Here is a 115,343-nt window from a genome sequence, read left to right as displayed (position 1 = left end):
GGCGTGTACACCTTGCCGAAGAAACTGGACGAGAAAGTCGCGCGCCTGCAGCTCAAGAAGCTCAACGCCCAGCTGACCACGCTGACCGAAGAGCAGGCGAACTACATCTCGGTGAGCCAGGAAGGCCCGTACAAGCCGGAACACTACCGTTATTGATCGGTAGCGGTTTGTAGTCATGTGAAACGTCCTTCGGGACGTTTCGCTTATCTGATAACTGGATGCCGCGTCGTGGCGGCGTCCGCGCACCATGAAAGTCTGTACCGATGCGCTTGCTGATTACCTGGCTGATCAACGCCGCGGCCCTGATGGCCCTGCCTTACCTGATGCACTCCGTCGAAGTTTCCAGCATCGGCACCGCCCTGATCGCGGCGCTGGTGCTCGGACTGGTCAATACCCTGATCCGTCCGGTGCTGGTGATCCTGACCCTGCCGGTCACCCTGATTTCGATGGGCCTGTTTATCCTGGTTATCAACGCCTTGCTGTTCTGGCTGGTGTCGAACGTGGTCGGCGGGTTCGTGGTGGCGGGTTTCTGGTCGGCCTTCCTGGCAGCCATCCTGTACAGCATCATTTCGTGGGCGCTCTCTACCTTGCTTCTTTCCGACAAAGATGGAAACTCCTGATTTCAGTATCGAGTTCTTCCCGCCCAAGACGCCGGAAGGCGCCGAGAAACTGCGGATCGCGCGCGCCAAGCTGGCCGAGCTGAATCCCAAGTATTTCTCGGTGACCTTCGGGGCGGGCGGCAGCACCCAGCAGGGCACGCTGGCGACGGTGCGCGAGATCCAGGCCGCCGGCCACGAGGCCGCGCCCCACCTCTCGTGCATCGGCGCCACCCGCGAGTCGATCCGCGACGTCCTCAAGCAATACCAGGACAGCGGCATCCGGCGCGTGGTGGCCTTGCGCGGCGATTTGCCGAGCGGCTATGGTGGCGCGGGCGAGCTGCGCTATGCCAGCGAGCTGGTGGAATTCATCCGCCAGGAAACCGGCGACTGGTTCCACATCGAGGTCGCGGCCTATCCCGAGATGCACCCGCAGGCGCGTTCGCCGCAAGACGACCTGCAGGCCTTCGCGCGCAAGGTGGGGGCCGGGGCGAATGCCGCCATCACCCAGTATTTCTACAATGCCGATGCGTACTTCCAGTTCGTCGACAATGTGCGCAAGCTGGGTATCGATGTGCCGGTCGTTGCCGGCATCATGCCGATCACGAACACTATGCAGCTGCTGCGTTTCTCGGATATGTGCGGCGCCGAGATACCGCGCTGGGTGCGTCTCAAGCTGGCCAGCTTCGGCGACGACAGCGCCTCGATCAAGGCCTTCGGGCTGGACGTCGTGACGGGCTTGTGCGAACGCCTGCTGGCGGGCGGCGCGCCGGGCCTGCATTTCTACAGCATGAACCAGGCGGCGCCGACCACGGCGATCTGGCAGCGCCTGCGGGCCTGATCCAATGACGGCCGGGCCCGGGCCCGGCCGTCATTCCTCGGTAATCACGCTATCGAGAGGGACGTCATGTGCGTCGCCATCGAACGCCACCAACTGGCACGCATACGCGATCCCCACCGTCGCCGGCCTCGGCTCCGGGGCGAGTGTCCGGTCATAAAACCCTCCGCCATATCCCACCCGATACCCCGAAGCATTGAAGCCCAGGCAGGGCACCAACAAGGCCGGTGGCCGCGCCACCATCCGCAGTTCGGCCGGCACCGCCACGCCCAGCCGGTCCGTCACCGTCGGTTCCCCCGGTATCCACTCGGCAAAACCCAGCGGTGCATCGCGCTCGACCACCACCGGCAATGCCAGCCGTACGCCTGCATGAGCCAATTCCGCGTAGGCTGGACGCAGGTCCGGTTCGCCCACGAGCGGCCAGTACACGCCCAGCGATTCGTGAGGATGCGCTTGCCACCAGGCGAGCACCCGCGCGCCGATGCGGTCGTCCCAGGCATGCCTGGTGGCCGGATCAATCGCGCGCCGCAGCGCCTTGAGCGTGTTGCGCAGCAGCGCCTTGTCGTGGTGCGGGGCAGGGTTGCTCCCCGCCGCGTCTGGTGGTGCCCCGATTGCGCGTGGTATTCTTTGGTCGCCGGTCATGGTTTCAATGCAGCGTAATGTGAGAGTTGTGGATGTTTCAATCGAAATTGTCAGCCGGCTTGTGGCCGGCCGCTATTGCCCTTGTTCTGTCCTGCGCACTGCCTGCAGGTGTGATGGCCCAGGAAGACCCCGATGCACCCGCGCCCGACGTGGCGCTGCCGCCCATACCGGCCGGTGCGCCGTCCGTTCCCGGCGCCGGCACGGTGGGTGTTCCTGCCGCCGGCGGGCCGACCCTGGTGGCGGACAACCGCGCCGATGACGACAACTTCCTGCTGTTGCGCGAAGCGGCGCGCCAGAACGACGGCGCGCGCGTCAATGCGATCGCCTCGCGCCTGCCGTCGAATTACTCCCTGGCATCCTATGTCGACTATTATCGTCTGAAACCGCGCCTCCCCGATGCCATCCAGGATGAGGTGCTGCAGGTGCTGCGCCGCCACGAAGGCACGGCCGTGGCCGAGCAGCTGCGCGCCGAGTGGCTGATGGAGCTGGGCAAGCGGCGCGAATGGAATACCTTCGAGCGCGAAGCCGGTGCGCTGGCGCAGTCCGGCAGCCTGCAGGTCCGTTGCTACGCCTTGCTGGCGCGCGCCGAACGCGGCGAACGGGTGGCCGACGAAGCGCGCGCGCTGCTGAAAACGCCGGCTGGTTATGGCGACGCCTGCAGCGGCCTGATCGCGCAACTGGCGGGCAACGGCCAGTTCACCCAGGCCGACCTGCTGTGGCAGCTGCGCATTGCCGGCCTGGACAATACCACTGGACCCGCGCGGCGCGTTGCCGTGCTGCTGGGCCTGCCCGAAACGCGCGCCGCCCAGGCGGTCGACCTGCCGGCGGTGGCGCTGGCGCGCGGCGTCGGCAAGACCCGTGCCGAACGCGAACTGTATCTGGTGGCGGTCGGCCGCATGGCGCGCACCACGCTCAAGCTCGCCGTCGCGAGCCTGGAAAAGAACGGGCCGCAACTGTCCAGCGAAGAGCGCGCCATCGGCTGGGCCAGCGTGGCGCTGGCGGCCTCGATCGCGCTGGCGCCCGAGGCGCATGGCTACTGGGACCGCGCGAAGGGCGCAACGCTCACCGAATTCCAGATGCAGTGGAAGACCCGCATGGCGCTGCGCCGCGGCGACTGGAAGGAAGTGCGCGCCACCATCGAGGCGATGCCGCCGAATCTGCGCGCCGACTCCACCTGGATCTACTGGCTGGGCCGCGCCCTGCAGGCCGAAGGCCGCACGCAGGAGGCGCGCGCGCTGTGGCAGGGCATCGCCGCCCAGACCACCTTCTATACCCAGCTGGCGCATGAAGAGCTGGGCAACCAGGTCGTCGCGCCGCCGCCGGTCGCGCCGATCACGGCGCCGGAGCTGTCGCAGGCAAGCAATAATCCGAGCCTGCAGCGGGCGCTGAAGTTCTACCGTTTGAGCCTGCGCGCGGAAGGCAACCGCGAATGGAACTGGGGCTTGCGCGGGCTGTCTGAACGTCAGCTGCTGGCCGCGGCCGAGCTGGCGCGCCGCAACGAACACCTCGACCGCATGGTCGAGACCTCGCTGCGCACGCGCACCGAACTGAGCTATGATCAGCGCTTCCCGGCGCCCCATCTCGAGGTCCTCAAGCCTACCGCCCAGGGCCTGAGCCTCGACAAGGCCTGGGTATACGGCCTCATCCGGCAAGAGTCGCGCTTCATCCGCGACGCCCGTTCCGGCGTCGGCGCCTCGGGCCTGATGCAGGTGATGCCCGCCACCGGCAAGTGGGTGGCGGCCAAGATCGGCCTGAACAACTTCGTGCACACCATGCTCAACGACCTGCATACGAACATCACGCTCGGCGCCAACTACATGAACATGGTGCTCGAGAACTTCGAAGGCTCCCAGGTGCTGGCCACTGCGGCCTACAACGCCGGCCCGAGCCGTTCCCGCGCCTGGCGCGGCCGGCTCGACGCGCCGATGGAAGGCGCGATCTTCGTCGAGACCATCCCCTTCACCGAGACGCGCGGCTATGTGCGCAACGTCATGGCCAATGCCACCAACTATGCCTCGATCTTCGAGGGCAAGCCGCAATCGCTGAAGGCGCGCCTGGGCACGGTCAGCCCGCGCCAGAGCAGCGGCTCGGTGCTGGATTGAACAGATGAGCGCGCGTCCACTGAACGTGGTGCTGATCGGCGGCACCGGCTTCATCGGCCAGCACCTGGCCGCACGGCTGTCCGACGACGGCGTGGGTGTGCTGGTCCCGGCGCGTCATTATGAAAGCGCGAAGCATTTGAACGTGCTGCCGGGCGTCGATGTCGACGTGGCCAATGTCCACGACGACGCCGTGCTGCGCAAGCTGCTGGCCGGGCGCGACGCCGTGATCAATCTGGTCGGCGTGCTGCACGGCGGCCACGGCCGGCCCTATGGCGAAGGCTTCCGCCACCTGCACGTCGAGCTGCCGCGCCGCATCGCCGCCGCCTGCGCCGACGTGGGCGTGCCGCGCTACCTGCACATGAGCGCGCTCGGCGCCAGCGCTTCCAGTCCCTCGATGTACGGCCGCTCCAAGGCCGACGGCGAGCTGGCCGCGCGCAGCCAGCCGGCGGTCGCGGCCACGGTCTTGCGCCCATCGGTGGTGTTCGGCCCCGGCGACCACTTCCTGACCATGTTCGCGCGCCTGCAGCGCCATCTGCCGCTGGTGCCGCTGGCGTCCAGCCGCGCGCGCTTCCAGCCGGTGTACGTGGGCGACGTCGCCGCCGCCTTTTCCATCGCCCTGGCCCGCCCGGACCTGCGCGACGCCACGATCGAGCTGGGCGGCCCGGCCGTGTACACCCTGGGCGAACTGGTGCGGCTGGCCGGCCGCTTCGGCGGCCGCGAGCGCCCGGTGCTGGGCTTGCCCGACTGGGCGGCGCGCCTGCAGGCGCGGCTGTTCGAGCTGTTGCCGGGCGATCCCCTCGTCAGCCGCGACAACCTCGATTCGATGCTGGTCGATAATGTCGTGGCCGCCGACACCGGTGCCTTGACAGCCGAGTCGCTGGGGATCAAGCTCACGTCGATCGAGTCGGCCGCCCCGCACTACCTCAACCGGCACGACCGCCTCGACGCCCATCGCACCCGCGCCGGACGCTGAAAAACCAACGACCACTATGCAGACCATCGAACGCGACCCCATCCTTGCACGCACGCTCGACGCAACCCGCAACCCCGGTTTAACCCTGATCATCGGCAACAAGAACGTCTCGTCGTGGTCGATGCGGCCCTGGGTCGCGGCGGTCGCCTTCGGCATTCCGTTCACCGAAGTGAAAGTCCTGCTCGACCAGCCCGACACCGCCAACCAGATCGCGCGCTATTCGCACGCTGGCCGGGTGCCGGTCCTGATGTCGGGCGACATGACGGTCTGGGACAGCCTGGCCATCGTCGAATACCTGGCCGAGCAGTTCCCTGATAAACCCATGTGGCCGCGGGACGTGGCCGCGCGCGCGCTGGCGCGCTCGATCGTGGCCGAGATGCATTCCGGCTTCGGCGAGCTGCGCACCCATATGTCGATGAACATCCAGGCGCGCCTGCCCGGCCGCGGCCGCACGCCCGGCGCCCAGGCCGACATCGGCCGCATCTGCGAGATCTGGGAAGACTGCCTGTCGCGCTTCGGCCACCACCAGTACCTGTTCGGCGAGTTCTCGATCGCCGACGCCTTCTATGCGCCGGTGGTGTGCCGCTTCAAGACCTATGGCGTGGCGCTGGCCCCGGCATTGCAGGCTTATTGCGAGCGCGTGCTGGCCCACCCGGCGGTGGCGCGCTGGGTCAGGGACGCCATGGCCGAGACCGACCCGACCCCGCTGCACGACGCCGATTTGCCGGGCGAATGACGATGCGCAGCTATGTCGTGGGCGGCGCCGTGCGCGATGCCCTGCTGGGCCTGCCCGTGAAAGACCACGACCACGTGGTGGTCGGCGCCACCCCCGAACAGATGATCGCGGCGGGCTTTCGCGCCGTCGGCAAGGATTTCCCGGTCTTCCTGCATCCGCACACGCACGAGGAATACGCGCTGGCGCGCACCGAGCGCAAGACCGCGCCGGGCTACCACGGCTTCGTGTTCCACGCCGCCCCCGACGTCACCCTGGAACAAGACCTGGTGCGGCGCGACCTGACCATCAACGCCATGGCGCAGGCCGAGGACGGCAGCATCGTCGACCCGCACAACGGCCGGCAAGACCTACAGGCGCGTCTGTTCCGCCACGTGTCCGACGCCTTCGCCGAAGATCCGGTGCGGATCCTGCGCATCGCCCGCTTCGCCGCGCGCCTGCCCGACTTCACGGTGGCGGATGGCACCAATGCCCTGATGCGCCGCATGGTCGACGAGGGCGAGGTCGACGCCCTGGTGCCCGAGCGCGTCTGGCAGGAGCTGGCGCGCGGCCTGATGGAGGGCCGGCCGTCGCGCATGCTCGCCGTGCTGCGCGACTGCGGCGCGCTGGCGCGCATCCTGCCCGAACTGGACGCGCTGTGGAGCGAATCCCTGCTGCGCACGATCGACCACGCCGCGGCGCTGGACCACCCGCTGGAGGTGCGCTTCGCCGTGCTGATGCGCACCCTGGCAGCGGTCGCGCCGATCCAGGCCGTCTGCAAGCGCCTCAAGGTGCCCAACGAGTGCCGCGACCTGGCCGTGATGACGGCGCGCGAGCAGGACGGGATCAAGCGCGCCCTGGACTTGTCCGCCGAAGCCATCGTCACGCTGTTCGAACGCAGCGACGCCTTCCGCAAGCCGGAGCGCTTCGCCCAGCTGTTGTTGGCGGCCGCCTGCGGCGCCGACGATCTGCCCCAGGGGCCGCACCTGGCGCGAGCGCTGGACGCGGCGCGCGCCGTGAACGCGGGCGAGGTCGCGGCGCGCTACGCCGATCGCAAGGCCGGGATTGCGGGGGCCGTCCACACCGCGCGTGTCGACGCCGTCCAGCGGATGTTGCATCAAGCCAACTAAATCACCGGGTTTGACAGGTTTCTGTTACATGTAGTTACACGGTGCGTGCAGTGTGGGCGATCGTTTTGCTATCCTTCAGTAACTGTAAATTGTTGCGTTGGAGAAAAACGATGTTCACCTTGCTGGCACGGCGTGTTGCAAGTTGGTGCCGGCGCCGTCGTGTGCTTCTGGCAAGCCTGGCGGTCATCTTCATGAGCGCGGTGCTGGTGTTCCTCTATGTCCGCACCGACGCGGTGGACCCGGAAATCCGCAACAGTGTCATGCTGAACCTGCGCGAACTCGAAAAGCTCGACGCCGAATGGGACGCCAGCATCCTGCGCGCCCACACCGGACGCGCCTCCACGCCGCTCGACCTCAGCTCGCAACTGCCGCGCATGCACGACCTGATGGCGCGCCTGGGCGACACCCTGCCGCTCACCGGCGACAGCGCCGCCCAGACCGCCTACGCCGATCTGCGGGAAGCGCTGCAGGGCAAGGAGCAACTGGTCGCCCAGTTCGCCAGGCACAATCCGCCGCTGCGGGCGGCGCTGCTGCACATGCCGCCGGCGGTGGCCGACCTCAAGACCGAGATCTCGGGCATCGAAGGCGCGCTGGCGCCGGGCCGCATCGTGGTGCGGCTGGACACTACCCTGAATGCGCTGCTGACCGAGACCCTGCGCTACAACATTGCGCCGAGCCCGGCGCTGGCGGCGCGCATCGACGAGATCCTGGGCGACGTGGCGGCCCAGCAGATCGCGTTTTCGAAGGCCGTGAACGACAAGATGGACGCCGTGATCGCCAGTTGCCGCGTGATCCTGGAAAAACGCCCGCTGGAAAACCTGCTCGAGACGCAGATCGCCGCCGCCGGCAGCGACGCCGCGCTGGACCGCCTGGAGCGCGAGTTCGAGCGCTCCTTCGACGCCGTGCTGCTGGAGCGCCAGCGCTTTCGCGGCTACCTGTTCGCCTACAGCGCCGTGCTGATGGTGCTGCTGGTGTATGCCGGCGCGCGGCTGCGCCGCAGCTACCGCATCATCGGCGTCGTCAACCGCCGCCTGCAGGCGGCCAACGAGACGCTGGAACAGCGCGTGGTCGAGCGCACCGCCGAGCTGGAGGCGCAATCGCGCCAGCTCGAGCGCCTGGCCCAGCATGACAGCCTGACCGGCCTGATCAACTATCGCCAGCTGACCCGCCTGCTGGAGCGGGCGCTGGCGCGCGCCGACCGCCGCGACAGCGTGGTGGTGCTGATGTTCATCGACCTGGACGGTTTCAAGGCGGTCAACGATACCTGGGGCCATGCGGCCGGCGACCTGGTGCTGCAGATGGTCGCGCGCCGGGTGCAGGCCAGGCTGCGCGCCGAGGACGCGCTGGCGCGCCTGGGCGGCGACGAATTCGTGATCCTGCTCGAAGACGTGGCCTCGGAAGCCGGCGCGCTGCGCGTGGCGCGCCTGGCGCTGCAGGAAATCGAATCGATCACCGAGGCCGACGGCCACGCGGTGACGATCTCGGCCAGCATCGGCATCGCCAGCGCGCGCGGCCAGGGGGGCGCCGCGCGCGGGCAGGAAGCGCTGCTGGCGGACGCCGACAAGGCCATGTACGCGGCCAAGCAGGCCGGGAAGGGCCGTTTCGTGGTCAGTCCGCAATCGCAATGGCTGGGCCAGGATCATCCATCGGTGCTGGCGCTGGACGGCGCCACGGGCGACAATACGGATCGCGCCGCCAGTGCCGATTCGATCGGCTAGAATCCAAATGTTGCAGTATGTGAAGGTACCGAGATGCTGGACAATCCCTTACGCCGCTGGATCCAGGGCCTGAGAGGCAAGAAGGGCCAGCCGCCGGTGCTGGTCAAGGAACTGGCTGAGCGCGACCGCCGCCGCGTGCTGCGCCATCTGCTGGCGCTGGACAGCGAAGACCGCCTGCTGCGCTTCGGCAGCATGATTCCGGACGAACAGATCACGGCCTACGTCGAGAAGATCGATTTCTCGCGCGACATCGTGTTTGGCGTGCTCAACAATGTGTTCCAGCTGGTCGGGATGGGCCACCTGGCCTTCGCCTCGGCCGACGGGCGCAAGTCGACGACCAAGGAGCAGGTGGCCGAGTTCGGCGTCTCGGTGTCGAAGTCGGCGCGCGGCCAGGGCGTGGGCACGCGCCTGTTCCAGCGCGCGGCGACCCATTGCCGCAACTCCGACGTCGACACGCTCTACATGCAATGCCTGACCTCGAACCAGACCATGATGCACATCGCCAGGAAGGCCGGCATGCGCATCAAGCGCGAGTACGGCGAGGCCGACGCCCACCTCGAACTGCCGCCGCCCAGCCCGGGCAGCGTGATGGCCGAGGCGCTGGAAGAGCAGTTCGCGGCGATCGACTACACGGTCAAGGCCAATACCCGCGCCGCGGTGAAGTTTTTCACGCCTAAGAAATAGTAAAGGCAACCTGGATCCCCGCCAAGGCGCCCGGCGAGGGCGGGGAATCATTTCTGCCAGTGGCAGAAATGACGATCACACCAACGGCATGGCCGTCGTTTCCTTGATCCGCTGCAGCGCGAAGCTCGACTTCACGTCCAGCACCGCCGGATGCTTGAGCAGGGTGCCCATCATGAAGCGCGAGAAATGGTCCATGTCTTCGACGTGGACGCGCAGCAGGAAATCCATGTCGCCGGTCATCGCATAGCAGGCCACGACTTCGGGCCAGGTGCCCACCGACACCGCGAAATCGTTGCGCGGCGACGTCGCCGGCAAGCCCGGCTGGCGGGTGGCGCTGGCCACCTCGCTGTGCTTTTCCAGCCGCACATTCACATATGCCAACAGTCCCAGCCCGATCTTGTCCGGGTCGAGCAGCGCCACGTACTGGCGAATGACGCCCGCTTCTTCCAGGCGCTTGATGCGGCGCAGACAGGGCGAGGGCGAGAGGCTTACCCTTTCGGCCACATCCTGGTTCGACAGCCGGCCATCGCTTTGCAAGATCTCCAGAATCTTGCGGTCTGTTTTATCCAGCTCAATCTTCGACATACCCACCCCAATCAGACTTTTGTATGGCAATTTTATTGCGCAATTCAAGAAGACGGGGGAATTGTTTGGAATTTAATGCTTGGGGGGCAGGACTATACTGGCTCACATACGGCAGACGAGATGCAGGAAATGCGCCGCTGCGGTATCCGCCATGAGAATCTTGGAGACACCATGAACGCACCCACGGACCGCGCCCATCTGGCGCCGCTGGAGCCATCCCCGACCGCGCCTTCGCAGCCCGCACAACCGCAACACGACATCACGCTCGACGACAAATGGACGCTCGAGCGCGGCCGCGCCTTCATGACCGGCACCCAGGCCCTGATCCGCCTGCCGATGCTGCAGCGCGAGCGCGACCTGAAGGCCGGCCTGAACACCGCCGGCTACATCACCGGCTACCGCGGTTCGCCCGTCACCGCCGTCGACCAGACCGCGATGAAGGCGAAGAAGCACCTCGACGCCCACCACGTCAAGTTCCATCCCGGCATGAACGAAGACCTGGCGGCCACGGCCGTCTGGGGCACCCAGCAGACCAACCTCTACAAGGACGCGAAGTACGACGGCGTGTTCGCCATGTGGTACGGCAAGGGCCCGGGCGTGGACCGCTGCGGCGACGTGTTCAAGCACGGCAACAACGCCGGCTCCTCGCAGCACGGCGGCGTGCTGGTGCTGGCCGGCGACGACCATGCGGCCAAATCGTCTTCCACCGCGCACCAGTCCGACCACATCCTGACCCACTGCGGCATCCCGGTGCTGTATCCGTCCTCGGTCCAGGAATACCTCGACTTCGGCCTGCACGCCTGGGCCATGAGCCGCTACACCGGCCTGTGGGTGTCGATGAAGTGCGTGACCGACATCATCGAATCGGGCGCCGTGGTCGACCTCGACCCGGACCGCGTGCAGATCGTCACCCCGCTTGACTTCCAGCTGCCGCCGGATGGCCTGAACATCCGCTGGCCGGACGCCGTGCTGGACCAGGAAGTGCGGATGAGCAACCACAAATGGTATGCCGCGCTGGCCTATGCGCGCGCCAATAAACTCAACCGCATCGTCTGGGACAGCCCGCAGCCGAAGATCGGCATCATCACCGCCGGCAAGAGCTACCTCGACACGCGCCAGGCGCTGGCCGACCTCGGCATCGACGAGCAGGCCGCGCGCGACATCGGCCTGCGGCTGTACAAGGTCGGCATGACCTGGCCGCTCGAAGCCGAAGGCGTGCACGAATTCGCGCGCGGCCTCGACGAGATCCTGGTGGTCGAAGAGAAGCGCCAGGTGATGGAATACGCGCTCAAGGAAGAGCTGTACAACCTGCCGGACGGCGAGCGTCCGCGCGTGGTCGGCAAGTTCGACGATACGGGCGAATGGAGCAACAAGAACCGCATGGGCCACGGCGACTGGCTGCTGCCGGCGACCTATGAGCTCAATCCGGCCCAGATCGCGCGCGCCATCGCCTCGCGCATCTCGCACTACTGCGCCGGCCACCCGGTGGCCGAGCGGGTCAAGGAACGCATCGCCTTCCTGGAAGCGAAGGAGCTGGTGCTCAAGAGCATTCCGGCGAAACCGAATCCGCAGACCGACCGCATCCCGTACTTCTGCTCGGGCTGCCCGCACAACAGCTCGACCAAGGTGCCGGAAGGCTCGCGCGCCATGGCCGGCATCGGCTGCCACTATATGGTGTTGTGGATGGACCGCGAAACGTCGACCTTCACGCATATGGGCGCGGAAGGCACGACCTGGATCGGCCAGTCGCCGTTCACCGACGAGAAACACGTGTTCGTGAACCTGGGGGATGGGACGTACTTCCATTCCGGGATCCTGGCGATCCGCGCCGCGGTGGCGGCCAAGGTCAACATCACCTATAAAATCCTGTACAACGACGCGGTCGCGATGACGGGCGGCCAGAACGTCGACGGCCCGCTCGACCCGGGCATGATCAGCCGCCAGATCGCGGCCGAGGGCGTCAAGCCGATCATCGTCGTCACCGACGAACCCGATAAATATCCGAGCGACTATGCCTGGGCGCCGGGCACCACGGTGCGCCACCGTTCCGAGCTGATGGACGTGCAGCGCGAGCTGCGCAAGATGCCGGGCGTGTCCGCCGTGATCTACGACCAGACCTGCGCGTCGGAAAAACGTCGCCGCAGGAAAAAAGGCGAGTTCCCCGACCCGGCCAAGCGCGTCGTGATCAACGAAGCCGTGTGCGAAGGCTGCGGCGACTGCTCGGTGCAGTCGAACTGCCTGTCGGTCGAGCCGCTGGAAACCGAGCTGGGCCGCAAGCGCCAGATCAACCAGTCCTCGTGCAACAAGGATTACTCGTGTGTGTCGGGCTTCTGCCCGAGCTTCGTCACCGTCGAAGGCGGCGGGCTCAAGAAGCCGAAGAAAACGGCGAGTTCCGAAGCGGCGCCACCCGCCTTGCCGATGCCGGCCATCCCGTCGGTCGAGACGCCCTACGGCATCCTGGTCGCCGGCGTCGGCGGCACCGGCGTCGTGACCGTCGGCCAGATCCTGGCCGTGGCGGCCCACGTCGAAGGCAAGGGCGCGATCGTGCTCGACCAGAGCGGCCTGGCCCAGAAGGGCGGTCCGGTGATGTCGCACGTGCGCCTGGCCGAGCGCCAGGCCGATCTGCACTCGACCCGCGTCGGCACCGGTAGCGCCGACCTGGTGATCGGCTGCGACCAGATCGTCACCGCCAGCCGCGACGCCCTGAGTCGCATGGGCGAGGGCCGCACCTGGGCCGCGGTCAACGCCAGCGGCGCCACCACCGCGGCCTTCGTCAAGAACCCGGACTGGCAATTCCCGGCCGAGGGGTCGCGCGGCGCCATCCAGCAGGCCTGCGGCAAGGACAACGTCGACTTCATCGACGCCGGCCAGATCGCCACCGCCTTGCTGGGCGACGCGATCGCCACCAATATGTTCATGCTCGGCTACGCCTTCCAGAAGGGCCACGTGCCGCTGCAGGAAAATTCGCTGCTCAAGGCGATCGAACTCAATGGCGTGTCGGTCGCCTTCAACAAGGCGGCCTTCAACTGGGGCCGCAGCGCGGCGCACGACCTGGCCGCGGTGAGCCGCGCCGCCTTGCCGTCGAAGGTGGTCGAGTTCAAGCGCATCCAGACCTTGGACGACCTCGTCAGCCGCCGCATCGAGCTGCTCACCGCCTACCAGAACGCGGCCTATGCCGGCCAGTACAAGGCCTTCGTCGACCAGGTGCGCGCGCAGGAAGAAAAACTCGGCAAGGGCACGCGCCTGACCGAAGCCGTGGCGCGCTACTTGTACAAGCTGATGGCCTACAAGGACGAGTACGAGGTCGCGCGCCTGCATACCGATCCGGCCTTCCGCGACAAGATCGGCGCTATGTTCGAAGGCGACACCAGGCTGAAGTTCCACCTGGCGCCGCCTTTGATGTCCAAGCACGACAAGGAAGGCCGCGCCATCAAGCGCGAGTACGGCCCGTGGATGATGAGCGCCTTCGGCGTGCTGGCGAAGTTCAAGGGCTTGCGCGGCACCGCCTTCGACGTGTTCGGCTATACGGCCGAACGCAAGATGGAGCGCGCCCTGATCGGGCAATACCGCGAGACGGTGACGGCGCTGCTGCCGAAGCTGACGGTGGACAACCTGGCGCAGGCGGTGGCGATCGCCAGCATCCCGGAAGACATCCGCGGTTACGGTCACGTGAAGGAGCGTCACCTGAAGGCGGCCAAGCAGAAAGAGGCGGCGCTGGTGGAGGCGTTTCATGCGCCGGATGTGACGCCGCGGGCGGCTTGATCCGTGGACCGCGTGGACGGGAAACCGTCCACGCGGTCCAGGCCGCGACAACACTTGTCCCCTTGATATCGTTCGTTGTACCTTGGCCTCAACCGTGACAGTTGGTGGTATTCGGCCCGAATATCGGCGTCTATAATCGGACGCATGAGCACGCCATCCACCTTCCGCAAGACCTCTCCTCTGCGTTTGATTTCCAGCACGCTCGCCGCGCTGCTCGTCCTCGCCGGTTGCGGCGGTGGCGGCGGTTCGCCGAACGTGGGCGCGCCGCCGCCGGTGGCGCAACAGCCGGCGCCGACCCCGCCGGTTCCGACCCCGCCGGTCGCCACCCAGCCGACGCCGGAGGACCTGAACCCGAACCTGCTGGGCGACGCCTACGGCAGCTACTGGAACAAGTGCGCCGTCCCGCGCGCGGGCCTGGATGCGAGCGGCAAGCCGTATCCGGACGTGCAGGGCACCCTGCTCGACGAACTGAAATTCCTGCGCGCCTGGGCCAACCAGTACTACCTCTGGTACGACGAGATCCCGAACACCTACAAGATGGCCGACTTCAGGAGCGCGCTCGACTATTTCGCGGTGCTCAAGACGCCGGCCCTGACCGCCAGCGGCCAGCCGAAGGACCGTTATCACTTCACCTATCCGACCGCCGAATGGGATGCGATGCAGACCCAGGGCATCGACCTGGGCTATGGCATCACCTGGAGCCGCAACGCCGACGGCCGGGCGCCGCGCACCTGGCTGATCACGGCGGTCGAGCCGGGTTCGCCCGCCGCCACCGCCGGCCTGCTGCGCGGCGACATGCTGCTGAAGGTCGATGGCGTCGACTTCGTCAATGCCGACGACGACGCCTCGGTCGACCGGATCAATGCCGGCCTGTTCCCCGCCGCGGCCGGCGAGACCCACCGCTTCACCCTGCAGCGCGGTGGGGTGGCTTTCGATGCGACGCTGGCCGGGGCCGAGGTGGTGCTGGCGCCGGTGAAGAACGTCAAGGTGATCGAGACCGCCAGCGGCAAGGTCGGCTATCTGACCTTCGACAGCTTCAACGCCGTTTCCGAGAAACAGCTGTACGACGCCTTCGTCACCTTCCAGCAGGCCGGCGTCAACGACCTGGTGCTCGACGTGCGCTACAACGGCGGCGGCCTGCTGTACGTCGCCAGCCAGCTGGCCTACATGATCGCCGGCCCGGCGTCGACGAGCGGCAAGGTGTTCGAGCGTTCCCGCTACAACGACAAGACGCCGGCCTACCAGCCGATCATGTTCCGCTCGACCGCCTGGGGCTTCGCCTCGAGCAACCCGCTGCGCACCGGCACGCCGCTGCCGACCCTGGGCCTGAAGCGCGTGACCGTGCTCAGCACCCCGGGCACCTGCTCGGCCAGCGAATCGGTGATCAACGGCCTGCGCGGCGCCGACATCGAAGTGATCCAGATCGGCGGCACCACCTGCGGCAAGCCCTATGGCTTCACGCCGGTGCCGAACTGCGGCACGACCTATTTCTCGATCGAGTTCCAGGGCGTGAACCACAAGGGCTTCGGCGACTTCACCGACGGCTTCACGCCCACCTGCCAGGCGAACGACGACCTGTCGCGGCCGGTGGGCGACCAGAACGAAGGCTTGCTGGCGACGGCGCTGGCCTACCGCGCGAACGGCGCTTGTCCTGCGTCGACCTCGGCCTCGACCACCGCGCGGGCGCGCGTGGTGCCGATGCGGATCGTGCGGCCGGAGGTCAAAGAGATCTCGATCCATACCACGCCGGGCGCGCCGCCGCGCTGAGCGGGATGCCTGTATTGACGGGCGGGCGGTGTCGCATGCTGCCCGCCCGTCGTGTTTCCATGCTTGAACTGTTGCGCTAAGAACACGTCTATAATCGTCGGCTTCCTTCCTGTCCTTGCCGGAGCTTGTCGATGATCCGTTCTGCGTTACTGCTGGCCATGCTGTCGGCCATTCCCCTCAGCCAATCCGTCCACGCCGCCCCCGACCTGACCACCGTGTCGGAGCGCTCGGGCTTCACCGCCACCGGCCGCTACGACGAGACGATCGCGCTGTGCGCCGCGTTCCAGGAAGCGTATCCGCAGCAGGTCCGTTGCATCGATTTCGGCATCACGCCGGAAGGCCGCCCGATGAAGGCGCTGGTGGTGAACGGCAAGGGCGTGCTCACGCCGCAGGCGGCGAAGCAGGCGGGGTTGCCGGTCACCCTGATGCAGGGCGGCATTCACGCCGGCGAGATCGACGGCAAGGACGCCGGCTTCCTGGCGCTGCGCGAGGCGCTCGAGGGCCGCGCGGCCAAGGGCGCGCTCGACAAGCAGGTGTTCATCTTCGTCCCGGTGTTCAACGTCGACGGCCACGAGCGCTTCGGCAAGTGGAACCGCCCGAACCAGCGCGGCCCGGTCGAGATGGGCTGGCGCACCACCGCCCAGAACTACAACCTGAACCGCGACTACCTGAAGGCCGACGCGCCCGAGATGCAGGCCATGCTGGCGCTGGTGAACGCCTGGGATCCGCTGGTTTACGTCGACCTGCACGCGACCAACGGCGCCAAGTTCCAGCACGATATCTCGATCCAGGTCGAGCCGGTGTATTCGGGCGACCCGGAATTCCGCAAGGCCGGCCTGGCCCTGCGCACCAACGTGATCAAGGACATCGCCAGGGAAGGCTCGACGCCGCAGTCCTATTACATGTCGTTCGTGAAGCATGACGATCCGATGTCGGGCTTCATGGACAGCGTGTCCGATCCGCGCTTCTCGACCGGCTACTTCCAGCTGCGCAACCGCATGGCGATGCTGGTCGAGACCCACTCGTGGAAGGAATACCCGGTGCGCGTGCGCATCACCCGCAACACCGTGGTGTCGGTGCTCGACCAGGTGGCGAAAAACGGCAAGCAGTGGCAGCAGGCGGCGTATGCGGCCGACGCGCGCGCCGCCAAGCTGGGCAACCAGCCGGTGGCGCTGTCGTACAAGGCCTCCGACAAGAAGGAGATGGTCGAGTTCAACGGCTACGCCTATACCCGCACGCCGTCGGAAGTCTCGGGCGCCCTGATGACGCGCTACGACGAAACCCGCCCGCAGGTATGGCGCGTGCCGCTGTGGCAGGACATCGTGGCCGACTTCCAGATCACCGCGCCGCGCGCCGGCTACATCGTGCCTGCCGCCTACGCCGCGATCGTGGGCGAGAAGCTGCGCCAGCACGGCGTCGAGTTCCGCACCCTGGACAAAACGGTCGAGCGCTACGAAGCCGAGACCTTCCGCGCCGACAAGGCAACCCTGGCCGCCGCTTCGGTCGAAGGCCATCAGCGCCTGACGGTGGAGGGCAAGTGGAAGCAGGAGGCGCGTCCGGTCGCGGCGGGTTCGCTGTTCGTGCCGATCGCGCAGCCGAAGGCGCGCCTGGTGGTGGCGATGCTGGAGCCGCAGGCGCCGGATTCACTGCTGGCCTGGGGCACGTTCAACACCGCCTTCGAGCGCAAGGAATACATGGAAGACTACGTGGCCGAGGAAGTCGCGCGCGAGCAGATGGCGGCCGACCCCAGCGTGGCCAAGGCCTTCCAGGAGCGCCTGGACAGCGATCCGGCCTTCGCCAAAAACCCGCAAGCGCGCCTGGAATTCTTCGCCAAGCGCCATTCCTCGTATGACGAGCGCCTGAACCTGTATCCGGTGCTGCGCGCGAACGTCGCTCCCTGAACGGACTATCGGCTACCCTGGACGAAGTCATCGAGACGAATGAACCTGACGTCGCGCTCGCCGGCATCACAGGCTTTCGCCGGCGCTCCTGCCGCTGCGGGACTGGCTCCAGCAGCCGGTCCGAGCGGGATAACGGTGCTGACGATTTCCTTGGCCGCGGTCAGGGCTTCAGCGGAGGGCTCCGTGCCGAGGCCGATCTCGCTGACCGCCCCGCTGTCGCCATACTTGACGTGGAATTCCGTCTTGGCGAATTGGGCGGGGACGACCCTGGCGTAGTACAAGGCCCCGGTCGCCAGAGTGGCGCTGGTGACGAATTGCGCCGGCTCGCAGTTTCCGCCATCGCTCGCCTTGTCATGCGTCCCCGTCTTGACATAGGTTTCGTGCGTCCTGAACGGAACGCCCGGCGCCAGTCTGTTGCCCGCATCGTATATATGCAGCGAGCTGGCGCAAGCGCACAGGCTGGCTGCCGCGGCCAAGGTCGTGACCAGTGTTTTCATGGGTCGCCTCCATACCGGTCCAGCGTTGATGGTGTCTCTGCCTGGGTCGTGGATGCCCGGGCCGTTACGTTGCCAGCTGCACCGCTTTCAGTACGTTCAGGCGACCATGGCCCATCTGATCGTTGCGTCCATTGACATAGGGCACCGAGCCGGCCTTGTCGGCGCTCTGCGCGATGATGGCCGTCACTTGGGCGCCGGACAGCGTGGGGTTGGCGCTCAGCACCAGGGCGCAAGCCCCAGCGACCAGTGGCGTGGCCGACGAGGTGCCATTGAAGCCGGGGTAGTAGTCGCCGCCGGGATTGTAGCCGGCCGGCCCCGTGATGTCGGTCGTATAGTTCTTGACTCCAGGGGCGGCGACCAGGACTTCAGGGCCGTAACTGGAGCCCCACCAGTCTTCTCCATCGTCGCTGGAGGGCGTCTTTGGTTCATCTCTCGGCGTGGATGCGGCCACGCAGATCACACCGGGGAGGCTGCTTGGAAAGCCGACCGGCCCTGGCCTGTTGCCCGCTGCGACGACGACAACGCAGCCCTTGCCCCCGCGTCCATGCGTCAGCGCACGTCCGAAAGCGGCAATGACGGCGTTCGATGCGGATGTGCTGCTCCAGCTGTTACTCAAGACCGAAGCGCCGTTTTGCCAGCTCCAGTCGACCGCCTCGGCGATCTGGCCGGTACTCGTAGTCCAGACGCCGCGCGGCCGGTCGGAGTAGGCGATCCGGACGGCCAGGATCGAGCATCCGCCACCGATCCCGCGGACGCCATCGTCGCTGTTGGGAAGCGCCGCGGCAAGACCTGCGCACGCAGTCCCGTGGCCGTCCCAGGCATTGGGTTCCTGAAAATTGTCCTTGTCGCAGGCGTCGTAGCCGGCGATGACTGATGAGCGCAGGTCGAGATGCCGGGTATCGATGCCGTCATCCAGCACGGCGATCTTGATCGCGGGATTTCCCGTAACTAATTTCCAGGCCTGGTCGGCGGCCGTCAGCTGCATCGCGTAATGCCGCGTGGCGTAGGCGCGCTCGCTGCCCGGGGCGGCGTCATCGGTCGAGACATCGTCAAGCGCGGGCTTGACCATCAGATTGACGAAGTCCGGCTCGATATACGCCAGCTCTTCGCTTGGCGCCAGTTGCTGGACCGTCGCCAGCGGATCGACATCGGGCGCCAGGGTGACCGTGTACTCGCCGAACCCGCGTGGCGTGATGGATTCGTAATTCACGTCCTTGAGCAAGCCGCTGACGGGCGTGGCCGGGTCTTTCATGCCCAGCAGGATCCGGTCCGTGGCCAGGACCCGGGTTTCGCCCAGCTTGAACACCGGCGTCGTTCGCACGACGCCGGCAGGTCGTTTGCCGACCGCCGCGTCGACGGCATCGCTCACCGACATGGGCGCCGCGGACGGGGATTTCAGCAAGGTGAATTTCTCATTAGGGATTTCGATGCGTTCGGTGACGTCGGCCCCGACACTGCTGGAGAAAGCTGCCCGCAGGCTATGCGGCGCCGGCTCCAGATAACGTACGCCAACCAGATCTGGATCTTCCGCCAAACGGACCGTCTGGCCGTTGACCTTGTATTCATAATCCACGACATACCTCCGTGACCAGTGATTTATCCACCATTGATGCGCCATGCATGGATGTAGATCACCATGTCACGACTTCCTGGGGAATCGGTCAACGAGAATTTGATGTTCAATAACCGAAACGTGGGGCGTGTAGCGCAAATACGATGCCATTTCATTGTCTTGCTGGCCTGAACGACGAACATCCTGACGGATGTGACGTCGAAGTCATCGTGCCTTTGTTCGGTCAGGTGCCATCCTTTTCAAGGCATCGACCGCCGTCACCCCTGAGCGCGCGCTGCAGCGTTGACGCCGGCAGGTTCATCAACAGCCGAACCAGCTCGGGCTGGCGGTTGGTGGCGGTCTTTTGGTAGATCGACAGCAATTGCTTGCGCACCGTGTCGTACTGCACGCCGAGCAGGTCGGCGATGGTCTTGAGCGGCACGCCGTCGGCCAGCATCGACGCGATCCTGCATTCGGCGTGCGACAGGCCGAAGGCGGCGGTGAGCAGGGCCGAATCGATCACCTGGACCGAGGTCGGGTGGTAGAAGAACAGCATCACCAGCGGCCGCAGGCCGAAGCTGCCGAGGGTATGCTCCGGGACCAGCATCGTGAAGAAGACGTACAGCGCATCGGGCGCCGCACCTGAGGCGGCCTCGCTGCGCATGTGCAGCGCGCGCGACTCCTCGTTGTCCGGCTTGCCTTGCGCGATTGCATTGCGCACGCGGGTTTCCAGCTCGCCGCACTGCATCAGGAAGGACGTGCGGTAGCGCTGCGGCAGCACCAGCTTGCCATCGGCTATTTGCACCAGGCTGGTGGAGGCGAGCAGGTCGCGCGCCGCGGCGTTGGCCAACACGATGTCGCCGGTCGCGGTCAGGAGCATCACCGGCTGGCGCAGCTTGTCGACCAGGGCATGACCCACCAGGGCCTGGGTCGAATACACGAACTGGGCCAGGCCCATCCGCACCGCGCGCTCCATGTGCGGGCGCAGGCGGTCGAGGAAGGCCAGGGCGTCGGGCGGCAGCGGGCCTTCTCCGCTGCTGCGCAGGCAGGAGAGGATGACGGTCGCCTCTGGCGTATCGGCCAGCTTGCAGGCCGACACATAGCGCGCCCCATGCGGGATCAGGAACTCCTGGTAGAAAGGGTGGGAGGCGGCGAAACCATCGTCGAAGTGCTCGTGGCAATGCAGCCAGCCGCTGGTCGATTGCTGGCGCAGCAGTCCCACGCGCGGGTCGATGAACTGGTAGCGCTGGATGTATTCGAGATCGATGTGCGGCGCCATGGCGGCGCCGTCGCTGTACGACAGCGCGCCGTGCTCGCCGTCGAAGGCCAGCATGTGGACGGCGCGCCCGCCGATCGCCTCATGCAGGCTGTCGAGCATGCGGCGCCAGGCGGCGCGGTCGTCCAATGTGTCGTAGATGAGATTGATGATGCGGTCGAAGCGTGCCTGCGACAGGTCCACAATTCCTCTCCCGATATTTTTTTTGCATAAATACTAATACTATCGGGCATTTAACTGTTGGTCGATACAATATTGAGACAACTGTTAATTGTGGAAAAATTAAGACACAGGATGTTGTCACAACGCCGCAGTTGCCGCTCAGGGCGTGCCGGCGGACGCGGGTAGCGAGCTCAGGATGACCGTCCTGACCGCGCCGTTGGCGTCAGGCGTGAGCTGGTAGAGGCGGCCGTATTCGTCGTCCGCGATATCGAGGCCTGGCTCGCCGCCGAACAGGCGCACCAGTTCCGGCAAGGAACATCGGGGTCAGGTCTGACATTTGGACACGAGTTCAGCAGTAATCAAGGTCCTTGAGGATTCTGAGCGATCTCAGCGTTGGTGGGTGCCAATCCATTACCGTTATCGGATGACACGACCACTCAGAGTCAATTTTCCTGGGGCGCTCTACCACGTGACGTCGCGCGGAAACCGACGCGCACCGATCTTTCGGGATGACGCTGATCGGCGTATTTGGCTAGATGTGCTGGCGAAGGTTTGCGAACGCCACCATTGCATCGTTCACAGTTTTTGCCAGATGACCAACCATTACCACTTATTGGTGGAAACGGTCGAGGGGAACCTACCGAGTTGCATGCGCCAACTCAATGGTCATTACTTGTCGAGTCCCGTCTGATCGTAGACGCGTTTGACGAATAGATCAGGTTTGCGTTTCTGCCAATTCTTGAGCGCCTGAATCGGTGTCGTTGAGCCGATAGCTCGCTGCGGGATATGGTGGTTGTAAAGCTTGAGGTAATTGTGCAATGTGGTCTCCAGATCGGCCCTGCTATCGAAGCGGGTCTGCGCGATCAGCTCACTGATCCTGCCATTGAAGCGTTCCACCATGCCGTTAGTTTGCGGGTGGCGCGGAGGCGCCAGGCGATGCTCGACTTCCATGCTGCCACATGCCTTGTCGAAGGCGTGATTGCCGCTGGGCTTCTTGTCTTTGGTGGCAAAGCGGTCGGTAAATTGCGAGCCGTTGTCGGTCAGTATCTTGGTGATCTTGATCGGCGATGCGAGCTTCAAACGGCGCAGGAAATCGACGCTACTACGTTCAGTCATATCGTTGTAAATATGCAGAAAAACCCAGCGCGTCGCGCGGTCAATGGCAACAAACAGGTAGCGGCGTGAGGTTTCGTCAGGCATCTGTGGCAGGTACTTGATATCGACGTGCAGGAAGCCTGGCTCATAGTCCTTGAAGGTCTTCTTGGCCTTGATCGTTTCGCCTTCAGCTTGAGGGATCACGTCCTCCAGTCGTGCCATGCCTTCGCGTTTGAGCAGTCGCGCAATGCCTGAACGGGAGACCTCGGGATTGATGTATTGCCGGGTGATGTAGAGCAGGTCGTCGAGCGGTAAGTAAAGCGTCTGGCGCAGGGACAGCACGACCAGTTCCTGGGCTGCGCTCAGGGTCGTATGCAGGGTGTGAGCACGATGCGAGCGGTCTTGCACGTCGTCCCGCTTGAGCCATTTGGCAGCGGTGGCCCGAGTGATATTGAACACCTTGGCCGCTTGACGGTCGGACAGGCCGGAATCCTTGATCTCCTGACGGATTTTTGGCGTGGTGCGGGCTTGCGGGTGAATGCGTGAACTCATGCTCGATATGGTGATGTTCTGCGAGGGGCTGACGAACGATGCGGGAAGCCAGCAATTATCTCATCGAGCACGGCCTTTGCACGGAACAAGGCCATGCTGCGACGGGGAACATGATCACACGAAACTAAACAATTACTCACAGCATTTCAATCGAAGGCATCGTGTCGCTGGGCACTTGTTTCAAGGGCGCTATAAGGCAATACTGGTGCAGAAAGATAGTTATTTGCTAGAAGTTTCTCGCTATATTGTTCTAAATCCTATACGCGCTAACACCGTGGCGGCGCTGAACGAATGGCGATGGAGCAGTTACCATTATTTTATTGGTGATGACGTTTCACCCGACTGGCTTGAGAGTGACTGGCTTCTAAGGCAGTTTGGTGATACGCCGACGAGCGCAATCGCGGCGTACCAGGATTTTGTGCTTGCCGGCCTTGGGCAAGCGAGCCCATTTGCGGCTACCCGCCATCAAATCCTTCTCGGCGATGAAACCTTCATATCGGTGCATCAGCAACTACAGCAATCCGAAGAGCTTATAGAAACCAAGAGATCCGAACGACGCGCAGTTGCGCTTCCGTTGTCTGATTATCAGGACCGGTACCCGGATAGGGGTGAGGCAATGGCACGTGCTTACGCGTCTACCGCCTTCACAATGTCGGAAATAGCGCGCGTTTTTGGTGTGTCGACCAAAACGGTCAGCCGAGCGGTCGCCAGCTTTGAGCAGGCAAATAAAGGCAGATTATTGTAGAGGCCGTGTCCAAATGTCAGACCTGACCCCGAAGTTATGACCGAGCGGTCGCCAGCTTTGAGCAGGCAAATAAAGGCAGATTATTGTAGAGGCCGTGTCCAAATGTCAGACCTGACCCCGAAGTTATGACCCTTGCCGGCCTTGGGCAAGCGAGCCCATTTGCGGCTACCCGCCATCAAATCCTTCTCGGCGATGAAACCTTCATATCGGTGCATCAGCAACTACAACAATCCGAAGAGCTTATAGAAACCAAGAGATCTGAACGACGCGCAGTTGCGCTTCCGTTGTCTGATTATCAGGACCGGTACCCGGATAGGGGTGAGGCAATGGCACGTGCTTACGCGTCTACCGCGTTCACAATGTCGGAAATAGCACGCGTTTTTGGTGTGTCGACCAAAACGGTCAGCCGAGCGGTCGCCAGCTTTGAGCAGGCAAATAAAGGCAGATTATTGTAGAGGCCGTGTCCAAATGTCAGACCTGACCCCGAAGTTGACCCCGAAGTTATGACCCCAACGCCGCAGTTGCCGTTCAGGGCGTGCCGGCGGACGCGGGTAGCGAGCTCAGGATGACCGTCCTGACCGCGCCGTTGGCGTCAGGCGTGAGCTGGTAGAGGCGGCCGTATTCGTCGTCCGCGATATCGAGGCCTGGCTCGCCGCCGAACAGGCGCACCAGTTCCGGCAAGGTGTTCGAGTGACCGACCACCAGCACCGGGCCGCGCAGCACCTTCACCTTCTCGACCAGCGCTGCAGGCAGGGCGGGGTCGTACTGCCCGACCTGCACCCCCAGCTGCCGTGCCAGCGGTTGTGCGGTCTGCAGGGTGCGCGCGGTCGGCGTGCTGAAGATGGCCTGGATGCCGGTGCGGTGAAGGATCGTCGCGATGTTCTGCGCGCGCAGCTGGCCTTGCTGCGTGAGCGCCGGGTCCTTGCCGATGCTGGCTTTTTCGCCGTGGCGAACGAGGTAGATCGCGCTGGGTTCGGCGAAGGCCATGCCCGGTACGAGCACGGCGAGGGCCAGGGATAGATTGCGCAGCAGGCGCACAGGCTGGATCGAGGGCAGACGCATGGAGATTCTCTTCAGAGGCAATGGGACCGCCAGCGTAGCACGGCCGGATTCAGGGCTCGATACCCGGCAGGAGCGCATGGTGGCCGTTATATTTTCCGATGAACGACGTTCTAGAAATACTTGAGCCAGGTGATGTCGCGCCGGCGCGCCTTGAGGCGCGAGTACCATGCGGTCGGCACATATAGCACCGGCAGCAGCACCGCGTACCAAAGCCAGAGCCAGTTGACGTTATCCAGCCCGAAGCTCACGCCGTGGGTCGGTCCCCAGATCATGAACGCGACGTGGTACAGCGCGCGCAGCACGTAGATGTGCAGGATGTAGAAGAACATCGGCGCGCCGCCGAACACCGCCAGCGCGGTCAGCCAGGGATGGCCTTCCCGGCGCTCGAACAAGGCCAGCAGGATCACGCCCACGCCCAGCGTTTGCAGCAGGAACAGAAGTGATGGCGGATACTTTGTCAGCGCGATGAAGCCCATGATCGTGTGCAGGGCGGTATCGCCCGCCACCCACGGCTTGTCGCCATATACGTTCAGCGCGCGCAGCACGACGAATGCCGCCAGCATGGCGAATCCCAATGCCAGCAGGTGTCGTACACGTCGCTCGCTGTCCGCGGCGCTGCTCTTGTCGCGTTCGTACCAGCTGCCGAGCAGGTAGCCCAGCACGATCACGCCGATCCACGGCAGCACCGGATACGAGGTCCTGGCGAACGCGCCGAACGGCAACGCGATCATGTCGCGCTGGTGCAGCAGCGCCCAGGCCACGAACCCGGGCTCGCCCGGTACCAGGCGAATGTCATCGAGCAGATTGTGGCCGGCCACGATCGCCAGGCCGAGCGCGAGCAGCAGTTTCTTCGGCAGGTAGATCAGGGCGGCCAGGGCAATCATGCACACACCGATAGCCCAGATCACCTGCAGCCAGAACGTCATCGGCAGCTTGACCGTCCAGGCGAAGGTGAGCAGGGTGACGTCGATCGCCATCAGGAGCAGGCCGCGCTTGACCAGGTAGGCGGCGGTCTCGGCCCGCGTATGATTCTGGCCATACAGGTAGGCACCGAGTCCGGTCAGGGCGACGAACACCGGTGCGCACAAATTGGTGACGATGCGCAGGAAAAACATGACCGGTTCCACCGTCACCGGATTCACCGGGTCCGGCACGTTCATGTACAGATACCAGTTCTCCCGAATATGGTCGATCAACATGATCACCATCACGAAACCGCGAAGAGTGTCCAGGCTCTGCAGGCGACGTCGATTGACGGCGGCCTGCTCTACCGGGGTGATGGATACTGCTTGATCGAAACCGTTCGAGGTAGCTTGCTTCATTGGAATCCTTTGCCTGGCGTGCACGCACTTCATGCCGCACGATCGTTCTCAGCGATAATGATACTGCATTATCATTAATGGCTGGCGGCGAGGAAGCGAACCGGGCATTCGACATCGACGCAAGCGACGTCCCCACGCGCGATCGCGTCGGATGGAACAACAACGCAGGACGAAAAAAAGCAGAGGCCCGGCCTCTGCTTTCATCCATCTGCCGCTGTCAGAGCTGCGTCAACGAAATCGTGTTCGCCGCCGGCGTCGAACACGGCTCCTCGTCGAACGCGATATCGCCCAGCGGATTGGGCACGCCATCGGTCTTCAGGCCGACGAAGTCGAACAGATCACGATCCTGCAAATGCGACGGCACCACGGTCGACAGCGCCGAGAACGTGTTCTCGACCCGGCCCGGATGCTTTTTCTCCCATTCGCGCAGCATGTTCTTGATCTGCTTGCGCTGCAGGTTTTCCTGCGAGCCGCACAGGTCGCACGGGATGATCGGGAAGCCCTTTACTTCGGCATAGCGCTCGGTGTCGGCTTCCTTCACATAGGCCATCGGGCGGATCACCATGTGCTTGCCGTCGTCCGACACCAGCTTGGCCGGCATGCCCTTCAGCTTCCCGCCGAAGAACATGTTCAGGAAGAAGGTCTCGAGGATGTCGTCGCGGTGGTGGCCCAGGGCGATCTTGTTGCAGCCGAGTTCGTCTGCGACGCGGTACAGGATGCCGCGCCGCAGGCGCGAGCACAGCGAGCAGGTGGTCTTGCCTTCCGGGACCAGGCGCTTGACGATGCTGTAGGTGTCCTGGTTTTCGATGTGATAGGGCACGCCGAGCTTGTCCAGGTAGGCCGGGAGAATGTGGGCCGGGAAGTTCGGCTGCTTCTGGTCGAGGTTGACCGCGACGATGTCGAAGTGGATCGGCGCGCGCTCGCGCAGGGTGAGCAGGATGTCGAGCAGCGCATAGCTGTCCTTGCCGCCCGACAGGCAGACCATCACCTTGTCGCCGTCCTCGATCATATTGAAGTCGCCGATCGCCTGGCCCACCAGGCGGCACAGGCGCTTGTGCAGCTTGTTGTCCTCGCGCGCGATCTTCTCTTGCTTCTTCGCGTCGATGCCGGCCCCGGCGGTCGGGAAGTCGTCTTCGACGACGCGTTCAATCACCGTTTCGTTCATGCTTCTTCCTTGATCCTGAATACTTCGACGCCAACGCCTTCGCAAACCGGATAGACGTCCGGCTTCATGGTCGACACGCCGGCGGCGCGCACGCGCGGGTGGGTCAGCATGGCGGCCACCACGTCGTCGCACAGCGTTTCCTGCAGGTGGATGTGGCCCTTGGCGATGCGCCGGGCAATGGTCTCGCGCATGAAATCGTAGTCAACCACTTCCGCCAGCTGGTCGGCCTTCGGCGTCGACAGCTCCAGCGGAATGTACAGCTCAACATTGATCAGGACACGCTGCTCGCCCTTCTTCTCGAAATCGTGCACGCCGATATTGATCATCACTTCGTAATTGCGCAGGAACAGCCGGCGGCAATCGCGCAAGCTCGGGTGGGACAGGGCGGACAACATGGGATAGCCTTATTTGGTGGAGTTATTTGGTTCGGTCAGGAACATCACGTCGCGCTGCGAGGGCATCAGGTGCTGGCCGCCATCGACCAGCAGGGTGGTGCCCGTCAGCGCGCGCGCCGATGCGGCGTAGACCACGGCGTCGGCGATGTCCTGCGGGGTCGACGAGCGCTGCAGCGGCGTCATCCGGTGCGCCGCGGCGAAGCCTTGCTCGCTCTGGTCGCCCGACACCATCGTGATGCCGGGGGCGACGCCGACCACGCGCACCTTCGGCGCCAGCGCCTGGGCCAGCATCGTGGTCGCCGTGTGGAGGGCCGCCTTGGACAGCGTGTACGACAGAAAATCCGGGTTGAGATTGTACAGTTTCTGGTCCAGCAAGTTGACCACGACGGCTTGCCGCCCATCCGGGGTGGCGGCATGCAGTTCCTGCGCCAGCAGCACCGGCGCGGCCACGTTCGCCTGCATATGGGCGTTGAGCAGCTCCCAGGAGAACGCGGTGGCGCTGTCGTATTCAAACAACGAAGCGTTGTTGACGATGCAAGACAGCGGTCCCAGCGCAGCGCTGGCCCGGCCGACCAGCTGCCGCACCGCCGCCTCGTCGGCCAGGTCGCATTGCAGCAGCGCGGCGCGCCGGCCGAGCGCCAGGATGGCGTCGCGGGTCGCGATCGCGTCGCTTTCGGAATGGCGGTAGTGCAGGGCGAGATCCCACCCGGCCTGGGCCAGGCCGAGCGCGATCGCGCGGCCCAGGCGGCGGCCGGCGCCGGTCACGAGCGCGACCCGGGGCAGGGAGATCGAAGGGCTGTCCGTCATCATTGTCTTAAATTGTTGATAAAAGCTATTCTGGCTACAATGCCGGCATGTCCCTGCCCGCACCCGATACCGACGCCCTGGCCGCGTCCCATTCCCTGCAACAGCTCATCGCCGCCGACGTCGAACGGCACGGCGGCGCGATCGCATTCTCTCGTTTCATGGAACTGGCGCTGTACGCGCCCAGGCTCGGGTATTACAGCGGCGGCGCAGCCAAGCTCGGTGCGAGCGGCGATTTCACCACCGCGCCCGAGATGACGCCGCTGTTCGGAGCGGCCGTGGCGCGCGTGGCAGCCGCTATTATCGCCCAAAGCGCGCCCGACATCATCGAGTTCGGCGCCGGCACCGGCCGCCTGGCGCGCGATGTCCTGGCCGAGCTGGCCAGGCAGGGCGTCGAAGTGCGCTCGTATACGATCATCGAACTGTCCGGCGAATTGCGCGCGCGCCAGCAGGCCAACCTGGCCGACCTGCCGCAGCTGCGCTGGCTGGACGCCATGCCGGACCGCTTCAGCGGCGTGGTGCTGGCCAACGAAGTGCTCGACGCCATGCCGGTCGAGCTGGTGATCCGCACCCGCGACGGCTGGCGCCGGCAAATGGTCACGGTCGAGGACGGCGCCTTCGCTTTCGTGCAGGCGCCGCTCGGCGATGAACTGGCCGCACAGCTGGCGCGCCAGGTGCCGGACCACGAGCAGATGATCGAGGGCTATGTTACCGAACTGCACCCGGTCGGCGCCGGCTTCATGCGCTCGCTGGCGACGATGTTCTCGGGCGGCCGCGGCGCCGCCATCCTGTTCGACTACGGCTTCCCGGCCCACGAGTACTACCTCGACCAGCGCATCGGCGGCACCTTGATGTGTCATTACCGCCACCATGCGCACCCGGATCCCTTTTATTTGCCGGGCTTGCAGGACATCACGGCCCACGTCGATTTCACGGCGATGGCGCTGGCGTCCCAGGATGCCGGCCTGCCGGTGCTGGCCTATATGAGCCAGGCCGCCTTCCTGCTCGGCGCCGGGATCGGTGAACTGTTGCTGGAAAACGACCCCGAGGATGCGAAACAGTTCCTGCCCCAGTCGAGGGCCGTGCAAAAACTGGTTTCTCCTGCTGAAATGGGCGAATTGTTCAAGGTCCTGGTGGTCGGACAGGACGTAGAATTGCCAGAGCCAATCGTGCGCGCGGACCGCAGTCATCGCTTGTAGACTTTATGATATCTTGCACAGTGGACACAAATCCGGCTAAGCTGTGAGGTATTCCCGCGTCTCGTCACATGACGGGCTTCGGCCGAGGACAGACAGAACGCGCAGGGTAGAAGCGGGTAGACTTGACAGATCATGGCCAAGATTCACACACATTATGACAACCTGAAGGTGTCGCGTCATGCGCCCCAGGAGGTCATTCGTGCTTCCTACAAGGCCCTGAGCCAGAAATACCACCCCGACAAGAATCCGGGCGACGAAAAGTCCGCCCGCATCATGGCGGTCGTCAATACCGCCTACAACGTCCTGTCCGATCCCGTCCGCCGCAAGGAACACGACGAATGGATCGCGGCCGAGGAGTGGGAAGTCGAGTGGCTGGAAAGCTCCAGCGCCAAGGAAGGCCAGCCGCGCAAGAATGGCGAGCAATGGGATGCGCAGCCGCCGCCCAAGCCGCGCCGCAAGCGCCTGTGGCGCGATCCGCGCTGGTGGCTGGGCATGTCGGGCTGCTTCGTGGCCGGCGCCGTCGCCGCCGTGCTGACGATCGAACAACAGCCGGACATTACCCCCAGCGCGCTGGCCTGGGGCGGCATCGCCCCGGAATCCGTCAAGACCGGCCGTCCCGACCCACTGGGCGTCGACGCCAGCAGCGACGACTGGGCCCGCCGCATCGGTCCGGACGGCGCCAAGGGCCCGCCGCCCGCGGTGCGCGCGCTCGCCGTCACCCAGCTGGCGGTGCCGGCCCGCGCCCCCGACTGCAGCACCGACCTGCAGACCCTGGCGTCGCCCAGCGGCGATCCGTGGCCGCTCGAGTCTTCCTATGTGCCCGGCTACCCGGTCGGCAACGAAGGGGTCGAGATGCAGGTCGTGATCGACAACAGCGCGAATGCGGCGCCGGTCTTCGTCAAGCTGTACGACCTCGACCGCCGCGCCAACGTCAGGCACGCCTTCGTGCAGCAGCGTTCGAATTTTACTTTCGACAAGCTGGCGGCCGGCAAGTACGAGGTGCGTTACCAGAACGTGGTCGACGGCGCCAGCAAATCCGAATGCGACGGCCGCCATACGGCGCTGCGCCAGGCCGCGGCCGAGATCCAGTAATCCGGTCATCCTGGCTGCCTGTCGTTTTTTCGGCGTACTGACACTTTCTCGTGTCAGGGCCTACCCCGATTTCATTATTTTCGTTCCGCGCCGTAATATACTGGCCAGATGCCGCGCGCCCATGCAGCCGCGGCGCTACGCCCAACGCAGGCTTATACGGACCATCATGAACGAACTGGAAGGCCTGACGGCCCTGATCATCGAGCCCCACGCGGGGATGCGGGCCAGCATCCACAGCATGCTCACGCTGTGCGGCCTGACCCGGATCGAGCACGCCAGCACCTCCAACCAGGCCGTGAAACACCTGGGCCTGCGCCAGTTCGACATGATCCTGTGCGAATACGACCTGGAAGGCGGCCAGGATGGCCAGCAATTGCTGGAAGACCTGCGCCACCACAAGCTGATGCAGCTGGCCACCATGTTCTTCATGGTCACGGCCGAAGGCAACCACAGCAAGGTGGTCAGCGCCGCCGAGCTGGCGCCGACCGACTACATCCTCAAGCCGTTCACCGCCGATCGCCTGCTCGAGCGCATCGCGCGCGCCCTCGACAAGCGCAATGCCTTCCTCCCGGTGTACAACCTGATGGAGGCGGGCGACCAGATCGATGCGATCGCCGCCTGCATCGAAGGCCAGCGCCTGCACGCGCGCTACGCGATCGACTTCCTGCGCCTGCGCGCCGAGCTGCACATGTTCCTGGGCCAGGCCGACCAGGCCGAGCCGATCTATCGCCACCTGGTCGAGATCAAGGCGATCGCCTGGGCCCGGCTTGGCCTGGCCAAGACCCTGTTCGTGCGCAAGCAATTCACCGAGGCGCGCGACATCCTGGAAGACCTGGTCGACACCAACCGCAACTTCGTCGACGCCTACGACTGGCTGGCGCGCACCCACGCGGCGGTCGGCGAACTGCAGAAATCGCAGGCGGTGCTGAGCGACGCGGTGGCGGTGTCGCCGCATGCTGTGCGGCGCCTGCGCACCCTGGCCGACACCGCCTTCGAGGTGGGCGACGTCGACACCGCCGAAAAAGCCCTGCGCCAGGTGGTGGGCAAGGCGAAATATTCCGAATTCCGCGACCCCGAGGACCACGTCAAGCTGGTGCGCGCACTGGTGCACAAGGGCGATCCCGTCGGGGCCGCCGCCGTGGTACGCGACCTCGACCGCTCGATGGGTGGGCGCGCCAATACTCCGCTGTGCAGCGCGATCGCCTCGGCCCTGGTGCACGAGTACACCGGCAACGAGCAGCGCCTGGGCGAGGCGCTGGGCACGGCCCTGGCGTCAAGCAAGGACGCGCCCAATCTGTCGGCCGACCTCAAGCTCGAGCTGGCGCGCACCTGCATCGACAATGGCCGCGAAGAAGGTGCTTCCGAGATCGTGCGCGAGGTGATGAGCAATGCCTCGAGCGACGCCATGGTCACGCGCGCCATGGGCGTGCTGGAGCAGGCCGGGAAGGGCGAGCTGGCGCAGACGCTGGCGCAACAGAGCCGCCAGCAGGTGGTCGACCTGGTCGCCGGCGGCGCCGCGCGCGCCAGGAACGGCGACTACCAGGGCGCGGTGCGGCTGATGCTGGAAGCGGCCGCCAAGTTGCCGAGCAATCCGGCGGTTGCCTTCAATGCCGCGCTGGCGGTGCTGCGCTGCCTCGAGCACGAGGGCTGGGACACTCGCCTCGGCGCCCAGGTGCCTGGCCTGATCGGCAATGTGCGCAAGCTGGATGCGCTCAATCCCAAGCTGCCGGCGCTGGCGGCGCTGCACCAGCAGGTGCTGAAGCAATACAATCAAGGACTGCGACAGGGCGCGCAGGCGGCCGCGCCGCTGCGCAAGGCCGGCTGAGCCGATCGACGCCATGACCGACATTTCCCAGGACGGCGCCCCGCGCCGCGTGCGCCCCGCCCTCATGCGCAAGCTCAGCGGAACCGAGCGCATGTTCACGCTGGGCGGCGCCATCATGCACGTGATCGGCATGGGGTATAACGACGACCTGGGCACGGCCGACCTCGCGTATTACGTGGTGTCCGACGTGGCGCTCACCCAGCGCATCCTGCGCCTGTCCAACACGGTCCAGTACCGCACCTTGTCCGGCACGCCGGTGACGACGATCTCGCGCGCCATTTCCCTGCTCGGCTTCGACAATGTGCGCGCCGCCGCGCTGGCGATGCTGCTGGTCGATGCACTCGACACCGCCGAGCACGGCGTGCGGGTGGAACTCGAAGCTGCCCTGTGCGCCAGCCTGGTCGGACGCGAGCTGGCGCGCCACAGCCCGATCCCCGGGGCCGAGGAAGCGGCGATCTGTGCGCTGTTCAAGAACCTGGGACCATTGCTGTTGGCCAGCCGCGAGCCGGAGCGCTACCGCGAGATCGCCGCGATCGTGGCGGCTGGCAAGCACAGCCCCAGCCAGGCTGCGCAACTGATCCTGGGCTGCAGCTTCGAGACCTTGTCGGAGGCGGTCTTGCGCGAGTGGCAGATGCCGGAGCTCATCGTGCAAGCCCAGGCGGCGCTGCCGCCGGGGCCGCTCGAGGGCGCGGCCGACCGTGACGAATGGATGCGGCAAGTGGCCGCCTTCAGCCGCGACGTGGCGCGCCTGATGGGGCGTCACCACGATCCGGCCGCCGCGCCCGAGACCCAGGAGCTGATCGTGCGCTATGGCGCGGCGCTGGGCGTCGACCATCCGGCCATGGTGGCGCTGTACGACGAGGTGCAGGAAGGCATGAACGGCATGCTGCAGAGCATGAACATGGAACGCGCGCCGAAGACCGATCCGAAGGCCGGCAGCAGCCTGCCGAACGTGCTGGCGCTGGCCACCCTGGACGCGGGCGAGGACGACGAGGGCGAGTTCCACCCCAGCGGCAAGCCGAAGAATGCACGCGACCTGCTGCTGGCGGGCGTGCAGGACGTCGCCCTGCTGGGCGGGTCCGGCGCCGGCGTCAACGACGTGGTCAATGCCGTCCTCGAGACCCTGTACGGCGCGCTGGGCTTCCGCTTCGCCACCGTGTGCCTGCGCGATGCGCGGACCAGCCAGTTCCGCGCGCGGGTGTCGCTGGGCGAGGGCAGCGCCGACCTGCAGAACGGCTTCGCCTTCCCCTGCGCCTTCACGCGTGACGTGTTCCACCTGGCGCTGGAAAACGACGCCGACATGATGATCGCGGACGCCTTCAGCCCCAAGATCCGCGACCTGCTGCCGGCCTGGTACAAGACCCTGCTGCCGGACGCCGAGAGTTTCATCGTGCTGCCGCTGGTGGTCGGCAAGGCCCGGCTCGGGTTGATCTATGCCGACCGGATCTTCACCGCGCCCGAGGGCGTGGCGCCGGACGAGACGGCGTTGATCAAGGCGCTCAAGGCGCAGGTACTGGCGGCGCTGGCGCCGCAGGGTGCGAACACACCGCAACCTTGAGTCCCACTGCTTGCCTCAAGACCGTCGTTCCCGCGAAGGCGGGAACCCGGGATCCTCGCATGCCAAACCGGCCATTTTTCACCGCCACACTGCGCGTATAAACTTGGGTTCCCGCCTCCGCGGGAAGTCGTTGCTGTCAGTGGCAGGAACGACGTGGTCTGGCGGTGTGGGTTTGCGAGCGAAACAATTCCAAGCACGTTCATGAAGATTTTTTCGCACTTGGCAAAATCACCCTTGCAGCTTTACAGTCCGACCGTTACAATCACGCCCCGAAGCAACGCTGTCAGGCGAAGTGGAAAAAGTTTCTACTGCAGTCTGATTGACAGTACGTTGAGCTTGCTTCATACTCTGCGGTTCTTCGCGGTGGGGTGGCCGAGTGGTTAAAGGCAGCAGACTGTAAATCTGCCCTCTCTGAGTACGCTGGTTCGAATCCAGCCCCCACCACCAAAAAGAAGATCGTGAAGTCGGATTTGAAGTTGTACCTCGCGGGTGTAGCTCAATGGTAGAGCAGAAGCCTTCCAAGCTTACGACGAGGGTTCGATTCCCTTCACCCGCTCCAGTTAGTGCGGTGGTTTCTACATCGCAAAAATCAGCCCTTGTAGCTCAGTGGTAGAGCACTCCCTTGGTAAGGGAGAGGCCACGTGTTCAATCCACGTCAAGGGCACCAGAATTTTGTACGGCAGTCGCGTTGCACTCGTCCGTCAGGTGTGCCTGGTAATCCCCAAAATATCGTTAGATCTTAGGAGTCTGAAATGGCAAAAGGTAAATTCGAACGGACCAAGCCGCACGTGAACGTCGGCACCATCGGTCACGTTGACCACGGTAAAACCACCCTGACGGCTGCAATCGCTACCGTCCTGTCGAAGAAATTCGGCGGCGAAGCCAAGGCCTACGACCAGATCGACGCGGCTCCAGAAGAAAAAGCACGCGGCATCACCATCAACACCGCGCACGTCGAGTACGAAACCGAAAACCGTCACTACGCTCACGTTGACTGCCCAGGCCACGCCGACTACATCAAGAACATGATTACCGGTGCTGCGCAGATGGACGGCGCGATCCTGGTGTGCTCGGCCGCTGACGGCCCAATGCCACAGACCCGCGAGCACATCCTGCTGGCGCGTCAGGTTGGCGTTCCATACATCATCGTGTTCCTGAACAAGTGCGACCTGGTCGATGACGCAGAACTGCTGGAACTGGTCGAAATGGAAGTCCGCGAACTCCTGTCGAAGTACGAGTTCCCAGGCGACGACCTGCCAATCATCAAGGGTTCGGCACGTATGGCGCTGGAAGGCCAGCCAGGCGAAATGGGCGAAGAGTGCATCACCCGCCTGGCAGAAGCCCTGGACACCTACATCCCAACCCCGGAACGTGCCGTTGACGGCGCCTTCCTGATGCCAGTCGAAGACGTGTTCTCGATCTCGGGCCGCGGCACCGTCGTGACCGGTCGTGTCGAGCGCGGCGTGATCAAAGTCGGCGAAGAAATCGAAATCGTCGGCATCATCGACACCGTCAAGACCACCTGCACCGGCGTGGAAATGTTCCGCAAGCTGCTGGACCAGGGTCAAGCTGGCGACAACGTCGGCCTGCTGCTGCGCGGCACCAAGCGTGAAGACGTGCAACGTGGTCAAGTTCTGGCCAAGCCAGGCTCGATCAAGCCGCACAGCAACTTCACCGGTGAGATCTACGTCCTGTCGAAAGACGAAGGCGGCCGTCACACCCCGTTCTTCAACAACTATCGTCCTCAGTTCTACTTCCGTACGACTGACGTGACCGGTTCGATCGAACTGCCAGCAGACAAAGAAATGGTCATGCCAGGCGACAACGTCTCGATCACCGTCAAGCTGATCGCTCCGATCGCGATGGAAGAAGGTCTGCGCTTCGCAATCCGCGAAGGCGGCCGTACCGTCGGCGCCGGCGTGGTTGCCAAGATCATCGCCTAATTGATTAGGTGATAAGGGGAAACGGAAGCACTTCTGTTTCCCCTTAAACAGCATTGCCAGTGAGCGCGCGCTTGCTGTATAATGCTGGATTCAGCAGTAAAGTTTTCGTAGGGGTGTAGCTCAATTGGCAGAGCGTCGGTCTCCAAAACCGAAGGTCGCGGGTTCGATTCCCTCCGCCCCTGCCACCGAATTCTGGTGCGCAGCACCGAAAGTAAAGAAGAATGTCTAATCAATCCGTGCAAACTGTCAGCACCTCGAATGACAAGTTCAAGGTCGCGCTGGCGGTGGTTGCAGCGATTGCAGGCGTCGTCGGGTTCTTTTACCTGACTGGCCAGAACAAACCAGCCTTGGTCGCCGCAGGCGCCCTCGTGGCTGGTTTAGTTTTTGCTGTCCTGCTTTTGTGGACTTCCACCACTGGCCGTGATTTCCTGAGCTTCGCCAAGGAGTCGGTGCGCGAGACCAAGAAGGTCGTCTGGCCTACCCGCCGCGAAGCCATGCAGATCACCGGCATCGTGTTTGCCTTCGTGGTCGTGATGGCGATTTTCCTGTGGGGCACGGATAAGCTTCTCGAGCTCCTGTTGTACGACTTTGTCCTGGGTTGGAAATAACATGAGCGATAACGTGCAAGACAATGCACCAGTGCCGGGCGATGTCCCGGCCTCTGACGCTGGTGCGCCTCTGAGCGTGCCGGTCAGCAATAAGCGCTGGTACGTCGTCCATGTCTATTCGGGCATGGAAAAGAGCGTGATGCGCGCACTGACCGAGCGCGTCGAGCGCGCGGGCATGCAAGAACAGTTCGGCCAGATCCTGGTGCCGACCGAGGAAGTCGTCGAGATGCGCAACGGTTCCAAAGCCGTTTCCGAGCGCCGCTTCTTCCCGGGCTACGTGCTGGTTGAGATGGAAATGACCGACGAAACCTGGCACCTGGTGAAGAACACCAGCAAGGTCACCGGCTTCATCGGCGGCAAATCGAACAAGCCGACCCCGATCCCAGCACGCGAGATCGACAAGATCATGCAGCAGGTGCAAGAGGGCGTCGAAAAGCCACGGCCAAAAGTGCTGTACGAAGTGGGCGAGCAAGTCCGCATCAAGGAAGGCCCGTTCACCGACTTCAACGGCAACGTCGAGGAAGTCAACTACGAGAAATCGAAGGTGCGTGTCTCGGTCACCATCTTCGGCCGCGCAACTCCGGTGGAACTGGAGTTCGGGCAGGTAGAGAAAGTATGACCCTTTGCGGGAAAGAGTTAAGCGAAGCCGCGCGCAGCGAGGCGCAGCGGTACTCTGTCCCCAACACTTCAAATACAACGCCGTAATCGGAGCGTCGCAGCAACTAGGCGGAATCCGGTAAGAGGAGCCCCGCCAAGATGAGTAGTCGCGGTGGGGCGCTACTACTCAAGTCAAGATAGGAGCCAGACATGGCAAAGAAAATCATTGGCTTTATCAAGCTGCAAGTCCCGGCTGGTAAGGCAAACCCATCCCCACCGATCGGTCCAGCACTCGGTCAGCGTGGCCTGAACATCATGGAATTCTGCAAGGCGTTCAACGCGCAGACCCAGGGTATGGAACCAGGCATGCCGATCCCGGTCGTGATCACCGCGTTCGCCGACAAGTCCTTCACCTTCGTGATGAAGACCCCACCGGCAACCTACCTGATCAAGAAAGCCGCCGGCATCACCAAGGGCTCGGCCAAGCCGCACACCGACAAGGTTGCCAAGCTGACCCGCGCTCAAGCTGAAGAAATCGCAAAAACCAAGCAGCCGGACCTGACCGCCGCCGACATGGACGCAGCAGTGCGTATCATCGCTGGCTCGGCACGTTCGATGGGCATCACGGTGGAGGGTCTGTAATGGCTAAGCTGTCCAAGCGCGTCAAAGCAATCAAAGCAAAAGTTGACCGTAACAAGGTCTACGAGTTCGACAACGCTGTGTCGATCATCAAGGAATTCGCCACCGCCAAGTTCAACGAGTCGATCGACGTCGCCGTTCAACTGGGCGTGGACCCGAAGAAGTCGGACCAAGTGGTTCGCGGTTCGGTCGTGCTGCCAGCTGGCACCGGCAAGACCGTGCGCGTCGCTGTGTTCGCTTCGGGCGACAAGGCTGAAGCTGCTAAAGCAGCCGGCGCCGACGTGGTCGGCATGGAAGACCTGGCAGAGCGCGTGAAGGCCGGCGACATGCCGTTCGACATCGTCATCGCTTCGCCAGACACCATGCGTATCGTCGGTACCCTGGGTCAGATCCTGGGCCCACGCGGCCTGATGCCGAACCCGAAAGTCGGCACCGTGACCCCGGACGTCGCTACCGCCGTCAAGAACGCCAAAGCCGGTCAGGTCCAGTACCGTACTGACAAGGCAGGTATCGTCCACGCGACCATCGGCCGCAAGTCGTTCAGCGACGCAGATCTGAAGACCAACCTGGTCGCCCTGATCGACGCCCTGAACAAGGCCAAGCCAGCCACCTCGAAAGGCGTGTACCTGCGTAAGGTCGCCCTGTCGTCGACCATGGGCGCTGGCGTCCGTGTCGACCACGCTTCGATCGTCGCTGCTGCTTAAGAACGTCGTTCCCGCGAAGGCGGGAACCTAAGTTCGCAAGAATTAAGTCCTCGTACGCAATATCACGAGGCGCATCTTTGGGCTGTCGGAGCTGAACATCGCTCCGGCAGGCAATCAAAGACCGTTGGGCCGAAAGCAGAGGTTGAGCTGACGGTTAATAGACCACCCAACGCAGATGGTGTACCCGAACAAGTTTTGTAGTCCAGCTGTGTGAATGTATCCGCCCAGTTTTAAGACTTCTTAACTTCGGACGCCGTGTGTTCGAACCGATATGGACATCCGTTCATATCATTTAAGGAGATTGACCGTGGGTCTTAATCTGAATGACAAAAAGGTCGTCGTCGAAGAAGTTTCCGCAAAAGTAGCAACTGCGCAAACCATCGTCGTGGCTGAGTACCGTGGCATCCAGGTTAGTCACTTGACCAAGCTCCGTGCAACCGCACGTGCCCAGGGCGTGTACCTGCGTGTTCTGAAGAACACGCTGGCTCGTCGCTCTGTCGAAGGCACGCAGTTTGCCTCGCTGGCTGATTCCATGACCGGTCCGCTGATCTACTCGATCTCGGACGACGCCGTTGCTGCAGCAAAAGTCATCAATGACTTCGCTAAAACCAACGACAAGCTGGTCATCAAAGCCGGTAACTACGCAGGTAAGCAGCTCGACGTAGCTGGTGTTACCGCGTTGGCAAGCATCCCATCCCGTGAAGTCCTCATCTCGCAGCTGTTGGGCGTCATGCTGGCTCCGGTGTCGGGCTTTGCACGTGGTCTGGCTGCACTGGCAGCGAAAAAAGGCGAAGGTTCGGAAGCTGCTCCTGCAGCCGAAGAAACCGCTGCAGCTTAATAGCGCAGCCTTTTTTCTCAAGTACTAACTACACACAATATACAACTGGAGTTTCAAATGGCAATTAGCAAAGACGATATCCTGAACGCAGTGAGCGAAATGTCCGTCATGGACCTGAACGAACTGGTCAAGGCATTCGAAGAGAAGTTCGGCGTGTCGGCAGCTGCAATGGCAGCACCGGCAGCTGGCGGCGCCGCTGGCGGTGCAGCTGCTGCTGAAGAGCAGACCGAGTTCAACGTTGTTCTGTCGGAAGTCGGCGCGAACAAGGTCGGCGTCATCAAGGCAGTCCGTGAAATCACCGGTCTGGGCCTGAAAGAAGCCAAGGACCTGGTCGACGGCGCACCGAAGACCGTGAAAGAAGCCCTGCCAAAAGCTGACGCTGAAGCCGCCAAGAAGAAGCTGGAAGAAGCTGGCGCCAAGGCCGAACTGAAGTAATACATCAGCACCGGGCGCTTGAAACACAGTGCCCAGCGCGGGAGTCAAAGCTTGCAAAACCTGCCGGAAGGCAGGGGATGCGGCTTTGGCTCTTTTGTCGTCCCTGCGGCAAACGTCAGTTTTGAATTGACGACAGGGAACTGGTAGTACCCCGTTTCAGCAGCATCGTATCACAGCAGTTTGCTTGTCCTTTTCATCTGGCGCGAAAGAGTAAGAGACTTCAGGGCTTGCGTGTGGTAGTGGCGTTCGCCACTGGCAATTCCTGAATTCTCCATCCTTTCTGTCACTCACGGAGTGTCCATGCACTACTCATTTACTGAGAAGAAGCGCATTCGCAAGTCGTTCGCGAAGCGCGCCAACGTTCACAACGTTCCCTACCTGCTGGCTACCCAGCTGGAATCCTACGAGAACTTCCTGCAGGCCGAATTCGCTCCGTCCTCGCGCAAGAACGAAGGCCTGCAATCGGCCTTCTCCTCGATTTTCCCTATCGTGTCGCACAATGGTTTTGCGCGCCTCGAGTTCCTGTCGTATGTGCTGGGCGACCCCGCGTTTGACGTGAAAGAGTGCCAGCAGCGTGGCCTGACCTTCGCGTCGCCGCTGCGCGCCAAGGTGCGTCTGGTGATCCTGGACAAGGAATCGCCGACCAAGCCAGTCGTCAAGGAAATGAAAGAGCAGGAAGTCTATATGGGCGAGCTGCCGCTGATGACCACGAACGGTTCGTTCGTGATCAACGGCACCGAGCGCGTCATTGTCTCCCAGCTGCACCGTTCGCCTGGTGTGTTCTTCGAACACGACCGCGGCAAGACCCACTCGTCGGGCAAGCTGCTGTTCTCGGCAAGGATCATTCCTTACCGCGGTTCGTGGCTGGACTTCGAATTCGACCCGAAAGATATCCTGTTCTTCCGCGTCGACCGTCGCCGCAAGATGCCGGTCACGATCCTGCTGAAGGCCATCGGCATGACGCCGGAGCAGATCCTGGCGAACTTCTTCGTCTTCGACAACTTCACCCTGCGTAACGACGGCGGCGAACTCGAGTTCGTCTCCGAGCGCCTGCGCGGCGAAGTCGCGCGCTTCGACATCGTCGATCCGAAGTCGGGCAAGACCATCGTCACCAAGGACAAGCGCATCAACGCCAAGCACGTGCGCGACATCGAAGCCGCTGGTATCAAGAGCATCTCGGTGCCGGAAGACTACCTGCTGGGCCGCGTGCTGGCCAAGAACATCGTCGACCAGGACACTGGCGAGATCATCGCCGTGGCCAACGACGAGCTGACCGAAGAACTGCTGGGCAAGCTGCGCGACGCCAGCGTGACCGACATCCAGACGCTGTACACGAACGACCTGGACCAGGGCGCCTACATCTCGCAAACCCTGCGCACCGACGACACCGCCGACCAGACCGCCGCACGCGTGGCGATCTACCGCATGATGCGTCCTGGCGAACCGCCAACCGAAGAGTCGGTCGAAGCCCTGTTCAACGGCCTGTTCTACATGCCGGAACGCTACGACCTGTCGGCTGTCGGCCGCATGAAGTTCAACCGCCGTATCGGCCGTGACGAACTGACCGGCGACATGACCATGTCGAACGAAGACATCCTGGCCGTGATCAAGATCCTGGTCGAGCTGCGCAATGGCCGCGGCGAAGTCGACGACATCGATCACCTGGGTAACCGTCGCGTGCGTTGCGTCGGCGAACTGGCTGAGAACCAGTTCCGTGCCGGCTTGGTGCGCGTGGAACGCGCCGTCAAGGAACGCCTCGGCCAGGCCGAAGCGGACAACCTGATGCCGCACGACCTGATCAACAGCAAGCCGATCTCGGCCGCGATCCGCGAATTCTTCGGTTCGTCGCAGCTGTCGCAGTTCATGGACCAGACCAACCCGCTGTCGGAAGTCACCCACAAGCGCCGCGTCTCGGCACTGGGACCGGGCGGTCTGACCCGCGAACGTGCAGGCTTCGAGGTGCGCGACGTGCACCCGACCCACTACGGCCGCGTGTGCCCGATCGAAACGCCTGAAGGCCCGAACATCGGCCTGATCAACTCGCTGGCTCTGTACGCCCGCCTGAACGAATACGGCTTCCTGGAAACCCCGTACCGCAAGGTCGAGGATTCGAAAGTCACCGACAAGATCGAATACCTGTCGGCGATCGAAGAAGGCCGCTACATCATCGCCCAGGCGAACGCGGCGATCAGCGACGAAGGCCAGCTGGTCGACGAACTGGTCTCGGCGCGTGAAGCCGGCGAAACGATCCTGGTCTCGCCAGAGCGCATCCAGTACATGGACGTCGCCCCGGGCCAGATCGTGTCGGTCGCAGCATCGCTGATTCCGTTCCTGGAACACGATGACGCGAACCGTGCACTGATGGGCGCCAACATGCAGCGCCAGGCCGTGCCTTGCCTGCGTCCAGAGAAAGCCGTGGTCGGCACCGGCATCGAGCGCACCGTCGCGGTCGACTCGGGCACCACCGTGCAGGCCCTGCGTGGCGGCGTGGTCGACTACATCGATGCGGGTCGCGTGGTCATCCGCGTGAACGACGATGAAGCGCAGGCTGGCGAAGTCGGCGTCGACATCTACAACCTGATCAAGTACACCCGTTCGAACCAGAACACCAACATCAACCAGCGTCCGATCGTGCAGGTTGGCGACCGCGTTGCCCGTGGCGACGTGATTGCCGACGGCGCATCGACCGACCTGGGCGAGCTGGCACTGGGCCAGAACATGCTGGTGGCGTTCATGCCATGGAACGGCCTGAACTTCGAGGATTCGATCCTGATCTCGGAAAACGTCGTCAAGGACGACCGTTACACCTCGATCCACATCGAAGAGCTGTCGGTCGTCGCTCGCGACACCAAGCTGGGCGCGGAAGAAATCACCCGCGACATCTCGAACCTGGCAGAGAATCAACTGGCGCGCCTGGATGAATCGGGCATCGTCTACATCGGCGCCGAAGTGCAGGCCGGCGACGTGCTGGTCGGTAAGGTCACCCCGAAAGGCGAGACCCAGCTGACTCCGGAAGAAAAGCTGCTGCGCGCGATCTTCGGCGAAAAAGCGTCGGACGTGAAAGACACCTCGCTGCGCGTGCCTTCGGGCATGGTCGGCACCGTGATCGACGTGCAAGTGTTCACCCGCGAAGGCATCCAGCGCGACAAGCGCGCCCAGCAGATCATCGACGACGAGCTGAAGCGCTTCCGCCTGGACCTGAACGACCAGATGCGTATCGTGGAAGGCGACGCCTTCGAGCGTCTGGAGCGTATGCTGGTCGGCAAGATCGTCAACGGCGGTCCGAAGAAGCTGGCCAAGGGCGCGGCGATCACCTCGGAATACCTGGCCGATCTGGACAAGTTCCACTGGTTCGACATCCGCCCGGCGGAAGACGACACCGCGAACGCGCTGGAAGCGATCAAGGAATCGATCAACGAGAAGCGTCACCAGTTCGACCTGGCTTTCGAAGAGAAGCGCAAGAAGCTGACGCAAGGCGACGAGCTGCAGCCTGGCGTGCAGAAGATGGTCAAGGTCTACCTGGCCGTCAAGCGCCGCCTGCAGTCGGGCGACAAGATGGCGGGCCGCCACGGTAACAAGGGTGTGGTCTCGCGTATCGTGCCGGTGGAAGACATGCCGTTCATGGCGGACGGTCGTCCAGCCGACGTCGTGCTGAACCCGCTGGGCGTTCCGTCGCGTATGAACGTCGGTCAGATCCTGGAAACTCACCTCGGCTGGGCTGCGAAGGGCCTCGGCTGGCGCATCGGCGAAATGCTGCAGGCGCAAGCGAAGGCAGCGGATCTGCGCACCTTCCTGGGCAAGATCTACAACGAAACCGGCCGCAAGGAAGACCTGGACAGCTTCAGCGATGAAGAAATCCTGAGCCTGGCGAGCAACCTCAAGAACGGCGTGCCGTTCGCGACCCCGGTGTTCGACGGCGCCCACGAGGAAGACATCCGCCGCATGCTGGACCTGGCGTTCCCGGACGACATCGCTGCCCACCTGGGCATGACGCCGTCGAAGAACCAGGTCACCATGTTCGACGGCCGCACCGGCGAAGCGTTCGAGCGCAAGGTCACCGTCGGCTTCATGCACATGCTGAAGCTGCACCACCTGGTGGACGACAAGATGCACGCCCGTTCGACCGGTCCGTACTCGCTGGTGACGCAGCAGCCGCTGGGCGGTAAAGCCCAGTTCGGTGGCCAGCGCTTCGGTGAGATGGAGGTGTGGGCACTGGAAGCGTACGGCGCATCGTACGTGCTGCAGGAAATGCTGACCGTGAAGTCGGACGACGTGAACGGCCGTACCAAGGTGTACGAGAACCTGGTCAAGGGCGACCACGTGATCGACGCCGGCATGCCGGAATCGTTCAACGTGCTGGTGAAGGAAATCCGTTCGCTGGGTATCGACATCGATCTCGAGCGCAACTAAGCAGGGCCAGCATGGCCGCCAGCCTTCGGGCCCGGCCTGCTGCCTTTGAAACGTCGTTCCCGCGCAGGCGGGAACCTAAGCCCGGTGAGTTGCCGGCAAACTTGGATTCCCGCCTGCGCGGGAATGACGTTTTTAAGGGTTGGCGGGACGCGCAAACGCCGGCGAAAATCGGCGAGAAGTTGGCGGTAGTAGTATTCAGTACAGAATCAATCACCTTTGGAGTGATACATGAAAGCACTGCTCGATCTATTCAAGCAAGTTCAGCAAAACGAAAGTTTCGACGCCATCAAGATTGGCCTGGCGTCGCCTGAAAAAATCCGTTCGTGGTCGTTCGGCGAAGTCAAGAAGCCGGAAACCATCAACTACCGTACGTTCAAGCCTGAGCGTGACGGCCTGTTCTGCGCCAAGATCTTTGGCCCGATCAAGGACTACGAATGCCTGTGCGGCAAGTACAAGCGCCTGAAGCACCGCGGTGTGATCTGCGAGAAGTGCGGCGTCGAAGTCACCCTGGCTAAAGTGCGCCGCGAGCGCATGGGCCACATCGAACTGGCGTCGCCGGTCGCTCACATCTGGTTCCTGAAGTCGCTGCCGTCGCGTCTGGGCATGGTCCTGGACATGACCCTGCGCGATATCGAACGCGTGCTGTACTTCGAAGCATACGTCGTCACCGATCCTGGCATGACCCCGCTCAAGAAGAGCCAGATCATGTCGGAAGACGACTACGCCGCCAAGTACGAAGAGTACGGCGACGACTTCACCGCATTCATGGGCGCCGAAGGTATCCGTGAACTGCTGCGCTCGATCGACATCCACCGCGATGCCGAAGCCCTGCGCGTGGAACTGAAAGAGTCGAAATCCGAAGCCAAGATCAAGAAATACGCCAAGCGCCTGAAAGTGCTCGAGGCGTTCCAGCGTTCGGGCATCAAGCCTGAATGGATGATCATGGAAGTTCTGCCGGTCCTGCCGCCAGAGCTGCGTCCGCTCGTCCCGCTGGACGGCGGCCGTTTCGCCACGTCGGACCTGAACGACCTGTACCGCCGCGTCATCAACCGTAATAACCGCCTGAAGCGCCTGATGGAACTGCGCGCACCAGAGATCATTACGCGTAACGAAAAGCGCATGCTGCAGGAAGCGGTCGACTCGCTGCTGGACAACGGCCGTCGCGGCAAAGCGATGACCGGCGCCAACAAGCGTCCGCTGAAGTCGCTGGCCGAAATGATCAAGGGTAAGGGCGGTCGTTTCCGTCAGAACTTGCTGGGCAAGCGCGTCGACTACTCGGGCCGTTCGGTCATCGTGGTGGGTCCACAGCTGAAACTGCACCAGTGCGGTCTGCCGAAGCTGATGGCCCTCGAGCTGTTCAAGCCGTTCATCTTCAACAAGCTGGAACTGATGGGTCTCGCGACCACCATCAAGGCCGCGAAGAAGCTGGTCGAAGTGCAAGAGCCGGTGGTCTGGGACATCCTGGAAGAAGTCATCAAAGAACACCCGGTCATGCTGAACCGTGCGCCTACGCTGCACCGTCTCGGTATCCAGGCGTTCGAGCCGGTCCTGATCGAAGGCAAGGCGATCCAGCTGCACCCGCTGGTCTGCGCGGCGTTCAACGCCGACTTCGACGGTGACCAGATGGCGGTCCACGTGCCGCTGTCGATCGAAGCGCAGATGGAAGCGCGTACGCTGATGCTGGCGTCGAACAACATCCTGTTCCCGTCGAACGGCGAACCGTCGATCGTGCCGTCGCAGGATATCGTGCTGGGTCTGTACTACGCGACCCGCGAGGCGATCAACGCCAAGGGCGAAGGCATGATGTTCCCGGACGTGTCGGAAGTCATCCGCGCGTACGACAACAAGGAAGTCGAGCTGGCGACCCGCATCACCGTGCGTATCGTCGAGTTCCCGAAAAACGCCGAAGGCGGCTTCGACCAGACCCTGACCCGCTACGAGACCACCGTTGGCCGTGCGATCCTGTCCGAGATCCTGCCGAAAGGCCTGCCGTTCTCGGTGCTGAACCGCGCGCTGAAGAAGAAGGAAATCTCGAAGCTGATCAACACGTCGTTCCGCAAGTGCGGCCTGCGTGCGACCGTCGTCTTCGCGGACAAGCTGATGCAGTCGGGCTTCCGCCTGGCGACCCGCGCCGGCATCTCGATCGCCGTCGACGACATGCTGATCCCGGACGTCAAGAAGGGCATGATCGCGACCGCCGAAGCCGAAGTGAAACAGATCGAGCAGCAGTACGCCTCGGGTCTGGTCACCGCCGGCGAGCGTTACAACAAGGTCGTCGACATCTGGGGCAAGACCTCGGATGAAGTCGGCAAGGCGATGATGGACCAGCTCAAGATCGAGCCGGTCACCAAGCGCGACGGCACCGAAGGCACCCAGGAATCGTTCAACGCGATTTACATGATGGCCGACTCGGGCGCCCGTGGTTCGGCAGCCCAGATCCGCCAGCTGGCGGGTATGCGTGGTCTGATGGCGAAACCGGACGGTTCGATTATCGAAACGCCGATTACCGCGAACTTCCGCGAAGGCCTGAACGTTCTGCAGTACTTCATCTCGACCCACGGCGCTCGTAAAGGTCTGGCGGATACGGCACTGAAGACCGCGAACTCGGGTTACCTGACCCGTCGTCTGGTGGACGTGACGCAAGACCTGGTGGTGATCGAAGACGATTGCGGCACCAGCAACGGCACCCACATGAAGGCGCTGGTCGAAGGCGGTGAAGTCATCGAAGCCCTGCGCGACCGTATCCTCGGCCGCGTGGCAGGCACCGACGTCGTCAACCCTGAAACCCAGGAAACCCTGTACGAAGCCGGCACGCTGCTGGACGAAGACATGGTTGAAGAGATCGAACGCGTCGGCATCGACGAAGTGAAGGTCCGCACCCCGCTGAACTGCGACACGCGCTTCGGCCTGTGCGCCAAGTGCTACGGCCGCGACCTGGGCCGCGGCATGCTGGTCAACAGCGGCGAAGCAGTCGGTGTGGTGGCAGCGCAGTCGATCGGTGAGCCGGGTACCCAGCTGACCATGCGTACCTTCCACATCGGTGGTGCGGCATCGCGCGCGGCAGTGGCCTCGTCGGTCGAAGCCAAGTCGAACGGTACGGTCCGCTTCACCGCGACCATGCGTTACGTCACCAACGGCAAGGGCGCGCAGATCGTCATTACCCGTTCGGGCGAAGTGCTGATCACCGACGACCACGGCCGTGAGCGCGAGCGTCACAAGGTGCCGTACGGTGCGACCCTGATCGTCAAGGATGGCCAGGCTGTCAAGGCCGGCACCGCCCTGGCGACCTGGGATCCGCTGACCCGTCCGATCATCACCGAGTACGCCGGTACGATCCGCTTCGAGAACGTCGAAGAAGGCGTCACCGTCGCCCGTCAGGTCGATGAAGTGACCGGTCTGTCGACCCTGGTGGCAATCGATCCGAAGCGTCGTGGTTCGGGCAAGGTGCTGCGTCCGCAGGTCAAGCTGCTGAACGAAGAAGGCCAGGAAGTGAAGATCGCCGGCACCGAACACGCCGTGACGATCGGCTTCCAGGTCGGCGCGCTGATCATGGTCAAGGACGGTCAGCAAGCGACCGTGGGTGAAGTGCTGGCACGTATCCCGACCGAATCGCAGAAGACCCGCGACATTACCGGTGGTCTGCCGCGCGTTGCCGAACTGTTCGAAGCACGTTCGCCGAAAGACGCGGGCATGCTGGCGGAAGTCACCGGTACCGTGGCGTTCGGTAAAGAGACCAAGGGCAAGCAGCGCCTGGAAATCACCGACATGGACGGCAACAAGCACGAGTTCCTGATCACCAAGGACAAGCAAGTGCTGGTGCACGACGGCCAGGTGGTGAACAAGGGCGAGATGATCGTGGACGGCCCGGCCGATCCGCAAGACATCCTGCGCCTGCTGGGCATCGAAGCGCTGGCCCGCTACATCGTGGACGAAGTGCAGGACGTGTACCGTCTGCAGGGCGTGAAGATCAACGACAAGCACATCGAGGTGATCGTTCGCCAGATGCTTCGTCGTGTTCAGATCACCGAAGCAGGCGACACCGACTACATCGTCGGCGAGCAGGTGGAGCGTTCGGAACTGCTGGAAGAAAACGACCGCGTGAACGCAATCGGCAAGCTGCCGGCGCAGTACGAAAACGTGCTGCTGGGTATTACCAAGGCATCGCTGTCGACCGATTCGTTCATCTCGGCCGCATCGTTCCAGGAAACCACCCGCGTGCTGACCGAAGCGGCGATCATGGGCAAGCGCGACGGTCTGCGCGGCCTGAAAGAGAACGTCATCGTCGGCCGCCTGATCCCTGGCGGTACCGGTCTGGCATTCCACCGCGCCCGCAAGGAGAAGGAAGTGTGGGAAGCGGAAGAGCGTCAGGCACTGCTGCAGCAAGAGAAGGCCAATATGGCTGCAGAGCTGCAGGCGATGGAAGACCAGCAGACTGCACAGGCTTCGGCTGAGCAGCATAACGACGGCGAGTGATCGCGTAAGTTGTTAGTGAAAGCGGCACCCTGAGGGGTGCCGTTTTTTTTGCCTGATGGGTTCGTAATGCTGCTCGTCAGGAAGACGCGCGGTGTGCTGTAATCTGCTCCGCCTTGAACGTGCGCACTTGCGTCGTATTCGATTGCATCCAATCACTGTGGCGCCACGTAACTCCTGTATCCCGGTAGCATTAGACGAACCCGAACAGAACCGCTGCCGCCAGTAATACCCAAGTCAGCAGGACGCGCCAATGCATGGGATTGGTCTACACTGGATTGGCTTTTTACTATCCTATAGATATCTTCGAAGGAGCAAACAATGAAAATGCGATGGATGAGCGCCGTCCTGCTGAGCGCAGTATGCGCTGCCGCCAGTGCCGCCGATAACACCGTGACTCTCAAGCTGGCCACCGACAAAGGCGATGGCGCCAGCGTGGGCACCGTCAAGCTCAGCGAAACCAAGTATGGCGTCGTGCTCACGCCGGATCTGAAGGATCTGACCCCGGGCCTGCACGGCTTCCACATCCACGCCAACGGCAGCTGCGCGCCGAACCAGGCCGACGGCAAGACCGTCCCGGCCGGCGCGGCGGGTGGCCATCTCGATCCAGCCAAGACCAACAAGCACGGCACCCCGTGGGGCGATGGCCACCTGGGCGACCTGCCGGCGCTGACGGTGGATGCCAAGGGCATGGCCACCAACCCGGTCCTGGCGCCACGTCTGAAGATGTCGGACATTAAGGGCAAGGCCCTGATGGTCCACGTCGGCGGTGACAACCACTCCGATCACCCGGCGCCGCTGGGTGGCGGAGGCGGCCGCATGGCTTGCGGCGTGATCCAGTAAGCCTCGACCCACACTGAAAGCGGATGGCAGCGCATGGCGCGCCGTCCGCGATCAATCCGCGCGCACCTGCCCGCGCAGCCATACTAGGCTCGACGCGGCATAGTTCATCACCGAGATATGTCCATCGTCCGGCCGCTGCCACAGCTCGGCCGAGCGGCAGTGATGCGCCAGCCACTCGCTGTGCGACGCCGGCACCACGCGATCCTGGACCCCATGCACGAACAGCACCGGACAGGCGATGCGCGTGCAATCGAAGCCCCACGGCGTCACATAGGCGATATCGTCGTCGATCAAGCCGTCAAGCCCCTTGGCCACCGCCGGTCCCACCACGCTGTCGAACCATGACCACGGCCCCGCCAGCGCCTCCCAATCCTCGGGCGTAAACATCTCCCGGTCGAATTCGAGCCCGAGCGCCTCATGGTATGCCTTGGCCGCGCGCCCCTGCGCCGCCGCACGCAGCGCCGCCGCCCCGTAGGCGCCCATGCCTTTGAACCAGTCGAGTCCCTGCGCGTCGGGCGGCGCCAGGCCCGCGATGCTGACCGCGCCCACCACCCGCTCGGGCAGCAGGGCGGCGCAAGCCAGCGCATGCGGTCCGCCACCTGAATGTCCCATCACCGCGAAGCGCTTGACGCCCAGCCGGTCGGCGATGCGCTCGACATCGAAGGCCGCCGAGGCGACGTCGCGCCCGCTGCGTTCCGACGAGCCGCCATAAGCCGGGCGGTCGTAGCCGATCAAGCGAATGCCCAGCTCATCCGCGAGCGCGAACAGCGGCTCGGGCGGGCGGCCGATGTTCGGCGTGCCGTGGTGCCAGAACACTGCCAGCTCCTGCTCGCCGGGTGGCGCCAGGTCGTAGAAGTGCAGCGTGCGCCCGTCGCCGAGCACCAGGTCTTCTTCGCGCATCGTTCGCCTCTCTCGTCAGTGGATGGGAAATCGTTGACCCAAACGCGTCGTTCCCGCGGAGGCGGGAACCCAAGTGTGCCAGCGTTATCGTAACGCGAACAACCTGGGTTCCCGCCTGCGCGGGAACGACGTGGTACTGCTAACTAAACCTGAAGCCTGGCGGGTGCGATTACTTCGCTGCGCGCGCCTTGCCGAACGGATCGCCTTCCTTCCACGCCGGCATCTTCGGCGCGTCGGCCACTGCGCGGCCCAGGTTCAGCGTGTACTGCGCCTGCTGCACCATACCCGACAGGTCCCAGCTCGGATCGTATTCGTCCGACGCCTGGTGGTACTTGTCGCGGTAGGTCGCGGCCTTGGCGTTGTTGGCTTCGACGTCCTTGACCCAGCTGCGGCCCGCGCCCACCGAGAACGCCGGCACGCCGGCCTTGGCGAAGCTGAAGTGGTCGCTGCGGAAGTAGCCGCCGGCGAGGTCAGGCTTGGCTGGAGCCACGGTCAGGCCCATGGCCTGGGCGGTGGCGGCGGCCATCGCGCCCAGTTCGGTGCGCTCGCTGCCCGGCACGCTGACGTCCTTCACCAGGCCCACCCAGTTCAGGCTGTCCAGGTTCAGGTTGGCGGCGGTCTTCTCGATCGGCCACAGCGGCTTGGCGACGTAGGCGGCGCTGCCCAGCAGGCCTTGCTCTTCGGCGGCCACCCACAGGAACATCTGGCTGCGCTTGGCCGGGTGCTTGACGGCTTGCTCCGCCATCGCCAGCAGCGCGCCGGTGCCCGAGGCGTTGTCGACCGCGCCGTTGAAGATGGTGTCGCCCTCGGTACCCTGCTTGCCCATGTGATCCCAGTGCGCGCTGTAGATCACCACTTCGTCCTTGAGTTTTGGGTCGGTGCCCGGCACGACGCCGGCCACGTTGAACTCCTCGAGCTTGCGCACTTCCGCGCGCGCCGTGCCCTTCAGGCGGGCCTTCAGGGTCACCGGCTTGAAGTTCTTGTCTTCGGCGGCGGCGCGCAGTTTATCCAGGTCCTGGCCGGCGGCGGTGAACACCTTGCGCGCGGTGTCATCGGTCATCCAGCCCTGCACCCCAGTGCCCACTTTACCTTCGGTGAGCTGGAAGCGCTCGGCGTTGGCCCAGCTGTTCTGCACCACGCTCCAGCCGTACGAGGCCGACTTGTCGGTGTGGATCAGGATGGCGCCGGCCGCGCCCTGGCGCGCCGCTTCCTCGAATTTATAGGTCCAGCGGCCGTAATAGGTCAGGCCTTCGCCGTTGAAGCGGTTCGGTTCCGCGGCGGTCGGCAACGGGTCGTTCACCATCATCACCAGCACCTTGCCCTTCAGGTTCATGCCCTTGAAGTCGTTCCAGCCGCCTTCTTCCGGCGCCACGGTGCCGTAGCCGACGAAGACCAGGTCGGCGTCCAGCTTGTGCTCGGCCTTGCCGTCGCCCGGCCCCCAGACCCAGTCAGCGCCGAACTGCAGCGGCAGCGCCTTGCCGCCGGCGGTGATGGCGATGTCGCTCTTGGCCGGCAGCGAACGCACGCCGGCGATCTTGACCGCCTGGCGGAAGCTGTTGCCGTTGGCCGGCTTCAGGCCGGCGGCCTTCGCCTGCGCCTCGAGGTAGGCGACGGTCAGTTCGCCGCCGCGCTGGCCGGTGCCGCGGCCTTCCATGGCGTCGTCGGACAGGTGGGCCAGGTGCGCGCGCAGCGGCGCTTCCTGGACGGTTTGAGCTTGTGCGTGGGCCGGATAGGCCAGCGCCAGGCTGCCGGCGACGGCGGTGAGGACGAGGGAAGAGACGATCTTGTACATGAAATCCTGCGACTTGAGTTGATCGGGAAGGGCACGTTCGTGGCGTGCGCGGAACATTCTATGACAAGTCTTCAATAAAATCGCAGGATATCGGTGGACATCGTCATTCCCGATTGTTCCCGTAAATACGGGGCGTCTTCGTCGCGCGACGGTAGCAGGTGCTGGGGCAGGCCGGGCATGCGCTCCTGCACGGTGATCGCGAAAATCTCATCGGGCGCGCTCTCGATCTCGAAGTGCAGCACCCGGTCTTCCATCCCGTACAGCGACAGCAGCCACGGCGCCTCCTTCGACGTGAGCGGCACGCCGTCGAGCCGCGAGCGCAGCGCCTTGGCGCCCGACATGCGCAGCTCGATGTGCGGCGCGCGATTCTTCGAACGCACAGTGAACGTGCCGCGTCGCACCTTGCCAACGGTGTTGAGCAGGGCGAAGCATTCTGGGAAGGCGATCGCATCCTCGCGCGGCGCTTCGGCATACCATTGGCGCGGGCTGTTCCAGCCGAAGACTTCGACGAAGATGGTCGGCTGCCGGCCGGGGAACAGCTGGCGGCGCCAGTCGTCGAGAGGCTGCTCCGGCAGCAGCCAGTACGCGCGCCAGGTGTTCGCGTCCTTGTAGTAGACCAGGCGTTCGAGGCCATCGGATGCGGGTGCCAGAGTGGCGCGCGGCGCCGCCTGTCCCGGCAGGACGAAGCAGCTTGCGGCCAGCAGCGCCAGCATGGCGCCGACGGTCGGCGCGATGGACAGCACCAGCAGCAGGCTGGCGAAGCACAGCATCGGCAGCGCCATCAGCATCGGCGGCAGGTACATGTGGTGCGGCGCGAGCAGCAGCCAGGCATCGCGCAGCGCCGGCGGAAACAGCGCCGCGGCCGGCGCCAGGCCGGCCACCAATACCAGCAGCCGCGGGGCGAAGGCCGGGCGCTGGCCCCAGCGCGACTGCAGGACCAGGAAGGCGGCCAGCGCCGCCGCCAGCGGCCAGGCCAGCACGTAGGCGGCGCCGGGCAAGAAGACGATGACAAGCAGCAGCGTCAGCGCAGGCCAGGCCAGCGCGCCGAGCACCATCGCCGCGGCGCCGACGCTGCGCCGGAACAGATACAGCCCCGCGACGAAGACGCAGCTTGCCACGACCAACACCACCAGCGGCAGGCGCTGCTCGCCCGCGAGACCGGCGGCGGCAATCTCTTCGCGCCAGGTCCAGCTGCCGACGCGCACCACGAGCAGCAGGAAGCACACGCCGAACACGCCCTGCGCCGCCTCGACCGCGCCATCCGCGCCGAACTGGCGGCGCCAGGCGAATCCCAGCATCAGGCAGGACAGGATCGCCGGCGCCCAGGCGAGCCAGGCCGCGTGCTGGACCAGGCCCACGACGGGCAGCGAGAAATAGGCGGCGGCCGCCTGCGTCCCGCGCGTGAGAGGCGTGTCGCCGTAGGCCTGCGCCAGGCGCAGCATCGCGTCGCCCAGCTGCCGCGGATCGTGCTCGCCGCCGGCGAACAGCAGCACCGGCGCATCGAGCGCCGCCAGCGGACCGACGTGTGGCGCGTCGTTCAGCATGCGCGCCAGGGTCGTCTCGAGCGAAGAGCCGCGCAACTCGGGCGCGGCGCGCATCCAGCCGGCCAGCGCGGCGCCGCCCGCGCCGCTGGTCTCGACCAGGCGCAGTCCCGCATCGCCGGCCGGATCGAACTTGAGCGCCAGGCCGATGGTGGCGGCCAGTGGATGCTGTTCGGCGAAGCCCTTGGCGCCCAGCGCGCCGATGTGGTGGCCGTCGGCGAACAGCAGCACGACGTCGTTGGCGGGCGGCGCAGCGCGCAGGGAGCGCGCCGTTTCGAGCAGGGCCGCCATGGTGGCGGCGCCGCGCGCGGTATCGCGCACGGCGTTGCCGCTGTCGTAGTGCGTCGTGAGCAGCAGCGCCGGGCGGCGGCCCGCATCCAGCGCGCTGCCGGGAATCCTGGCGACGACGTTATGGACGACGCCGATCGTGTTGTGGATGGCGCCAAAATAATGGACGACCGACTTGCGCACCGTGGCGCGCTGCACTGTCGGCGCCAGGTCCATCGCCCGCAGTTCTGCAAGCAGGTATGCGCGCGCCCGGGCATTGCCATCGGTCGCGATCGAACGCGGCGCGGCCCCCAGCACCCGCACGTGCTCCTGTACGCGGGCGCTCCAGCTGCCGGCCGCGATCTGTACCTTCGGTTCGGGCAGCGCCGGTTGCGCCAACGCCATCCAAGCTATGATGGCCAGGACGGCCAGTCCCAGGCAGCCGGCAAGGGCGTGCATGAAACCCGTGAGACGTAGCGCCGGCATCGGCGCGCTTGCAGCATCCATTGGTTCTCTCTCCAGTGTCGTGGTGGATCGGATGCCCCCGCAGGCGTCTATGCACCTGTCATAGGGACGAAAAAAAGCCCGCCGAATCAAGAGGGGCGGGCTAAAAGAGGAAAGGGGGGCTTACTCGAGCGTCCAGACGTAGGCGAGCTGCGCCCACCCGGCTTCGGCTGTGCCGCCGTTCATCGCCGGCTGGAATTTGCACAGGCTCAGGGCATTCACGGCGGCGCGATCGAGCTCACGCGAGCCGCTGGAAGACTGGATGCGGGAGTCCTGCACCCGGCCATCGGTCCCGACCAGCAGCGCCAGGGTCACGGTTCCGGTCTCGCCATTGCGCGCAGCGCGCACCGGATAATCGGGTTTGGCGCAGCCGTTGGCGTCGGCCAGCACGGCGCTACGCATCTGGCCGCTGTTCGACGACGGCTCGGCGGCCGGCTGTGGCGGGGCTTCGGATTGCGCCTGCTGGACTGGTTCCGGCGATGGCTCGGTGCTCGCTTCGATGACCTGTTCGGGTGGCGGCTCGGCGATGTCGACTTCCACTTTGGGCACCACGACCTCGGGTGGTGCGGCCTTCACTTGCGGCTTGGGTGGCTCGGGCGGAGGCGCCGGCGGCGGGACTTCCGGCTGGATCCACACCAGCTTGTCTTCGAGCATGGCGGGCAGCGAAATCGACTTGGCGTTCATGGTGCTGATGACGCCCATCGCCACCAGCACGTGCAGGCCGGCCACCAGGGCGAACTTGCCGGCCTTGCCGCCGGCGCCTTGATTGATGTCAGAAAAATGCATGGCAACCTCCTTTATTCGTCCCGCCATCCCTCGGAATGGCCAGGTTTACTACCTTGGAAGAATGCATATCTACAGCTCATTGGAATCAATATATGCTATGTCCTAGCAATTTGCAAATCCATAATCTGGCAAAATTGTTTCTAGTTGTGTGTGCGTCAGCGTACCAAGCAGTGCTAACCATAGGGTGGACGGCTCCGCCGTCCATGCGTCCAGCAAAAGGAAGCGCCTCAAAAACGCCGGTTGCAGAGCACAAAAGTTCTCCGCCTTTCCATTCGCTTCCCCGCCCGTTGTATGAAATAATTCCCAACTGTGCCGTGGCTTTTCGCCCCGGCCTCAGCAAAGCCAGACCCACGCCAGACACTGGCAAAGCACACCGGCCACGCGCCAGGAGAATCAAATTGGCAGAACAGAACAAACCCATCCGCGTCATGCTCGCGGATGATCACCCGATCGTCATGACCGGTTTCGCCATGTCGCTCGAAGCGGCAGGCATGCAGGTGGTGGGGCAGGCCAAGACCCCGAACGAGGCGACCGCGCTGTACGCCGCCGAGCATCCCGACGTCGCCGTGCTCGACATGCGCTTCGGCACCGAGCTGACCGGCATGGACGCGGCCCAGGCCATCCTCAAGTCCGACCCGTCGGCCAAGATCGTCTTCCTGAGCCAGTTTGACCAGGACAGCCTGATCAAGGAAACCTACCGCCTCGGCGCCCACGCCTTCGTCACCAAGGATTGCGACCCGGCCGACCTGGCCACCGCGGTGCGCCATGCCCACGAGGGCAAGCTGTACTTCCTGCCGCATATCGCTTCGCGCCTGGCCAGCATGGCGGTGCGCGGCGAAGTCACGCCGCAGTCGCAGCTCGACGAGCGCGGACTGGAGATCTTCAAGCTGATGGCCGAGGGCATGACCAATGCCGAGATCGCGGAGCGCCTCGACCTGTCGACCAAGACCATCAGCAACATCAGCCAGTCGATCAAGGAAAAGCTGGGCGTGCACCGCCAGGCCAGCATCACGCTGCTGGCGGTCAAGCACGGCCTGATCGAGCCCTGACGCGATGGCCATCCTCCCGCGCCGCATGCCCCACCAGCGCAGGCGCGCGCCCGCGCTGGCGCCGCTACTGGTCCTTGCCTTCATGCTGGCGCTGTCGGCCGGCAGCGTCCACGCCGCCCAGCAGGTCGAGCGCGAACGCGAAGAAGCGCAGGGCTACCGCTTCCAGATCCTGACCGGCGACGACAGCGCCGTCACCCACCGCATCGCCGACGACCTGTACAAGCGCCTGGTGCCCACCTTCGCCGCCTTCCGCACCGAGCTGGCGCAGAAGCGCCGCATGCTGTACGTGGCGATCGGTCCGACCGCGCTGCGCGACGCGCTGTCGCGCCGCTGCGATTGCGTGGTGATCTCGGCGTACACCTCGAGCCAGGTGTGGCGCACGCTCACCGCGCGCCTGCCCAAGCAGCGCCGCATGGCCATGACCGCCATCTATGCCGAGCCGGCGCCGAACGACCAGATGCGCCTGGCCGAATTGCTGTACGGCCGCCCGGTGCGGGTCGGCGTGCTGCTCGGCCCGGACACCGCTTTCCTGCGGCCGGTGCTGCACGAGGCCACCGAGATCCAGATGTATACGCCGGGCGAAGACCTGAATCACACGCTCAACAGCATGACGCGCGCCGAGACCCTGCTGGCGCTGCCCGACAGCGACATCTACAACGCCGAGAACGTGCGCAATATCCTGCTCTCGACCTACCGCCGCAAGCAGGGCGTGATCGGCTTCTCGGCCGACATGGTCAAGGTGGGCGCGCTGGCCACCACGTATTCCGAGATCGAGGAGATCAACGCCCAGGTGGCCGAGCTGGCCGCCGACTTCGTGCGCACCGGCGAACTCGATCCGCCGCAGTTCCCGCGCTACTTCCGCACCATCATCAACGAAGGGGTGGCCAGTTCGCTCGACCTGCGCGTGACCGACGCCGCCCGCAACTTCGCACGGCGCGCGCCGCTCCCGCAATGAACCTGCGTTTCTGGCGCGGCTGGGGTGTCGGACGGCGCATGGCCGTCATCACCATGCTGCCCGTGATCCTGCTGTTCACCTCCTTCGTCTGGTATTCCTGGTATGCGCACCGCGCCCAGGTGGCCGAGGAGCTGGCCGAGCGCGGACGCATCCTGGCGCGCGCGCTGGCCGAGACCTCCGAATACAACGTCATCTCGGGCAACCTGTCCGACCTGCGCCTGACCATCAACGGCCTGGTGCAGTCCGACCGCAGCATCTACAAGGTCGACGTGATCGACGGCAGCGGACGCGCCGCGGTGCGCGTGGTGTCCGACTCGGCCAGCGACGCCCAGGCCCACTACTACGAGGCGCCGATCCGCAAGCAGGTGGTGTGGATCAACCTGTTCTCGGACAACGGCACGCCGCACGTGTCGGCATCGAGCGATTCGCGTCCGCCCACGCTCACCACCGAAGTCGTCGGCTGGGTGCGGGTGACGATGTCGCCGGCGAACATGATGGCCAAGCAGACCGACCGCTTCCAGATCGAGCTGTCGATGGCGGCGCTGGCGCTGGCCGCGAGCGGCATCCTGGCCTGGGTGCTGGCGCGCTCGCTGATCGTGCCGCTGCGCGAGGCGATCGGCACCCTGCGCCAGATCCGGGGCGGCAACTACCGTGTCCATCCGCCGGTCACCACCGGCGGCGAGATCGGCGAGCTGCAGGCTTCGATCGGCGAGATGTCGCTGGCGCTGGACGAATCCAAGCGCGACCTCGAGAACAAGGTGGCCGAGCGCACGCGCGACCTGCTGGCCTCGCGCAACGAGGCGCTGCGCGCCGACGCCGACAAGCGCAAGCTGATCCAGAAGGTCAACGAGATCATCGAGGACGAGCGCAAGAGCATCGCGGTCGAGATCCACGACGAGCTCAATGCCTCGCTGATCGCGGCGAGGCTGGAGGCGCAGGCTATCGGCCTGCTGGCGGCCAAGGCGCCGCCGGGACCCGAAGTGGACGAGATCCGCCGCAAGTCCGAGGCCATCACCAAGCTGGCGCTCGACCTGTACGCCAACGGCCGGCGCCTGGTGCGCCGCCTGCGCCCCGAAGTGCTCGACATGCTGGGCCTGCACGGCGCGGTGGAAGAGATGGTGCGCCACTACGACACCACGTCCGGCTGCCGCTTCGACCTGCACAGCGAGGGCGATTTCGCGCGCCTGTCGAACGAGCTGGCGATTTCCGCCTACCGCATCGTGCAGGAAGCCCTGTCCAACGTCATGAAGCACGCCGCCGCGCGCTCGGCCCACGTCAGCCTGCTGCTGGACGAAGGCAAGGGCATGCTGCGCATCCGCGTGGTCGACGACGGCGCCGGCTTCGACACCGCCAGCGCCTCGGAAGGCATCGGCATCATCGGCATGCGCGAGCGCGCCTATGCGCTGCACGGCACGATCGAGGTGCGCTCCAGCCCGGGCGAAGGCACCGACGTCGCGATCGCGCTGCCGCTCAACCTGCCGGCCCAGGCTCAAGCCGTGCCGGCGACGATTTCCGAAGCATCAACCTCACAACGATAAGATCCATGTCCACTGAATTGCTGACGCCCTACGAGAAGGGCAACCTGAACCAGACCACCACCTGGCGTGATTGCATCGCCTGGTACGAAGACCTCGCGCGTCGTTTCCCTTCCGTGCTGCGCTTCGAAAAAGTGGGCGTGTCGGATGCGGGCGTGCCGATCCACGCGGGCGTGGTCAGCAGTGACGGCGTGTTCGACGTCGATGCGATCAAGCGCGCCGGACGCCCGGTCTTCTTCAACAACAACGGCATCCACCCGGGCGAACCGGAAGGCGTCGACGGCTGCATGGCGATCGTGCGCGACTTCTGCCAGCAGAGCGCCAAGCTTGCTGCGCTGGGCAACACCGTGTTCCTGTTCGTCCCGCTGTACAACGTGGACGGCAGCTTCAATCGCGCCGACACCTCGCGCGTGAACCAGGACGGGCCGGAGCAGTTCGGCTTTCGCGGCAACAGCCGCCACCTCGACCTGAACCGCGACTTCGTCAAGTGCGACACCCTGGCCGCGCGCACGTTCAATCAGCTGTTTACGCGCTGGGATCCGGACGTAATGGTCGACACCCATACCTCGAATGGCGCCGACTACAGCTACACGATGACCCTGATCCACACCCAGGCCGACAAGCTGGGCGGCGGCCTGGGCGAATTCCTGCGGGCCGAGATGCTGCCCGCGATGTACGCCGGCATGGATGCGCGCGGCTGGCCGACCTGCCCCTACGTGAATCCGGTCAAGGACAGCCCGGACCACGGCATCGCCGAGTTCCTCGAAACGGCGCGCTTCTCGACCGGCTACGCGGCGCTGCACCACACGATCGGCTTCATGCCCGAAACGCACATGCTCAAGCCGTTCAAGGACCGCTACGAGTCGATGGTGGCGCTGGTCGAAGTGGCGCTCGAGTTCACCGTCAAGAACGCCGGCCGCATCCAGGCGCTGCGCCGCGCGGCGCGCGAGGAAGGCCGCAAACAAAGTGAATGGCCGGTGCGCTGGAAGATGGACGAAGCCAATCCGTCGAGCTTCCGCTTCAAGGGCTACGAAGCCAGGTACAAGAAGAGCGCCATCGGCGACTATACCCGCCTGTACTACGACCGCAGCAGCCCGTGGGAACGCGACATCGCCTATTACAACAGCTTCCCGGTCGACGTCGCGGTGCCGGCGCCGCAAGCCTATGTGGTGCCGCAGCAGTGGCGCGAGGCGATCGAACGCCTGGAATGGAATGGCGTGCGCATGGAGCGCATCGAGGCGGATCGCCTGCAGGAAGTGACGTACTACCAGATCCGGTCGGTGACGTCGCGCCCGTCGGCCTACGAAGGCCATCTGTTCCACGACGAGGTGGTGCTGGAGCGCCTCATCGGGCAGGTCCTGCTGCGCGCCGGCGACTACCTCGTGCCGCTGGACCAGGACCGGGCGCGCTATGCGGTCGAGACGCTCGAGCCGCTGGCGCACGACAGCTTCTTCCGCTGGGGCTTCTTCAACAGCGTGCTGGAGAAGAAGGAGCATTACTCGGATTATGTGTTCGAGGACGAGGCCGAGAAGCTGCTGGCGGAGGAGCCCGAGCTGGCGGCGAAGTTTGCCGAGTGGAAGGCGGCGAACCCTGGGCTGCTGAGCAGCCAGGAGGCGGTGCTGGACTTCATCTACGCCAACTGCGCGCGTTATCGCGAGCCGGAGTGGAACCGCTATCCGGTGTTCATGATCGCGCGCTAGAAGCCAGCCGGCGACATGTTACGTCGGCGTAACGAGCAGGGGGAGACAGTGGGAAACAAGACCGCGATACTGGCTTACGTGGATGAAGGCAGTGATCTGCATTCTGTCCTGAAGTCGCGGCCAGTACTGGACCGCGAAGCCACGGCACTGGCGCTCGCTGAGTTGTTTCCCTCGCATAAGGCGATGCCACTTGCGGACGGTCACCTCGGGAGCGTCTATCCTCCGCGCGATGAAGTCGGCATCGCTTGCTATCCCGGCCTTACGATCGTGTCCGCACAAGCCCTGATTGTCGAACCAAGCCAGCTCGATCAGCGCTTCCTCGAATTCGCCAAGGGCAGGACGATGCTGCATCACGTGACAATCAGCACGGTCGATGCTTTCTCTTACGGGGTATGGAAGAACGGGGAGCTGGTCCGCGCGTTGTCGATGAGTTCGGATGGTGTCACTGAGGATATCGGTGCGCCACGTGCGGTCGAATTGCCCTACTGGGCCGGCAAGTATCCATGCGCGGACGACGACGAAGTTGACGACGGGCTTGTCGAGCTCGATGAGCATGACCGCCCCGAGTTTGGCGACGATCTCGAAGGTAGTGCAGTGGATCGCCATGCCGGTTCGCTGCCATTTCACCCGCTCGAGCTGGGGGATGCGGTGTTGCTCGATTTGTTTGGCTATGCCTTGGACGGCTACGATGCCGAAACCCAACTGGATCCGGACAGCATCGCGCTCATGCGATTTACGCTGAGGCAGACTGCGCGCCAACAAACCGGCAGTGACCCGGTCGTAGGCATGAGACCGTGGTGGAAGTTCTGGTAGAGCAGCGTCAAGTGCGGAGACGAAGGACAAGCCTCCGCATCCGCACTCGCATCACATCACCCTATTTGGAAGCCGCAATCCACCGATCGACCTTCGCCTCCAGCACCGCCAGCGGCAAGGTGCCTTCGTCCAGCACCACCTCGTGGAACTTCGGCAGGCTGAACTTGTCGCCCAGCGCCGCCTGCGCGCGCTGGCGCAGTTCCATGATCTTCAGCGAACCGATCTTGTACGCCAGTGCCTGGCCCGGCATCACCATATAGCGCTCGATCTGGGCGCGCGCTTCCAGTTCCGAGTAGCCCAGCATATCGCGGAAGTACGCGATCGCCTTGTCGCGGCTCCAGCCCTTGGTGTGCATGCCGGTGTCGACCACCAGGCGCGCGGCGCGCAGCATTTCGTCGTTCAGGTGGCCGAAGTAATCCTCCGGCTGCTCGAACAGGCCCATCTCCTTGCCCAGGGTCTCGGCATACAGCGCCCAGCCTTCGGTAAAGGCGGTGTTGCCGCCGAACTTGCGGAAGTTGGGCAGGCCCAGTTCCTGCAGCAGGGCGATGTGGAAATGGTGGCCCGGCTGGCCTTCATGCAGGTACAGCGTGACCATGCCGGTGCGGCCGTACTTGGTCGGGTCGTTCACGACCGACCAGAACACGCCCGGACGCGAGCCGTCGGCGGCCGGCGCCGAGTAATGGTCCGACGCGGTCTCGCGCGTCAGTTCCGGCTCCAGCCGCACTTCCAGCGGCGCCTTCGGCATCAGCGTGAACAGGGCCGGCAGCTTGGCGCGCACTTGCGTGTCCAGCTTCTGGAACACCTCGATCACCTGCTGGTCGGTGGTGAACGGCTTGTACTTCGGCTGCTCGGACACCCACTTCGGCAGGCCGGCGGCCGGGCCGGTGTAACCCATCTTGGGGCCGATCTTGCCGTATTCGCCCTGGATGCGCGCCACTTCCTTCAGGCCGATCGCATGGATCTGCTCGGGCGTCATATCGGTCGTGGTCATCGCCGCCACGCGCGCCTTGTACCACTCGGCGCCGTTCGGCAGCGCGTTCCAGCCGGCGCTGGTGCGGGTCTTCGGCAGGTAGTCCTTCTCGACGTAGCTGGCCAGGCGGTCCAGGGCCGGATTGAGCTTGTCGATCGTCTTGCGATAGGCATCAGGCAGGCTGCGCTTGTCGGCGGCCGAGAAATCTTGTGGCAGCTTCTTGATCGGAGTGTAGAAGATGCTGGCTTCGGCGCTTTTGGCCTGCAGCTGCTTGAGCTGCGGCAGCAGCGACTGGATCGGCTGGCGTGGATGCACGATGCCGCGCCTGACGCCTTCGCGCATGTTCGCGATCGACTGGTCGATGTAGGCCACCATCTGGTCCAGGCGGTTCAGGTAGTTGCGGTAGTCCTTCGGCGTGGCGAACGGCTGGGCGCCTTCGCCTCCGGCGTAGTTCGCGATGAAGGCCGGCATATTGAACATCTGGTCCATCGGCAGCAGGTGCTCGGGGAAGGCGCCCAGGCGCAGCGCGGTCTCGAGCTCGAACTTGACGATGTCGTAGCTGGCCTGCTCGTGCGCATTCAGGCGCTCGCGCGGGATGGTGGCCAGGCGCTTCAGGTAGCCGCGGTACAGCGCAAACTGGGCCTCGCGGTTCTTCGGCGCGATCGACAGGCCGAGCTGGTCGAAGAAGCGGCCGTCGCCACTTTCGGTCGCCCACACCGGCTCGAAGCGGGCATAGGCCTCGTAGTACTCGTCGACCAGCTTGTCGATCGCCTTGCCGGCTTCGGTCGTGGCGACCTTCTGCTTGGCGGACGCGGTGTCGGGCGTGGCATCAGCCGCAGGCGCGGCCTGCACGGATGCGCAGGCGAGCAGGGCGCCAATCGCCAGCGCGCCGAGCTTGAAGTTCTCTCTCATCTCGTTTTCCTTGTCGAGTCAGTAGCTGGCCAGCGGCGTCAACGCGCCGTTCTTGAAGGTGTACACCGTCACCGCCGTCTTCTTGAGATTGCCCTTGGCGTCGTAGCCGTAGGCGCCGACCACGCCCTGGTAGCTGATCGCGTGCATCGCGGCGCCGACCTGCTTGGCGTCGACCGACTTCGCCTGCTGGATCGCCTGGGCGATGAACTTGGTCTGGTCGTAGAACGACGGCGCGTAGACGTCCGGATCGCGGCCGAAGCGCTTCTTGTAGCTGGCCAGGAAGGCAGGGCCGCCCGGCTGCCGGGCGACGATGGCGCCGGCCTGCGCGCAGCGCACGTTTTCGCCGACCGCGGCGCCGCCCAGCCTGGCCATCTCGGGGCTGCACAGGGTGTCGCCGCCCAGCAGCGGCACGTTCAGGCCCAGCTGCTTCATCTGGCGCGCCATCGGGGCGCCTTGCGGGGCGTAGCCGCCGAAGAAGATCGCGTCCACCTTCTTGGCGCGCAGCGAGGTCAGGATCGCGGCGAAGTCGCTCGCCTTGTCGTTGGTGAATTCGTGGCCCGCGACCTTGATGCCGGCTTTCTGCGCCTGGCGCTTGAATTCCATCGCGATGCCCTGGCCGAAGGCGGTGCGATCGTCGATCACGCCGACGTTCCTGACCTTGAGCTCCTTGGCCGCATAGCCGGCGACCGACGCGCCTACCTGCGTGTCGCTGGCCACGATGCGGAACACCGTCGGGTAGCCGGCGCTCGTGATCTTGGGGTTGGTGCCGACGGTCGACATCAGGATGCCGTTGTCGTTGTAGACGCGCGAGGCCGGAATCGCCACGCCCGAGTTGTACGGGCCGAGCACGTACTTGACGCCGGCGTCGGCGAACTTCTGGGCCACGGTCACGCCCTGTTTCGGGTCGCCCGCATCGTCCTCGGACTGCAGCACGAAGCGCAGCACGTTGCCGCCCACCTGGATCTTCTGTGCGTTGAGTTCTTCGATGGCGAGGCGCACGCCGTTCTCATTGTCCTTGCCGGCGAAGGCGTTGGAACCCGACAGCGGGCCGCTCACGCCGATCTTCACGACTTGTTCCGCGGCGGTTGCCTGAGCGGCGAACAACGCCGCCAGCGCCAGCGGCGCCATCTTTATTTTCGATCGCATTCCCTTGGTCTCCGTTGATGTCAACGGCCGCCATCATCGCACGATCGCACGCCGCGCGAAAGCACGGCGCTCGGCGTAAACACGCTCAGGCAGGCACGCCGTGCGAGATCAGTTCGAGCGGCAGGGCGGTGGTCGACTTGATCTGTTCCATCGAGAAGGCGGATGACACGCCGTTCAGGCGCGCGGTCTTGATCAGCTTTTTGTAGAAGCGGTCGTAGCCGGCGATGTCGGTGGTGACGACCTTGAGCAGGTAGTCGACGTCGCCGCTCATGCGATGGAACTCCAGCACTTCGGGCAGGGCGATCACGGCGGCGGCGAAGCGCGACAGCCATTTTTCGTCGTGCTCGGTGGTCTTGATGCTGACGAAGACGGTGACCGGCAGGCCGACCTTTTCGCGGTTGACGATGCTGACGCGGCTTTCGATATAGCCGTCTTCCTCGAGGCGCTTGACGCGTTTCCAGCACGGCGTGCTGGAAAGGCCGACCTTTTCGCTCAGGCCCGAGATGGAGAGGGTGGCATCCGCCTGCAAGGCGGCGAGAATCGCACAATCAAACTTGTCGAGTGAGTTCATATTCCGCAAAGCTTGTTTATAAGAATAATTATTCTATTAACAGCCCACAAATCGAGAAATTTGGGACGTTTCGATTGGCGTGTTTCCGTACCATATTACTGGACTATAACGTGTTGTGCGACACCTTTTTTTATGTTTTTGGCAGCTAATCCATGATCACCGAAATCTACCTCGACGCCAACGCGACTTCGCCGGTACTGCCTGCCGCCGCCGCCGCAGCCATGGCCACGCTGCAGGAGTGCTTCGGTAATCCGAGCAGCAGCCACGCGAGCGGCCTGCGCGCCCGCGCGCTGCGCGAGGGCGCGCGCGCCTGCGCACGGCGGGTGCTGGGCGCCCCGAGTGGGCGGCTGATGTTCAACAGCGGCGCCACCGAGGGCATCCAGACCGCGGTGCTGTCGGCGCTGTGCGCGGTGCGCGAACGGCGCGCGCGCGGCGAAGCCTGCGGCGAGGGGGCGGCAAACATCGTCCTGGTCGGCGCCACCGAGCACAAGGCGGTGTCCGAAAGCCTGGCGCACTGGAACCGGCTGCTGGGCCTTGGAATCGAACTGCGCGTGCTGCCGGTCGACGGCGACGGCCGCCACCGCCTGGACGTGTTGCGCGAGCTGGCGCCGCGCCTCGCCTTCGTCTGCACCATGGCCGCCAACAACGAGACCGGCGTGGTGTCCGACCTGGACGGCATCGCGGCGGTGCTGAGCGAGACGGGCAGTCCGGCGCTGTGGATGGTCGACTGCGTGCAGGCGCTTGGCAAGCTGCCGTTGGCGCTGGGCGCAAGCCGCATCGACTACGCGCCGTTCTCGGGCCACAAGCTGCATGCGCCGAAAGGCATCGGCATGCTGTACGTGCGCGAGGGCGCGCCGTTCACGCCGCTGATCTGCGGCGGCGGCCAGGAAGACAACGACCGCTCGGGCACCGAGAACATGGCCGGCATCGCGGCGCTGGGCGCGGTGCTGGAAGCACTGGAGCGCGGCGACACCTTTGTTGGCCATGAAGCGCTGCAGGCCCACCGCGCGCGCCTGGTGGACGCCCTGACCCGCGCCTTCCCCGGCATCGTGTTCAATGCGCCGCTGGCGCATACGCTGCCGACGACGCTCAACTTCTCCATTCCCGGCGTCGCCAGCGCCGAGCTGCTCGACCTGTTCGACGCCGCCGGCATGCGCGTCAGCGCCGGTTCGGCCTGCGCCGCGTCGAAGGCCGCGCCGAGTCATGTGCTCGACGCGATGGGCTTGCCGGCCTGGCGCAGCGCGTCGGCGGTGCGCCTGTCGATCGGGCCGCTGCTGGACGCCGCCGCGCTGGAGCAGGCGTGCGAACGCATCGCGCGCTGCGGGGCGGCGCTGGCCATGCCGGCGCCGGCGGCGGCGCCCGAGGCAGCGCCGCCGGATGCCGCGCTGGACGCCTGCATGGAACTCGACGCCATCGCGGCGCGCGGCTGGCTGGCGGCCCATCCCGACGCCATCGTGGTCGACGTGCGCGATGCGCGCGAGCACAGCGTCGCCGGCCAGGTGGAACTGCACGGCCGCATGGCGCTCAACGTGCCGCTGGCGAGCGTGGCCGAACACGCCCCCGCCTGGCTGGGCGCCGATGCCCGGCCCTTGCTGTTCGTGTGCCGCAGCGGCGCACGCAGCGCCCGCGCAGCGCGCACCCTGCGCGCCCTGGGCCACCCGCGAGCCTGCTCGCTGGCCGGCGGTTTCGCGCTCGCCATCTGACTATCCCGCACGCCTGCCAGGCCGGGCAGGCGGTGTGTGTACGCCAGCGCACGGTAGCCTTTCGTTCCTTTCCCTAGCATGGAGTCAGCCGTGCGCGCCCAGCATTGTTTGTCTGGTCCTTTGCCCTGATTGTCCCGGGGTGTCCCGTCCTCCGGCGGTCCGCCGCGCACGCCTCCGTCCCGAGGTCCCCGTTGAAAGTTGAGAACGACAAGATGCCCTCCGGGCAGCATGCGCCACATGGCGCCGGCGCCACCGCCCCCGTGGCGCTGCTGGCCGCGAATGCGGAGGCCATCGTTCGTTCCTGCGATACGCTCGACCGCGCCGTGCGCGCCGGGATCGAACTGCCTCCCGCGGGCGCACGCCTGCTCGATGGCTACCACCTGCTCGACACCCAGCTGCGGCTGGCGCGCGCGCAGGCGCGGCAGGTCGCCGCCCAGGATGGCGCCGCGCGCGTGTGGCGTCTGGCGGCCGACGCGGTCGCGCGCGCCGACGGCGTCATCGACACCGAAGAACTGGCGCGCGTCCTCGCCGCCAGCCAGCAAGGCGCGCCCCTGCGCGTCGCCGAACTCGATGCGCTGCCCGCGCTGTTGCGTCTTGCGCTGATCGACCGGCTGGCCGCCCTGGCGGCGCACGCCGCGCATGCCTGCACCGGCCGCGAACGCGCCGCCGCCTGGGCCGCACGCTTCCTCGACACCGCCGAGGCCCGCCCGGGCGACCTGGTGCTGCTGTTCGCCGACATGGCGCGCAGCGAAGACGCCGACAACAGCGCCTTCGTCGCCGAACTGGCGCGCCGCCTGCAGGGCCGCGGCGCGCCGCTGGCCCAGGTACTGGACTGGATCGACGCGCGCCTGGCGGATGGGCAGGGCAGCATCGCCTGCCTGGCGCAGGACGAAAGGAGCAGCCAGGCGCAGGACGCCATCTCTGCCGGCAATGCCCTGGCCAGCCTGCGCGCGCTGGGCGGCGTCGACTGGCGCGCCTTTGCCGAACAACTGGGCGTGGTCGATGCGCTGCTGCGGGACGACCCGGACGGCAGTTATGCGCGCATGGACGGCGCCACGCGCGACCGCTACCGCCACACGGTCGCGCGCCTGGCGGATTCCCTCGGCGTGAGCGAGGCCGCGGTGGCGCAAGAGGCGATCGCGCTGGCCGGCGTGCATCGCGCGCCGGGCGAGGGCGGGCTCGATACGCGCATCCGCCACGTGGGCCACTACCTGGCCGGCCCCGGCCTGGCGATGCTCGAGGCCCGGCTGCGCGGACGGCGTGGATGGGCGTCGCGCGTTCGCGCCGCGTTGCCGGGCGCTTCCTCCGGCATGCATACGGGCGCCACGGCGGCGCTGGCCCTGCTGTTCACGGGCGCTGGCCTGGTCCACGCCTGGCAGGGCGGGGCCGGTCCGCTGCTGCTGGTCCTGATGGGCATCCTGGCGCTGCCGGTGGCCGGCGCCCTGGCGCGCGCCCTGGTGGGGATGGCCGGGAGCTGGCTGGCCCGGCCCCAGGCCACGCCGCGCATCGACGTGGCGACCGGCATCCCCATTGAGGCGCGCACGCTGGTGGCGGTGTCGGCGCAACCGGCCGACGCCGCCCAGCTCGCGGCGCTGTGCGACGACCTCGAAGTGCGCTACCTGGGAAACCGCGATCCGCGCCTGCGTTTCTGCCTGTTGCTCGACCTGCCCGACGCACCTGAAGCGACGCTGCCCCTCGATGCCGACTTGCTGGCCCGGGCGGGTGGCGCGATCGAGGCGCTCAACCGCAAGTACGGTATTGAACAGGACGGCCCCTTCACGCTGCTGGTGCGCCCGCGCGCCTGGAGCGACGATCAACAAGCCTGGATTGGCCGCGAACGGCGGCGTGGCCAGCTGGCCGACCTGAATGCCTGGCTGTGCGGCGTGCGCGACCGCTTCGCGCTCGCGGCCGGCAATACCAGCGGCGCGGCCGGGATGCGCTACGTGATCGCGCTCGATGCCGATACCGGCCTGCCGCGCGACGCCGCGCGCAGCCTGGTGGCGGCGATGGCGCACCCGCTGCACCGGCCGCTGCAGGACGAAGCGGGCCGGGTGCTGGAAGGCCATGCCATGCTGCTGCCACGGCTCGGGACCGCCTTGCCGCACCAGGGCGCGATGCGCTACCAGCGGCTGTGGCCCGACGGTGGCGGTGGTTGGGCCGCGATCTACGACGTCGATGCCTGGCGCCGCGCGATGGGTCTCGAGCTGCGCGACGAGGGCCGGGCGCAACCCGGCGCGGTCGAGGAAGACCGCCTGCGCGCCGCGCGCGTAAGCGACGTGCGGCTGGACGCCGCGCATCCGGGCAGTTACGGCGAACACGTGCTGCGCCGTCATGGCGCCTTGCGCGCCGCCTGGCAGGAAGCGCGCCGCCTCGGGCGCGGCGCCGAGCGCCTGCGCGCCGCGCGGGTGCGCCGGCGCCTGTTCGACCTGCTCTCCGGGAGCCTGGCCGCACCGGCGTCGATCGCGCTGCTCGTGTTGTGCTGGAGCTTGCTGGCCGCGCCCGTGTTCTGGACCGTGGCCATCCTGGCGCCGGCCTGGTTGCCGGCGCTGCTCGACATGCTGGCCACGCTGGCCGGCCGCGCGCCGGATGCGCCGCTGCGCCAGCACCTGGACGCCTGGGTGCGCGGCGCGCGCACGACGCTGGTGCGCGCCGAGCTGGCGCTGGCCTTCCTGCCGCACCGGGCCTGGCTCGACGCCGACGCGGTCGTGCGCGGGCTGTGGCGGCGCGATGTGAGCCGCCGCAAGCTGCTCGAGCTGCGTACCCCGGCGCTGGCTCGTCCCAGCAGCGCGATGGAGAACAACTCGCGTACGATGTGGTTTCCTCCGTTGCTGGCGGTCGGCGTCGCGGTGCTGCTGACCTTCGCCAATCCCTACGCCCTGTTCGCGACCGCGCCGCTGCTGCTGGTATGGTTCCTGTCGCCGGTGCTGGCCTGGTGGGTCAGCCAGCCGTCGCGGCGCGGCATGCGCCTGGCGAAGGGGCAGACCCTGTTCCTGCGCACGCTGGCGCGCCGCAGCTGGGCCTTCTTCGAACAGCACGGCGCGGGCCGGAACGGCCTGGCGCCGGAAGCCGTGTTCGACCATTCCGAACCCACCGTCGACGAGCGGGTGTCGCCCGCCAGCATGGGCTTGACCCTGCTGGCGACCCTGAGCGCGCGCGACTTCGGTTATCTGCCGCTGGGCGGCCTGCTCGCGCGCAGCGAGCAGGCGCTGGCGTCGATGGCCTTGCTGGAACGCTGGCACGGCCACCCCTTCGAATGGTATGACGGCGTCACGCTCGCTCCCCTCGAACCGGCCCATGTCGACACCGCGGCGAGCGGCGGCCTGGCGCTGGCGTTGCGCACCTTCGCCGCCGGCCTCGATGAATTGCCGGACCGGCCGATCCTCGATGCCGCCGCGCTGGACGGCATCCGCGTCACGCTGTGCGTGGTGCGCGAGCACGCGCCGCCCGGCGTGGCGCCGGCGCTGGACGCGCTGGAAGAATCGCTGGCGCCGGGCCGCTGCCGCGCCACCGATACCTTGCCGGGCCTGGCAGACTGCCTGCGCGCGGTCGCGGCCAGGGCGGCCGAGCTGGATGCGGACCTGCCTGGCGACGTCACGCCCGCGCTGCGCGCCTGGACGGCGCGCCTGGCGCGGCAGTGCGCGGCGCAGCTGGACGACCTGCATGCGCTCACGCCCTGGACCCGCGCGGTGCAGGAATACGTGCTCGATGCCGGCCTGACCCGCATCCCGACCTTGCGCGAACTGGCCGCGTTCGATGCGCCAGGGGGCAACGAGGGCCTGGCCCAGCTGGTCGCACAGGGGCGCGACTGCGCGCGCGAGCGCATGGAGAACATCGCGCGCCTGGCCGCGCAGGCGCGCGAAGCGGCGCGCATGGATTTCGGCAAGCTGGTCGACCCGTCTACCAGCCTGCTGGCCACCGGCTGTCACGTGCGCGAAGGGCGCGATGGACGCCTGGACGGCGACAGCTGCGACCTGCTGGCGTCCGAGGCGCGCATGGCCAGCTTCGCCGCCGTCGCCCAGGGCCAGCTGCCGCAGCGGCACTGGTGGTCGCTCGGCCGTTCCTTGCGCATGACGGGGGGCGGCGCGCTGCTGCTGTCGCGTGCGGGCGCGCTGGCGGACTACCTGGCGCCGCAGCTCGTGATGCCTTCGTTCCGCGACACCCTGCTGGACGACGCCGGCCGGGCGGTGGTACGCCTGCAGGCGGCCCACGCCAGGGGCAGGGGACTGCTGTGGGGCTATACCGAATCGGGCTGCAACGCGGTCGACGCGGCGGCGCGCTACCGCGTCGACCGTTTCGGCCTGGACGCCGCGGCCCTGCAGCGGCGCGTGGGCGATGACCTGGTCGCCGCGCCCCATGGCGCCGCGCTGGCACTTGGCGTGGCGCCGGCGCTGGCGGCGGCCAACCTGCGCCGCATGGCGGAGCAGGGCCTGCTGGGCGAGACCGGCTTCCATGAGGCGCTCGATTATGCCCCGGCGCGCCTGCCGCAAGGCGAACGCCAGGCGGTGGTGCGGGCCCAGCTCGCGCGCCACCAGGCCACGACCCTGCTGGCGCTGGCGCGTCACCTGCAAGGCCAACCGATGCAGCGCCGCTTCGCACGCGACCCAGAATTGCGCGCCGCGCTCGGCCTGCTGCAAGAGGCGGCGCCGGCAGCCGGCGCCGAGCCGCCCCTGCGCATCGATGCCGGCGTGGCGCTTGACGGCGTGGCGGCGACCCGTCCATATGCGCGCGTGCTCGAGCCGGACGCTTCGCCGCTGCCGGAAGTCCAGCTGCTGTCGAATGGCCGCTACCACCTGGTCGTCGACAGCGCGGGCGCCGGCGCCAGCCGCTGGGAGGGTACCGGGCTGACGCGCGGCGGCGAGGCCGGCCTGGCCCTTCACGTGCGCGATACGGTTTCCGGCGCCGCCTGGGCCAACGTCCTGCTGCCCGGCGCGCCGGCGCCGGACGAGGTCGAGGCGGTGCTGGCCGAAGGACGGGCCAGCCTGCGCCGCGTGGATCACGGCATCGAAATGCGCACCGATGCGGTGGTGGCCCCTGGCGACGACGTCGAGTTGCGCCGCATCCGCATCGTCAATCGCGGGGCTGAGGCGCGCACCCTGGAGCTGACGGGCTGCGTGGCGCTGGCCGGGCCGCCCCTGGAAGAGGGTGGGCGGAGCGGCATCCGGATCGAATTCGACGGCGCCGCCGACAGCCTGCTGTGCGTGACCACGCCAAGCGCGCCCGTGCTCGTGCAGCGCATGACGGTGCGCGAGATGGCGGGGCAGCCGAGCGTGGAAACGAATCGCGCGCGTTTCATCGGGCGCGGTCATGAGTTGTGCCGGCCGCAGGCGGTGAGTAACGGCGGCGCGCTGCCCGGCCTGGACCCGGAGCCCGACGAAGCGCTGCTGGCATTGCGGCGCGCCGTGACGCTGGCGCCGCAGCAGGAGATCACGGTCGACCTGGTGCTGGGCGCGGCCTCCAGCCGTGCGCTGGCGCGCGAGCTGGCGGCGCGCTATGGCGTCGCGCACGAGGTCGACCACGCGATCGAGGCCGCCTGGACCCTGGCCCAGGCCGAGCTGCGCCGCGCCGAGATCGGCGAAGCCGACGCCCAGCTGATCAACCGCCTGGCCGGCTGCCTGCTGCAGCCCGCGCCGGCGCTGCGCGCCGACCCCGCCGTCATCGCGCGCAATCAGCGCGGGCGGGCCGACTTGCCGGCCTATGGCGTCACGGGCGACTTGCCGCTGCTGTTGCTGCAGCTGGGCGAGGGACCGGACACCGGCCTCGCGCGCCAGCTGCTGCAAGCCCACGGTTACTGGCGCGACCACGGCCTGGCGGTCGACCTGCTGGTCCTGTGCGACAGCCGCTCCGCGCGCGAAGCCCTGATGCACCTGGCGGCGCCGCTGGTCGATCCGTCCAGCTTCGACCAGCCCGGCGGACTGCACCTGCACCTAAAGGAAGACGTGCCGCAAGAAGACCGCATCCTGCTGCGCTCCGCCGCCAGCGTGCTGCTGTCCAGCGAGCGCGGCGACCTGGCCGACCAGTTGCGCCGCGCCGGACGCACGGGCCACGCCGAGGCGCCGCCCTTCGTCGCCACCACGCCGGCGCAGGCATGGACCGCTGCGAGTCAGCCCCCGGCCTCGATCGAGGCCGCACCGGCGGCGATGCTCGACGACGGCGTCAAAGGCTTCACGCCGGATGGCCGCGAGTACGTGGTGCGCAGCGGCGTCGGCATCGCCGCGCCCGTCACGCCGTGGATCAACCTCCTGGCCAACGATGCCTTCGGCAGCTGCGTCTCGGAACGCGGCCATGCCGTCAGCTGGAGCGGCGAGCGCGCCACGCGCCTGACGGCGGGGAGCGAAAAGGAGATTGCGCCGCAGGGCGGCGAAGCCTTCTACCTGCGCGACGAGGACGGCGGCGACGTCTGGTCGCCGACCCCGTGGCCGGCGCCGTCGCCAGAGGCGTATACGACGCGCCACGGCGTCGGCTACAGCGTGTTTGAACATCGCGCCCACGGCATTCATTCGGAGTTGCGCTGCTTCGTCGCCCAGGATGCGCCGCTCAAGTACAGCGTGCTGCGCTTGCGCAACGACAGCGATGCGCCGCGCCGTCTGAGCGCGACGGGGTATGTGGAATGGCTGCTGGACGAGCGCGACGCGCCGCCCGGCCTGCAGGTGGTGACCGGACGCGATCTCGCCAGCGGCGCGCTGTTTGCGCGCAATGCCTTCGGCGCGGGCTTCCACGACAAGGTCGCGTTCTTCCACGTCGACGCCGAGCAGGTTGCCGTGACCTGCGACCGCCAGGAGTTCATCGGCCGCCTGGGCTCGATCGCGCGGCCGGCGGCGCTGGGGCGTGCCGCTCTGTCGGACGTCGCCGGCGCGGGCTTCGACCCGTGCGCGGCGCTGCAGGTCGGCGTCACCCTCGAGCCGGGCGCCGAGTGCGAACTGGTCTTCGTGCTGGGCGTGGCCGGCCCCGGCAGCCTGGACGCCAGCGCGGCCGTGCAGCGCCATGGCACGGCGCAAGCCGCCGCCGCCGCATGGCAGCGCCTGCGCGACTGGTGGGAGCACACGCTCGGCGTCGTCACCGTGCACACGCCCGACGCCGGGTTCGACCTGCGCGTCAACCGCTGGTTGCCCTACCAGGCGCTCAACGCCATGATGGGCGAGCGCGACCCGGCGCTGCGCCTGCAGTCGGCCCTGGCCTGCGTCCATGTCCGCCCCGAACTGCTGCGCGAAGCCTTGGTGCGCGCCGCGCCCGCGTTCACGACGGGTTGCGCCGTCGAGGACTTCCTGTGGCTGCCGTACGCACTGACGCGCTATCTCGCGGTCACGGAAGACCATGCGCTGCTGGCCGCGCGCCTGTCGGACCGCGACGATCTGTACCAGCACTGCGTGCATGGCCTGCGCGGCTGCCTGCGCTTCGGGCCGCGCGGCCTGCCGCCGGCGGCGGGGCGCCTGCATGAGGAAGGCGTGGCCGGGCGCGTCGAAAGCGTGCGCCTGGGCTTCTTCATGGCCGCCGTGCTGCAGCGCTTCGCCGAGGTGGCCGACCGGCGCGGCGACTTCGGCTTCGCCACCACCTGCCGCGGCGCGGCGCTGGCGCTGCGCGCGCAATGCGAGGAGCACGGCTGGGACGGCGACTGGTATCGCTGGACCTGGCTGGACAGCAGCAATGCCCTCGGCTCGATCGCCAATGCCGCCTGCCGCGTCGAGCTGTCGACCCAGTGCTGGGCGTTGGAGGCCGGCGCGGCGCAAGGGCCGCAAGCGCTGCGCGCGGCGGTGCAGCGCCTGCGCATCGATGGCGCCGTGCCGCGCTGCGATCCGCCGGTGGACGGCGAATGGAGCGAGCGGGTAAGGTCGGGTCCCGGCCAGGACCATCGCGCCACCGCCTGGGCCGCGGCCGGATTCGCACGGCTGGGCGACGCCGCCAGCGCATGGCAGCTGGCGCGCATGCTCGACCCGATGGCGCATGGCGACGGGCCGCCCTACCTGATGAGCGGCGGCCTGCGCACGATCGCGCCGCATGCCTGCCGCGCCACCGGCGGCGTCGCGACGCCGGCGGCGGCGTGGACCTGGTTGCTGTTCGTCGAAGCGCTGCTGGGCCTGGAACGCCATGGCGACGCGCTGCGTTTGAGGCCGCGCCTGGCGCCGGGCTGGGATGGTTTCAGCCTGCGCTACCGTCATCGCGGCGCGTTCTACGAGATCACGGTGCACGCCACGGAAGGCTTTGAAGAGATGCTGCTGGACGGCCAACCCTGCCCGGACTGGACCATCGTGCTGCGTGACGACCGGCGTGACCACAAGGTAGAATTGCGGGTTGCGCGCGCGCCTGGCGCGCCGGAACCATAGGATCAAGATCATGAACATCGTCACCCGCGTCCTCGGCTGCGGCGCCTGCCTGCTGGCCACGGGATTCGCGGCCAGCCCCGCGCAGGCGCTCGACTGGAGCGATACCGCCGTCAGCTGGCGTTACGGCAGCCGCTTCGCCGAGCCGTTCAATCCCGACCACATCGACAAGCACGTCCTCGCGCTGACCCACGCCAGCGGCTACAAGTACGGCAGCAACTACCTGAACCTCGACTGGCTCAAGTCGGACCGCAACGATCCACGCTCGCTCGGCGGCGATTCCGGCGCCGAGGAAGCCTATCTGCTGTACCGTCACACGCTCGACATCGGCGCGCTGAGCGGGCGCGAGCTGCGCTTCGGGAAGGTGAAGGGCGTCGGGCTCACCGCCGGCTTCGACCTGAACACCAAGCGCGACGTCGGCTACAACTCGCGCAAGCGCATGCTGGTGGTCGGGCCGACCCTGATGTGGGACGTGCCGGGCTTCCTGAGCACCAGCATCCTCCTGATCCGCGAAAGCAATGCGCCGAGCGGCGCCTTCGCCCCGATCTCCGACGTGCGCGGACGCTACAAGTACGAGAACCATCCGATGCTCAACGTCAGCTGGGGCATCCCGCTGAACGAACGCTGGGCCTTCGAGGGCTATGCCAATTTCATCGCCGAGAAGGGCCTGGACGAAACCGGCAACCCTACCGGCGCCGAGACGAACATCGACATGCAGCTGATGTACGATGTCGGCGCGCACTTCGGCCAGAAGAAGAACCGCTTCCGCGTCGGTGTCGAATACCAGTTCTGGAACAACAAGTTCGGCAATACCCGCGCCACGACCGGCGGACGCGGGCAGCGCGCCAGCACGCCGATGATCCGCGCCGAATACCACTTCTGAGCCGGCTGCCTGGGCTAGACGACGCTCAGTCGTCGTTGCTGCTCTCGCGCACCACCAGCTGCACTGCGAGCGTCTGTTCCAGGCTGGCGCCGTCCACCTTCTCCAGCAGCGAATCAACGCCCATCCGCCCGAGCAGATCCTTGTCGATCTGGACGCTGGATAGCGGCGGGATCGCGCTGGAGGCGGCGCTGATGTCGTCGAAGCCGACGATCGCGATGTCGTGCGGGATCTTCAGGCCGCGTTCCAGGCAGTGGCGCATGGCGGCGAGGGCCGTGCTGTCGTTGTAGCAGAACAGCGCATCGGGCCGCGGCTGGCGCGCCAGCAGGGCGTCGACCGCCTGGCGCACGTTGTCGAGACTGTTGCCGATGCTGGGCAGCTGGACCTCGAGGTCGGGATCGGCCAGCATGCGCGCCTCGAACAAGGCCTTGCGAAAGCCGCGGTAGCGCTCCAGGATGCTGTGGTGCGCCAGCGGGCCGGTGAGCATGGCGATGCGGCGCCGGCCCTGCCGGACCAGGTGGCGCGTGGCCAGGTAGCCGCCCAGGGCGTGGTCGGGATTGAGCGAGCGGTAGCCGGGCAGGCGCATGTCGAGCAGCACCAGTGGCTTGCCGGTGTCGCGCAGCGCCGCCACCAGTTCCGGCTCGAAGTAGCCGGCGCACAGCAGAGCGTCGGGCTGGTGCAGGCGCACCAGGTCGAGCACCGGCTCGGCCGGGCCCACCACCACGAAAGAGAGCGCGATGCCGCGCTTGCGGCAGGCGTCCTCGGCGCCGTGCAGCACCGGCAGGTAGAACGGGCTGGCCGACTGCGTGTTGTGCTGGCGGTGCAGCAAGAAGGCGATGCGGCGCACGTCGCCTTCGCGCAGCTTGGCGAAGTCGTAACCCATTTCGCGCGCCACCGCGCAGATGCGTTCGCGCGTCTTGTCGGTCAGGCCGTCCTGGTTCTTCAGTGCGCGCGAGACCGTGCCGATCGAGTAGCCCGTGGCGCGGGCGATGTCGCGGATCGTAACGGCCATGGCGCGCTTTCCTTCGTCAATATCTGGTCTGGGTGTAGGGGCGGGCGTTCTGCTCCTTGCCCCAGTCCTTGTTCGGCGTGGCCTGCATGGTGAACACCAGTTCGCCGCCGGCCATGATGTCCTCGTGGCGGATGAAGGTGCGCATCAAGGGCTTGCCGTTCAGGGTCACGCGGCCGATGTAGCCGTTGCCGCTCGAGAGATTGTCGGCGCGCACCGTGAAGCGCTTCCCGTTCGGCAGGTTCAGGGTCGCCTTGTCCAGGAAGGGGCGGCCGATCACGTACTCGTTGCTGGCCGGGGCCACCGGATAGAAGCCGAGCGCGGTGAAGGCGAACCAGGCCGACATCTGGCCCAGGTCGTCGTTGCCCGACAGGCCGTCCGGCTTGTCGCTGTACTGGCTGGCCATGATGTTGGCCAGGCGTTCCTGCGTGCGCCATGGCGCGCCGGCGTAGTTGTACAGGTAGGCCACGTGGTGCGAAGGCTCGTTGCCGTGGGCGTAGTGGCCGATCAGGCCCGAGATGTCTTCCATGTGGGCGTACACGGTCTCGTCGACCTTGGCGTCGAACACCTGGTCGATCTTCTCCACCAGCCTGGTGTCGCCGCCCAGGAAGGAGATCAGGCCGGCATTATCGTGCGGCATATACCAGGAATACTGCCAGGCGCTGCCCTCGGTATAGTCGCTGCCGAAGTTCGACTGCTCCGGGTTGAACGGGGTGCGGAATTCGCCGGTGGACTTGCGGGCGCGGATGAAGCCGGTCTCCTTGTCGAACACGTTGCGGTAGTTCTGGGCGCGCTTGTAGTAGCGGGCCGCAACATCCTTCTTGCCCATCTTCTCGGCCATGCGCGCGATGGTCCAGTCGTCGAAGGCGTATTCGACGGTCTTCGATGCCGCTTCCTTCTCGAGGTCGATCGGCACGTAGCCCAGCTTCATATAGTGTTCCAGGCCGCCGTAGGGACCGTATTCGGCGCTGGCCGTCATCGCGGCCAGGGCCTTGTCGGCGTCGAAGCCGCGGATGCCTTTCATGTAGGCGTCGGCGATCACCGGCACCGCGTGGTAGCCGATCATGCACCAGGTCTCCAGGCCATGGAACTGCCATACCGGCAGGATGCCGTAGGGGCTGTGCTGCTGCGAGGCGATCAGCGAGTTGACGAAGTCGGCGTTGCGCTGCTCGGGTGCGACGATGGTGAGCAGCGGGTGCAGCGCGCGGTAGGTGTCCCACAGCGAGAAGGTCGAGTGGAAGCGGAAGTTCTTCGCCTTGTGCACCTGGTTGTCCGGGCCGCGGTAGCTGCCGTCGAGGTCCATGAACAGCGACGGCGCCAGCATGGTGTGGTACAGGGCGGTATAGAACTTGGTGCGCATCGGGCCTTCGGCTTCGACCTTCACCGCGCCCAGCGCGTCGTTCCAGGCCTTGCCGGCGCGCTCGCGCTCCTGGTCGAAGTCCCAGCCCGGCATCTCGGCCAGGTTGGCGATCGCATTGTCTTCGCTCACCGCCGACAGGGCGACCTTCACCAGCAGCGTGCCGTCCTGCGGCACGCCGAAGTTGAAGTCGGCCATCAGCTGCTTGCCTTCGACCAGCGCTTTATCTGCCGGGGTCTTGCCGGGCGGGGCGAAGCCGCGGTAGGGGATCGCTTCTTCGCGGTTCAGCAGCTGGCGGGTGTCGATCGGGCGCGAGAACTGGATCGCGAAGTGCACCTGGCGGCCGGGCGCCCAGCCGCGCGTCTCGCGCATGCCGGTGATGGTGGTGCTGTTGCGCACGCGCAGGCGCGCCCACAGGTTCTTCTCGTCGTAGTTGTAGATGCTGGTGCGCAGGTCGAGCAGCACCTTGGCCGGCTCGCCGGCCTTGAATTTATAGCGGTGCAGTCCCACGCGCTCGCTGGCGGTCAGCTCGACGTCGACTTCATGATCCTTCAGGCGCACGGCGTAGTAGCCGGGTTCGGCCTTTTCCTGGTCGTGCGAGAAGCGCGAACGGTAGCCCGAGAACGGACGCTCCGGATAGCCCGGCTCCAGCTTGGTCTCGCCGCTATAGGGCATCAGGAGCACGTCGCCCAGGTCGGAGTGGCCGCTGCCCGAGAAGTGAGTGTGCGAGAAGCCGAGGATCGAGCTGTCGGCGTAGTTGTAGCCCGAGGCCCAGGGATAGCTCTGGCGGAAGTGGCGGTGCTGGGTGTCGGGGCTGAGCTGCACCATGCCGAAGGGGCGGCTGGCGCCGGGGAAGGTGTGGCCGTCGCCGCCGGTGCCGATGAAGACGTCCACGGCTTCGGCCGGGCTGCCCGGCGGGGCGGCCAGGGCGGGAACTGCACTAAACAGGAATGCCGCACCGGCGGCGATCGAGAGTTGTCCGAAGTTGAGTCTGGCCGTCATGAGGTCTCCACATGTGGCGGCAACGACGCCGCCTGTTTTTTTGCACTATACCCAAGTGCAACTTATATGTGGAGACCGGTTTCCGGGCAATCCTTACCGTGTTTCAGCCCATATGTTTAGCCGGTTTACTAAACATTTGGTGCGCGGCGCTTGGCCACCGCTTCGATTTCGACCAGGGTATCGGGCGACGCCAGCGAGGCCACGCCGATGCCGGTCAGGGCCGGGCGCGGCAGGCCGAGATGCCGCACCAGGATCGGCGCCACCGTCTCCAGGTGCTCGCCGATCTCGCCGCGCACGTAGACGCGCAGCTGCAGGATCTGCTCGACCGAGGATCCGGCGGCCGCCAGCACCGCGATCAGGTTGCGCGCCGCGCCTTCGGTTTGCCCGGCCAGGGTGGTGTGCCTGACCTTGTACTCACGATCCCAGTCGACCTGGCCCGACACGAACACCAGGCCGGTTTCGTGATCGATGGTCGCGTGGGACAGGCCATGCGGGGCGCCGTCGTACAGCGCGGGCGGATTGATGCGTTCGATGCTCATGCGGTTTCCTTTGCTTTGAAAGGCGCCAGCTTAGGCATGCGCACCGGTCGCCGCAATCAAGCGCGGCTTGTAGCTGATACAAGAGTAGTCGATGCGAGGCGGGAGCCGACCCGCTCCAGCACCCAGGTGATGAAGGAATCGTTCTGCGCATTCGGATGGTGGGCGGCCACCACCTGATAGCCCGGCGGGTACTTGGGCAGCCCGATCTCGAATACTCCCTCGCAGGGCAGCAGGCGCGATGGCATGAACGCGACCAGGTCCGATCCCTTCAGGTATTCCAGCGCCATGAAGAAGGACGGCGCCGACGCCACGACCCGGCGCTGCAATCCCTGGCGCGCGAACCAGCCGTCGGCCGATCCCGTGAAACTGGCCATGCCCGGATTGGTGACGATGAAGTCGTGCTCCACCAGCTTTTCGAGCGACATGACGCCGCCGCCGGCCAGCGCGCGGTTGCCGGTGACGCAGCGGTACTGCTCGAGGAACAGGGGCTGCGTTACCAGCCCGGGCGCGACGTAACCGTCCACCGTGAAAATCAGGTCGATCTCGCCCTGGTGCAGCTTGCGGGTGAGGGCGCTGACCTCGATGTCGACCACCGCCACCTTCACCCTCGGCGCCTCGCACCGCAGCATGCGCACCAGGTCGGCCACGATCACCTTCTGGGTGTAGTCGGTGCCCGAGACCACCAGCGTGCGCTCGGCCTGCTCGGGCCGGACCTCGAAGGGCAGGGGAATGCCGTTCAGCTGCGCCAGCACCTGGCCGATGTGGGGCGCGATCAGCTTCGCATAGGGCGTCGGCGCCATGCCCTGGCCGGTGCGCACGAACAACGGGTCGCCCAGAATGGTGCGGATCTTCTTCAGCTGCAGGCTGACTGCCTGTTGCGAGACGTCCAGGTGCTCGGCCGCCGCCGAGATGGTGTCGAAGCGGTTCAGGGCGTCGAGCGTGCGCAGGTGGGTGATTTCGAGCTTGTCGATCATGAGGCTGCCAACATAAACGGCTATCCGGCTCGTGGCAAGTTGCCATGATTGAAATTCATCAAAATAAATGGACGAAATGACAATTTTTAAGGGAGGCTGCTCAAGATGACTGAGGCATGAAATTGCAAAAATTGCATCATGAAATCCTCACTCCTGCCCCCACTCCTGGCCCTGTCGCTGTGCTGCAGCCTGGCGCAAGCCGCCCCCGCAGAACATCAGGAATTCGAAGCCACCCTGCTCGCGCCGTTCCAGGCCGGCGCGGCCCAGGGGCGGACTTTCACCCTGCAGTTCGCCTATCCCGGCCTGGCGCGGACAGACACCGTCGACTGGCGGGTGGAACTGGTCCGGCCAGACGGCCGCGTCGCCCTGCGCTGGCGCGGCGCGGCGCCGTTCACGGGCAATGAAATGACGGTGGCCGTGCCCTGGTCCGGCCGCCTGGGATTGTCTCCGGCGCCGAGCGGCATCTACCGCGTCCGGCTGCGCGCGACCGTGCGCGGCGACGCCCATGAGCAAATCGAGCAGGACTGGCAGATCGCGGTCGGCGCGCCTCTGCTGCCTGCCATGCCGGCGTTTTCGCCGCTGCCGCGCGCCTTCGAGCCGGCGGCCGTTGCGGCGCCGGGCGCGCTGCCCTACACGGTCTATCTCGGCAACCTGCACAGCCAGACCAATCACAGCGACGGCGGCGCCGACATCGCGGAGTGCAAGGGCGCCCAGTCGCCACTGGAGTCGCCGCACGGCCCGATCGATGCCTTCGCCTATGCGCGCGGGCGCGGCCTCGGCATCCTGGTCGCCTCCGAACACAACCACATGTACGACGGCTCCGAAGGCAGCGCGCCGGACGCCGACCCCGCCGCCGCCAAGGCCCTGTACCGCGCCGGCCTGGAAAGCGCAGCGGGCTTCTCCAGGAAGCACCCGGATTTCCTCGCGGTGTACGGCCTGGAATGGGGCGTCATCAGCAACGGCGGCCATATCAACATCTTCAACAGCGACGAGCTGCTGGGCTGGGAGACCAATGCCAGGGGCGAGCTGATGGCCGACACGCGCACGCCCAAGGGCGACTACGCGGCGCTGTACACGCTGATGCGCGAGCGCGGCTGGGTGGGGCAGTTCAACCATCCGGCGCACTCGGGCCAGTTCCAGGTCGATGGCGTGCCGCTGGCCCATACCGAGGATGGCGGCGAAGCGATGGCGCTGTGCGAGGTGATGAACAGCACCGCCTTCTCGACCAACGTCAGCGAGACCGAGACCCGCCGCAGCAATTTCGAAGGCGCCTGCAACCGGCTGCTGGAGGCGGGCTATCGCCTGGCCTTCAGCACCAACCAGGACAACCACTGCGCCAACTGGGGCGCGTCGTTCACCAACCGCACCGGCGTGCTGCTGCCGAACGGCACGGCCCTGAACCGCGCGTCGTTCGTCGAGGCGCTCAAGGCGCGCCGCGTGTTCGCGACGATGGACAAGGATTCGCAGCTGGTCCTGACCGCGAACGGCCGCCTGATGGGCGAGCGCTTCACCAATCGCGGACCGCTCGCGCTGGTGGCGAACTTTGCCAGTTCAACCGGCCGGAAGGCGGCCTCGGTCGCGATCATGGAAGGCGTCCCGGGCCGCAAGGGCACGGTCACGCAGACGTCGGACCAGGCCGAGACGACCTTCACCCCGAGCCCGGGCGCCCACTTCTATTATGCGAAAGTGACCCAGGACGACGGCAACGTGCTGTGGTCGGCGCCGGTATGGGTCATGCAGGAAGACTAGAACCCCAGTCCTTCGCCCATCCCCAGCAGGGTCGCGATGCCGAGCACCGCGAAGATCAGCGCAGCGATGCCATGCACCAGCTTGAGCGGCACGCGGTTCGCGATGCGTTCGCCGAAGTACACGGCCGGCACGTTGGCCAGCATCATGCCGAAGGTGGTGCCGGCGACGATGGCGGCCATCGACTCGTAGCGCGCGGCCAGCGCCACGGTGGCGACCTGGGTCTTGTCGCCCATCTCGGCGACAAAAAAGGCGATCAGGGTGGTCAGGAACACGCCGTACTTCGCCAGCTGCGCTTCCTCGGCGTCGATCTCGTCCGGCGTCAATACCCAGGCGGCCATCCCCAGGAAGGACAGTCCCAGCACCCAGCGCATCACGCCGGGGCCCAGCAGCTCGCTGACGAGGGCGCCGACGGCGGCGGCGAAGGCGTGGTTGGCCACGGTCGCGACAAAAATGCCGAACACGATCGGCAGGGGGCGGCGAAAGCGCGCGGCGAGCAGGAAAGCCAGCAACTGGGTCTTGTCGCCGATCTCGGCGAGGCCCACGATGCCGGTCGAGACGAGAAAGGCGTCCATCAGTCGGATGAGCAAACAGCAGGAGGAAGGGCGCGATCATAGCAGAGGCGGCCCGGTCGCTGCGCCGCGGCATGCGTATTTATCCTGCGCGAAGGGGCGGGCGGCGCGCTTTCGCTGGCCTGGCCTGCATGCTATCCTGCACCCGCCTCGGCCTGCCGGGCCGACCTTCCCTGCGAGAGACCATGAACAAAAGCACCCTGCTGCGCGCGAGCACCGCAGCCCTCCTGAGCGCCTGGAGCGCCTACGCCTTCGCCCTCGATCCCCTCAGCTACGCCAGGTACGACCAGGTCAAGACCACGGCGCTGCACCTGGACCTGAAGGCCGACTTCGCGAAGAAAAGCCTGGATGGCTATGCCGAGCTGACCCTCGACTGGCTGGACAAGAAGGCGACCACGCTCGACCTGGATACGCGCGAGCTGACGATCTCGAAGATCGAGGCGCAGGATGCGAAAGGCGCCTGGCGCAAGGCCGACTACTCGCTCGGCAAGTTTGACGAAGAAAAGGGCCAGCCGCTGCACGTCAAGCTGCCGGGCCAGCAGAAGAAGGTGCGCATCCACTACCGCACCGCGCCGACCGCCACCGCGTTGCAATGGCTTCAGCCGGTGCAGACGATGTCGGGCAAGCACCCGTTCATGTTCAGCCAGTCGCAGGCGATCAATGCCCGCTCCTGGGTGCCAATCCAGGATACGCCGGCGGTGCGCTTCACCTACAGCGCGCGCATCGAGGCGCCGCAAGGCCTGCGCGTGGTGATGAGCGCCGATAACGACATGAAGGCCACCGGCAAGGGAGGCTGGAAGTTCAATATGCCGCAGCCGATTCCTTCCTACCTGCTGGCGATCGGCATCGGCGAGCTCGAAGCGCGCACGCTCGGCGGGCGCACCGGCGTCTACGCCGAGCCGCAACGCATCAAGGCGGCGGAGTACGAGCTGGCCGACACCGAAAAGATGGTGGAAGCGGCCGAGAAGCTGTACGGGCCGTATCGCTGGGGACGCTACGACATGCTGGTCCTGCCGCCGTCGTTCCCGATCGGCGGCATGGAAAACCCGCGCCTTACGTTTCTCACCCCGACCATGATCGCGGGCGACCGCAGCCTGGTCGACCTGATCGCCCACGAACTGGCGCACAGCTGGTCGGGCAACCTGGTGACCAACGCCTCGTGGAAGCACTGGTGGCTCAACGAAGGCTTCACCACCTACGTCACCACCCGCATCCTGGAGGAGATCTACGGCAAGGAAGTCGCCCTCATGAACCTGCAGCTGGAGCAGGAAGAGGCGCTGGAGATGCTGAAGGACCTGCCGCCGGCGAAGCAATCGCTGGTCTCGCGCCAGCCGGACACCTCGGCCGAATACTACCCGGACACCTCGCTGGCCTATCCGAAGGGCGCCTGGTTCCTGCACACGCTCGAGCAGCGCGCCGGCCGCGCCGCCTTCGACACCTTCCTGCGCGGCTGGTTCGACGGCCACGCCTTCCAGAGCGTGACCAACGACCAGTTCCTGGACTACCTGCGCAAGAACCTGTTGGCGAACAATCCGAAGATCATGAGCGAGGCCGAGCTGGACGAGTGGATCTACGGTCCCGGCATCCCGGCCAGCGCCCAGCGCGCGGTGTCGCAGCGCCTGGCGCAGCTGAATGCCGCGATCGACGGCTGGGTCAAAGGAACTGTCTCGACCGAGCAGCTCAAGGCCAGGGATTGGAACGCCGTCGAGTGGATGAAGTTCCTCAACGATATCGACAACAAGGCCGATGCGAAGAAGCTCGCGGAGCTGGACCGCGCCCATGACCTGGCCAATACGAAGAACAATGAAGTCGCGTTCCGCTTCTACCGCGCCTCGGTGCACGCCGGTTACCGCGCCGTGCGTCCGCAGCTCGAAGCCTTCCTGATGAGCGTGGGCCGCCAGAAGTTCGTGGTGCCGCTGTACGCGGCGCTGCGCGAAAAGCCGGAAGACCGTGCCTGGGCCGAAGGCATCTACAAGAAGGCGCGCGAGCGTTACCACCCGGAGACGCAATCGAGCGTCGACAAGACGATGGGCAAGCAATGATGATCATGAACCGACTCGCCGGCGTCGTAGTGCTTGCGCTCTGCAGCGTGGGCGCCGCAGTGGCGCAAACCGCCGCCGCGCCGACGGCCGCCGCAGCGGCGCCAGCCTATGACCTCGAAGCCGACGTCAACCGCGTCCTGAAAACCTTCGACGTCCCGGGCATCGCCATCGCCGTGGTCAAGGACGGCAAGGTCGTCGTCACCCAGGGCTTCGGCGTGCGCAAGCTGGGCGACCCGACGCCGGTCGACGGCAAGACCATCTTCGAGATCGCGTCCAACTCCAAGGCATTCACGGCGGCGGGGCTGGCGATGCTGGTCGACCAGGGCAAGCTGGAATGGGATGACCCGGTCATCAAGCACCTGCCGGACTTCCGCATGTACGATGCCTACGTGACGGCCGAGATGACGGTGCGCGACCTGCTCACCCACCGCAGCGGCCTGGGACTGGGCGCCGGTGACCTGATGTGGTGGCCGACCACCACCTTCAGCACCGACGAGATCATCCACAACCTCCGCTACATCAAGCCGGCGACGAGCTTCCGCAACAGCTACGCCTACGACAACCTGCTGTACATCGTGGCCGGCAAGATCATCGCCCGGAAATCCGGCAAAGACTGGGGCGCGACCATGCGCGAGTGGATCCTCGATCCCGTCGGCATGCAGGCCACCACCACCAGCCTGGACCAGCACAAGCCGGGCATGAACGTGTCGGCGCCGCACAGCAAGATCAATGGCAAGGCGGCGGTGGTCAAGCCGATGCCGGTGGCGAACGCGATCGGCGCGGTGGGCATCAACACCAATGCCGAGGACATCGCGCGCTGGATGAACGTGCTGCTCGACCAGGGCCGCGTGAAAACGGACGCCAGCGGCAAGGAAGTGCGCCTGTGGTCAGAGAAACAGGCGCGCGAGATGTGGACCGCGCAGACGCCGATGAAGATCAACGAGCCGCGTCCACCGCTGGCGGCGACCAAGCCGAACTTCTTCGCCTATGGCCTGGGCTTCCAGTTGCGCGACTACCAGGGCAAGCTGGTGGCGATGCACGGAGGTGCATTGCAGGGCTTCTATTCGCGCGTGCTGCTGGTGCCGGACGCCAAGCTGGGCATCGCGATCTTCACCAATGCCGAAAGCGGCCCGTCGCTCAATGCGCTGCAATACCGCCTGCTGGACCAGTACCTGGGCGTGGCGCCGACCGACTGGATCGGCCGCATCGCCGAGGTCGACCGCGAAGCGCGGGAAAAGGAAGAGGCGCGCGTGAAGGGCGAGAGCGCCAGCCGCGCCAAGGCCTCGAAGCCGTCGCTGCCGCTGTGGGACTACGAGGGCGAGTACGAGGACGCCTGGTATGGCAAGGCGATCGTCAAGCGCCAGGGCAGCAAGCTGGTGATGTCGTTCTCTCGCACCCCCGACCTGACTGGCGAGATGGAGCACTTCCAGCACGATACCTTCATCGTGCGCTGGAAGGAACGCAACTTCAACGCCGACGCCTACGCGACCTTCTCGCTGGATCATGACGGTTCGATCGAGCGGTTGCGGATGAAGCCGGTGTCGACCGAGACGGACTTTAGTTATGACTTCCAGGACTTGCTGTTCACGCCCGTGAAAAAGGCGAAGTAAGAGCAACGAAAAACGCCCGCGGATCCGCGGGCGTTTTTCATGGCGCGCGGGTAGTGAACCTTATTTGCGCTCCCACACCTTCATCATGTCTTCCGACCCCTGCGTCCTGATCCCGTTATCCGACAGGATGGACTCGGTCGCCGCCAGCGTCGCCTGGCGCGGCAGGATCATGGTCTCGCCGTAGCGCTGGTCGAAGCGCAGCACCACCTGGTCGTCCTTCAGGTCGCGCAGCAGTTCCACCAGGTGGCGCAGGCTGCGCACCTTCTCGCCGTTCACCGATTCGATCACCGAGCCGAAGCGGTTGTTGTAGCCGCTCACCAGCTTGTGCGGGAAGAACGGCGCGCTGATCACCACCAGCTCTTCGCGCTCGGGCGTCGGCGAATCGCCGCGCCGCGTGACCAGGGGGCTGGCGTTGAAGGCATAGGCGTTCATCCCCGGCGCGCTGCCGGCGACAAAGCTCATGAATTCGCTGGTGGCGCGCGAGAAGGTGATCGGGCCGTAGATGAAGTAGGACGGATAGCCGCCGTCCAGGTCCGAGATCAGGAGCGGACGCGGGCCGGTGGCCGGCACCTCGACCTTATTCTCCTTGCCGCCACGGATGATCGTCATGGGCACCTTGCCGTTCTTCGCCACCTGCTGGATGCGGTACTGGAAGCGCACGCGCAGGTTCGAGCCCAGCTTGACCATGCCCTGGTTGTCGACCGCGTATTCGCCGATATGGGTGATCACGTCCCACTCCTTCAGCGGCCAGCTGTCGTCGACCCGGTAGGGGCGGTGCACCACCGCGCCTTCGACCGATTTATCCAGCTTGAGGAACTGGCGCAGCGCCGGGTTTTCCAGCGTCTGCACGCTGTCGTGCAGCAGCGGCTTGCCGTCGTAGCGGCCGTCGGCCACGTCGCGCAGGAACAGTTCGATTTCCTCGTTGGGGATCACGTAGCCGATGTTCTGCGCGTTGGTCGCGCCGGCGAAAGCCAGGCCGACCATGCGCTCGCCCGACACCACCGGACCGCCGCTGTTGCCGGGATTGATCGGGGCGTCGATCTGGATCCGCAGGCCCGAGCTGAAGGCGCCGTAGTTGACGAACTCCACGCGCGAGACGATGCCGGTGGTGGTCGACAGCGAGTTGCCGCCGACCGGATAGCCGTAGGCGAACACCTGCTGGCGCACGTAGGGCAGCACGGGGGCGCGCGGCACCGGCGGACGCTTGTCGAAGAAGGACGGGTCTTCCAGTTCCAGCACGGCCAGGTCGATGCCGCGCGCCAGCGCGATCACCCTGGCCGCCACCTTGTCGCCGGACTGGCTGGCCTGCACCTCGACCTGGCTCGCATAGCCGACCACGTGGGCATTGGTCAGGATGCGCTTGCCCTCGATGATGACGCCGGAACCGGTGACCGAGGCTGGCGCCGCCTTGGTCCAGGGCTTGTAGGGTTCGGGGCGGCGGATCGTGGCGAAGATCTTCACCACCGAGTTCTCGACCGCGGGCAGGACCGGCGCGGGCACGGCGCTCTTGGCGGCGACTGGAGGAGCAATGGCGGGCGCCGGGACGGGTGCGGGAGCAGGCATGGCCTGGGCTTCAGGCGGCACGGTATCCTGGGCGTGCGCGGCGCCGCAGACGGCTAGGGCGAGGGCGGCCAGGCGCAATGTCGGCAGAGTCTTCATGGTTTCCTTCGGTTGGACGGTTCAGGATGCATCCGGAAGAATAACCACAGGCGACGCAAAAGGAAATACGAGAATCGTCGCGGAGGCGGCATGGCCTTCCTCCACGACGGGACCGACGTGCTTACTGCTTGACGAATTTGAGCGTCATGCGGTCGCTCTCGCCGATGGCGAGGTACTTCGCGCGGTCCTTGTCCTTGTTGGCCAGCACCGGCGGCAGCGTCCACACGCCTTTTTCATGGTCGGCGGTGTCCTTCGGATTGGCGTTCACCTCCGACTTGGCGGCCAGCTTGAAGCCGGCGCGTTCGGCCATGCGGATCACATACGCCTCGTGCATATAGCCGCTCGACGCCTTGGCATCCTGCTCCATCTTCGCCGGCAGGCGGTGCTCGACCACGCCCAGCACGCCGCCGGGTTTGAGCACCTTGTGCACTTCCTTCAGCGTGGTGAGCACTGCATCGTCGCCGCCACCCAGCCAGTTGTGCAGGTTGCGGAAGGTAAGCACCATGTCGGCGCTGTTCGGTGCGCCCAGCTCGTAGCGGGTCGGTGGCTCGAACAGGACCGGGGTGACCTTGCCGTAGACCTTGGCGTCGGTGGCCAGCTTGTCGCGGAATGCTTTGCCATAGCGGCTCTCGGCGGACGGCGCGGCGCCCAGCAGCTTGCCCTTATCGTGCAGGTAGGGCGCCAGGATCTCGGTATACCAGCCGCCCGACGGCGCCAGCTCGATCACCGTCATATCGGGCTTGATGCCGAAGAAGGTCAGGGTTTCATACGGGTGGCGGTAGGTGTCGCGGGCCTTGTTGGCGGCTGCGCGGTGTTCGCCGGCGATGGCGGATTTGAGGGCGTCGTCGGCATGCGCGGCGCCGGCGAGGCCGGTCGCCAGCATCGCGGCCAGGATCAGTCGTTTCATCGTGCGAAGTCTCCTTGGTGGATCGGACGGCCGGCGGTTCGCCGCCGTCAACCCGAAGATGATCGAACAGGCAACCTCCATAGTCAAGCGTTCCCCGCATATGCATATGCGTGGAATGTTCATCGTACAGACAGTGCCCTGCACAGGCAGAGAACGTTGCATTGCGGTGGCACAAAGATTGCCTATTCAAAACGCTAAGTCGATGCTATGGTTGAGAGGTTTGCCGCGTGGGCACACAGGCAAATCCAAAACAATAGCGATGTACATACAAGAGCGGCGCCGAGCTGTTTGCGGAACCGCTGCCCGGAAGTAGGTCATTCAGGAGAACACATGGAACGCCGTACCTTTCTCAATCTCAGCAGCCTGGCCGCCGCCTCGATGCTGCTGCCATTCGGTCGCGCGATCGCTGCCGAGGAACTGGTCAGCACGATGCCCGTCGCCGCCAAGAAGGCCCTGGCCGACGTGGCGCTGAACGCCGCCACCAAGGCCGGCGCCAGCTACGCCGACGTGCGCATCGGCCGCTACCTCAACCAGTTCATCACCACCCGCGACCTGAACGTCGAGAACGTGGCCAATACCGAATCGGCCGGCGTCGGCGTGCGCGTGATCGTGAACGGCGCCTACGGCTTCGCGGCGACCTCGGACATGTCGAACGACGGCATCGCCAACGCGGCGCGCCAGGCGGTGGCAATCGCCAAGGCCAATGCCAAGCTCCAGACCGAACCGGTGCAGCTCGCACCAGTCAAGGGCGTCGGTGAGGTGTCGTGGAGCACGCCGTACACCAAGGACTGGCGCACGGTGCCGATCGCTGAAAAGACCGACATGCTGATCGCCGCCAACAAGGCGGGCATGGAAGGCGGCGCCAACTTCATGCGCACGATGCTGTTCCAGGTGAACCAGCAGAAGTACTTCGCGTCGACCGACGGCTCGTACATCGACCAGGACGTGCATCGCCTGTGGGCGCCGCTGTCGGCCACCGCGGTCGACAAGGCCACCGGCAAGTTCCGCTCGCGCGACGGCCTGAGTTCCCCGGTGGGCAAGGGCTATGAATACTTCGACGCCCGTCCCGAACACAAGATCAAGGCCGCCGGCGGCGTCGCCACCCTGTATACCGACAGCTACGACATCGTCGAGGACGCGCGCGCCGCGGGCCGCGACGCCAAGCGCAAGCTGACCGCCAAGTCGGTCCAGCCGGGCAAGTACGACCTGATGCTGTCGCCGGAACACCTGTGGCTGACCATCCACGAGAACGTCGGCCACCCGACCGAACTCGATCGCGTGCTGGGCTACGAGGCCAACTACGCCGGCACCAGCTTCGCCACCCTGGACAAGCTGCAGTCGAAGAGCTTCAAGTACGGCGCGCCGATCGTCAACATCTTCGCCGACAAGACCACCCCGGGTTCGCTGGGCGCGATCGGTTACGACGACGAAGGCGTCAAGACCAAGCGCTGGGACATCATCAAGGACGGCATCCTGGTCAACTTCCAGGCCACGCGCGACCAGGCCCACATCATCGGCGAGAAGGAATCGCACGGCTGCTCGTACGCGGACGGTTGGAACACGGTGCAGTTCCAGCGCATGCCGAACGTGTCGCTGGCGCCGGGCAAGGCGCGCCTGACCCCGGACGAGATGGTCAAGGGCATCAAGAAGGGCATCTACATCATCGGCGACGGTTCGTTCTCGATCGACCAGCAGCGCTACAACTCGCAGTTCGGCGGCCAGCTGTTCTTCGAGATCAAGGACGGCAAGATCGGCCAGATGCTGGAAGACGTGGCCTATCAGTCGAACACCCAGGAATTCTGGGGCGGCTGCAGCGCCATCTGCGACGAGCGCGACTGGCGCATGGGCGGCTCCTTCTTCGACGGCAAGGGACAGCCGCCGCAGATCAGCATCGTCTCGCACGGTTCGTCGACCGCGCGCTTCAACGGCATCAACGTGATCAACACCGCTCGCAAGATCGGCTAAGGCAGGGACGCACATGAGCATCTTGACCCAGGAACAAACCAGGAAGATCAGCGACCGCGTGATGTCGCTGACCAAGGCCGACGAGTGCATCGTCAACATCGAAGGCAGCACCATCGGCAATATCCGCTTCGCGCGCAACGCCGTCTCGACCGCCGGCCTGGCCGACGACACCCGCATCCAGGTGCAGGTCGCCTTCGGCAAGAAGCAGGGCACGGCCACCATCAACGAATTCGACGACAAGTCGATCGAGCGCGCCGTGCGCCGCGCCGAAGACCTGGCGAAGCTGGCCCCGGACAATCCGGAATTCATCCCGGCGATCGCCAAGACCGCCTACAAGCCGTCCGACACCTTCGTCCAGAAGACCGCCGACATCGATCCGGAATACCGCGCGCAGGCCGCCGCCTACGCCATCGAGGGCTGCCGCAAGCGTGGCCTGGTCTCGGCCGGCTTCTTCACCGACCGCACCAGCTTCGAGACGATCGCCAACTCGAACGGCCTGTTCGGCCACCAGGTCGCGACCTCGCTCGACTTCACCCTGACCGTGCGCACCGAAGACGGTCGCGGTTCGGGCTGGGTCAAGCGCTCGGCGCGCGATGTGTCCAAGTTCGACCCGCGCGAAGCGGCCGAGATCGCGATCGAGAAGGCACTGCGCTCGGTTGACGCCAAGGCGCTCGAACCGGGCCGTTACACCGTGATCATGGAGCCGGCCGCGACGTCGGACCTGCTGTCCTTCATGCTGGGCGGCTTCGACGCGCGCCGCGCCGACGAAGGCCGCAGCTTCCTGTCGAAGGCCGGCGGCAAGAACCGCCTGGGCGACAAGCTGTTCGACAGCCAGGTCAATATCTGGTCCGATCCGTGGGACAAGGACGTCGCCGTGCTGCCGTGGGACGAGAACATGCTGCCGCGCGAACGCGTGGAGCTGGTCAAGGACGGCAAGATCAACGCCCTCGACTACTCGCGCTACTGGGCGCAGCAGAAGAAGCAGCGCGCGGTGGGCGCGGCCGGCAACATCATCATGGCCGGCACCAACAAGAGTACCGAAGAGCTGATCGCCAACACCAAGAAGGGCGTGCTGGTCACCCGCACCTGGTACATCCGCATGGTGGACCCGCAATCGGTGCTGCTGACCGGCCTGACCCGCGACGGCACCTTCTACGTCGAGAACGGCAAGATCAAGCATCCGATCAAGAACTTCCGCTTCAACGAAAGCCCGGTCTCGATGCTGAACAATATCGAGGAAATCGGCAGGCCGGCCGTGATCGGCGCCGATGAGGCGCGCTACTCGATGCTGATTCCGTCGATGAAGATCCGCGACTTCAACTTCACGTCGCTGTCGGACGCGGTCTGATCTGAACGTTAAAAAAATGTAGGGTGGACCGGGGCGCTCAGCTGGGTTTCCCGTCCACGCGGCCTCTCGTATCGAGGCGCCGCATTTGGAGGATACATGGAACGTCGTAAATTCCTGCAGATCGGCGCCGGCACTGCCGGCGCCATGCTCATTCCGGTCTTCGGCAACGCGATCGCGGCCGAAGACCTGCTCAAACCGATGGCGGCAAGCGCCAAGAAAGTCCTGGCCGATACCGCCATGGGCGCGGCCACACAGGCCGGCGCGTCGTATTGCGACGTGCGCATCGGCCGCTACCTGAACCAGTTCATCGTCACACGCGACCTGAACGTCGAAAGCATCAACAACACCGAATCGAGCGGCGTCGGCATTCGCGTGATCGCCGACGGCGCCTATGGCTTCGCCTCGACCAACAGCATGACCGCCGACGGCGTCGCCCAGGCCGCACGCCAGGCGGTGGCGATCGCCAAGGCCAACGCCAGGCTGCAACTGGAACCCGTGCGCCTGGCGCCGGTGAAGGGCGTCGGCGAAGTGGCCTGGGCCACGCCGATCAAGAAGGATTGGCGCACCTTGCCGGTCAAGGAAAAAGCCGACATGCTGATCGCCGCCAACAAGGCCGGCCTGGATGCGGGCGCGAACTTCATGACCGCCTCGCTGTTCCAGATCAACCAGCAAAAATACTTCGCATCGACCGACGGCTCCTACATCGACCAGGACGTGCACCGCCTGTGGGCCCCGATCAATGCCACCGCGGTCGACAAGGCCACCGGCAAGTTCCGTTCGCGCGGCGGCCTGGGCGCCCCGGCCTCGATGGGCTATGAATATTTCGACGCGCGCGCCGAAGACAAGGTGCGCGCCGCCGGCGGCGTCACCACGCTGTACACCAAGTCCTACGACATCGTCGAGGACGCGCGCCTGGCGGGCAAGCAGGCACGCGAAAAGCTCAGCGCCAAGTCGGTCGAGCCGGGCAAGTATGACCTGGTGCTCTCGCCCGAGCACCTGTTCCTGACCATCCACGAGAACGTCGGCCACCCGACGGAACTGGACCGCGTGCTCGGCTACGAAGCCAACTACGCCGGCACCAGTTTCGTGGGTCTCGACAAGTGGCAGAGCAAGAAATTCAAGCACGGCGCCGAGCGCGTCAATTTTGTCGCGGACCGCACGACACCGGGCTCGCTTGGCCTGATCGGCTACGACGACGAGGGCGTGCCGGCCAAGCAGTGGGACATCATCCGCGACGGCATCCTGGTCAACTACCAGGCCACGCGCGACCAGGCCCACATCATCGGCGAGAAGGAATCGCACGGCTGCTCGTATGCCGACAGCTGGAGCACTGTGCAGTTCCAGCGCATGCCGAACGTCTCGCTCGAGCCGGGCAAGGCGCGCCTGACGCCGGACGAGATGGTCAAGGACGTCAAGAAGGGCATCTATATCCTGGGCCGCGGCTCCTATTCGATCGACCAGCAGCGCTACAACTTCCAGTTCGGCGGCACGCTGTACTACGAGATCAAGAACGGCAAGATCACCGGCCCGCTCGAGGACGTGGCGTACCAGGCGAATACCCAGGAATTCTGGAATGCCTGCTCGGCCATCTGCGACGAGCGCGACTGGCGCATGGGCGGCTCCTTCTTCGACGGCAAGGGCCAGCCGAGCCAGGTGAGCGCGGTGTCGCACGGATCGAGCACCACCCGCTTCAACGGCATCAACGTCATCAATACCGCACGCAAGATCGGATAAGGAGACCAGGATGAAAGCCCTGAACCAGGAACAAGCCAAGAAAATCACCGATCGCGTCCTGTCGCTGTCGAAAGCCGACGAATGCACGGTATCGATCGAAGGCAGCCGCGTCGGCAACGTGCGCTTCGCGCGCAACAGCGTGTCGACCGCCGGCCTGACCGAAGACATGCAGCTGCAGGTACGCGTGGCCTTCGGCAAGCGCAGCGGCACCGCCGTGATCAACGAGTTCGACGACAAGTCGCTGGAAAAAGCGGTGCGCCGCGCCGAGGAGCTGGCCAGGCTGGCGCCCGAGAATCCGGAGTTCATGCCGGCCATCGCGAAGCAGGAATACCGCGCCACCACCACCTTCGTGCCGAAGACCGCGGCGATCGACCCGGACTTCCGGGCCGAGGTGGCGGCCACCTGCATCGAGCTGGCGCGCAAGAACAAGCTGGTCACCGCCGGCTTCTTCACCGACAGCACCCGCTTCGCCACCATGGCCAACTCGAACGGCGTGTTCGGCCACCAGGACTTCACCGACCTGTCGTTCAGCCTCACCGCGCGCACCGAAGACGGCCGCGGTTCGGGCTGGGTGACCCGCTCGGCGGTCGACGCCGCGCGCTTCGACGCGCGCGAGGCGGCCGAAGTGGCGATCGAGAAGGCGCTGCGTTCGGTCGAGGCGCGTGCGCTGGAACCGGGCCGCTACACCGTGATCCTGGAGCCGGCGGCGACCTCGGAAATCCTGGGCAATATGTTCAGCGCCTTCGACGCGCGCTCGGCCGACGAGGGCCGCAGCTTCCTGTCGAAGGCCGGCGGCAAGAACCGCCTGGGCGACAAGCTGTTCGACAGCCAGGTGAACATCTGGGCCGACCCGTGGGACAAGGACGTGCCGGTCGCGCCGTGGGACAACGAGTCGCTGCTGGCGCGCGAACGCACCCAGCTGGTCAAGGATGGCCGCGTCGCCTCGCTCGACTATTCGCGCTACTGGGCCCAGAAGACGGGCAAGCGCGCCACCGCGGGCCACGGCAACATGATCATGGCCGGCGGCACCAAGTCGCTGGAAGAGCTGATCGCGGGCACCAAGAAGGGCATCGTGGTCACCCGCACCTGGTATATCCGCATGGTCGATCCACAGTCGCTGCTACTCACGGGCCTGACCCGCGACGGCACCTTCTATGTCGAGAACGGCAAGATCAAGTACCCGCTCAAGAACTTCCGCTTCAACGAGAGCCCGGTCACGATCCTCAACAATATCGACGAACTGGGCAAGCCGCAGATCATCGGCGGCGACGAAGTGCCGTTCCAGATGGTGCTGCCGCCGATGAAGGTGCGCGACTTCAACTTCACCTCGCTGTCCGACGCGGTCTGACGGCTGCGAATCTCCATGGCGAGTTACGACTTCTACTTCACGCGCCTGATGTATGAATCGGGCAACTGGGACGTAGATATCCGCATGCCCAGCAACGTGCTGAACTCCCTGGTGGAGTACACCACGTTGCGGGTCGATACGACGGAGCGCATGGTGGCGCTGTCGGATCCGAAGATGCTGCAGGCCCCGTTCTGCTACCTGGCCGGCCACAAGCTGGTGCAGTTCACCCCGGCGGAACGGAGCAATTTCGAGAAGTACGTGCGCGGCGGCGGCTTCGTCTTCGTGGACGACTGCAACCACGACATCGACGGCCTGTTCGCCAAGTCGTTCGAGGCCGAGATGGCGAAGATCTTCGGCGCGCAGGCACTCAAGAAGATCCCGAACAACCATCCGCTGTACTCGTGCTTCTTCAAGTTCGAGGACGGGCCGCCGACGACGTCGATGGAACTCAATGGCTGGGGCGACGACCTGGTGCACGAGTACCTGAAGGCGATCGAGATTGGCGGGCGCGTGCGCGTGCTGTATTCGAACAAGGACTATGGCTGCGAATGGGATTACGACTTCCGCAACAAGCGTTTTCTCGCGGTCGACAACACCCGCTTCGCGGTGAACATCATTCAATATGCGTTGGGAGCATGACCAGTGTCGCAACAAGATGCAGTAGCGTGGAATGAACAGGATATCGCCGCCCTGACGGCGAAAGTGGGCGCGCTGAAGGCCAGCATGGCGCGTGTGATCATCGGCCAGGAAGACGTGGTCGACCTGCTCGTGACCTGCCTGCTGGCAGGCGGCCACGCGCTGGTCGAAGGCGTGCCGGGGCTGGGCAAGACCCTGCTCGTCAAGTCACTGGCGCAAGCCACCGACATGCAGTTCCGCCGGGTGCAGTTCACGCCCGACCTGATGCCGTCGGATATCGTCGGCACCGAGATCCTGGAAGAAGACGCGGCGACCCGCCAGCGCGCGTTCCGCTTCCAGCCCGGCCCGGTGTTCACGCAAGTGCTGCTGGCCGACGAGATCAACCGCGCACCGCCCAAGACCCAGTCGGCGCTGCTCGAGGCGATGCAGGAACGCTCTGTGACCTTCGCCGGCCAGACCCATCGACTGCCGCGTCCCTTCTTCGTGCTGGCCACGCAGAACCCGATCGAGCAGGCCGGCACCTATCCGCTGCCCGAGGCCCAGCTCGACCGCTTTTTGCTGCGCATCGACGTGGTCTATCCGACCGAGGACGAAGAGGTGCTGATGGTCTCGCGCACCACCCACGCGGGCCTCTCGGACGCCGAGCCGGTGATGGACGTCGAGACCCTGCTGCGCCTGCAGCAGCTGGTGCGCGACATCGAGATCGGCGACCACCTGGTGCGCTATGCGACGCGCCTGGTGCGCGCCACCCGTCCGAGCGAGACCACGGTCGACGCGGTGAAAAAACACATCGGCTGGGGTGCCGGTCCGCGCGCCGGCCAGGCCCTGGTGCTGGCCTCCAAGGCGCGCGCCCTGATGCAGGGCCGCCTGGCGGTGACCCGTGACGACATCGCGGCCATGCTGCTGCCGGTGCTGGCGCACCGCGTGCTGCGCAACTTCGAGGCCGAGGCCGACGGCATCGCCATCGCCGACGTGCTGCAGGAACTGCAGAGCGAAATCAAGGTGCCGTAACCGGCTTTCGTATCATGTCGCTTGCGAACACCGCGCTGATCGCGCACACGAAGAAACTCGACCTCGTGATCCGCCATGTGCTGGCGGGCCTGGGCCACGGCATCCACGCCGGGCGCGAACGCGGGGCCGGCGTCGAGTTCTCGGAATACCGCGCCTACGTCCCCGGTGACGAGTGGCGCCGCGTCGACTGGAAACTGGCAGGGCGCGCCGACCGCTACTTCGTGCGCGAGGCCGAGCGCGACAGCCATGTGGCGGTCTGGCTGGTGCTCGATGCCAGCGCCTCGATGGCGGAACCGAGCCGCAGCGTCCCCGCCCTCGACAAGCTGGCCTATGCGCGCATGCTGCTCGGCTGCGTCGCCGCGATCGCGCAGCGCCAGGGAGACGCCTTCGGCCTGGTGGTGCTTGGCGGCGGCAAGGTGGCGTTTACGCCGGCCCTGCGTGGACCGCGCCACCTGCAGCGCGTGCTGTCCCAGCTCCAGCGCGCCGAACCGGGTGGCGACCTGCCCGACACCGAGACCCTGAAGGCGAGCCTGCACTTCGCCCAATCGCCGAGCGCGATCTATGCGGCCAGCGACCTGCTCGACTGGCCGTCGCCGCTGTCGGTGGCCCTGACGCGGCTGCGCCAGATGCGCCACGACGTGCGCGTGCTGGGCCTGCAGACCCAGGCCGAGGTCGACGCCAGCTTTTCCAGCGACCTGGCTTACCGCGACCCGGAACGCGAAGAAGGCGTGTTCCGCTTCGGCGCCGATCTCAAGGAAGGCTACCGCCGCAACCGCGAAGCCCACTTCGGCGCCGTCACGGCGCAGTGCCGCAAGAACGACATGCCGCTGACGCTGGCCGCGATCGAGCAGTCGCCGATCGAGGTGCTGCGGCGCTGGCTGCGGCGTCCCGGGAGGTAAACCATGAATGCACTCTGGTGGCTGGCGCTGCCTGTTCTCATTTTGCCGATCTGGTGGCACCGCAAGAAGCGCGTGCAGAACCAGGCGGCGCCGATGGCGACCGCGCGCTTCCTGCCGCGCACCGAGCCGCGCCAGACGCGCGTCTGGCGCTGGAGCGACCCGCTATTGCTGTTGGTGCGCTGTCTGTTGCTGCTGGTGCTCATCGCCTGGCTGGCCGACCCGGTCTATCCGTGGCGCGGCGATACGGTCGTGGTGACGCAAGGCGCCGACCCCGCATGGGTCGAGCGCGAAGCGGCGCAAGCCGGCCTGGCGGACGCCGAGCGCGTCACGCTGCCCGCCGCGCAGGCGCTGGGCTGGGTGCACACGCACGAACGCGAATGGCAGCGTGACGCGCGCCTGCTGGTGCTGGGCGACGTGCCGATGCCGGCCGCGAAGCCGGTGTTTGGCCGTGCGGTCGAGGTACGCACCCAGGCCGGCGCGCCCGCCAAGGTCGAGCGCCATGTCTACATTGCCAGCGAGCGCGCCGCCGAATGGCGCCGCATGTTCGCGGCGCAGGGCGGTCACGAGACCATTATCGTCGACGACACGCCGGGCGCCGCGACGGCGCTGATCGTGTGGGACCGGGCCGAGGCGCCGCCCGCCGCGCTGCGCGCGCCGTTGTGGTGGGTGACGCAACCGTCGGCCTTCCCCGAGCTGGCCAAGGCGCGCGTGATCGACGGCCTGCGCTACGCCGACAGCGCGCGCGGCCGCCTGTGGCATCATGCCGATTGGCCCCCACGCGATGCGCAGGCCGCGCGTGCGCTGCTCGACGACTGGCAGCAGCTGCACGTCGGACCGCGCCACTTCACGCTGGCGCCGCAGACGTTCGCGGCGGTCGATGGCGCCAATGCGCCGGAACCGGGCGGTGCGCTGCGCGGCGTCCTGCTGGCCGTCCTGGTCGCACTTTTTGTACTGGAAAGGAGTCTCACGCATGCACGGAGGCGTTGAGATCACCAAACGGGTATGGCGCGCGGCGCAGCTGCGCCGCCTGCCGCTGTGGATAGGCGGCGCGCTGCCATGGCTGGCGATTCCATCGGGGCCGGGCCTGCTGGCCTGGGCCGGCTGGTGCGCGCTGGACTGGGTCAAGCTGCGCCGCCGCGTCACCTTCGAGTGGACCGCCTGGCTGGACGGCGCCGTGCCCGAGATGGAAGACAGCGCGGCCCTGCTCGAGGCGGCCGATTCCCCGATCGCCCGCCTGCAGCAGCAGCGCCTGTTCGACCGCCTGGACGCCGTCATCTCGCCGGCCCAGCTGCGCCGGATCGTCGCGCGCCACGTCTCTGTCGGTTATCCGATCGTCCTGGTCAGCGCCGTGCTGGCGGGAATGGTGTGGTATGCGACCACCAGGCCTTCGGAGGCGGGCGGCGTGGCCCCGGCAAGCCCGGTCGGCAGCGCGACCGCGGCCACCCTGGCCGGGCTCACCGTCAAGCTGGCGCCACCGGCCTATACCGGCGTCAAACCGTCCGAGTCGGCCCCTCGCGACCTGCAGGCGCCGGAACAGACCGTCGTCAGCTGGTGCCTGAAGGACGGCACGGCAGGAAATAACAAGATCGAACTGGGCAACGGCCAGGTGCTCGAGCCGGGCAAGGAGTGCGCGCGCTGGACCGCCACCGAGTCGGTGGTGTGGCGCTGGCGCGGAGAGCGCCACACACTGCGAGTAATCCCCGACCAGCCGCCCGAAATCACGATCGCTGCGCCTGCCCAGATGATCCAGGACCTGCGCGAGAACGCGACCGGCACCGCGATGGCGATCCAGATCCGCGACGACTACGCGATCCGGCGCGCCACCCTGCACATGACGCTGGCGCGCGGCAGCGGCGAGAACGTCAAGTTCACCGACCGCGAGATGCCGCTGCCGGCGTCCAGCGATCCGAAGCGGCGCGACTGGTCGAAGCAGTGGTCGCTCGCCGAGCTGGAAATGGAACCGGGCGACGAGCTGTATTTCTTCGTGCGCGCGACCGACAACGCCGGCCGTCCCCAGACCGTGCAATCGCCCACCTACACCGTGCGCCGGCCCGCGCCCGAGCAGGAAGCGGAAGAAGAAAGCGCGGCGATGCCGTCGCTGGTCAAGCCGGCTTCGCTGCGCAGCCAGCGCCAGATCATCATCGATACCGAGCAGCTGATCGCCGATATGCGCGGCACGAAGATGGCGGCTGATGACGTGCGCGACCGCAGCGAACGCATCGCCAACGACCAGGCGCAACTGCGCCGGCGCTATGGCCAGTTCCTGGGCGAGGAATCGTCCCTGTTCGCCGACAATGCCAGTTCCGGCATGGCCGGGGCGCAGAAAGCGGAAGATCACGACGACCACGAGGGGCACGACCATGGTCCGGGCGAGCATCCGCATGAGGAAGGCCACGGCCACGACCACGGCGCCCCGAATACCCGCAAGAGCGCCATCGTGAACGAGACCCAGCACATCCTCGAAACCTATGGCCACGCCCACGACGAGGCCGAGAACGCGACGATGTACGACGAGGGCACCAAGAAGGTATTGCGCCGCGCGCTGGTGGCGATGTGGGATGCCGAGAAGTCGCTGCGCGCGATCGCGCCGAAGACCGCTCTGCCGCCCGAGCACAAGGCGTTGGAGGCGATCAAGGAATTGCAGCAGGCCGAACGCATCTACCTGCACAAGACCGCCTTCACCCCGCCGCCGATCAAGGAAGAAAAACGCATGACCGGCGAGATGGCCGGCGCCGCCAGCTACCGCCGCGAACAGGCCGGGGAGGGCTCGCCGTTGCCGCAAGAGTTGCGCGCATTGGTGATCGCCCTGTCCGGTGAAGCCGCGTTGCCGTCGCTGTGGATGCGCACCGCCAACGACTGGGTGCGTACGCGCCTGCAGGACGACGAGCAGCGCCTGGCCGCCCAGCGCGCGATCCAGGACGTGGCCGACGGCTGCATCGCCTGCCGTCCGGTGCTGCGCGCCTGGCTGCGTACCGGCGCCGGCGAAGGCCAGGTGCTGTTGCAGGCCAGCAGCAAGGTCGAGACCCCGTTCGCGCGTCACTGGCGCGAGGCGGGCGCGCCATGAACCAGACCCTGCTCATCGCCGTCATCGCCCTGGCCGGCATCGTCAGCGCCGTGCTCTACCTGCGCCGCCGCCAGTGGCTGGACGCGCTCTTGATTGCCGTCGCGGCGATCGCCCTGGGACTGTTCGCAGCCGACTTGCGCGCGCCCGGCGAGGCCGGCCACACGCTCGCCGTCGATCCGGCCGCGCCGCCGCTGTCTCTCCAGGGCGTGAATGCCCTGCGACTCCAGGGCGACGGCCTGCGCGCCGCCGCGTGGAACGATCTGCCGGCCCTGCCGCTCGCCTGGCAGGCGCCGAAGGGCGGCGCGCTGCGCCTCGACTTCCCGAGCCAGGTGGCCCTGGGCCGCCTGTTCACCCTGACCGTCGAGCGCGAAGACAAGAGTGAAGCTCGCCTGGAACTGCTGGCCGAGAACGGCCAGCCGATCGCCCAGGCGCGCGGCGCGGGCAAGCTGACCGTCGAATGGATGCCGCCGGTGGCCGAGCGCGTCGTCCTCAAGGCGCGCCTGCTGGACGCGAAGGACAAGGTCGTCGCCGAAGGTCCGGTGCCGTTCACCGTGCACGAGCCGGTCCAGCTGCAGGTCGTGGGACGCTTCGGCGCGCCGTCGTTCGACTTGCGCGTGCTGAACGACCTGCTGGCCGGCAGCGGCGCGCTGCTCGACTGGCAGGTCACGCTGGGCCGCAACGTCACCCGCCTTGAACAGCCGCGCGAAGAGATGACGGCGCCGAACCTGATGGTGATCGATGCCGCCCGCTTCGAGCGCATGGGCGCCGGCGAACGCACCTCCCTGCTCGAGCGCGTGGCCGACGGCATGCCGCTGCTGGTGCTGGGCGGGAATGCGAACGATCCGGGTGTCTGGTCGCGCACCCTGCAGTTGCCGCTGCGCGTGCAGCCGCTGGGCGGCGTGCTGGAGGCGCCGCTGGAGATGCCGCTGGCGCCGATGCTGCCGACGGCGCGCGACGCCGGCCCCTGGACCGGGTCAAGCGACATGGTCTGGACCCGCGACTGGAAGAAGGGCCGCATCGCCTGGCTGGGCGTGAGCGAATGGCACCGCCACGCGATCGCCGAACCGCGCAAGCTGGCGCTGTGGTGGCAGGGTGTGCTCGACCGCGTCGGCGTCGAGCGCCGCCAGGAAACCGAATGGCTGGAGCCGCGCGAGATGCCGCTGCCGGGACAGCGCCTGGAGGTGTGCGCGCGCGGCGTGGCGGGTGAAGTCGCCTTCCCGGCGCTGAAGCAGGCCATGCCATGGCAGGGCCGTGCGGATCGCGTCGATGCCGCCTGCGTGGCGCTATGGCCTCAACAATCCGGCTGGCTGGAGATGAGCGACAGCAAGGCCGGCGCCCATGCCGTCTACGTGTACGCCGCGACCGATTGGCCGCAATGGCAGGCCATGCAGCGGCGCCAGGCGACAGCACGCTACGCCGCACGCACGCCATTGGCCGCGCAGGAGGGGCCGACACGCCCCATGCCGGTCTGGCCGTTCGCGCTGGCCTTCGCCGCCGCGATGCTGCTGCTATGGTGGCGCGAACGCAGGTAGCGGCAGGTGCGTGGCCGTACGGATCTCCATGACGCAGTGCTCCATCATGTGCACTCGAATGGGAGAAACGTATGAATCAAGCAGCACAGGTCGACGACCGCGGCGCGGCGCCCGAGTCGCCGCGCCAGGATTCGCGCAAGGTCATCTACGCGGCCATCGTGGCCAATCTGGGGATTGCCATCGCCAAGTTCATCGTAGCGGGCATCACCGGCAGCGCCGCGATGGTCGCCGAGGGCATCCACTCCGCGGTGGATACCGGCAACGAATTGCTGCTGCTGCTGGGCGAACGCCGCAGTGCCCGCAAGCCCGACCGCAAGCATCCTTTCGGCTACGGGAAATCCCTGTACTTCTGGGCGTTGATCGTCGCGCTCTCGGTGTTTTCGCTGGGAGGCGGGCTGTCGATCTACCACGGGTTCGCGGCGCTGCAGGATCCGCCGCCGCTGGAGGATCCGCTATGGAACTATGTGGTCCTGGGCGCGGCCGCGCTGTTCGAGGGCTATAGCTGGAATGTGTCGCGCAAGGCGCTCAACGCGAAACGCGGTCCCGGCATGACGCTGTGGCAAACGGTCCGCGCCAGCAAGGATGCCTCTGTATTTACTGTATTCATCGAGGATTCGGCCGCGCTGCTGGGCATCGCGATCGCCGCGGCCGGCATCGCGCTCGGCCATTATTTCGACAATCCCTACGCCGATCCGGTGGCGTCGATCCTGATCGGGCTGCTGCTGGTGGGGGCGGCCATCACGCTGGCGCGCGAGACCGGCGGCCTGCTGGCGGGGGAGGGCATCGACGGCGCGCAACTGGCGTCGTTGCGCGCGCTGTTCCTGCGCGAGCCGGCGCTCGAGAGCGTGGCGAGCCTGCGCACCATGCAGCTGGGCCCGGAGGAGGTGCTGCTCGCAGCCTCCGTGCAGTTCCGCCGTGGGCTGCGGATCGCCGAAGTGGAACAGGCGATCGCCCGCATCGAGACGGCGATCGGCGCCGCCCATCCGGTGATCCGCCATGTGTATTTCGAGGCGTCCGGACTGCGCTCGGCACTGCGCTGAGCCGAGCGCGCCGGACTCAGAACGTATAGTCCGCCTTCACGTAGGCCGAACGTCCGTTCATGCCGAACGGGCAGGTCTCCCAGCAGTGCGTGAAGCCCATCTGCGGGAAGGGCGCGGCGCGCTCGGGGTCCCAGCGCGTCGGATAGGTGTCGAACAGGTTGTTCACGCCCGCCGACAGCGACAGGTTCTTGTTGAAGGCATAGCGCCCGGTCAGGTCGACGATCCATTTCGCTTCCCAGGTCTGCACGAACGGCGCCGTGAACCCCTGTCCCTGCACCGCGCCGAAATAGTTGGCGCGCGCCGTCAGGTTCCACGGTCCGGTGGTGTAGTCTGCCGACACCACGTGGTGCTTGCGCGGCTGGCCGCGCTCGATCAGCGTCACCTGGGCGTCGTCGAACAGCTGGGCGCCGGTGAGCACCGGCGACTGCGAATGGCGGTCGTCGACCTCGGTCTTGTTGAAGCCCAGCTGGCCGGACAGCACCAGGGTCGAGCCCTGGCCCCGGATGGTCTGCTGCGCCACCAGGTCCAGGCCGGTGGTGGTGGTGTCGATCGCATTGGTAAAGAACTGGGCCTGGCCCACGCGCAGCGGATCGAGGATGTTGCGGATCGGGCAGGAGGCCGGAGTCGGGCAGGGGCCGGACTCGGGCGCGATATTGCTGGAGAAGACGATGCGATCGTCGATCTTCGTGCGATAGACGTCGGCCGTGAGCGAGAAGCCCTGAGTGGGGCGCAGGATCATGCCGATGCTGGCGCTTTTTGACGTTTCTTCCTTCAGCGGCGCGATGCCGAAAGCGCGCGTGACGGCGCTGTCTTCGCGCGCGGTCAGGGTCTCGGTCAGCACGCCGGCGGCGTTCAGGTTGGTCGAGACCGAGCTGTAGAACTTCTGCTGCACGCCGGGCGCCCGGAAGCCGGTCGAGGCGCTGCCGCGGATCCCGAGCGTGCGGCTCGGGTCCCAGCGCAGGCTCAGTTTGCCGATGGTGGTGTTGCCGAAGTCCGAGTAACGTTCGTGGCGCGCCGCGGCGCCAAGCGTGACGCTGGCGCCGAACTTGCGCTCCAGGTCCAGGTAGTAGGCGGTGTTGTGGCGCCCTTCGTCGACCGCGGTGCTCGGAGTGTAGCCGGGGAAGCCCTGGATGCCCGAGGCGGCGATGCCGCCGTTCTGGTCGCGGATGACGATGGCGGGATTGTTGGTGCGGCCATACTGGTAAGAGACCGGGTCGCCGGCCTCGATCTCGTAGTTATCGCGCCGCCATTCGAAGCCGGCGGCCACGAACAGCTCGCCGCCCAGCACGTTCACCGGCCCCTTGAAGTCGAGGTTGAAGGTGGTCTGCTCGAACTTGAGCGTGCCGGTGTCGGCCGACGTTGGCGACTCGCCGTTCTCGTACCAGTAGCTGACGTTGATCGAGTTCCGTTCGTGGAATTTGAGCTGGCTGCGGCCGTGGTTGACGCTGGCGTCGGCGTTCCAGCCGTTCGGCAGGTCGTGGCGGTAGCCGACGGCGAGCGAGGCGTCCTGCACGGTGGTCACGATATTCGGCAGGAAGCCGTTCGGATAGATCTCGGGCACGTTGCGCGAGTCCTCGGCCGGGCGGAAGAAGCCGCCCGAATCGCCCTTGCGTTTGGAGGCGCCGCCGAAGGCATACAGTTCGCCGCCGGCGGTCGGGATGGCCGAATTCATCCACAGGTAGTAGTCCTTGGCGTTGCTGTCGCCCAGGCGCTGGGTCACGCGCGGCGGGTTGACGCGCAGCGTGTCCGGGCCGGCGCGGTTGGTCTCGTCGCGCTTCCTGGCCTCGACCGACAGGTTCAGGTAGCCGCCGTCGGCCCCTAGCGCAAAGCCGCGGTTGGCGCTGGCCGAATACGTGTCGCCGTCGCCTTCGTCGGTGGTGCCGGCGCTGGCGCTCAAGGTGCCGGTGCCGGCGCCCTTCTTGAGGATGATGTTGATGACGCCCGCGATCGCGTCCGATCCGTACTGCGCAGCGGCGCCATCGCGCAGCACCTCGATCGACTGGATCGCCGACAGCGGGATCGCATTGATGTCGGTGCCGGCCGAGCCGCGGCCGATGGTCTGCTGCACGTTGACCAGGGCTTGCTGGTGGCGGCGCTTGCCGTTGATGAGTACCAGCAGCTGGTCCGGGCCCAGGCCGCGCAGGGTGGCGGGGCGGATGATGTCGGTGCCGTCGCTCACGAAGGTGCTGGTGAAGTTGAACGAGGGGTCGAGGTCTTGCAGCACCTTGCCCAGTTCGAGCGTGCCGGCCGACTGGATGTCCTTGCTGTTGATGAGGCCTACCGGGACCGCGGTGTCGAGCGCGGTCTTGGCCTGGGTGCGCGAGCCGAGCACCACGACCTGCGACATATTGCTGTCCGTTTCCTGGGCGCTCGCGCTCGTCAATGCTGCCATCAGTGCCGACGCCAGCAGGGCGCGTTGCGGCAGTGTTTTCTTGTTCAACTTCCTTGTCATCCTCTACCCCCTGCAATGAGTGTTGTCATGTCATCCGCTTGTCCGGATGTCATTTGATGTTAGCAATGGGATATGTCACTTCACTACGAAGATATTGAAAAAAGTAAATACGAACGTGAATGGGCGGGATGGCCGTCGCGCAAAAGAGACGTCTTCTCACACTTCACAACATAATCATGAGTTTCGGGTAATGCGTTGAGAATAAAGATATTTTTGGTGAGAAATGTTGTTGGAAAGAGTTTGATGAATTGTTACGTTCTCTAACAAGATTTCCAACGGTGTGCCGCCGAGTGGCCTTAGCATGAGGTTTCAAGTCGGCGCTTTCGCCGCATTTCGTAGGCAGCCACATCATGATCCAACGACGAATCGACGAGCAGTCCGCGCTCGCTACCGAATATGCGTTGTTCCTGGCCGAGACGCGGGGCGTGTCGGCGGGGCTGGTGTACCTCGAGAGCTGCAATGTCTCACAAGAGATCCTGCTGCGCGCCATGCAGGATCCCGCCGCCCGCCGCAGCCGCGAGCGGCGTCAACGGCAACGGAACGACTAGATGAATATCACCCAGCTATGCAAGCGCTACGGCCTGGAACACCATGGCAGTCTCGAAAGCGCCTGGGACGCCCACGGGCCGACCGGCCTCGTGCTGATGCAGCTCTGGCACGCTCCCAACCAGAAGCTCTCTCACCACCCGCTGCCCGGCGCCCAGCTGCGGGTGCGCTGCATGGATGCCAGCCAGGGCGTGGAAGTCGATGAACAAGCGCGCGCGGCCCGCGTGCGCAGCATCGCGGCGGTCGAGAAGGGCGCGCGCGGCTTTGCCGCGATGTCGATTCCGCCGAGCCAGTCGCGAGGCGCCGGCGCCTGGGCCAAGTACGCCAACCTCGAACGGGTGTTCCCGGTGCTGGGGCTGGAGCGCGAACCCTGCGGCGCGGTATTCGCGGTGCTCGGTGCGCCGGTACCGGCGTCCGAGCTGGGCGTAAGCGGCCACCTGCCGGGCCGCCGCCCGCCCACGCCGCGCCATCAACTCACGAATGGTCGCGCATCCACTCTTTCAGGCCGTTGACCCAATTCTTGGCCGGCAGGTTCAGGCGCCGCTTGATCTCGCCGGCGCGCTCGTACAGCACCGCGAAGTCGATCTCGGGCGCCTCCTTGAAGGCCAGCACCACCACGTTCGCGTCATGCACCTCGGGCAGCCAGGCGACGGCGTCGAAGACCTGCTCCATGTGCAGGAAGTTCTTGTCGTAGTTGCTGAAGTCGCCGAACACATTGGCGGTCATGACGCCACCCGGCGCCAGGCAATCGCGGCAGCCCTGGTAGAACTCGACCGAGTCGAGCACCGGGCCGCGCGCATCCTGGTCGTACAGGTCGACCTGCAGCACGTCGAACCTGCCATGGTTGGCGCGATCGAGCACGAAGTCGAGCGCATTCATCTCGCGCACGTCCAGGCGAGCGTCGTTGTCGGGCAGGCCGAACAGCGCGCGGCAGATCGCGATCACGTTGGGATTGAGCTCGACCGCCGTGACCTGCGCCTCGGGAAAGCGCTGGTAGCAGAACTTGGTCAGCGCGGCGCTGCCCAGCCCGAGCTGGGCGATGCGGCGCGGCGCGCGCTGGAACAGCGTCCACAGCATCATCATCTGCACGTATTCGAGTTCGATCGTATCCGGCTTGGCGATGCGCATCGCGCCCTGCACCCAGGAGGTGCCGAGGTGCAGGAAACGCACGCCTTTGAATTCGTCGATGGTGGCGGGCGGATGGCCGGGCTGGGCGAAGCGGGGATCGATGGTGGACGGCGGCATGGTCGCGATGAGGCAGAATCAAAGCCGATCTTACCAGAGAGCGCCGGGATTCAGCCGGATGGCGGGGCGGACAGCGCCGGCAGGAACAGCGTGACGGCGAGGCCGCCGCCGTCGCGGTTGGCGAGCAGGATGCGTCCGCCGTGCGCTTCGGCGATCTCGCGCGCCAGCGCCAGCCCCAGGCCGGTGCCGCTGCGCTTGGTCGAATAGAAGGGTACCAGGGCCTGGGTCAGGACCGTCTCGCTCATGCCGCTGCCGCGATCGAGCACGTCGATGCGCAGCTGGTCCTGCACGCGCCGCACGTGCAGCTGGACGTCTTCCGGTTTTGATCCCGATTCATGGGCGTTCTTGAGCAGGTTCAGGAGCGCCTGTTCGAACTGGGCGGGGTCGACCCAGGCGGGGTCTGGCGGCAGTTCGCCTTCGACCGAGAAATCGACCTGGCCGGCCAGGCGCGCGACCAGGTCCGGCCAGGGGCAGGCTTCCAGCCGCGGCGTGGGCAGCTTGGCGAAGCGCGCATAGCCGAGGATGAAGCTCTCCAGGTGGCGGGTGCGTTCGCCGATGGTCGACAGGATCTGCGGCAGGCGCTCCACCTGTCCACGCCGCACCAGCTCGGCGCCGGAATGCGCGAGCGAGGCGAGCGGCGCCAGCGAGTTGTTGAGTTCATGGCTGATCACGCGGATCACCTTCTTCCAGGTCTGCACTTCCTGGCGCCGCAGTTCGGCCGTCAGCTGGCGCAGCAGCAGCAGCTCGTGGCGGCGCCCGTTCAGGTTGAAGGTGCTGCGCGCCAGGTGATAGACCTCTTCGCTTTCTCCCTCGCCGGCACTGAACAGGCCATCGCCACCGCGCGCCAGCGCCTCGCGCAGTGCCGGCGCCGCCTCGTCGAGCACGGCGCGCAGGGCGTGTCCTTCCAGCTTGCGACCATGCGCCAGCAACTGGCGCGCGGCGACGTTGGCGTAGACGATCACGCCCGCATGGGTGCTCGAATCGGCCACCAGCAGCATCGCCACCGGCGTGTTCTGCACCATCGAATCGAGCAGCAGTTCGCGCTGCGCCAGGCCCAGGCGCTGCTCGCGCAGCACGGCGCCGAGCCGGTTGTGGGCCGAGATCAGGTCGCTCAGCTCGTCGTTGTGCGGCCAATGCAGGCTGAAGGAAAAATCGCCGTCGCGGTAGCTGTCCACCGTGCCTTCCAGCGCGCGAAACAGCGACAGGATGGGCTGGACTTGCGCGCGCAGGGTGATGATCGCCACCGGCAGCAGTCCGAGCAGGCACAGGCCCGCGACCAGCAGCGGGCGGCCCGGGAACAGATGGTCGAGGCCGAGCGCGGCCAGCATGGCCAGCACCAGCAGGGTGCCGACCAGCGCCGACAGGCGCGTGACCAGCGAGAACCTGGCCCGCGTCGGCGCCTGGCTCATGGACGTTCGATTCCCAACCGTTCCATGCGGCGGTATAGCGCCTGGCGCGACAGGCCAAGCTCGTTCGCCGCCTGCGCCACCACGCCGCCGGCGCGCGCCAGCGCCGCCACGATGGCGTCACGGTCGGGCTCGAGGTCCTGCGCCGGCAGGCTGGCGGCCGGCAGGCCGAGGTCGGCCACCGTGATGGTGTCGCCGCTCGACAGCAGGTTGGCGCGCGCCATCACGTTCTTCAGTTCGCGCACATTGCCGGGCCAGGGATGGGCCAGCAGGACCGCTTCGGCGGCAGGATGCAGGGTCTTGCCGCGTGCCAGGTACGATTGCGCCAGCGGCAGGATGTCGCCAGGACGGCTCGCGAGCGGCGGCAGGCGCAGTTCGATCACGTTGAGGCGGTAGAACAGGTCTTCGCGGAAGGTCCCGGCGCGGATCATTGCGGAGAGATCCGCATTGGTGGCGCTGATCACGCGCACTTTCACCTGCCGCTCGCGGTTCGAGCCGAGCCGCTCGAAGCGGCCGGTTTCCAGCACACGCAGCAGCTTCATCTGCCCGGCCAGCGGCAGGTTGCCGATCTCGTCGAGGAACAGGGTGCCGCCGTCGGCCGCCTCGAACTTGCCTTCGCGCGTCTTCGAGGCGCCGGTATAGGCGCCGGCGTCGGCGCCGAACAGTTCGGCCTCGATCAGCTCGGACGGCAGGGCGCCGCAGTTGAGCACCACGAAGGGGCCGTCGGCCACCGCCGAATTGGCCTGGATGATCTCGGCGATGCGTTCCTTGCCGGTGCCGTTGGGGCCCGTGATCAGCACCGGAACGTCGGCGCGCGCCACCTGGCAGGCCAGGTGCAGCACGCGTTCGGTGGCGGGGTCTTGCCAGACCAGGCCGCGCAGGTCGAAGTTCAGTTCGAGCTCGCGCTTTGCCTTGCGTTCGCGTTGCAGGCGGCCCCGGAGCGCGCGATTGGCCTGGCCCAGCTCGATCAGGTTGCCGACCGTGGCCAGCAGGCGCTCGTCGTTCCAGGGTTTGGACAGGTAGTCGGCGGCGCCAAGCTTGACCAGGTCGACCGCCGCATCCAGGTGGGTCCAGGCGGTGAGCAGGATCACCGGCAGGTCGGGATGGCGCTGGCGGATTTCACGAAACAGCGTCACGCCTTCCTCGCCCGAGGTGGTGTCGGCCGTGAAGTTCATGTCCTGGATCACCAGGTCGACCGGCTCGCGCCCGAGGAGGTCCAGGCCCTCCTCGGGCGAGGCCGCGCGCAGCGCCGCGATGTCGTGCAGCGAGAACAGCACTTCGAGCGCCATGGCGACCGCGGCATTGTCGTCAATGATGAGAACGGTGGGCATGGCCGCCAGCATATCACTCTCCGGTTCAGGTGCTGCGGGTGGCCAGCGCCGGCGAGATGCTGGCCGCGCGCCAGGCCGGGCCGTAGGCGGCCAGGATGCCGATCGCCCAGAACAGCAGGGCGCCGCCGGCAAGGTACACCAGCGGCAGGCGCGTCATTTCCAGCCTGCTCACCAATAGCCCGTTCAGTCCCACGCCCAGCAGCACGCCGCCTGCGACGCCAGCGCTGGTGATCAGGACATTTTCGACGATGAAGTAGCGCAGGATGTCGATCTTGCGCGCGCCGAGCGCGCGTCGCACGCCGATCTGCTTGCGGCGCTGGGTCACCCACAAGCTGGCCATGCCGACGATGCCGCTGCAGGTCACCAGCAGCAGCAGCACGCTCACCGTCACCAGCATCCATGACAGCGCCATGTCGGCACGGTAGCGCTTCTGGCGGTCCTGCTCCACGGTGGCGGTTTCGAGGATCATCGGAATCAAGGACGACTTGCGCAGCGCCTGCTCGGCATCCTTGATGATGCGATCGCGTTGGCCCGGTTCGGCGCGCACGGCATAGATCGCGCCGGCTGCGCCGTACAGCCGCGCCGGCACGATCACCGAGAATTCGCCCAGGTCCCCGATCTGGACATGCGCGGTCTGCAGGCGCTCGACGACGCCGACGACCATCGCGCCGGGCGCGTCGCCTGTACCGAAGTACATCGTCTTGCCGATCGCCGAGGCGCCAGGCCACAGCCTGTCGGCCAGCGCCTTGGTGACGATGACGGTACGGGGCGGCGTGCGCTCCTGCTGCTCGTTGATATCGACCAGCTCGCCCGGAAGAAAATCACGGCCCTCCACCAGTTGCAACCCGAAGGTCTGGACCAGGGAATCGCCCGACACATACATGGCCGCCGACGTGGTCTCCTGCTGCGGATCACGGGTGGCGGACATGCTGCTGGTGCTGCCACTGTTCGACAATGGCATTTGCGAGACGTGCGCAACCGAGACGACGCCCGGCACCGCGCGTAGCACCTCGGTATGTCGCTTGATTGTCGCCAGCATCTGCTCCGGTGTGTCGTTGTTCAGGCTGCGTACCTGGAAGTAGAACGTGGCTGCCTCGTCGAGCAGGCCGGAGGGGCGGGCGGCGACGGTACGGCGCTCGTTGACGATGTGCAGTGCGTTGACCAGCAAGGCCAGGCTGAGCGCCACTTGCAGCGCGACCAGGATCGGGCCGGTCTTGTTGCGCAGGAGCGCAGAAAGGATGGGACGGATTTCCATGGTGGCTCCTGGATTATTGTGACTTGAGTTGGATGGCCGGCGTGACCTTGCAGGCACGCCAGGTCGGCAGCAGGCCCGCAATGACGGCCGCCGCGATCGACATCGTGAATGTCAGGGCCAGCATTTGCCAGTCCATGCGCGCAGCGGCCGCCATGCGCGCACTCTGCATGCCGATCAGTGCCAGCGCGCCGAACGACAGCGCCAGGCCGAGCAGACCGCCTGCAAGGCCGATCACACCGGTCTCGATCAGGAATTGCCGGAAGATGTCGCCACGGGAGGCGCCCAGTGCGCGCCTGATGCCGACTTCGGTTGCACGTACCGAGAACTTGGCCAGCAGCAGGCCGATGGTGTTGACGAGGCATAGCACCAGGAAGGCGAATGCCAGCCACGCCGACAGCTTGCTGTCATTGCCGACGACCTTGAGCTTTTCCATCCATTCCATCACGTTGTACAGCGCGTTGGGAGCGTTGCGCTGCATCCGGCCAAGCTTGCGCTGCTCGCTCGCATAGTTGTCGATATAGTTTTGCAGTTCGGCGCGATCGGCACTCGAGCGGGTCTCGAACCAGAACTGGATCCAGGTGCACTCGGAGGCGAGCAGGTTGGCGTAGCCGCTTTCGCGGTTCCTGCTGCAGCTCATGCTGCCGGAGTGCCCGGTTTCGTGGCGGATGGCGCTGGAAAACGGAATGAAGAATTCTTCGCCTTGTCCGGAGTGGCCGCCGCCGACCAGCTTGTAGTAGCGGGTCAGCGGCTTCCAGGTATCGGCTACCCCGACTACCGTGTAGGGATTGCCCATCAGCGTCAGGCGCTGGCCGACCGGGTTTGCGTCGCCGAACAGTTTTTCCGACATGGCGCGGCCGAGCACGACGACGTCCGCCCCGCGTTCGTCGTCCTGCTCGCTCCAGGCCTGTCCGTGCAGGAAAGGCACGTCGAACATGGCGAAAAAATCGCGCGTCGGCGCGATGCCACTGCTTTTGAAGGCCGACATATCCTTCCGCGGCGGTTCGATCGGAAGCAGTACGCCGTACATGGCCGTGCGGCGCTCGCCCTGGCCGTCGCGCAGCAGGTTTGCGGCATCCTGGTAGCTCATCTGCATATCGTCGGGTTCGGCGCCGGGCGTGTAGCCATCCAGCCCACCGTTGTCGAACTGCGGCACGAACAGGCGTTCGCTCTTGGATGGGATCGGGTCGCCCGACATCATGTGCAGGATGGTGAGGGTCGAGACGCTGGCGGCCACCCCGATCGCCAGGGTCAGGACCATCAGCGCGGTCAGCGCCGGATTGCGGCGCAGGCTGCGAAGGCCGAGCTTGAAGTAGTAGCCGAACATGAAGGCTCCTTATGCCGGCAGACCGGCGCTGGCGTCGCTATCGACGTTGGCCAGGGAAGGACTGCGCCGCACCAGGTCGGACACCTGGCCGTCGATGATATGCACATTGCGGTGGGTGCGCACCGCCAGCTCCGGATCGTGGGTCACCATCAGGATGGTGGTGCCGGCGGCATTGATCTCTTCCAGCAGTTCCATCACGCCGCGCGCCATCTGCGTGTCCAGGTTGCCGGTCGGTTCGTCGGCCAGCAGCAGTTTCGGAGAACCAGCCAGCGCGCGCGCGATCGCCACGCGCTGCTGCTGGCCGCCCGACAGCTCGGCGGGGTAATGCTTCATGCGCGACGCCAGGCCGACCTTGGCCAGCGCATCCTCGATGCGCTCCTTGCGTTCGCGCGCATTGAAGCCGCGGTAGCGCAAGGGCACGTCGACGTTGTCGAACAGGTTCAGGTCGGGAATCAGGTTGAAGCCCTGGAAGATGAAGCCAAGCTTCTCGTTGCGCAGGCGCGAACGGGCAGCGTCGTCCAGGCCTTTCACGTTGACGCCATCGAGGACGTACTCGCCCGAGGTGAATTCCTCGAGCAGGCCGGCGATGTTGAGGAAGCTGGTCTTGCCCGAGCCGGACGGGCCGGTGACGGTGACGAATTCGCCCGGCTTGACCTGAATCTCGAAACCGCGCAGCGCATGGGTCTCGATCATCTGGGTACGGTACACCTTGCTCAGGTTGGACATGCGCAGCATGGTTTGCTCCTTGTTCTGTTTGTGTGCTTGAGGGTAGTTCAATTGTTGAGTGAGACGCGTGCGGCGTTCTTGAAGGCGTCGGTGCCCGAGATGACGACCTGGTCGCCAGGTTTCAGTCCGGACAGGATCTCCACCGCCGAGATACTGGTCGCGCCCAGCTGGATCGGCGTGCGCACGGCGACGCCGTCCTGCATCACATAGGCATGCCGGCCACCTTCGTTCTCGACGAATGGTCCCCGCGGCAGCATCAGCACGCCAGGCTTTTCCTCGATCAGCAGGCGCGCCGTGACGCGCTGGCTCTGGCGCAGCCCCTTGGGCTGCTCGCCGTCGAAGCGCACCCGCGCCAGCACCTGGTTCTTGACCACCTCGGGCGACAGCGCCGACAGCTTGCCGGTGGCGCGGCCCGAGGGCAGGGTGATCTCGGCGCTCATGCCCAGGCCCAGGTCGCCGGCATAGGTCTCGGGCACCTCGACCTCGACTTCGAGCTTGGACAGGTCGACCAGCGTCATCAGGGGAGCATTGGCGATGACCACCATGCGGTTCTGCACGTTCAGGGTGCCGATGAAGCCATCGACCGGCGCGCGCACGGTCAGTTCGTCGACGCGGCGCTGGGCATTGGCCATCGACAGGCGCGCGCGCTCCATCTCGTTGGTCTTGGTGCGGATCGCCAGCTGGACGTCGTCGCCTTCGAGGTTGGCCGCCTGCGCCGCATGCCTGGCGCGGATGCCGGCCGAGTTGAGGGCGTCCTGGGCCTTCTGGTAGTCGATCTTGGCGATGATACCGACCACGCCCACGCTGTCGTAGCGCTCCACGGTGCGCTGGGCCGACAGGCGCTCGATCTCGGCGGTGTCGGCTTCGCGTTTGGCCAGCAGTTGCTGCTTGCGCGCCAGGATCTGCTGGCGCGCCACCTCGGCCTTGAGCTGTTCGTAGGTCGAGACTTCGCGCTTGAGGGCGTCGGTCAGGTCGGGCGACTCGAGCACCGCCAGCACGTCGCCCTTCTTGACCGTGTCGCCGGCGGCGACCTTCAGGTTGACGGTGGCGGGGGCGGTGGAATACAGGGTGGGACTGACGGCGGCCACCACGCGGCCGTTGACGGCAGCGTCGCGCACCAGCGTGCCGCGCTGGACTTCGGCGATGCGCACGCGGCTGCCGGAGACGGAATGTTCGCTGCCGCTCCAGGCGGCGAACACGGCGACGCTGGCGGCCAGCAGGGCGGCGGCGCCCCCGATCAGCAGCGCGCGGCGCTTGAAGGTGTGGGACGCCGGTGTGGCGACGACGGCGTCTTGTTGGGATGTATCGCGGATCATGTTGTGTCCAGTAACGACGGGTTGTCTGTCGTTACTGCACGATCCGTGCCAGCGCTTATTTCAATGTTAAGTCATTGATTTATAATAGGATGCCCGGACGGGCACCGCTGTCCGCGGTGTCCGTCCGGCCCTTGGCGGTCGTTCGCGGACACGGCTGTCCGCTCAACGTTCACTTCTGCGGCTGCTGCTTCTGCCCGTACTTGCCGACGAT

Annotated in this window: 87 protein-coding genes and 4 tRNA genes (2 of these 91 running past the window's edge); 56 read left to right on the top strand and 35 right to left on the bottom strand. The window is 65.9% G+C overall.

Annotated elements, in window-relative coordinates; all coding sequences use genetic code 11:
* From ahcY to metF, 3 genes are all read left to right on the top strand, one after another.
* A protein-coding gene (gene ahcY, locus DIR46_RS12520; RefSeq protein ID WP_109345504.1) for an adenosylhomocysteinase crosses the window boundary here: on the top strand, nt 1-156 show its final stretch. Its footprint begins 1,254 nt before the window's first position; only the last 156 of its 1,410 coding nucleotides appear in the window; its start codon lies beyond the left edge, outside the window; its stop codon occupies nt 154-156.
* 107 nt (nt 157-263) lie between these two features.
* Nucleotides 264-620 (top strand): phage holin family protein, encoded by a 357-nt coding sequence (locus DIR46_RS12515; RefSeq protein WP_109345503.1) that lies wholly within the window; start codon nt 264-266, stop codon nt 618-620.
* The gene (gene metF, locus DIR46_RS12510) at nt 607-1,437 is read left to right on the top strand and encodes a methylenetetrahydrofolate reductase [NAD(P)H] (protein ID WP_109345502.1); all 831 of its coding nucleotides are present in this window, start codon (nt 607-609) and stop codon (nt 1,435-1,437) included. The genes DIR46_RS12515 and metF overlap by 14 nt, the downstream gene beginning before the upstream one ends.
* A 30-nt stretch (nt 1,438-1,467) precedes the next feature.
* Here metF and DIR46_RS12505 read toward each other — a convergent pair whose 3' ends face one another.
* On the bottom strand, nt 1,468-2,076 hold the full coding sequence (locus tag DIR46_RS12505) for a 5-formyltetrahydrofolate cyclo-ligase (RefSeq protein ID WP_109345501.1): 609 nt from the start codon (nt 2,074-2,076) through the stop codon (nt 1,468-1,470).
* Nucleotides 2,077-2,189: 113 nt separating this feature from the next.
* Between DIR46_RS12505 and DIR46_RS12500 the strand changes: the two genes are divergently transcribed.
* The 6 genes from DIR46_RS12500 to DIR46_RS12475 all read left to right on the top strand — a co-directional run bounded on the left by DIR46_RS12500 (nt 2,190) and on the right by DIR46_RS12475 (nt 9,395).
* Entirely contained in the window at nt 2,190-4,178 is a 1,989-nt protein-coding gene (locus DIR46_RS12500) for a lytic transglycosylase domain-containing protein (RefSeq protein WP_109345500.1), read from the top strand.
* Nucleotides 4,179-4,182: 4 nt separating this feature from the next.
* Nucleotides 4,183-5,151, top strand: a complete 969-nt coding sequence (locus DIR46_RS12495; RefSeq protein ID WP_109345499.1) for a complex I NDUFA9 subunit family protein — start codon at nt 4,183-4,185, stop codon at nt 5,149-5,151.
* Between the two features lie 16 nt (nt 5,152-5,167).
* Nucleotides 5,168-5,887, top strand: a complete 720-nt coding sequence (locus DIR46_RS12490; protein WP_109345498.1) for a glutathione S-transferase family protein — start codon at nt 5,168-5,170, stop codon at nt 5,885-5,887.
* A 2-nt stretch (nt 5,888-5,889) separates the two neighbouring features.
* Nucleotides 5,890-6,993, top strand: a complete 1,104-nt coding sequence (locus DIR46_RS12485; RefSeq protein WP_109345497.1) for a multifunctional CCA addition/repair protein — start codon at nt 5,890-5,892, stop codon at nt 6,991-6,993.
* A 161-nt stretch (nt 6,994-7,154) separates the two neighbouring features.
* Complete coding sequence (locus DIR46_RS12480) at nt 7,155-8,711, top strand: diguanylate cyclase (protein WP_229446585.1); 1,557 nt, start codon at nt 7,155-7,157, stop codon at nt 8,709-8,711.
* 33 nt (nt 8,712-8,744) lie between these two features.
* Nucleotides 8,745-9,395, top strand: coding sequence for a GNAT family N-acetyltransferase (locus DIR46_RS12475; protein ID WP_109345495.1), 651 nt, complete (start codon nt 8,745-8,747; stop codon nt 9,393-9,395).
* 75 nt (nt 9,396-9,470) lie between these two features.
* Here the strand turns inward: DIR46_RS12475 and DIR46_RS12470 are convergent, their stop codons facing one another.
* Nucleotides 9,471-9,980, bottom strand: a complete 510-nt coding sequence (locus DIR46_RS12470) for an Lrp/AsnC family transcriptional regulator (RefSeq protein ID WP_109345494.1) — start codon at nt 9,978-9,980, stop codon at nt 9,471-9,473.
* 171 nt (nt 9,981-10,151) lie between these two features.
* On the opposite strand from DIR46_RS12470, the gene DIR46_RS12465 reads away from it, so the two are divergent.
* From DIR46_RS12465 to DIR46_RS12455, 3 genes are all read left to right on the top strand, one after another.
* Complete coding sequence (locus tag DIR46_RS12465) at nt 10,152-13,742, top strand: indolepyruvate ferredoxin oxidoreductase family protein (RefSeq protein ID WP_229446583.1); 3,591 nt, start codon at nt 10,152-10,154, stop codon at nt 13,740-13,742.
* Between the two features lie 144 nt (nt 13,743-13,886).
* Nucleotides 13,887-15,509 carry a S41 family peptidase gene (locus tag DIR46_RS12460; protein WP_109345493.1) on the top strand — a complete coding sequence of 541 codons (1,623 nt, stop codon included), beginning with the start codon at nt 13,887-13,889 and terminating at the stop codon, nt 15,507-15,509.
* 131 nt (nt 15,510-15,640) lie between these two features.
* The gene (locus tag DIR46_RS12455) at nt 15,641-17,410 is read left to right on the top strand and encodes a M14 family metallopeptidase (RefSeq protein ID WP_109345492.1); all 1,770 of its coding nucleotides are present in this window, start codon (nt 15,641-15,643) and stop codon (nt 17,408-17,410) included.
* A 5-nt stretch (nt 17,411-17,415) separates the two neighbouring features.
* On the opposite strand, the gene DIR46_RS12450 is transcribed toward DIR46_RS12455, so the two are convergent.
* From DIR46_RS12450 to DIR46_RS26585, 4 genes are all read right to left on the bottom strand, one after another.
* Nucleotides 17,416-17,907, bottom strand: coding sequence for a hypothetical protein (locus tag DIR46_RS12450; protein WP_109345491.1), 492 nt, complete (start codon nt 17,905-17,907; stop codon nt 17,416-17,418).
* 64 nt (nt 17,908-17,971) lie between these two features.
* Nucleotides 17,972-19,480: a S8 family serine peptidase gene (locus DIR46_RS12445; protein WP_162819501.1), complete on the bottom strand. Its 1,509-nt coding sequence runs from the start codon at nt 19,478-19,480 to the stop codon at nt 17,972-17,974.
* A gap of 223 nt (nt 19,481-19,703) precedes the next feature.
* A complete protein-coding gene (locus DIR46_RS12440) occupies nt 19,704-20,918 on the bottom strand; it encodes a helix-turn-helix transcriptional regulator (protein WP_109345489.1) in 1,215 nt (404 codons plus the stop codon).
* Nucleotides 20,919-21,056: 138 nt separating this feature from the next.
* Nucleotides 21,057-21,209, bottom strand: a complete 153-nt coding sequence (locus DIR46_RS26585; protein WP_162819500.1) for a hypothetical protein — start codon at nt 21,207-21,209, stop codon at nt 21,057-21,059.
* Between the two features lie 112 nt (nt 21,210-21,321).
* On the opposite strand from DIR46_RS26585, the gene DIR46_RS12435 reads away from it, so the two are divergent.
* Complete coding sequence (locus DIR46_RS12435) at nt 21,322-21,588, top strand: transposase (RefSeq protein WP_109348009.1); 267 nt, start codon at nt 21,322-21,324, stop codon at nt 21,586-21,588.
* On the opposite strand, the gene DIR46_RS12430 is transcribed toward DIR46_RS12435, so the two are convergent.
* Nucleotides 21,567-22,544: an IS481 family transposase gene (locus DIR46_RS12430; RefSeq protein WP_109345488.1), complete on the bottom strand. Its 978-nt coding sequence runs from the start codon at nt 22,542-22,544 to the stop codon at nt 21,567-21,569. The genes DIR46_RS12435 and DIR46_RS12430 overlap by 22 nt on opposite strands.
* Here DIR46_RS12430 and DIR46_RS12425 point away from each other — a divergent pair.
* The gene (locus DIR46_RS12425) at nt 22,531-23,289 is read left to right on the top strand and encodes a hypothetical protein (RefSeq protein WP_205289119.1); all 759 of its coding nucleotides are present in this window, start codon (nt 22,531-22,533) and stop codon (nt 23,287-23,289) included. The two genes, DIR46_RS12430 and DIR46_RS12425, sit on opposite strands and share 14 nt — an antisense overlap.
* 528 nt (nt 23,290-23,817) lie before the next feature.
* Here the strand turns inward: DIR46_RS12425 and DIR46_RS12415 are convergent.
* The 5 genes from DIR46_RS12415 to DIR46_RS12395 all read right to left on the bottom strand — a co-directional run bounded on the left by DIR46_RS12415 (nt 23,818) and on the right by DIR46_RS12395 (nt 28,043).
* Nucleotides 23,818-24,351 (bottom strand): SixA phosphatase family protein, encoded by a 534-nt coding sequence (locus DIR46_RS12415; RefSeq protein WP_109345487.1) that lies wholly within the window; start codon nt 24,349-24,351, stop codon nt 23,818-23,820.
* A 110-nt stretch (nt 24,352-24,461) separates the two neighbouring features.
* A complete protein-coding gene (locus DIR46_RS12410) occupies nt 24,462-25,673 on the bottom strand; it encodes an acetyltransferase domain-containing protein (protein ID WP_109345486.1) in 1,212 nt (403 codons plus the stop codon).
* 217 nt (nt 25,674-25,890) lie between these two features.
* Entirely contained in the window at nt 25,891-26,838 is a 948-nt protein-coding gene (gene ttcA, locus DIR46_RS12405; protein WP_109345485.1) for a tRNA 2-thiocytidine(32) synthetase TtcA, read from the bottom strand.
* Nucleotides 26,835-27,233, bottom strand: a complete 399-nt coding sequence (locus tag DIR46_RS12400) for a dihydroneopterin aldolase (RefSeq protein ID WP_109345484.1) — start codon at nt 27,231-27,233, stop codon at nt 26,835-26,837. Before DIR46_RS12400 ends, ttcA begins: the two co-directional genes overlap by 4 nt.
* 9 nt (nt 27,234-27,242) lie before the next feature.
* Entirely contained in the window at nt 27,243-28,043 is an 801-nt protein-coding gene (locus tag DIR46_RS12395; protein ID WP_109345483.1) for an SDR family oxidoreductase, read from the bottom strand.
* A 44-nt stretch (nt 28,044-28,087) separates the two neighbouring features.
* Here DIR46_RS12395 and DIR46_RS12390 point away from each other — a divergent pair, with 44 nt between their 5' ends.
* The 18 genes from DIR46_RS12390 to sodC all read left to right on the top strand — a co-directional run bounded on the left by DIR46_RS12390 (nt 28,088) and on the right by sodC (nt 49,198).
* Entirely contained in the window at nt 28,088-29,236 is a 1,149-nt protein-coding gene (locus DIR46_RS12390) for a class I SAM-dependent methyltransferase (protein ID WP_109345482.1), read from the top strand.
* Nucleotides 29,237-29,368: 132 nt separating this feature from the next.
* On the top strand, nt 29,369-30,328 hold the full coding sequence (locus DIR46_RS12385; RefSeq protein WP_109345481.1) for a J domain-containing protein: 960 nt from the start codon (nt 29,369-29,371) through the stop codon (nt 30,326-30,328).
* Nucleotides 30,329-30,494: 166 nt separating this feature from the next.
* A complete protein-coding gene (locus tag DIR46_RS12380; RefSeq protein WP_109345480.1) occupies nt 30,495-32,153 on the top strand; it encodes a tetratricopeptide repeat-containing response regulator in 1,659 nt (552 codons plus the stop codon).
* Nucleotides 32,154-32,166: 13 nt separating this feature from the next.
* On the top strand, nt 32,167-33,711 hold the full coding sequence (locus tag DIR46_RS12375) for an HDOD domain-containing protein (protein ID WP_109345479.1): 1,545 nt from the start codon (nt 32,167-32,169) through the stop codon (nt 33,709-33,711).
* A 362-nt stretch (nt 33,712-34,073) separates the two neighbouring features.
* Nucleotides 34,074-34,158, top strand: a tRNA-Tyr gene (locus tag DIR46_RS12370).
* Nucleotides 34,159-34,196: 38 nt separating this feature from the next.
* Nucleotides 34,197-34,270 (top strand) — tRNA-Gly (locus DIR46_RS12365).
* Between the two features lie 33 nt (nt 34,271-34,303).
* Nucleotides 34,304-34,378, top strand: a tRNA-Thr gene (locus tag DIR46_RS12360).
* An 85-nt stretch (nt 34,379-34,463) separates the two neighbouring features.
* Complete coding sequence (gene tuf / locus DIR46_RS12355) at nt 34,464-35,654, top strand: elongation factor Tu (RefSeq protein ID WP_109345418.1); 1,191 nt, start codon at nt 34,464-34,466, stop codon at nt 35,652-35,654.
* A 109-nt stretch (nt 35,655-35,763) separates the two neighbouring features.
* A tRNA-Trp gene (locus DIR46_RS12350) sits at nt 35,764-35,839 on the top strand.
* Nucleotides 35,840-35,875: 36 nt separating this feature from the next.
* Complete coding sequence (secE, locus tag DIR46_RS12345) at nt 35,876-36,262, top strand: preprotein translocase subunit SecE (protein ID WP_005663637.1); 387 nt, start codon at nt 35,876-35,878, stop codon at nt 36,260-36,262.
* Nucleotide 36,263: 1 nt separating this feature from the next.
* On the top strand, nt 36,264-36,881 hold the full coding sequence (gene nusG / locus DIR46_RS12340; protein WP_109345478.1) for a transcription termination/antitermination protein NusG: 618 nt from the start codon (nt 36,264-36,266) through the stop codon (nt 36,879-36,881).
* A 188-nt stretch (nt 36,882-37,069) separates the two neighbouring features.
* A complete protein-coding gene (gene rplK / locus DIR46_RS12335; protein WP_005663634.1) occupies nt 37,070-37,501 on the top strand; it encodes a 50S ribosomal protein L11 in 432 nt (143 codons plus the stop codon).
* Complete coding sequence (gene rplA, locus DIR46_RS12330; RefSeq protein WP_109345477.1) at nt 37,501-38,202, top strand: 50S ribosomal protein L1; 702 nt, start codon at nt 37,501-37,503, stop codon at nt 38,200-38,202. The genes rplK and rplA overlap by 1 nt, the downstream gene beginning before the upstream one ends.
* 307 nt (nt 38,203-38,509) lie before the next feature.
* Entirely contained in the window at nt 38,510-39,040 is a 531-nt protein-coding gene (gene rplJ / locus DIR46_RS12325; protein ID WP_109345476.1) for a 50S ribosomal protein L10, read from the top strand.
* 57 nt (nt 39,041-39,097) lie between these two features.
* Nucleotides 39,098-39,475 (top strand): 50S ribosomal protein L7/L12, encoded by a 378-nt coding sequence (rplL, locus tag DIR46_RS12320; RefSeq protein WP_005663628.1) that lies wholly within the window; start codon nt 39,098-39,100, stop codon nt 39,473-39,475.
* 300 nt (nt 39,476-39,775) lie between these two features.
* Nucleotides 39,776-43,885 carry a DNA-directed RNA polymerase subunit beta gene (gene rpoB / locus DIR46_RS12315; protein ID WP_109345475.1) on the top strand — a complete coding sequence of 1,370 codons (4,110 nt, stop codon included), beginning with the start codon at nt 39,776-39,778 and terminating at the stop codon, nt 43,883-43,885.
* A 228-nt stretch (nt 43,886-44,113) separates the two neighbouring features.
* Complete coding sequence (gene rpoC, locus DIR46_RS12310; protein WP_109345474.1) at nt 44,114-48,358, top strand: DNA-directed RNA polymerase subunit beta'; 4,245 nt, start codon at nt 44,114-44,116, stop codon at nt 48,356-48,358.
* Nucleotides 48,359-48,676: 318 nt separating this feature from the next.
* Nucleotides 48,677-49,198, top strand: a complete 522-nt coding sequence (sodC, locus tag DIR46_RS12305; protein ID WP_205289118.1) for a superoxide dismutase family protein — start codon at nt 48,677-48,679, stop codon at nt 49,196-49,198.
* Between the two features lie 51 nt (nt 49,199-49,249).
* Here the strand turns inward: sodC and DIR46_RS12300 are convergent, their stop codons facing one another.
* The 4 genes from DIR46_RS12300 to DIR46_RS12285 all read right to left on the bottom strand — a co-directional run bounded on the left by DIR46_RS12300 (nt 49,250) and on the right by DIR46_RS12285 (nt 54,988).
* Nucleotides 49,250-50,098 (bottom strand): alpha/beta fold hydrolase, encoded by an 849-nt coding sequence (locus DIR46_RS12300; RefSeq protein WP_109345473.1) that lies wholly within the window; start codon nt 50,096-50,098, stop codon nt 49,250-49,252.
* 169 nt (nt 50,099-50,267) lie between these two features.
* The gene (locus tag DIR46_RS12295; RefSeq protein WP_109348007.1) at nt 50,268-51,890 is read right to left on the bottom strand and encodes a M28 family peptidase; all 1,623 of its coding nucleotides are present in this window, start codon (nt 51,888-51,890) and stop codon (nt 50,268-50,270) included.
* A 71-nt stretch (nt 51,891-51,961) separates the two neighbouring features.
* Nucleotides 51,962-54,205, bottom strand: coding sequence for a M28 family peptidase (locus DIR46_RS12290; protein ID WP_109345472.1), 2,244 nt, complete (start codon nt 54,203-54,205; stop codon nt 51,962-51,964).
* A gap of 120 nt (nt 54,206-54,325) precedes the next feature.
* A complete protein-coding gene (locus tag DIR46_RS12285) occupies nt 54,326-54,988 on the bottom strand; it encodes an energy transducer TonB (RefSeq protein WP_162819499.1) in 663 nt (220 codons plus the stop codon).
* A 398-nt stretch (nt 54,989-55,386) separates the two neighbouring features.
* Between DIR46_RS12285 and DIR46_RS12280 the strand changes: the two genes are divergently transcribed.
* From DIR46_RS12280 to DIR46_RS12260, 5 genes are read left to right on the top strand one after another with little or no spacing between them, the layout of a single operon-like run.
* Nucleotides 55,387-56,037 (top strand): response regulator, encoded by a 651-nt coding sequence (locus DIR46_RS12280; protein WP_109345470.1) that lies wholly within the window; start codon nt 55,387-55,389, stop codon nt 56,035-56,037.
* A gap of 4 nt (nt 56,038-56,041) precedes the next feature.
* Nucleotides 56,042-56,992 (top strand): hypothetical protein, encoded by a 951-nt coding sequence (locus DIR46_RS12275; RefSeq protein ID WP_109345469.1) that lies wholly within the window; start codon nt 56,042-56,044, stop codon nt 56,990-56,992.
* Nucleotides 56,989-58,530 (top strand): sensor histidine kinase, encoded by a 1,542-nt coding sequence (locus DIR46_RS12270; protein ID WP_109345468.1) that lies wholly within the window; start codon nt 56,989-56,991, stop codon nt 58,528-58,530. Before DIR46_RS12275 ends, DIR46_RS12270 begins: the two co-directional genes overlap by 4 nt.
* Nucleotides 58,531-58,535: 5 nt before the next feature.
* Nucleotides 58,536-60,227: a M14 family zinc carboxypeptidase gene (locus DIR46_RS12265; protein ID WP_109345467.1), complete on the top strand. Its 1,692-nt coding sequence runs from the start codon at nt 58,536-58,538 to the stop codon at nt 60,225-60,227.
* Nucleotides 60,228-60,275: 48 nt separating this feature from the next.
* Entirely contained in the window at nt 60,276-61,040 is a 765-nt protein-coding gene (locus tag DIR46_RS12260; RefSeq protein ID WP_162819498.1) for a DUF6928 family protein, read from the top strand.
* Between the two features lie 61 nt (nt 61,041-61,101).
* On the opposite strand, the gene DIR46_RS12255 is transcribed toward DIR46_RS12260, so the two are convergent.
* From DIR46_RS12255 to DIR46_RS12245, 3 genes are all read right to left on the bottom strand, one after another.
* Nucleotides 61,102-62,922 carry a DUF885 domain-containing protein gene (locus DIR46_RS12255; protein ID WP_109345465.1) on the bottom strand — a complete coding sequence of 607 codons (1,821 nt, stop codon included), beginning with the start codon at nt 62,920-62,922 and terminating at the stop codon, nt 61,102-61,104.
* 18 nt (nt 62,923-62,940) lie between these two features.
* Nucleotides 62,941-64,068, bottom strand: a complete 1,128-nt coding sequence (locus DIR46_RS12250) for a branched-chain amino acid ABC transporter substrate-binding protein (protein ID WP_109345464.1) — start codon at nt 64,066-64,068, stop codon at nt 62,941-62,943.
* Between the two features lie 85 nt (nt 64,069-64,153).
* Nucleotides 64,154-64,639, bottom strand: coding sequence for an Lrp/AsnC family transcriptional regulator (locus tag DIR46_RS12245; protein ID WP_109345463.1), 486 nt, complete (start codon nt 64,637-64,639; stop codon nt 64,154-64,156).
* A gap of 152 nt (nt 64,640-64,791) precedes the next feature.
* Here DIR46_RS12245 and DIR46_RS12240 point away from each other — a divergent pair, with 152 nt between their 5' ends.
* The 3 genes from DIR46_RS12240 (at nt 64,792) to DIR46_RS12230 (ending at nt 75,540) form a co-directional block, all read left to right on the top strand.
* Nucleotides 64,792-66,342, top strand: coding sequence for an aminotransferase class V-fold PLP-dependent enzyme (locus DIR46_RS12240; RefSeq protein ID WP_109345462.1), 1,551 nt, complete (start codon nt 64,792-64,794; stop codon nt 66,340-66,342).
* Between the two features lie 191 nt (nt 66,343-66,533).
* Nucleotides 66,534-74,660: a GH36-type glycosyl hydrolase domain-containing protein gene (locus DIR46_RS12235; RefSeq protein WP_109345461.1), complete on the top strand. Its 8,127-nt coding sequence runs from the start codon at nt 66,534-66,536 to the stop codon at nt 74,658-74,660.
* Between the two features lie 10 nt (nt 74,661-74,670).
* Nucleotides 74,671-75,540 carry an outer envelope protein gene (locus DIR46_RS12230; RefSeq protein WP_109348006.1) on the top strand — a complete coding sequence of 290 codons (870 nt, stop codon included), beginning with the start codon at nt 74,671-74,673 and terminating at the stop codon, nt 75,538-75,540.
* Between the two features lie 25 nt (nt 75,541-75,565).
* Here the strand turns inward: DIR46_RS12230 and DIR46_RS12225 are convergent, their stop codons facing one another.
* From DIR46_RS12225 to DIR46_RS12210, 4 genes are all read right to left on the bottom strand, one after another.
* Nucleotides 75,566-76,549 carry a LacI family DNA-binding transcriptional regulator gene (locus tag DIR46_RS12225; RefSeq protein ID WP_109345460.1) on the bottom strand — a complete coding sequence of 328 codons (984 nt, stop codon included), beginning with the start codon at nt 76,547-76,549 and terminating at the stop codon, nt 75,566-75,568.
* 16 nt (nt 76,550-76,565) lie between these two features.
* The gene (locus DIR46_RS12220; protein ID WP_109345459.1) at nt 76,566-78,905 is read right to left on the bottom strand and encodes a GH92 family glycosyl hydrolase; all 2,340 of its coding nucleotides are present in this window, start codon (nt 78,903-78,905) and stop codon (nt 76,566-76,568) included.
* Between the two features lie 128 nt (nt 78,906-79,033).
* Entirely contained in the window at nt 79,034-79,444 is a 411-nt protein-coding gene (locus tag DIR46_RS12215; protein WP_109345458.1) for a RidA family protein, read from the bottom strand.
* 56 nt (nt 79,445-79,500) lie between these two features.
* Nucleotides 79,501-80,418, bottom strand: a complete 918-nt coding sequence (locus DIR46_RS12210) for a LysR family transcriptional regulator (RefSeq protein WP_109345457.1) — start codon at nt 80,416-80,418, stop codon at nt 79,501-79,503.
* A gap of 138 nt (nt 80,419-80,556) precedes the next feature.
* Here DIR46_RS12210 and DIR46_RS12205 point away from each other — a divergent pair, with 138 nt between their 5' ends.
* The gene (locus DIR46_RS12205; protein ID WP_229446581.1) at nt 80,557-82,167 is read left to right on the top strand and encodes a CehA/McbA family metallohydrolase; all 1,611 of its coding nucleotides are present in this window, start codon (nt 80,557-80,559) and stop codon (nt 82,165-82,167) included.
* Here DIR46_RS12205 and DIR46_RS12200 read toward each other — a convergent pair.
* Nucleotides 82,164-82,739, bottom strand: coding sequence for a TMEM165/GDT1 family protein (locus DIR46_RS12200; protein WP_109345456.1), 576 nt, complete (start codon nt 82,737-82,739; stop codon nt 82,164-82,166). The genes DIR46_RS12205 and DIR46_RS12200 overlap by 4 nt on opposite strands.
* A gap of 182 nt (nt 82,740-82,921) precedes the next feature.
* On the opposite strand from DIR46_RS12200, the gene DIR46_RS12195 reads away from it, so the two are divergent.
* Nucleotides 82,922-84,778 carry a M1 family metallopeptidase gene (locus DIR46_RS12195; protein WP_109345455.1) on the top strand — a complete coding sequence of 619 codons (1,857 nt, stop codon included), beginning with the start codon at nt 82,922-82,924 and terminating at the stop codon, nt 84,776-84,778.
* A complete protein-coding gene (locus tag DIR46_RS12190; protein WP_109345454.1) occupies nt 84,775-86,388 on the top strand; it encodes a serine hydrolase in 1,614 nt (537 codons plus the stop codon). The genes DIR46_RS12195 and DIR46_RS12190 overlap by 4 nt, the downstream gene beginning before the upstream one ends.
* Nucleotides 86,389-86,448: 60 nt before the next feature.
* Here DIR46_RS12190 and DIR46_RS12185 read toward each other — a convergent pair whose 3' ends face one another.
* Together DIR46_RS12185 and DIR46_RS12180 are read right to left on the bottom strand one after the other, a co-directional pair.
* Nucleotides 86,449-88,047, bottom strand: a complete 1,599-nt coding sequence (locus DIR46_RS12185) for a S1C family serine protease (protein ID WP_109345453.1) — start codon at nt 88,045-88,047, stop codon at nt 86,449-86,451.
* Between the two features lie 121 nt (nt 88,048-88,168).
* Nucleotides 88,169-88,954, bottom strand: a complete 786-nt coding sequence (locus tag DIR46_RS12180; RefSeq protein WP_109345452.1) for a class I SAM-dependent methyltransferase — start codon at nt 88,952-88,954, stop codon at nt 88,169-88,171.
* 330 nt (nt 88,955-89,284) lie between these two features.
* Between DIR46_RS12180 and DIR46_RS12175 the strand changes: the two genes are divergently transcribed.
* The 11 genes from DIR46_RS12175 to DIR46_RS12125 all read left to right on the top strand — a co-directional run bounded on the left by DIR46_RS12175 (nt 89,285) and on the right by DIR46_RS12125 (nt 103,531).
* Nucleotides 89,285-90,919, top strand: a complete 1,635-nt coding sequence (locus DIR46_RS12175; RefSeq protein ID WP_109345451.1) for a TldD/PmbA family protein — start codon at nt 89,285-89,287, stop codon at nt 90,917-90,919.
* Between the two features lie 13 nt (nt 90,920-90,932).
* A complete protein-coding gene (locus DIR46_RS12170; RefSeq protein ID WP_109345450.1) occupies nt 90,933-92,267 on the top strand; it encodes a TldD/PmbA family protein in 1,335 nt (444 codons plus the stop codon).
* 96 nt (nt 92,268-92,363) lie between these two features.
* Complete coding sequence (locus DIR46_RS12165; RefSeq protein WP_109345449.1) at nt 92,364-94,001, top strand: TldD/PmbA family protein; 1,638 nt, start codon at nt 92,364-92,366, stop codon at nt 93,999-94,001.
* Nucleotides 94,002-94,011: 10 nt separating this feature from the next.
* Entirely contained in the window at nt 94,012-95,349 is a 1,338-nt protein-coding gene (locus tag DIR46_RS12160; protein ID WP_109345448.1) for a TldD/PmbA family protein, read from the top strand.
* A gap of 15 nt (nt 95,350-95,364) precedes the next feature.
* A complete protein-coding gene (locus DIR46_RS12155) occupies nt 95,365-95,988 on the top strand; it encodes a DUF4159 domain-containing protein (RefSeq protein ID WP_109345447.1) in 624 nt (207 codons plus the stop codon).
* 3 nt (nt 95,989-95,991) lie between these two features.
* Entirely contained in the window at nt 95,992-96,996 is a 1,005-nt protein-coding gene (locus tag DIR46_RS12150; RefSeq protein ID WP_109345446.1) for an AAA family ATPase, read from the top strand.
* Nucleotides 96,997-97,010: 14 nt separating this feature from the next.
* A complete protein-coding gene (locus DIR46_RS12145) occupies nt 97,011-97,895 on the top strand; it encodes a DUF58 domain-containing protein (protein WP_109345445.1) in 885 nt (294 codons plus the stop codon).
* A gap of 3 nt (nt 97,896-97,898) precedes the next feature.
* On the top strand, nt 97,899-98,882 hold the full coding sequence (locus DIR46_RS12140) for a BatA domain-containing protein (RefSeq protein WP_109345444.1): 984 nt from the start codon (nt 97,899-97,901) through the stop codon (nt 98,880-98,882).
* The gene (locus DIR46_RS12135; protein WP_109345443.1) at nt 98,866-100,959 is read left to right on the top strand and encodes a hypothetical protein; all 2,094 of its coding nucleotides are present in this window, start codon (nt 98,866-98,868) and stop codon (nt 100,957-100,959) included. Before DIR46_RS12140 ends, DIR46_RS12135 begins: the two co-directional genes overlap by 17 nt.
* Nucleotides 100,956-102,491, top strand: coding sequence for a hypothetical protein (locus tag DIR46_RS12130; RefSeq protein ID WP_109345442.1), 1,536 nt, complete (start codon nt 100,956-100,958; stop codon nt 102,489-102,491). Before DIR46_RS12135 ends, DIR46_RS12130 begins: the two co-directional genes overlap by 4 nt.
* Nucleotides 102,492-102,562: 71 nt before the next feature.
* On the top strand, nt 102,563-103,531 hold the full coding sequence (locus DIR46_RS12125; RefSeq protein WP_109345441.1) for a cation diffusion facilitator family transporter: 969 nt from the start codon (nt 102,563-102,565) through the stop codon (nt 103,529-103,531).
* A 16-nt stretch (nt 103,532-103,547) separates the two neighbouring features.
* Here DIR46_RS12125 and DIR46_RS12120 read toward each other — a convergent pair whose 3' ends face one another.
* Nucleotides 103,548-105,971: a TonB-dependent receptor plug domain-containing protein gene (locus DIR46_RS12120; RefSeq protein WP_229446579.1), complete on the bottom strand. Its 2,424-nt coding sequence runs from the start codon at nt 105,969-105,971 to the stop codon at nt 103,548-103,550.
* A 362-nt stretch (nt 105,972-106,333) separates the two neighbouring features.
* On the opposite strand from DIR46_RS12120, the gene DIR46_RS12115 reads away from it, so the two are divergent.
* Complete coding sequence (locus tag DIR46_RS12115) at nt 106,334-106,531, top strand: hypothetical protein (protein WP_109345439.1); 198 nt, start codon at nt 106,334-106,336, stop codon at nt 106,529-106,531.
* On the top strand, nt 106,532-107,041 hold the full coding sequence (locus tag DIR46_RS12110; RefSeq protein WP_109345438.1) for a hypothetical protein: 510 nt from the start codon (nt 106,532-106,534) through the stop codon (nt 107,039-107,041).
* Here DIR46_RS12110 and DIR46_RS12105 read toward each other — a convergent pair.
* From DIR46_RS12105 to DIR46_RS12070, 8 genes are all read right to left on the bottom strand, one after another.
* A complete protein-coding gene (locus DIR46_RS12105) occupies nt 107,004-107,774 on the bottom strand; it encodes a spermine/spermidine synthase domain-containing protein (RefSeq protein ID WP_109345437.1) in 771 nt (256 codons plus the stop codon). The genes DIR46_RS12110 and DIR46_RS12105 overlap by 38 nt on opposite strands.
* A gap of 50 nt (nt 107,775-107,824) precedes the next feature.
* A complete protein-coding gene (locus DIR46_RS12100; RefSeq protein WP_109345436.1) occupies nt 107,825-109,183 on the bottom strand; it encodes a sensor histidine kinase in 1,359 nt (452 codons plus the stop codon).
* The gene (locus tag DIR46_RS12095; RefSeq protein ID WP_109348004.1) at nt 109,180-110,511 is read right to left on the bottom strand and encodes a sigma-54-dependent transcriptional regulator; all 1,332 of its coding nucleotides are present in this window, start codon (nt 110,509-110,511) and stop codon (nt 109,180-109,182) included. Before DIR46_RS12095 ends, DIR46_RS12100 begins: the two co-directional genes overlap by 4 nt.
* 25 nt (nt 110,512-110,536) lie before the next feature.
* Nucleotides 110,537-111,766 (bottom strand): ABC transporter permease, encoded by a 1,230-nt coding sequence (locus tag DIR46_RS12090; protein WP_109345435.1) that lies wholly within the window; start codon nt 111,764-111,766, stop codon nt 110,537-110,539.
* 13 nt (nt 111,767-111,779) lie between these two features.
* Nucleotides 111,780-113,090, bottom strand: coding sequence for an ABC transporter permease (locus DIR46_RS12085; protein ID WP_109345434.1), 1,311 nt, complete (start codon nt 113,088-113,090; stop codon nt 111,780-111,782).
* 9 nt (nt 113,091-113,099) lie between these two features.
* Entirely contained in the window at nt 113,100-113,825 is a 726-nt protein-coding gene (locus DIR46_RS12080; protein ID WP_109345433.1) for an ABC transporter ATP-binding protein, read from the bottom strand.
* 38 nt (nt 113,826-113,863) lie between these two features.
* Nucleotides 113,864-115,132, bottom strand: a complete 1,269-nt coding sequence (locus DIR46_RS12075) for an efflux RND transporter periplasmic adaptor subunit (RefSeq protein WP_109345432.1) — start codon at nt 115,130-115,132, stop codon at nt 113,864-113,866.
* A gap of 169 nt (nt 115,133-115,301) precedes the next feature.
* On the bottom strand, nt 115,302-115,343 hold the 3' end of the coding sequence (locus DIR46_RS12070) for a YbhB/YbcL family Raf kinase inhibitor-like protein (protein WP_109345431.1). Its footprint extends 1,737 nt past the window's final position; the window shows 42 of its 1,779 coding nt (coding positions 1,738-1,779); the start codon falls outside the window, past its right edge — the gene reads right to left on this strand; it ends in the stop codon at nt 115,302-115,304.

Source organism: Massilia oculi, from assembly GCF_003143515.1.
Lineage (GTDB): Bacteria > Pseudomonadota > Gammaproteobacteria > Burkholderiales > Burkholderiaceae_D > Telluria > Telluria oculi.
This window is presented reverse-complemented; position numbering and strand designations above follow the sequence as displayed.

Coding starts and splice junctions, on each gene's coding strand:
- DIR46_RS12375 (WP_109345479.1), top strand. CDS start 32,167: ATGACCGACATTTCCCAGGACGGCGCCCCGCGCCGCGTGCGCCCCGCC.
- DIR46_RS12300 (WP_109345473.1), bottom strand. CDS start 50,098: ATGCGCGAAGAAGACCTGGTGCTCGGCGACGGGCGCACGCTGCACTTC.
- DIR46_RS12090 (WP_109345435.1), bottom strand. CDS start 111,766: ATGGAAATCCGTCCCATCCTTTCTGCGCTCCTGCGCAACAAGACCGGC.
- DIR46_RS12240 (WP_109345462.1), top strand. CDS start 64,792: ATGATCACCGAAATCTACCTCGACGCCAACGCGACTTCGCCGGTACTG.
- DIR46_RS12110 (WP_109345438.1), top strand. CDS start 106,532: ATGAATATCACCCAGCTATGCAAGCGCTACGGCCTGGAACACCATGGC.
- DIR46_RS12265 (WP_109345467.1), top strand. CDS start 58,536: ATGTCCACTGAATTGCTGACGCCCTACGAGAAGGGCAACCTGAACCAG.
- DIR46_RS12085 (WP_109345434.1), bottom strand. CDS start 113,090: ATGTTCGGCTACTACTTCAAGCTCGGCCTTCGCAGCCTGCGCCGCAAT.
- DIR46_RS12500 (WP_109345500.1), top strand. CDS start 2,190: ATGGCCCAGGAAGACCCCGATGCACCCGCGCCCGACGTGGCGCTGCCG.
- tuf (WP_109345418.1), top strand. CDS start 34,464: ATGGCAAAAGGTAAATTCGAACGGACCAAGCCGCACGTGAACGTCGGC.
- DIR46_RS12210 (WP_109345457.1), bottom strand. CDS start 80,418: ATGATCGACAAGCTCGAAATCACCCACCTGCGCACGCTCGACGCCCTG.
- rpoC (WP_109345474.1), top strand. CDS start 44,114: ATGAAAGCACTGCTCGATCTATTCAAGCAAGTTCAGCAAAACGAAAGT.
- DIR46_RS12455 (WP_109345492.1), top strand. CDS start 15,641: ATGATCCGTTCTGCGTTACTGCTGGCCATGCTGTCGGCCATTCCCCTC.
- rplA (WP_109345477.1), top strand. CDS start 37,501: ATGGCTAAGCTGTCCAAGCGCGTCAAAGCAATCAAAGCAAAAGTTGAC.
- DIR46_RS12095 (WP_109348004.1), bottom strand. CDS start 110,511: ATGCCCACCGTTCTCATCATTGACGACAATGCCGCGGTCGCCATGGCG.
- DIR46_RS12425 (WP_205289119.1), top strand. CDS start 22,531: ATGCGTGAACTCATGCTCGATATGGTGATGTTCTGCGAGGGGCTGACG.
- DIR46_RS12465 (WP_229446583.1), top strand. CDS start 10,152: ATGAACGCACCCACGGACCGCGCCCATCTGGCGCCGCTGGAGCCATCC.
- DIR46_RS12495 (WP_109345499.1), top strand. CDS start 4,183: ATGAGCGCGCGTCCACTGAACGTGGTGCTGATCGGCGGCACCGGCTTC.
- DIR46_RS12175 (WP_109345451.1), top strand. CDS start 89,285: ATGGAACGCCGTACCTTTCTCAATCTCAGCAGCCTGGCCGCCGCCTCG.
- DIR46_RS12205 (WP_229446581.1), top strand. CDS start 80,557: ATGAAATCCTCACTCCTGCCCCCACTCCTGGCCCTGTCGCTGTGCTGC.
- secE (WP_005663637.1), top strand. CDS start 35,876: ATGTCTAATCAATCCGTGCAAACTGTCAGCACCTCGAATGACAAGTTC.
- DIR46_RS12200 (WP_109345456.1), bottom strand. CDS start 82,739: ATGGACGCCTTTCTCGTCTCGACCGGCATCGTGGGCCTCGCCGAGATC.
- DIR46_RS12450 (WP_109345491.1), bottom strand. CDS start 17,907: ATGAAAACACTGGTCACGACCTTGGCCGCGGCAGCCAGCCTGTGCGCT.
- DIR46_RS12470 (WP_109345494.1), bottom strand. CDS start 9,980: ATGTCGAAGATTGAGCTGGATAAAACAGACCGCAAGATTCTGGAGATC.
- DIR46_RS12125 (WP_109345441.1), top strand. CDS start 102,563: ATGAATCAAGCAGCACAGGTCGACGACCGCGGCGCGGCGCCCGAGTCG.
- DIR46_RS12140 (WP_109345444.1), top strand. CDS start 97,899: ATGAATGCACTCTGGTGGCTGGCGCTGCCTGTTCTCATTTTGCCGATC.
- DIR46_RS12380 (WP_109345480.1), top strand. CDS start 30,495: ATGAACGAACTGGAAGGCCTGACGGCCCTGATCATCGAGCCCCACGCG.
- DIR46_RS12290 (WP_109345472.1), bottom strand. CDS start 54,205: ATGGATGCTGCAAGCGCGCCGATGCCGGCGCTACGTCTCACGGGTTTC.
- DIR46_RS12270 (WP_109345468.1), top strand. CDS start 56,989: ATGAACCTGCGTTTCTGGCGCGGCTGGGGTGTCGGACGGCGCATGGCC.
- DIR46_RS12515 (WP_109345503.1), top strand. CDS start 264: ATGCGCTTGCTGATTACCTGGCTGATCAACGCCGCGGCCCTGATGGCC.
- rplL (WP_005663628.1), top strand. CDS start 39,098: ATGGCAATTAGCAAAGACGATATCCTGAACGCAGTGAGCGAAATGTCC.
- DIR46_RS12190 (WP_109345454.1), top strand. CDS start 84,775: ATGATGATCATGAACCGACTCGCCGGCGTCGTAGTGCTTGCGCTCTGC.
- DIR46_RS12195 (WP_109345455.1), top strand. CDS start 82,922: ATGAACAAAAGCACCCTGCTGCGCGCGAGCACCGCAGCCCTCCTGAGC.
- DIR46_RS12505 (WP_109345501.1), bottom strand. CDS start 2,076: ATGACCGGCGACCAAAGAATACCACGCGCAATCGGGGCACCACCAGAC.
- DIR46_RS12145 (WP_109345445.1), top strand. CDS start 97,011: ATGTCGCTTGCGAACACCGCGCTGATCGCGCACACGAAGAAACTCGAC.
- DIR46_RS12165 (WP_109345449.1), top strand. CDS start 92,364: ATGGAACGTCGTAAATTCCTGCAGATCGGCGCCGGCACTGCCGGCGCC.
- DIR46_RS12285 (WP_162819499.1), bottom strand. CDS start 54,988: ATGCATTTTTCTGACATCAATCAAGGCGCCGGCGGCAAGGCCGGCAAG.
- metF (WP_109345502.1), top strand. CDS start 607: ATGGAAACTCCTGATTTCAGTATCGAGTTCTTCCCGCCCAAGACGCCG.
- sodC (WP_205289118.1), top strand. CDS start 48,677: ATGAAAATGCGATGGATGAGCGCCGTCCTGCTGAGCGCAGTATGCGCT.
- ttcA (WP_109345485.1), bottom strand. CDS start 26,838: ATGAACGAAACGGTGATTGAACGCGTCGTCGAAGACGACTTCCCGACC.
- DIR46_RS12220 (WP_109345459.1), bottom strand. CDS start 78,905: ATGACGGCCAGACTCAACTTCGGACAACTCTCGATCGCCGCCGGTGCG.
- DIR46_RS12080 (WP_109345433.1), bottom strand. CDS start 113,825: ATGCTGCGCATGTCCAACCTGAGCAAGGTGTACCGTACCCAGATGATC.
- DIR46_RS12255 (WP_109345465.1), bottom strand. CDS start 62,922: ATGAGAGAGAACTTCAAGCTCGGCGCGCTGGCGATTGGCGCCCTGCTC.
- DIR46_RS12130 (WP_109345442.1), top strand. CDS start 100,956: ATGAACCAGACCCTGCTCATCGCCGTCATCGCCCTGGCCGGCATCGTC.
- DIR46_RS12100 (WP_109345436.1), bottom strand. CDS start 109,183: ATGAGCCAGGCGCCGACGCGGGCCAGGTTCTCGCTGGTCACGCGCCTG.
- DIR46_RS12390 (WP_109345482.1), top strand. CDS start 28,088: ATGTCCCTGCCCGCACCCGATACCGACGCCCTGGCCGCGTCCCATTCC.
- DIR46_RS12430 (WP_109345488.1), bottom strand. CDS start 22,544: ATGAGTTCACGCATTCACCCGCAAGCCCGCACCACGCCAAAAATCCGT.
- nusG (WP_109345478.1), top strand. CDS start 36,264: ATGAGCGATAACGTGCAAGACAATGCACCAGTGCCGGGCGATGTCCCG.
- DIR46_RS12160 (WP_109345448.1), top strand. CDS start 94,012: ATGAAAGCCCTGAACCAGGAACAAGCCAAGAAAATCACCGATCGCGTC.
- DIR46_RS12385 (WP_109345481.1), top strand. CDS start 29,369: ATGGCCAAGATTCACACACATTATGACAACCTGAAGGTGTCGCGTCAT.
- DIR46_RS12410 (WP_109345486.1), bottom strand. CDS start 25,673: ATGAAGCAAGCTACCTCGAACGGTTTCGATCAAGCAGTATCCATCACC.
- DIR46_RS12295 (WP_109348007.1), bottom strand. CDS start 51,890: ATGTACAAGATCGTCTCTTCCCTCGTCCTCACCGCCGTCGCCGGCAGC.
- DIR46_RS12400 (WP_109345484.1), bottom strand. CDS start 27,233: ATGTTGTCCGCCCTGTCCCACCCGAGCTTGCGCGATTGCCGCCGGCTG.
- DIR46_RS12460 (WP_109345493.1), top strand. CDS start 13,887: ATGAGCACGCCATCCACCTTCCGCAAGACCTCTCCTCTGCGTTTGATT.
- DIR46_RS12245 (WP_109345463.1), bottom strand. CDS start 64,639: ATGAACTCACTCGACAAGTTTGATTGTGCGATTCTCGCCGCCTTGCAG.
- DIR46_RS12075 (WP_109345432.1), bottom strand. CDS start 115,132: ATGATCCGCGATACATCCCAACAAGACGCCGTCGTCGCCACACCGGCG.
- DIR46_RS12135 (WP_109345443.1), top strand. CDS start 98,866: ATGCACGGAGGCGTTGAGATCACCAAACGGGTATGGCGCGCGGCGCAG.
- DIR46_RS12115 (WP_109345439.1), top strand. CDS start 106,334: ATGATCCAACGACGAATCGACGAGCAGTCCGCGCTCGCTACCGAATAT.
- DIR46_RS12215 (WP_109345458.1), bottom strand. CDS start 79,444: ATGAGCATCGAACGCATCAATCCGCCCGCGCTGTACGACGGCGCCCCG.
- DIR46_RS12275 (WP_109345469.1), top strand. CDS start 56,042: ATGGCCATCCTCCCGCGCCGCATGCCCCACCAGCGCAGGCGCGCGCCC.
- rpoB (WP_109345475.1), top strand. CDS start 39,776: ATGCACTACTCATTTACTGAGAAGAAGCGCATTCGCAAGTCGTTCGCG.
- DIR46_RS12185 (WP_109345453.1), bottom strand. CDS start 88,047: ATGAAGACTCTGCCGACATTGCGCCTGGCCGCCCTCGCCCTAGCCGTC.
- rplK (WP_005663634.1), top strand. CDS start 37,070: ATGGCAAAGAAAATCATTGGCTTTATCAAGCTGCAAGTCCCGGCTGGT.
- DIR46_RS12395 (WP_109345483.1), bottom strand. CDS start 28,043: ATGATGACGGACAGCCCTTCGATCTCCCTGCCCCGGGTCGCGCTCGTG.
- DIR46_RS12155 (WP_109345447.1), top strand. CDS start 95,365: ATGGCGAGTTACGACTTCTACTTCACGCGCCTGATGTATGAATCGGGC.
- DIR46_RS12490 (WP_109345498.1), top strand. CDS start 5,168: ATGCAGACCATCGAACGCGACCCCATCCTTGCACGCACGCTCGACGCA.
- DIR46_RS12485 (WP_109345497.1), top strand. CDS start 5,890: ATGCGCAGCTATGTCGTGGGCGGCGCCGTGCGCGATGCCCTGCTGGGC.
- DIR46_RS12225 (WP_109345460.1), bottom strand. CDS start 76,549: ATGGCCGTTACGATCCGCGACATCGCCCGCGCCACGGGCTACTCGATC.
- DIR46_RS12250 (WP_109345464.1), bottom strand. CDS start 64,068: ATGCGATCGAAAATAAAGATGGCGCCGCTGGCGCTGGCGGCGTTGTTC.
- DIR46_RS12435 (WP_109348009.1), top strand. CDS start 21,322: ATGACACGACCACTCAGAGTCAATTTTCCTGGGGCGCTCTACCACGTG.
- DIR46_RS12475 (WP_109345495.1), top strand. CDS start 8,745: ATGCTGGACAATCCCTTACGCCGCTGGATCCAGGGCCTGAGAGGCAAG.
- DIR46_RS12170 (WP_109345450.1), top strand. CDS start 90,933: ATGAGCATCTTGACCCAGGAACAAACCAGGAAGATCAGCGACCGCGTG.
- DIR46_RS12415 (WP_109345487.1), bottom strand. CDS start 24,351: ATGCGTCTGCCCTCGATCCAGCCTGTGCGCCTGCTGCGCAATCTATCC.
- DIR46_RS12180 (WP_109345452.1), bottom strand. CDS start 88,954: ATGAAACGACTGATCCTGGCCGCGATGCTGGCGACCGGCCTCGCCGGC.
- DIR46_RS12230 (WP_109348006.1), top strand. CDS start 74,671: ATGAACATCGTCACCCGCGTCCTCGGCTGCGGCGCCTGCCTGCTGGCC.
- DIR46_RS12105 (WP_109345437.1), bottom strand. CDS start 107,774: ATGCCGCCGTCCACCATCGATCCCCGCTTCGCCCAGCCCGGCCATCCG.